95 protein-coding genes, 2 tRNA genes and 4 pseudogenes (2 of these 101 cut by a window edge) are annotated in these 115,343 nt (G+C 64.0%); 63 read left to right on the forward strand and 38 right to left on the reverse strand.

Annotation, left to right across the window (positions count from 1 at the left end):
• Window positions 1-18 carry the end of a polyphosphate kinase 2 gene (gene ppk2 / locus CHEID_RS01425; RefSeq protein WP_420536389.1) on the forward strand. It extends 852 nt beyond the left edge of the window, so only the last 18 of its 870 coding nucleotides appear in the window; the start codon falls outside the window, past its left edge; the stop codon is at window positions 16-18.
• 126 nt (window positions 19-144) lie between these two features.
• On the opposite strand, the gene CHEID_RS01430 is transcribed toward ppk2, so the two are convergent.
• From CHEID_RS01430 to CHEID_RS01440, 3 genes are all read right to left on the reverse strand, one after another.
• Window positions 145-591 (reverse strand): MarR family winged helix-turn-helix transcriptional regulator, encoded by a 447-nt coding sequence (locus CHEID_RS01430; protein ID WP_112769324.1) that lies wholly within the window; start codon window positions 589-591, stop codon window positions 145-147.
• Between the two features lie 68 nt (window positions 592-659).
• Entirely contained in the window at window positions 660-974 is a 315-nt protein-coding gene (locus CHEID_RS01435) for a rhodanese-like domain-containing protein (RefSeq protein ID WP_112769323.1), read from the reverse strand.
• Between the two features lie 37 nt (window positions 975-1,011).
• Window positions 1,012-1,494: an inorganic diphosphatase gene (locus CHEID_RS01440; protein ID WP_112769322.1), complete on the reverse strand. Its 483-nt coding sequence runs from the start codon at window positions 1,492-1,494 to the stop codon at window positions 1,012-1,014.
• 116 nt (window positions 1,495-1,610) lie between these two features.
• Here CHEID_RS01440 and dacB point away from each other — a divergent pair, with 116 nt between their 5' ends.
• The 16 genes and pseudogenes from dacB (at window position 1,611) to CHEID_RS01520 (ending at window position 18,289) form a co-directional block, all read left to right on the forward strand.
• On the forward strand, window positions 1,611-2,999 hold the full coding sequence (dacB, locus tag CHEID_RS01445) for a D-alanyl-D-alanine carboxypeptidase/D-alanyl-D-alanine endopeptidase (RefSeq protein ID WP_273661197.1): 1,389 nt from the start codon (window positions 1,611-1,613) through the stop codon (window positions 2,997-2,999).
• A gap of 10 nt (window positions 3,000-3,009) precedes the next feature.
• Complete coding sequence (gene tilS, locus CHEID_RS01450; protein ID WP_273661198.1) at window positions 3,010-4,056, forward strand: tRNA lysidine(34) synthetase TilS; 1,047 nt, start codon at window positions 3,010-3,012, stop codon at window positions 4,054-4,056.
• Window positions 4,057-4,091: 35 nt separating this feature from the next.
• Complete coding sequence (hpt, locus tag CHEID_RS01455) at window positions 4,092-4,679, forward strand: hypoxanthine phosphoribosyltransferase (RefSeq protein WP_112768540.1); 588 nt, start codon at window positions 4,092-4,094, stop codon at window positions 4,677-4,679.
• Between the two features lie 30 nt (window positions 4,680-4,709).
• A complete protein-coding gene (gene ftsH, locus CHEID_RS01460; RefSeq protein ID WP_112768541.1) occupies window positions 4,710-6,914 on the forward strand; it encodes an ATP-dependent zinc metalloprotease FtsH in 2,205 nt (734 codons plus the stop codon).
• The gene (gene folE, locus CHEID_RS01465; protein WP_112768542.1) at window positions 6,911-7,504 is read left to right on the forward strand and encodes a GTP cyclohydrolase I FolE; all 594 of its coding nucleotides are present in this window, start codon (window positions 6,911-6,913) and stop codon (window positions 7,502-7,504) included. Before ftsH ends, folE begins: the two co-directional genes overlap by 4 nt.
• A 15-nt stretch (window positions 7,505-7,519) precedes the next feature.
• Complete coding sequence (gene folP / locus CHEID_RS01470; protein WP_238599204.1) at window positions 7,520-8,464, forward strand: dihydropteroate synthase; 945 nt, start codon at window positions 7,520-7,522, stop codon at window positions 8,462-8,464.
• A pseudogene (gene folB / locus CHEID_RS01475) lies at window positions 8,457-8,810 on the forward strand (dihydroneopterin aldolase); the annotation flags it as partial. The gene folP and the pseudogene folB, both read left to right, overlap by 8 nt.
• 115 nt (window positions 8,811-8,925) lie before the next feature.
• The gene (gene folK / locus CHEID_RS01480; protein WP_112768545.1) at window positions 8,926-9,483 is read left to right on the forward strand and encodes a 2-amino-4-hydroxy-6-hydroxymethyldihydropteridine diphosphokinase; all 558 of its coding nucleotides are present in this window, start codon (window positions 8,926-8,928) and stop codon (window positions 9,481-9,483) included.
• Window positions 9,471-9,950, forward strand: coding sequence for a DUF3180 domain-containing protein (locus CHEID_RS01485; RefSeq protein ID WP_273661199.1), 480 nt, complete (start codon window positions 9,471-9,473; stop codon window positions 9,948-9,950). The genes folK and CHEID_RS01485 overlap by 13 nt, the downstream gene beginning before the upstream one ends.
• Window positions 9,951-9,967: 17 nt before the next feature.
• Window positions 9,968-11,137, forward strand: coding sequence for a DUF6779 domain-containing protein (locus CHEID_RS01490; protein WP_112768546.1), 1,170 nt, complete (start codon window positions 9,968-9,970; stop codon window positions 11,135-11,137).
• Window positions 11,138-11,176: 39 nt separating this feature from the next.
• Entirely contained in the window at window positions 11,177-12,076 is a 900-nt protein-coding gene (locus tag CHEID_RS01495; RefSeq protein ID WP_112768547.1) for a Rossmann-like and DUF2520 domain-containing protein, read from the forward strand.
• A gap of 24 nt (window positions 12,077-12,100) precedes the next feature.
• Entirely contained in the window at window positions 12,101-12,997 is an 897-nt protein-coding gene (panC, locus tag CHEID_RS01500; protein WP_112768548.1) for a pantoate--beta-alanine ligase, read from the forward strand.
• A 79-nt stretch (window positions 12,998-13,076) separates the two neighbouring features.
• Entirely contained in the window at window positions 13,077-13,493 is a 417-nt protein-coding gene (panD, locus tag CHEID_RS01505) for an aspartate 1-decarboxylase (protein WP_112768549.1), read from the forward strand.
• 197 nt (window positions 13,494-13,690) lie between these two features.
• Window positions 13,691-15,262, forward strand: coding sequence for a lysine--tRNA ligase (gene lysS, locus CHEID_RS01510; protein WP_420536390.1), 1,572 nt, complete (start codon window positions 13,691-13,693; stop codon window positions 15,260-15,262).
• Window positions 15,263-15,604: 342 nt separating this feature from the next.
• Window positions 15,605-17,023 (forward strand): acyl-CoA dehydrogenase family protein, encoded by a 1,419-nt coding sequence (locus CHEID_RS01515; protein WP_112768550.1) that lies wholly within the window; start codon window positions 15,605-15,607, stop codon window positions 17,021-17,023.
• 57 nt (window positions 17,024-17,080) lie between these two features.
• On the forward strand, window positions 17,081-18,289 hold the full coding sequence (locus CHEID_RS01520; RefSeq protein ID WP_112768551.1) for an acyl-CoA dehydrogenase family protein: 1,209 nt from the start codon (window positions 17,081-17,083) through the stop codon (window positions 18,287-18,289).
• A 245-nt stretch (window positions 18,290-18,534) separates the two neighbouring features.
• Here CHEID_RS01520 and CHEID_RS01525 read toward each other — a convergent pair whose 3' ends face one another.
• Window positions 18,535-19,191 carry an Ltp family lipoprotein gene (locus tag CHEID_RS01525; RefSeq protein WP_112768552.1) on the reverse strand — a complete coding sequence of 219 codons (657 nt, stop codon included), beginning with the start codon at window positions 19,189-19,191 and terminating at the stop codon, window positions 18,535-18,537.
• Between the two features lie 582 nt (window positions 19,192-19,773).
• Here CHEID_RS01525 and CHEID_RS01530 point away from each other — a divergent pair.
• The 4 genes from CHEID_RS01530 (at window position 19,774) to CHEID_RS01545 (ending at window position 28,206) form a co-directional block, all read left to right on the forward strand.
• Window positions 19,774-21,438: an inorganic phosphate transporter gene (locus CHEID_RS01530; protein WP_112768553.1), complete on the forward strand. Its 1,665-nt coding sequence runs from the start codon at window positions 19,774-19,776 to the stop codon at window positions 21,436-21,438.
• A 212-nt stretch (window positions 21,439-21,650) separates the two neighbouring features.
• Window positions 21,651-24,236, forward strand: a complete 2,586-nt coding sequence (locus tag CHEID_RS01535) for an alpha/beta fold hydrolase (protein WP_273661200.1) — start codon at window positions 21,651-21,653, stop codon at window positions 24,234-24,236.
• A gap of 103 nt (window positions 24,237-24,339) precedes the next feature.
• Window positions 24,340-26,943, forward strand: coding sequence for an alpha/beta fold hydrolase (locus CHEID_RS01540; protein WP_273661201.1), 2,604 nt, complete (start codon window positions 24,340-24,342; stop codon window positions 26,941-26,943).
• A 258-nt stretch (window positions 26,944-27,201) separates the two neighbouring features.
• Window positions 27,202-28,206: an NAD(P)/FAD-dependent oxidoreductase gene (locus tag CHEID_RS01545; RefSeq protein ID WP_112768555.1), complete on the forward strand. Its 1,005-nt coding sequence runs from the start codon at window positions 27,202-27,204 to the stop codon at window positions 28,204-28,206.
• Between the two features lie 1,921 nt (window positions 28,207-30,127).
• Here the strand turns inward: CHEID_RS01545 and CHEID_RS01550 are convergent.
• Window positions 30,128-30,997 (reverse strand): annotated as a pseudogene (locus CHEID_RS01550) (bifunctional hydroxymethylpyrimidine kinase/phosphomethylpyrimidine kinase); the annotation flags it as partial.
• Window positions 30,998-31,091: 94 nt separating this feature from the next.
• On the reverse strand, window positions 31,092-32,798 hold the full coding sequence (locus CHEID_RS01555; RefSeq protein ID WP_112768581.1) for an AMP-binding protein: 1,707 nt from the start codon (window positions 32,796-32,798) through the stop codon (window positions 31,092-31,094).
• 455 nt (window positions 32,799-33,253) lie between these two features.
• Here CHEID_RS01555 and CHEID_RS01560 point away from each other — a divergent pair, with 455 nt between their 5' ends.
• Window positions 33,254-35,863: an ATP-dependent Clp protease ATP-binding subunit gene (locus CHEID_RS01560; protein WP_112768558.1), complete on the forward strand. Its 2,610-nt coding sequence runs from the start codon at window positions 33,254-33,256 to the stop codon at window positions 35,861-35,863.
• A gap of 50 nt (window positions 35,864-35,913) precedes the next feature.
• Here CHEID_RS01560 and CHEID_RS01565 read toward each other — a convergent pair whose 3' ends face one another.
• The 4 genes from CHEID_RS01565 to CHEID_RS01580 form a co-directional block, all read right to left on the reverse strand.
• The gene (locus CHEID_RS01565) at window positions 35,914-36,753 is read right to left on the reverse strand and encodes a NifU family protein (protein WP_112768559.1); all 840 of its coding nucleotides are present in this window, start codon (window positions 36,751-36,753) and stop codon (window positions 35,914-35,916) included.
• A complete protein-coding gene (gene feoB / locus CHEID_RS01570; protein WP_112768560.1) occupies window positions 36,750-38,810 on the reverse strand; it encodes a ferrous iron transporter B in 2,061 nt (686 codons plus the stop codon). The genes CHEID_RS01565 and feoB overlap by 4 nt, the downstream gene beginning before the upstream one ends.
• Window positions 38,807-39,250 carry a FeoA family protein gene (locus CHEID_RS01575; protein ID WP_112768561.1) on the reverse strand — a complete coding sequence of 148 codons (444 nt, stop codon included), beginning with the start codon at window positions 39,248-39,250 and terminating at the stop codon, window positions 38,807-38,809. The genes feoB and CHEID_RS01575 overlap by 4 nt, the downstream gene beginning before the upstream one ends.
• 189 nt (window positions 39,251-39,439) lie before the next feature.
• Window positions 39,440-40,495, reverse strand: a complete 1,056-nt coding sequence (locus tag CHEID_RS01580) for an HhH-GPD family protein (protein WP_112768562.1) — start codon at window positions 40,493-40,495, stop codon at window positions 39,440-39,442.
• A gap of 87 nt (window positions 40,496-40,582) precedes the next feature.
• On the opposite strand from CHEID_RS01580, the gene CHEID_RS01585 reads away from it, so the two are divergent.
• From CHEID_RS01585 to CHEID_RS10460, 4 genes are all read left to right on the forward strand, one after another.
• A complete protein-coding gene (locus CHEID_RS01585; RefSeq protein ID WP_181645832.1) occupies window positions 40,583-41,257 on the forward strand; it encodes a carbonic anhydrase in 675 nt (224 codons plus the stop codon).
• Window positions 41,258-41,960: 703 nt separating this feature from the next.
• Window positions 41,961-42,854 (forward strand): replication initiation protein, encoded by an 894-nt coding sequence (locus tag CHEID_RS01590; RefSeq protein WP_273661203.1) that lies wholly within the window; start codon window positions 41,961-41,963, stop codon window positions 42,852-42,854.
• Window positions 42,855-43,059: 205 nt separating this feature from the next.
• Complete coding sequence (locus CHEID_RS01595; RefSeq protein WP_181645833.1) at window positions 43,060-43,908, forward strand: type IIL restriction-modification enzyme MmeI; 849 nt, start codon at window positions 43,060-43,062, stop codon at window positions 43,906-43,908.
• Between the two features lie 46 nt (window positions 43,909-43,954).
• Entirely contained in the window at window positions 43,955-44,299 is a 345-nt protein-coding gene (locus CHEID_RS10460; RefSeq protein ID WP_337956045.1) for a type IIL restriction-modification enzyme MmeI, read from the forward strand.
• Window positions 44,300-45,264: 965 nt separating this feature from the next.
• On the opposite strand, the gene CHEID_RS01600 is transcribed toward CHEID_RS10460, so the two are convergent.
• The 3 genes and pseudogenes from CHEID_RS01600 to CHEID_RS01605 all read right to left on the reverse strand — a co-directional run bounded on the left by CHEID_RS01600 (window position 45,265) and on the right by CHEID_RS01605 (window position 49,603).
• On the reverse strand, window positions 45,265-45,882 hold the full coding sequence (locus CHEID_RS01600; RefSeq protein ID WP_146743796.1) for a hypothetical protein: 618 nt from the start codon (window positions 45,880-45,882) through the stop codon (window positions 45,265-45,267).
• A 1,073-nt stretch (window positions 45,883-46,955) separates the two neighbouring features.
• A pseudogene (locus tag CHEID_RS10520) lies at window positions 46,956-47,447 on the reverse strand (MFS transporter); the annotation flags it as partial.
• A 1,760-nt stretch (window positions 47,448-49,207) separates the two neighbouring features.
• Window positions 49,208-49,603 carry an ATP-binding cassette domain-containing protein gene (locus tag CHEID_RS01605; protein WP_112768565.1) on the reverse strand — a complete coding sequence of 132 codons (396 nt, stop codon included), beginning with the start codon at window positions 49,601-49,603 and terminating at the stop codon, window positions 49,208-49,210.
• A gap of 888 nt (window positions 49,604-50,491) precedes the next feature.
• Between CHEID_RS01605 and CHEID_RS01610 the strand changes: the two genes are divergently transcribed.
• The gene (locus CHEID_RS01610) at window positions 50,492-51,124 is read left to right on the forward strand and encodes a recombinase family protein (RefSeq protein WP_112768566.1); all 633 of its coding nucleotides are present in this window, start codon (window positions 50,492-50,494) and stop codon (window positions 51,122-51,124) included.
• A gap of 18 nt (window positions 51,125-51,142) precedes the next feature.
• On the opposite strand, the gene CHEID_RS01615 is transcribed toward CHEID_RS01610, so the two are convergent.
• Entirely contained in the window at window positions 51,143-51,316 is a 174-nt protein-coding gene (locus tag CHEID_RS01615) for a hypothetical protein (protein ID WP_181645834.1), read from the reverse strand.
• Window positions 51,317-52,529: 1,213 nt separating this feature from the next.
• Here CHEID_RS01615 and mobF point away from each other — a divergent pair.
• From mobF to CHEID_RS01630, 3 genes are all read left to right on the forward strand, one after another.
• Window positions 52,530-53,486, forward strand: a complete 957-nt coding sequence (gene mobF, locus CHEID_RS01620) for a MobF family relaxase (RefSeq protein ID WP_181645835.1) — start codon at window positions 52,530-52,532, stop codon at window positions 53,484-53,486.
• A 1-nt stretch (window position 53,487) separates the two neighbouring features.
• The gene (locus CHEID_RS01625; RefSeq protein WP_181645836.1) at window positions 53,488-54,933 is read left to right on the forward strand and encodes an AAA family ATPase; all 1,446 of its coding nucleotides are present in this window, start codon (window positions 53,488-53,490) and stop codon (window positions 54,931-54,933) included.
• A 265-nt stretch (window positions 54,934-55,198) separates the two neighbouring features.
• Complete coding sequence (locus tag CHEID_RS01630) at window positions 55,199-55,990, forward strand: hypothetical protein (protein WP_238599211.1); 792 nt, start codon at window positions 55,199-55,201, stop codon at window positions 55,988-55,990.
• A gap of 22 nt (window positions 55,991-56,012) precedes the next feature.
• On the opposite strand, the gene radA is transcribed toward CHEID_RS01630, so the two are convergent.
• Complete coding sequence (gene radA, locus CHEID_RS01635; protein WP_112768569.1) at window positions 56,013-57,545, reverse strand: DNA repair protein RadA; 1,533 nt, start codon at window positions 57,543-57,545, stop codon at window positions 56,013-56,015.
• Window positions 57,546-57,697: 152 nt separating this feature from the next.
• On the reverse strand, window positions 57,698-58,303 hold the full coding sequence (locus CHEID_RS01640; RefSeq protein WP_273661204.1) for a hypothetical protein: 606 nt from the start codon (window positions 58,301-58,303) through the stop codon (window positions 57,698-57,700).
• A 290-nt stretch (window positions 58,304-58,593) separates the two neighbouring features.
• On the opposite strand from CHEID_RS01640, the gene CHEID_RS01645 reads away from it, so the two are divergent.
• The 3 genes from CHEID_RS01645 to ispF all read left to right on the forward strand — a co-directional run bounded on the left by CHEID_RS01645 (window position 58,594) and on the right by ispF (window position 60,703).
• Entirely contained in the window at window positions 58,594-59,205 is a 612-nt protein-coding gene (locus tag CHEID_RS01645) for a CarD family transcriptional regulator (protein WP_112768571.1), read from the forward strand.
• A gap of 68 nt (window positions 59,206-59,273) precedes the next feature.
• Window positions 59,274-60,161, forward strand: coding sequence for a 2-C-methyl-D-erythritol 4-phosphate cytidylyltransferase (ispD, locus tag CHEID_RS01650; RefSeq protein WP_112768572.1), 888 nt, complete (start codon window positions 59,274-59,276; stop codon window positions 60,159-60,161).
• Window positions 60,158-60,703, forward strand: a complete 546-nt coding sequence (gene ispF / locus CHEID_RS01655) for a 2-C-methyl-D-erythritol 2,4-cyclodiphosphate synthase (RefSeq protein WP_112768573.1) — start codon at window positions 60,158-60,160, stop codon at window positions 60,701-60,703. The genes ispD and ispF overlap by 4 nt, the downstream gene beginning before the upstream one ends.
• A gap of 29 nt (window positions 60,704-60,732) precedes the next feature.
• Here the strand turns inward: ispF and CHEID_RS01660 are convergent, their stop codons facing one another.
• Window positions 60,733-61,578 carry a fumarylacetoacetate hydrolase family protein gene (locus tag CHEID_RS01660; protein WP_112768574.1) on the reverse strand — a complete coding sequence of 282 codons (846 nt, stop codon included), beginning with the start codon at window positions 61,576-61,578 and terminating at the stop codon, window positions 60,733-60,735.
• Window positions 61,579-61,771: 193 nt separating this feature from the next.
• Between CHEID_RS01660 and cysS the strand changes: the two genes are divergently transcribed.
• Both cysS and rlmB read left to right on the forward strand, forming a co-directional pair.
• The gene (gene cysS / locus CHEID_RS01665; RefSeq protein ID WP_181645837.1) at window positions 61,772-63,253 is read left to right on the forward strand and encodes a cysteine--tRNA ligase; all 1,482 of its coding nucleotides are present in this window, start codon (window positions 61,772-61,774) and stop codon (window positions 63,251-63,253) included.
• 82 nt (window positions 63,254-63,335) lie between these two features.
• The gene (gene rlmB / locus CHEID_RS01670) at window positions 63,336-64,292 is read left to right on the forward strand and encodes a 23S rRNA (guanosine(2251)-2'-O)-methyltransferase RlmB (RefSeq protein WP_112768585.1); all 957 of its coding nucleotides are present in this window, start codon (window positions 63,336-63,338) and stop codon (window positions 64,290-64,292) included.
• A gap of 60 nt (window positions 64,293-64,352) precedes the next feature.
• Here rlmB and CHEID_RS01675 read toward each other — a convergent pair whose 3' ends face one another.
• From CHEID_RS01675 to CHEID_RS01685, 3 genes are read right to left on the reverse strand one after another with little or no spacing between them, the layout of a single operon-like run.
• A complete protein-coding gene (locus tag CHEID_RS01675) occupies window positions 64,353-65,330 on the reverse strand; it encodes a metal ABC transporter permease (RefSeq protein ID WP_112768576.1) in 978 nt (325 codons plus the stop codon).
• On the reverse strand, window positions 65,327-66,037 hold the full coding sequence (locus tag CHEID_RS01680) for a metal ABC transporter ATP-binding protein (protein WP_238599212.1): 711 nt from the start codon (window positions 66,035-66,037) through the stop codon (window positions 65,327-65,329). Before CHEID_RS01680 ends, CHEID_RS01675 begins: the two co-directional genes overlap by 4 nt.
• Window positions 66,034-67,026 carry a metal ABC transporter solute-binding protein, Zn/Mn family gene (locus tag CHEID_RS01685; RefSeq protein WP_112768577.1) on the reverse strand — a complete coding sequence of 331 codons (993 nt, stop codon included), beginning with the start codon at window positions 67,024-67,026 and terminating at the stop codon, window positions 66,034-66,036. The genes CHEID_RS01680 and CHEID_RS01685 overlap by 4 nt, the downstream gene beginning before the upstream one ends.
• A 113-nt stretch (window positions 67,027-67,139) precedes the next feature.
• Between CHEID_RS01685 and CHEID_RS01690 the strand changes: the two genes are divergently transcribed.
• A complete protein-coding gene (locus tag CHEID_RS01690) occupies window positions 67,140-68,246 on the forward strand; it encodes a LacI family DNA-binding transcriptional regulator (protein WP_273661205.1) in 1,107 nt (368 codons plus the stop codon).
• A gap of 16 nt (window positions 68,247-68,262) precedes the next feature.
• Here CHEID_RS01690 and otsB read toward each other — a convergent pair whose 3' ends face one another.
• The 5 genes and pseudogenes from otsB to thrE form a co-directional block, all read right to left on the reverse strand.
• Window positions 68,263-69,156, reverse strand: a complete 894-nt coding sequence (gene otsB / locus CHEID_RS01695) for a trehalose-phosphatase (RefSeq protein WP_112770083.1) — start codon at window positions 69,154-69,156, stop codon at window positions 68,263-68,265.
• Between the two features lie 30 nt (window positions 69,157-69,186).
• On the reverse strand, window positions 69,187-69,678 hold the full coding sequence (locus tag CHEID_RS01700) for an META domain-containing protein (RefSeq protein WP_146743895.1): 492 nt from the start codon (window positions 69,676-69,678) through the stop codon (window positions 69,187-69,189).
• Between the two features lie 5 nt (window positions 69,679-69,683).
• The gene (locus CHEID_RS01705; RefSeq protein WP_112770081.1) at window positions 69,684-71,267 is read right to left on the reverse strand and encodes an alpha,alpha-trehalose-phosphate synthase (UDP-forming); all 1,584 of its coding nucleotides are present in this window, start codon (window positions 71,265-71,267) and stop codon (window positions 69,684-69,686) included.
• Window positions 71,268-71,653: 386 nt separating this feature from the next.
• Window positions 71,654-71,995, reverse strand: a pseudogene (locus CHEID_RS01710) (hypothetical protein); the annotation flags it as partial.
• A 106-nt stretch (window positions 71,996-72,101) separates the two neighbouring features.
• Window positions 72,102-73,664 carry a threonine/serine exporter ThrE gene (thrE, locus tag CHEID_RS01715; RefSeq protein ID WP_273661207.1) on the reverse strand — a complete coding sequence of 521 codons (1,563 nt, stop codon included), beginning with the start codon at window positions 73,662-73,664 and terminating at the stop codon, window positions 72,102-72,104.
• Window positions 73,665-73,767: 103 nt separating this feature from the next.
• Between thrE and CHEID_RS01720 the strand changes: the two genes are divergently transcribed.
• Window positions 73,768-73,843 (forward strand) — tRNA-Thr (locus tag CHEID_RS01720).
• Between the two features lie 62 nt (window positions 73,844-73,905).
• Here CHEID_RS01720 and CHEID_RS01725 read toward each other — a convergent pair.
• Entirely contained in the window at window positions 73,906-74,109 is a 204-nt protein-coding gene (locus CHEID_RS01725; RefSeq protein ID WP_112770079.1) for a hypothetical protein, read from the reverse strand.
• 97 nt (window positions 74,110-74,206) lie between these two features.
• Between CHEID_RS01725 and CHEID_RS01730 the strand changes: the two genes are divergently transcribed.
• Complete coding sequence (locus tag CHEID_RS01730; protein ID WP_112770078.1) at window positions 74,207-74,845, forward strand: hypothetical protein; 639 nt, start codon at window positions 74,207-74,209, stop codon at window positions 74,843-74,845.
• Window positions 74,846-74,861: 16 nt separating this feature from the next.
• Window positions 74,862-76,079: a glutathionylspermidine synthase family protein gene (locus CHEID_RS01735; protein ID WP_181645953.1), complete on the forward strand. Its 1,218-nt coding sequence runs from the start codon at window positions 74,862-74,864 to the stop codon at window positions 76,077-76,079.
• Between the two features lie 129 nt (window positions 76,080-76,208).
• On the opposite strand, the gene CHEID_RS01740 is transcribed toward CHEID_RS01735, so the two are convergent.
• The gene (locus tag CHEID_RS01740; protein ID WP_112770076.1) at window positions 76,209-76,418 is read right to left on the reverse strand and encodes a hypothetical protein; all 210 of its coding nucleotides are present in this window, start codon (window positions 76,416-76,418) and stop codon (window positions 76,209-76,211) included.
• Window positions 76,419-76,571: 153 nt separating this feature from the next.
• Window positions 76,572-77,306, reverse strand: a complete 735-nt coding sequence (locus tag CHEID_RS01745) for a L,D-transpeptidase (protein WP_273661208.1) — start codon at window positions 77,304-77,306, stop codon at window positions 76,572-76,574.
• A 126-nt stretch (window positions 77,307-77,432) separates the two neighbouring features.
• Between CHEID_RS01745 and CHEID_RS01750 the strand changes: the two genes are divergently transcribed.
• Window positions 77,433-78,140, forward strand: coding sequence for a response regulator transcription factor (locus CHEID_RS01750; protein ID WP_112770349.1), 708 nt, complete (start codon window positions 77,433-77,435; stop codon window positions 78,138-78,140).
• Between the two features lie 7 nt (window positions 78,141-78,147).
• Window positions 78,148-79,971 (forward strand): sensor histidine kinase, encoded by a 1,824-nt coding sequence (locus CHEID_RS01755; RefSeq protein ID WP_238599441.1) that lies wholly within the window; start codon window positions 78,148-78,150, stop codon window positions 79,969-79,971.
• 47 nt (window positions 79,972-80,018) lie between these two features.
• Here the strand turns inward: CHEID_RS01755 and CHEID_RS01760 are convergent, their stop codons facing one another.
• Entirely contained in the window at window positions 80,019-81,182 is a 1,164-nt protein-coding gene (locus CHEID_RS01760; RefSeq protein ID WP_238599332.1) for an esterase/lipase family protein, read from the reverse strand.
• On the reverse strand, window positions 81,169-81,609 hold the full coding sequence (locus CHEID_RS01765) for an HIT family protein (RefSeq protein WP_112769619.1): 441 nt from the start codon (window positions 81,607-81,609) through the stop codon (window positions 81,169-81,171). Before CHEID_RS01765 ends, CHEID_RS01760 begins: the two co-directional genes overlap by 14 nt.
• Before the next feature lie 32 nt (window positions 81,610-81,641).
• Here CHEID_RS01765 and purD point away from each other — a divergent pair, with 32 nt between their 5' ends.
• From purD to CHEID_RS01780, 3 genes are all read left to right on the forward strand, one after another.
• A complete protein-coding gene (gene purD / locus CHEID_RS01770) occupies window positions 81,642-82,919 on the forward strand; it encodes a phosphoribosylamine--glycine ligase (RefSeq protein WP_112769605.1) in 1,278 nt (425 codons plus the stop codon).
• A complete protein-coding gene (purB, locus tag CHEID_RS01775) occupies window positions 82,919-84,361 on the forward strand; it encodes an adenylosuccinate lyase (protein ID WP_112769606.1) in 1,443 nt (480 codons plus the stop codon). The genes purD and purB overlap by 1 nt, the downstream gene beginning before the upstream one ends.
• 79 nt (window positions 84,362-84,440) lie before the next feature.
• Window positions 84,441-85,334 carry a phosphoribosylaminoimidazolesuccinocarboxamide synthase gene (locus CHEID_RS01780; protein WP_112769607.1) on the forward strand — a complete coding sequence of 298 codons (894 nt, stop codon included), beginning with the start codon at window positions 84,441-84,443 and terminating at the stop codon, window positions 85,332-85,334.
• A 78-nt stretch (window positions 85,335-85,412) separates the two neighbouring features.
• Here CHEID_RS01780 and CHEID_RS01785 read toward each other — a convergent pair whose 3' ends face one another.
• On the reverse strand, window positions 85,413-86,246 hold the full coding sequence (locus tag CHEID_RS01785; protein ID WP_112769608.1) for a GDSL-type esterase/lipase family protein: 834 nt from the start codon (window positions 86,244-86,246) through the stop codon (window positions 85,413-85,415).
• Between the two features lie 193 nt (window positions 86,247-86,439).
• Here CHEID_RS01785 and CHEID_RS01790 point away from each other — a divergent pair, with 193 nt between their 5' ends.
• The 5 genes from CHEID_RS01790 to purL all read left to right on the forward strand — a co-directional run bounded on the left by CHEID_RS01790 (window position 86,440) and on the right by purL (window position 93,291).
• Window positions 86,440-88,782, forward strand: a complete 2,343-nt coding sequence (locus CHEID_RS01790; protein WP_112769609.1) for a S9 family peptidase — start codon at window positions 86,440-86,442, stop codon at window positions 88,780-88,782.
• A 95-nt stretch (window positions 88,783-88,877) separates the two neighbouring features.
• Entirely contained in the window at window positions 88,878-89,564 is a 687-nt protein-coding gene (locus tag CHEID_RS01795; protein WP_238599333.1) for a polysaccharide deacetylase family protein, read from the forward strand.
• Window positions 89,565-89,820: 256 nt separating this feature from the next.
• Window positions 89,821-90,093: a phosphoribosylformylglycinamidine synthase subunit PurS gene (gene purS / locus CHEID_RS01800; protein WP_112769611.1), complete on the forward strand. Its 273-nt coding sequence runs from the start codon at window positions 89,821-89,823 to the stop codon at window positions 90,091-90,093.
• Complete coding sequence (gene purQ, locus CHEID_RS01805; RefSeq protein ID WP_112769612.1) at window positions 90,093-90,764, forward strand: phosphoribosylformylglycinamidine synthase subunit PurQ; 672 nt, start codon at window positions 90,093-90,095, stop codon at window positions 90,762-90,764. Before purS ends, purQ begins: the two co-directional genes overlap by 1 nt.
• A gap of 100 nt (window positions 90,765-90,864) precedes the next feature.
• Window positions 90,865-93,291, forward strand: coding sequence for a phosphoribosylformylglycinamidine synthase subunit PurL (gene purL, locus CHEID_RS01810; RefSeq protein ID WP_181645922.1), 2,427 nt, complete (start codon window positions 90,865-90,867; stop codon window positions 93,289-93,291).
• Between the two features lie 1,429 nt (window positions 93,292-94,720).
• Here the strand turns inward: purL and CHEID_RS01815 are convergent.
• The gene (locus CHEID_RS01815; protein WP_112769614.1) at window positions 94,721-95,749 is read right to left on the reverse strand and encodes an acyl-CoA thioesterase; all 1,029 of its coding nucleotides are present in this window, start codon (window positions 95,747-95,749) and stop codon (window positions 94,721-94,723) included.
• 86 nt (window positions 95,750-95,835) lie between these two features.
• Here CHEID_RS01815 and CHEID_RS01820 point away from each other — a divergent pair, with 86 nt between their 5' ends.
• The 3 genes from CHEID_RS01820 to purM all read left to right on the forward strand — a co-directional run bounded on the left by CHEID_RS01820 (window position 95,836) and on the right by purM (window position 99,177).
• Window positions 95,836-96,309 carry a sterol carrier family protein gene (locus CHEID_RS01820; protein ID WP_181645921.1) on the forward strand — a complete coding sequence of 158 codons (474 nt, stop codon included), beginning with the start codon at window positions 95,836-95,838 and terminating at the stop codon, window positions 96,307-96,309.
• A 239-nt stretch (window positions 96,310-96,548) separates the two neighbouring features.
• The gene (purF, locus tag CHEID_RS01825; protein WP_420536391.1) at window positions 96,549-98,063 is read left to right on the forward strand and encodes an amidophosphoribosyltransferase; all 1,515 of its coding nucleotides are present in this window, start codon (window positions 96,549-96,551) and stop codon (window positions 98,061-98,063) included.
• Entirely contained in the window at window positions 98,056-99,177 is a 1,122-nt protein-coding gene (gene purM, locus CHEID_RS01830) for a phosphoribosylformylglycinamidine cyclo-ligase (protein ID WP_112769616.1), read from the forward strand. The genes purF and purM overlap by 8 nt, the downstream gene beginning before the upstream one ends.
• Window positions 99,178-99,365: 188 nt before the next feature.
• Here purM and CHEID_RS01835 read toward each other — a convergent pair whose 3' ends face one another.
• The gene (locus CHEID_RS01835; RefSeq protein ID WP_112769617.1) at window positions 99,366-99,542 is read right to left on the reverse strand and encodes a DUF3073 domain-containing protein; all 177 of its coding nucleotides are present in this window, start codon (window positions 99,540-99,542) and stop codon (window positions 99,366-99,368) included.
• Between the two features lie 144 nt (window positions 99,543-99,686).
• Window positions 99,687-101,024, reverse strand: coding sequence for a CAF17-like 4Fe-4S cluster assembly/insertion protein YgfZ (gene ygfZ, locus CHEID_RS01840; protein WP_273661211.1), 1,338 nt, complete (start codon window positions 101,022-101,024; stop codon window positions 99,687-99,689).
• A 96-nt stretch (window positions 101,025-101,120) separates the two neighbouring features.
• Between ygfZ and CHEID_RS01845 the strand changes: the two genes are divergently transcribed.
• On the forward strand, window positions 101,121-101,996 hold the full coding sequence (locus tag CHEID_RS01845) for an aminodeoxychorismate lyase (protein ID WP_273661212.1): 876 nt from the start codon (window positions 101,121-101,123) through the stop codon (window positions 101,994-101,996).
• Here the strand turns inward: CHEID_RS01845 and CHEID_RS01850 are convergent.
• A complete protein-coding gene (locus CHEID_RS01850; protein ID WP_112769992.1) occupies window positions 101,993-102,697 on the reverse strand; it encodes a heme-binding beta-barrel domain-containing protein in 705 nt (234 codons plus the stop codon). The genes CHEID_RS01845 and CHEID_RS01850 overlap by 4 nt on opposite strands.
• Window positions 102,698-102,736: 39 nt before the next feature.
• Entirely contained in the window at window positions 102,737-103,642 is a 906-nt protein-coding gene (locus CHEID_RS01855; RefSeq protein ID WP_112769993.1) for an LmeA family phospholipid-binding protein, read from the reverse strand.
• Window positions 103,643-103,857: 215 nt separating this feature from the next.
• Between CHEID_RS01855 and CHEID_RS01860 the strand changes: the two genes are divergently transcribed.
• From CHEID_RS01860 to CHEID_RS01890, 7 genes are all read left to right on the forward strand, one after another.
• Window positions 103,858-104,541 carry a winged helix family transcriptional regulator gene (locus tag CHEID_RS01860; RefSeq protein ID WP_112769994.1) on the forward strand — a complete coding sequence of 228 codons (684 nt, stop codon included), beginning with the start codon at window positions 103,858-103,860 and terminating at the stop codon, window positions 104,539-104,541.
• A gap of 3 nt (window positions 104,542-104,544) precedes the next feature.
• Window positions 104,545-105,579 (forward strand): mycothiol synthase, encoded by a 1,035-nt coding sequence (mshD, locus tag CHEID_RS01865; RefSeq protein ID WP_112769995.1) that lies wholly within the window; start codon window positions 104,545-104,547, stop codon window positions 105,577-105,579.
• Window positions 105,580-105,902: 323 nt separating this feature from the next.
• Window positions 105,903-107,006, forward strand: a complete 1,104-nt coding sequence (gene pstS, locus CHEID_RS01870; RefSeq protein WP_112769996.1) for a phosphate ABC transporter substrate-binding protein PstS — start codon at window positions 105,903-105,905, stop codon at window positions 107,004-107,006.
• Window positions 107,007-107,193: 187 nt separating this feature from the next.
• Window positions 107,194-108,264, forward strand: a complete 1,071-nt coding sequence (gene pstC, locus CHEID_RS01875) for a phosphate ABC transporter permease subunit PstC (protein WP_112769997.1) — start codon at window positions 107,194-107,196, stop codon at window positions 108,262-108,264.
• 12 nt (window positions 108,265-108,276) lie between these two features.
• Entirely contained in the window at window positions 108,277-109,200 is a 924-nt protein-coding gene (gene pstA, locus CHEID_RS01880; RefSeq protein ID WP_112769998.1) for a phosphate ABC transporter permease PstA, read from the forward strand.
• A 75-nt stretch (window positions 109,201-109,275) separates the two neighbouring features.
• Window positions 109,276-110,052: a phosphate ABC transporter ATP-binding protein PstB gene (pstB, locus tag CHEID_RS01885; protein ID WP_112769999.1), complete on the forward strand. Its 777-nt coding sequence runs from the start codon at window positions 109,276-109,278 to the stop codon at window positions 110,050-110,052.
• Window positions 110,053-110,198: 146 nt separating this feature from the next.
• Window positions 110,199-110,765 (forward strand): gluconokinase, encoded by a 567-nt coding sequence (locus CHEID_RS01890; RefSeq protein ID WP_112770000.1) that lies wholly within the window; start codon window positions 110,199-110,201, stop codon window positions 110,763-110,765.
• Between the two features lie 52 nt (window positions 110,766-110,817).
• On the opposite strand, the gene phoU is transcribed toward CHEID_RS01890, so the two are convergent.
• Both phoU and dusB read right to left on the reverse strand, forming a co-directional pair.
• Window positions 110,818-111,558 (reverse strand): phosphate signaling complex protein PhoU, encoded by a 741-nt coding sequence (gene phoU, locus CHEID_RS01895; protein ID WP_112770001.1) that lies wholly within the window; start codon window positions 111,556-111,558, stop codon window positions 110,818-110,820.
• A 104-nt stretch (window positions 111,559-111,662) separates the two neighbouring features.
• Complete coding sequence (dusB, locus tag CHEID_RS01900) at window positions 111,663-112,751, reverse strand: tRNA dihydrouridine synthase DusB (protein WP_238599383.1); 1,089 nt, start codon at window positions 112,749-112,751, stop codon at window positions 111,663-111,665.
• Window positions 112,752-113,228: 477 nt separating this feature from the next.
• On the opposite strand from dusB, the gene CHEID_RS01905 reads away from it, so the two are divergent.
• The 3 genes from CHEID_RS01905 to CHEID_RS01915 form a co-directional block, all read left to right on the forward strand.
• Window positions 113,229-114,737 carry an acetyl-CoA hydrolase/transferase family protein gene (locus CHEID_RS01905; RefSeq protein ID WP_112770118.1) on the forward strand — a complete coding sequence of 503 codons (1,509 nt, stop codon included), beginning with the start codon at window positions 113,229-113,231 and terminating at the stop codon, window positions 114,735-114,737.
• A gap of 112 nt (window positions 114,738-114,849) precedes the next feature.
• Window positions 114,850-114,925, forward strand: a tRNA-Lys gene (locus tag CHEID_RS01910).
• Between the two features lie 61 nt (window positions 114,926-114,986).
• Window positions 114,987-115,343 carry the 5' portion of a hypothetical protein gene (locus CHEID_RS01915; RefSeq protein ID WP_146743900.1) on the forward strand. Its footprint extends 81 nt past the window's final position, so the window shows 357 of its 438 coding nt (coding positions 1-357); it begins with the start codon at window positions 114,987-114,989; its stop codon lies beyond the right edge, outside the window.

The following is a 115,343-nucleotide window of genomic DNA, read 5'->3' on the forward strand; positions in this document are numbered from 1 at the left end:
GACCAGATCGGCGATTAACCGCCCCTTTTTGGCCGCAGATCATCCTTGTCATCTGAACTGCCCGGGTGGTTGATCGGGCCCGGCATGTCTGCCCGCCTAGCTTGTCGAAGCGCCCGGATTTCCTACCTGCCCGGTGGCCGTCGCCTAATCCTCGTCGGCGGCGATGATGGACTTCGCCAACTTGCGCAGGTGCTTGAGCTGCTTGGAGGTGGACTCGTCCAGGGCCTCGTCCTCTGCAGCGTGAACCAGTGGTTGCAGGGCGGAGTGGGCCTTGCGCCCCTTCTTGGTCACGGAGATGATTTGCCGACGGCGGTCCTTCGGGTCCTTCACCCGCTTGGCCAGGCTGCGCTCCTCCAGGGAGTCCACGAGGCGAACCATGTCCGAGCGGTCCACGCCGAGGATCTCCCCTAGGGTGGCCTGGCTGGCGGCATCCCCGGCGACTAGGCAAGTGAGGATCCAGTACTCGCGCAGGTTGAACCCCTCGGCGGCGAGGGCCTGCTCAACGTGGTCGCGGGTGCGGCGACGGAGGCGCTCGAGCTGGAAGGAGGGGGAGGACAACAAGTCCGAGGGGAGGGGCATGGACTCACGCATGCCCCTAGTCTACGTCCAATGGTGGGGGTTGTCTAACAGTGGGGTATGCCCACTATCTAGCGGGTCTGCTACTTGGAGTTTCGCACGATCGGGAGATCCGCATCCCGCCAGCCGGAGGTGCCGTTGGCCACGTTGATGGCCTCCACACCATTCATTTCCAGCCACTGGCAGGCCCGCGCGGACCGGCCCCCGGAGAGGCAGATGACGTAGACGTCCCGGTTGAGGTCCAACTCCCCGTAGCGCTGCTGGAGTTCGGACAGGGGAAGGTTCGTGGCCCCCTCGGCGTGCCATTCAATGAATTCGTCTGCCTCGCGCACATCGACTAGCTGCGCGTCGGCCGGCACGTCGGTGGGCTGGACGGTCTCAAACTGAAAGTCGCTCATACTTCCGCATTCTATGCCAGCGGGGGCGACATGCCCCCTAGCCCTGGTAGCGCTCGACAGCCTCGGCGAGGATGCGCTCTGCCTCGGCGGCCTCACCCCAACCGGAGCCCTGAACGTCCTTGCCCGGCTCCAAGTCCTTGTAGTGAGTGAAGAAGTGCTCGATCTCGGAGCGAGTGAACTGGTCCACGTCGCCCAGGTCCTGAATGTGGCTGAAGCGCACGTCATCCACAACGCACAGCAGCTTGTCATCGCCGCCGGCTTCATCCGTCATCTTGAACACACCGACCGGGCGGGCCTTCACAATGACCCCGGGGAACACCGGCTCCGGCAGAATCACGAGGGCATCCAGGGGGTCCCCATCCTCACCGAGGGTGTGGTCGATGAACCCGTAGTCGGCCGGGTAGGCCATGGGGGTGAATAGGTAGCGGTCGAGGAAGACCTTGCCGGTCTCGTGGTCTACCTCGTACTTGTTTCGAGAACCCTTGGGAATCTCGATGGTGACTTCGATGCTGGTGGCCATTTGGGTAAACCAACCATCCTTCGTGTGCTCGTTGAGATAAAGGGAGTCAAAGAACTCCCCGCTATACTAGCGGCCCTGCAACCCCCCGACCGATTTGAAGGCGGACGTAAACAACCATGAGCACCTCCACCGCCAAGCCCGCCGGGCGCCCGCAGGGGCGACGGGGCATCCTTCGCCTGCCCGTCCGCTGGCTGGTGGCAATCCTTGTGTTCCTGCTGGTTCTGGTCCTGCTCATTGCTGCCGCCGTGTGGTTCGCAGGGGCCCACCGTTACACGGTCCAGGCTGCGCCGGAGCCGGCCGTCCCCCAGCCCCTGGTAACCCCCGCCCGGCCCACGGCCGCCCCTCCAGCGCAGATGAACCTCGGGGCGGCGGCAGCGGACCCCGCCTTGGGCAAGCTCTCCGCCCACGTCACTGATCTCGAGACCGGTCAGGTCCTCTTCGCGCAAGATGAGGGAAAGCCGCTGGTCCCGGCGTCCGCAGCAAAATTGACCACGTTCGCCGCCAGCACCCTGACCCTCCCCCGGGACCACCGCCTGGCCACCAGAGTTCTCCAGAACAGCCCGGAGGAGCTGGTCATCCGGGGCGAGGGCGATGTGACCCTGGAAAAGTCCCCCGGCAGTGGCTTCTTCACGGGGCCGGCCAGTGTGCAGGACCTGGCGCAACAGGTCCGGCGCTCGCTCGGCGCGGATGTGGGCAAGATCGAACGCATTAGGGTGGACAACAACGTGCGGGAATCCGCCCTGTTCAACCCTACGTGGGACCGCAAGGACATCGGCGGAGGGAACGTCACCAACCTGGACGCCGTCATGCTCGACGCCGGGCGATTGGATCCCTCCGATAGCTACTCGCCGCGCAGTGAGCACCCCGGGCAGGACGTCGCCGCCAATCTCGCCGATCAGCTCGGCCTGAGCGGCGTGGATACGGGGGTGACCGATGGGGGTCAGGTCGCGGGCGGATCCGGCGGCCGGGAGGTGGCCAAAGTGGAATCCGCCCCGTTGAGCGTGCGGCAGCGGGACATGATGGTCCACAGCGACAACCTGCTGGCGGAGGCCATCGGCCGCGAAATCGCAGCGGCCGCCGGGAAACCGGCTACCTTCGACGGGGCCACCCAGGCCACCCTGGAGATATTGCGCAGCCACGGCATCGATACCGAGGGTGCCGTGCTCAAAGACAACTCCGGAATGAGCGGGGACGATCGCCTCACCGCCCGTACTCTCGACAGCATCCTCGCCAACGCGGACCTGCGCGGGAAGCTGGAGGAACTGCCCGTTGCCCACGCCGAGGGCACATTGTTGACCCGGTTTGGTCAGGGGAGCGGTGCCGAGGATGCCGCCGGGCGGGTGCGCGCCAAGACGGGGACCCTGTCCGGTGTCAACGCGCTGGCCGGTAGCGTCACCACAAAATCCGGGCGGCCGGTGAGCTTCGCCTTCCTGTCCAACGCCTCCGAGGCGGATTCGGCCCGGCCCGCGCTTGATCGCCTCGCCGCGGCGCTGTACCGCCAGTAGGGGGGCCGGGGTGAGTTGGGGTGAAAACCGCGGGAGCACGCTGAGCCCCGTTCGGGCGTGGCTGGACGAGCTGGACCGGGAGTACCCCGAGCAGGCGCGGGACCTGCGGCAGGGTCCGGTGGTGGTGGGTGTTTCCGGCGGAGCGGACTCCCTGGCTCTGTTGGATGCCTGCGTGAAAGTGCTGGGGGCTGCAGCAGTCCGGTCCGTGACGGTGGATCATCAACTGCAGGAGGGTTCCGGGCAGGTGGCCCGGGAGGCGGCGGAGTGTGCCCGGTCCTGGGGGGTAGCGGCGGAGGTTCGGGCGGTGGAGGTGTCCGGACGTGGGGAGGCGGGGGCGCGTCAGGCCCGCTATACGGAGCTGGGCCGGGCGGCAGCAGGGCGGCCGGTGCTGGTGGCGCACACGGCGGACGACGATGCCGAGGGCTTGCTGCTCGGACTCGCCCGGGGTTCCGGGGGCAATTCGCTGGCGGGGTTGCGGCCGGTGGCGTTGCAGCACCCGGCGGTGCGGGCGGGGGCCGCGTGGGTGGGCCGGCCCCTGCTGGCGGTGACGCGGGCACAAACCGAGGCCGCCTGCGCCCGAGCGGGGGTGGACTTCTGGCGGGACCCCCACAACACCGACGCGCGGTTTCTGCGCAGTCGGGTTCGCGCGGAGGTGCTGCCGGTCCTAGAGGAGGTGCTGGGTCCTGGGGTGGGCGGTTCTCTGGCGCGTAGCGCGCAGATGCTGCGGGAGGATGCGATTGTTCTGGACGCCAGCGCCCGGGCACTCGTCGAGCGGGCCCTCACGCCGGACGGGGAGCTGCGCTGCGCGGTGCTGGCGTGCGAGCCAGTGGCGCTGCGGACCCGGGCGGTGAAGTTGTGGCTGGCCGAGGGTCCGCGGGCGGGGGCGGTGACGCATGCTCAACTGCGGGCGGTGGACGCACTGGTGGCGCAGTGGCGGGGCCAGGGTGGGGTGGCTGTGCCGTGGCCTACAATGAACCCCATCCGCCGTACTCACCGGCTTGTGGTCCGGCGTGAAGCGGCATTGCTCCGCCTGGTTGAGGTGGAGCGGTTGCGGTAGACAACGACGAGGCCGAGGACGTGAGAAGTACCAGCATGCACAGTGCAGATTTTTCCGGGGATGTGCCGCCGAACGCTTACGGCGAGGATGTGGAGAGCGTGCTCATCGATGAGGCCACGCTGCAGGCCCGTATCCGGGAGATGGCCCACGCCACCTCGGAGCGGTTTCGGGATGCCCCGGATGATCTGATTTTGGTCTGTGTGCTCAAAGGGGCGGTGTTCTTCATTACCGACTTCGCGCGGGCCTTGGACGTTCCCACCCAGGTGGAGTTCATGGCCGTGTCCTCCTATGGCAATGCGACGTCCTCCTCGGGGGTGGTGCGCATCCTCAAGGATTTGGATCGGGACATCGCCGGCCGGGATGTGGTGATCGTGGAGGACATCATCGATTCGGGTCTCACCCTCTCCTGGCTAATGAAAAACCTTCGCAATAGGAACCCTCGGTCCCTATCTGTCGTTACGCTATTGCGCAAGCCAGACGCGGTGAAGGTCACCATCGAGCAAATGGCGGACGTGGGTTTCGATATCCCCAATGAATTCGTGGTGGGATATGGCCTCGACTTCGCCGAGCGCTATCGGGACCTGCCCTACGTGGGCACACTGCGCAAGTCCGTGTACGAATGACGCGCCTTCCCCGGCGCCGGAATAGGAAATATGGCCAAGTCGAAGGTTTTGCGGATCGCCGGTTTAGTCGCGGCGCTGCTCATCGCGATTTACGCATTCAGCGTGCTCAGCGACGATTCCCGGGGTTTCTCCAAAGTGGATACCTCCGTGGCGCTGGCCCAGTTGAACGAGAAGAACGTCTCTGAGGCCCGCATCAATGATCGCGAGCAAGAGCTGCAGCTCAAGCTGAAGAAGCCGATCAACGCCGATGGCAAGGACGGCGTGGAGCAGATCACCGCGCAATATCCCGCACGGACGGGGGAGAAGATTTTCGACGCCGTTCAGGGCGCGCAGGTAGATAAGTACGACACAAAGGTCACACAGGATTCCATTTTAGGATCCATCCTCCTCACGATCATCCCCATGGTGCTCGTCCTGGGCCTGCTCATGTTCTTCCTGTCCAAGATGCAGGGCGGCATGGGGCCGATGAGCTTTGGCAAGTCGCGCGCCAAGCAGCTAAACAAGGATCACCCGGACACGACCTTCGACGACGTCGCCGGCGCAGATGAGGCGGTGGAGGAGCTCGACGAGATCCGCGACTTCCTCTCCGATCCGACGCGCTACGAGACGCTGGGGGCAAAGATCCCCCGGGGCGTGCTACTTTACGGGCCGCCCGGTACCGGTAAGACGCTGCTGGCCCGCGCCGTCGCCGGGGAAGCCGGGGTGCCCTTCTTCTCGATCTCCGGGTCGGATTTCGTGGAGATGTTCGTCGGCGTGGGCGCCTCCCGCGTGCGCGACCTCTTCGCCCAGGCCAAGGAGAATGCGCCGTGCATCATCTTCGTGGACGAGATTGATGCGGTGGGCCGTCAGCGCGGGGCCGGTATGGGTGGTGGCCACGACGAGCGGGAGCAGACGCTGAACCAGTTGCTCGTGGAGATGGATGGCTTCGGTGACCGCGAGGGTGTGATCCTCATGGCCGCTACCAACCGCCCGGACATCCTCGACCCGGCCCTGCTTCGCCCGGGCCGGTTCGACCGGCAAATTCCGGTGTCCAATCCGGATCTTTCCGGCCGGGAGCAGATCCTGCGCGTGCACGCCAAGGGCAAGCCAATTGCCCCGGATGTGGACCTGAAGTCGCTGGCAAAGCGCACTGCGGGCATGTCCGGTGCCGACCTGGAGAACGTGCTCAACGAGGCGGCGCTGCTCACTGCCCGGGTCAACGGCAGCATCATCACGGCCGATGCCCTGGAGGAGGCGACGGACCGCGTCGTGGGCGGGCCCCGCCGCAGCTCCAAGATCATCTCGGAGCAGGAGAAGAAGGTCACCGCCTACCACGAGGGCGGGCACACGCTGGCGGCGTGGGCCATGAAGGACATCGAGCGCGTGTACAAGGTCACCATCCTTGCCCGCGGCCGCACCGGCGGGCATGCCATGACCGCGCCCGAGGACGATAAGGGCATGTACAACCGCTCAGAGCTATTCGCTCGTCTCGTCTTCGCCATGGGTGGGCGCGCCGCCGAGGAGCTGGTTTTCGGCAACCCCACCACGGGTGCCAGCGCCGATATCGAGATGGCGACGAATGTCGCCAAGGCCATGGTCACCGAGTACGGCATGAGCCCATCCATCGGAGCCGTGAAGTTCGGCGAAGAGCAGGGTGATCCCTTCGTGGGCAGGGGCGGCGGCGGCCAGTTCGCCCCCTCCCAGGCCGTCGCGGGAACCATCGACTCGGAGGTCCGCCGCCTCATGGACCGGGCCCAGGCCACCGCCTACGCCGTGCTGCGGGAAAACCGCGCCTACCTGGACAAGCTCGCGGAGAAGCTGCTGGAGAAGGAAACCCTCCGCCGCCCAGACCTGGAGGCCATCTTCGAGGGGATCGAGCCCAAGGAGATCCACGAGGTCTTCGACGGCCAGGACGTGGATCGCCCCAAGGACTTCCGCGAGCCGGTGAAAACTCCCACCGAGCTGGCCCACGAACGAGGCGAGGAGCCCCCGGAGCGCCCCGACTTCTTCTCCGCCGCCCGCAAGGCCCGCATGGCCCGCCGGAAGGCCGAGCAAAACCAGCAGCTAGTCGGCGCCGTCCCCGGGCCCCTGAATCAACCGAACGGCCCGTACCCCCAGGGGTTCACTCTGCCGGAGCACGAGCGCCCAGATCACGAATGGACGTCTGAGGACGCCCCCACCCGGAAATTCCCGGAACAGCAGTACCCCTGGGACCCGGCCCCGGAGGACAAGAAGGAGGGACCCAAGCCTTCATGACTTCTGATCGCCCCGCGACGGGGAAGTTCGACCACGCCCGGGTGGAGGCCGCAGTGCGTGAACTGCTGTTCGCCGTCGGGGAGGACCCGGACCGGGAGGGACTGCGGGAAACCCCGGCCCGTGTTGCCCGCGCCTACGAAGAGGTCTTCTCCGGGTTGTTTGAGGATCCCCGGGAGGTGTTGGCCAAAACATTTAACGAGGAGCACCGGGAGCTTGTGCTGGTCCGGGATATTCCCTTCTACTCCACCTGCGAGCATCACCTCGTGCCGTTCTACGGCAAGGCCCATATCGGGTACATCCCCGGCAAGGAGGGGAAGGTCACCGGCCTGTCCAAGCTGGCCCGCCTCATCGAGGGATACTCCCGCCGCCCCCAGGTGCAGGAGCGCCTGACCAGCCAGGTGGCCAATGCGCTGGAAAGCGCGCTGGGGGCCCAGGCGGTGGTCGTGGTCATTGAGGCAGAGCACCTGTGCATGGCCATGCGCGGCGTGCGCAAACCCGGTGCAAATACCGTGACTTCTGCGGTGCGTGGATTGTTCCAGACCAACCCGAGTTCCCGAGCCGAGGCGATGTCCCTCATCCGGGGTAGCTAGGACCGCACTGATCACATGACTTCCCCAGCGCCCAGAACCCTCGTCATGGGTATTTGCAACGTCACCCCGGACTCCTTTTCCGATGGCGGCGACCACGCCGAAGCCCCCGCTGCCATCGCCGCCGCCCGCCGGATGATCGCGGATGGGGCGGACATCATCGACATCGGCGGAGAGTCGACCCGCCCCGGGGCCAAGCCCGTCGACCCCGCCGAAGAGATGGGTCGCGTCCTGCCGGTCATCCGCGAGCTCGCGGCCGCGGACCTCGGGGGAGGTACGGGGCAACGGCCGCAGATCAGCATCGACACGATGCACGCCCGCACCGCCGAGGCGGCGCTGTCGGCCGGGGCGGACATCGTCAACGATGTGTCCGGTGGCCTCGCCGACCCGGATCTCCTGCGGGTGTGCGCGCAGGCCGCGGTACCGGTGTGCCTCATGCACTGGGGCAAGCAGCAGTGGAGTGACCAGCTGCGGAGCAAGCAGCAGTGGAGCGAGGAACACCTCGGTAAGGGCCAACCTCGCGGCGAAGGCCACGCCGATGAGATCGTTGCCGAGGTTCGTGATGGCCTGCTGCGCAGGGTGGATGCGGCGCTAGGGGTTGGCGTCCAGAAGAAGAACATCATCCTGGACCCCGGAATCGGATTTGCGAAATCGGCGGCGGACAATTGGGCGCTGCTCGCTGCTCTCGACGAGCTGGTCGCGCTCGGCTTCCCGCTGCTGCTCGGGGCCAGCCGCAAACGCTTCCTCACCGCCCTTCGCCCCGGTCCGGACGGCAACCCCGGTACACCGCAATCCGCCGACAGCGCCACGGCCGCCACGAGCGCGCTGGCCGCCGCCGCCGGGGTATGGGCCGTGCGCGTCCACAACGTTGCCCCCAGCCGGGCGGCCGTGGACGTCGCGCACTGCATAGCCACCGGCAGCGGACCAGAGGTACCAGAGGGATGGCGGGCGCGCCGTGGCTGATCGGATCGAACTCATCGGCCTGGAGGTTTACGGCTACCACGGCGTGTACGACGAGGAGAAGCGCTGCGGGCAAGAATTCGTGGTGGACATCGTCGTGTGGAGGGACTTCGGCGCGGCGGCTCAGGCGGATTCCATCGCGCGGACGACCTCCTACGTGGACCTCGCGGACATCGCCGTGGAGGTTGCCTGCGGGGCGGGATGCGACCTCATCGAGACGGTGGCTGCACGGATCGCCGATCGGATCAGCGAACTGCCTGGGTTGCACGCCGTGGAGGTCACGGTGCACAAGCCGCAGGCGCCAATCCCATACCCCTTCGCCGACGTGCGGGTGGTGGCGCGGCGCTCGATGCAGGGGCGGTCGGCGCAGGACCGGCGGGCCCAGCACGACGAACAGCACCGGCGGGCCAGCGGAACCGAACAGGCCCCGGCAGGCACCGGCAACACCCCCGGGGAGGGACACGATGGGTCGGGCGATCCTCGGGCTGGGCAGTAACCTCCCTGGGGACCTGGCCACCCCCGCCGACCAGCTCCGACGAGCGGTTGCCGCGCTACACGCCCTCCCTGGGGTGACGGTCTGCGCCACCTCCCGCCACTTCCGTACGCCCCCGTGGGGAGGGGTGGATCAGGCGGAGTTCGCCAACGCCGCGGTGGACGTGGCCACGACACTGCCCCCACTGGATCTACTGCACGCCTGCCAGAACGTGGAGCGCGCGGGCGGTCGGGTGCGGGAGGTGCGGTGGGGGCCGCGCACGGTGGACGTGGACGTCCTTGCCTTCTTTCCGGACGCCACCAACCGGCGCGTCGAAACACTGTCCCAGGGGCGGTGGGGCGACGAGCTGGTTCTGCCGCATCCCTACGCCCACCGGCGGGGCTTCGTGCTGCTGCCGTGGGCCGACATCGGGCCGGAGGACGGTTTGCGGGGGCGGCCCGTGCGCGAGTGGCTGGCGGGACTGCCACCCGCCGAGACCCGGGCCATCGAACCGGTGGGCCAGTTAGGGTGGAGGCCATGCAGCGAGTAACCCCGGTGAAGATAGCGGCCCTGCTGTGGACCGCCATAGCCGCCGCGCTGGTGGGATGGGTGACGGCGACGGGGTTCTACGGCAGCTTCCCGCCAATTCACCTCAGTGCGTCGGCGGCGCTGTGGCTGGCGGCGGTGCTGTGCGCGGTCGGCGGCGTGGTGGTGCGGCGGCGGATCGAGGAACGCCGGATCGGCTTCGACCGCAGCCAGCTTCAGCCATCCACGGTGGCGCAGCTTGCGTTGTGCGGACAGGCGGTGGCGTGGATGGCGGCGCTGATCGGGGGGTTGTACGCGGGCGTGGGCGTGCACGTGCTTTTCAATGCGGGGCGATTGATGGCCGCCCAGCAGGATGTTCCGGGTGTGCTGGCCGGATTTGCCGGGGGGATCGCCGCCGCCGTAGCAGGTGTGTGGCTCGAGCGGGGATGTATCGCGCCACCCGCTGATTCTGCGCTGCTCGACGCGGAGTAGCGGGTAGGCTGGTGCGCATGATTTCTGAGCCCCGGCAGAACTACAACTCGGCTTCGGATAGCAGCGGAGTATCGAAAGCCCTGATGGTGGGGCTCATTGTGCTGGCCGTCGCCGCCAGCATCCTCATGCTGTTTTTCGATTCGCAGTTGTGGTTGCGCATCGCGGTGATCGCCGCGCTATGGGCGGCGGTACTGGGTTTGGTTCTGGTGTCTAAGTACTCCTCCCAACTGGCCGCGCAGCGCAAGCGGGCCCACCAGGTGGAGGAGAGCCACCGGGCCCAACTGACCCGGGCGGAGGAAAGCCACCGGGCCCGCGAGCTGGAGCTGGAGCGGGAGTACACACAGCGGCTGCGCAGCGAGCGGGACCAGCACTTGGAGGAACTCCGCCAGGAGCTGGCGGCGATGCGGGTGCAGCTCGCGGAGCTGACGGGGGAGGATCTGACGGAGGAGCAGACGGCGCTGCGGGCCCGCGCGGAGCGGATCATCGAGCTGGAGCAGCCGCGGCCGCAGGGTCAGCGGGTTCAGGCCGGAGGGTCGGGCCAGCGGCCGGAGCCGAGGACTGGTGGCACGCAAGCGCCGCCGGCCGGGGTTGGCGAGCGGGGCGGGGAGGAGTCCCAGCGCAAGGTGCCGGGCTTTTCCACCGGTTCCTTCGCCGCCGTGCGCTGGGGTGGCGGGGATGCCGACGAGACCTCGCAGATCCCCTTGGTTGTGGACACGTCCAATGTGCCCGGGAGGGACGGCGGCCGCGCGGGTTCCGCCAACCATCGCGGTCCCCATCGCAACGGCGCGTCCCAGTCCGGGCGCCAAGCTCCGACCGCGAACCGCTTCGAGCGTGGCCAGCAACAACCCGGCGGCCCTGCCTCCGCAGGTGGTCACACTCCGGCGGGGACCGCTGCTCCTGTCGGCGGTGCCGCTCGGGGCGGTAGCGCTCCCGCCCAGCAGGCTCCCGCTGCACGGCCTAGCGCCGCGCAGCCCACGGGCTCCGGGTTCACGGCCGCCGGGTCGGCGGCTCCGGCGGGAAGCGGTAGCTCCCACCATGGGCATCACGAGCGCCAGACCCCGGAGCAGTTCCCTCCGACGGGCCAATACCAGCCGCCGGAGGAAACCCACGGCCGCCGTCGAGTTGATGAATCCCCGGCGGGGCTCACCGTCGCGGAGCTGATGAACCGTTTCAAGAAGAACTCCTAAACGACGGTTCAGTGGACCGGATGACGCGGACTAGATGACGTGGAACCAGTAGCCCCCAGTCCCCGCCTGCAGGTAGGAATTATTTCGGCCGGTCGGGTTGGCGTTGCTTTGGCGGAGGTTTTTGCCGCCTCGGGTCATCGCGTGAGCGGGATCGTGGCACCCAGCGAGCGATCCCGCCGCCGGGCCGAGCACCGTGTCCCGGAGGTGCCCTGTGTGGATGTGGCTACAGCCGCCCGCGCGCAATTGGTTGTGCTCGCCGTTCCAGACCCGCATCTGGGAGGGGTGGCCCAGCAGGTCGCTGAGTACACCCATGACGGCCAGATGGTGATGCACACGTCCGGCCGGTTCGGATGCGCCGCGTTGCAGCCCGTCACCGATACGGGTGCCCTTCCACTGGCCCTACATCCGGCCATGATGTTCACCGACGCCCCTCGGGATAGCGCCAACTTAGACGGATGTGCCTGGGGAGTGACCGCAGATTCGGAGATCGGCCAGGTCGCCGCAGAGGTACTGATCCACTCGTTGCACGGCCGCCCGGTGACTATCCCGGAGGATCGCCGCGCGGCTTATCACGCGGTGCTGGCCCATGCGGCGAACCACACCACAGCCCTATTGGCAGACGCCGCGACGATGATGGACGCGGTTCTCGCTTCCGACGGGGTCGATGGCGCGGGCGGGAATTCCTGGGCTTTCCAGCCTCAAACGGCCGCGTTGCTGCAGCAGATCACCCAGGAGGCCGCGCACACGGGGGTTACCTCCCGTCTAGCGGGGTTGACGGGGCCCATCATTCGCGATGACGCCAATGCGGTGCGCGGCCATCTAGCGGCGCTGGAAGAATTGGGAGTCTCCACCGACTTTTACCGCAGTGCCGCCATCCCAACTGCCCGACAAGTGGGCGCGGCTGATGTCCTCCGGGTCCTCCTCGATCCAGATCGCTAAAGCCCAGGTGTTAGGTTGAGCCTCATGACCGAAGCTGTACATGCGACCGCGCCGACTTTTACCCCGGGTTCCACCACTGTCTACCGCAGCACCGACGAAATCTCTCAGCTAACCCGAGCCCTGCGCAAAGCGGGCCGCCCGGTAGCACTGGTCCCCACGATGGGGGCTCTGCACCAGGGTCACCTGTCACTGGTGCGCGCGGCACAGCGGCTACCCGGCGCGGTGGTGATCGTCAGCATTTTCGTCAACCCGCTGCAGTTCGCCGAGGGGGAGGACTTGGATGCGTATCCCCGCACCCTCGACGAGGACGTGGTTAAGCTGCGCCACCTGGGCGTGGATGCGGTGTTTGCGCCCTCCGCGCGGCAGATGTACCCGAATGGTCCGCGCACAACGGTGCAGCCGGGACCGGAGGGGCAGCAGTTGGAGGGGGTCCACCGGCCAACCCACTTCGCCGGGGTGCTCACGGTGGTGGCGAAGCTCTTCGCCCTGTGCCACTGCGATCACGCCTTCTTCGGGGAGAAGGATTATCAACAGTTACAGCTAATCCAGCAAATGGTTACGGACCTTAATCTCGAGGTGACGGTTCACGGCGTGCCCATTGTGCGGGAAGCCGATGGCTTGGCTCTGTCCAGCCGGAATGTGTACCTCTCCGAGGAGGAGCGGGAGGTGGCTGTGGTTCTATCCGCGGCGCTGACGGCGGGGGCCCATGTGTCCGCGCAGGGCGGGGATGCGGTGGTGCAGGCGGCGCGGAGCGTTCTGGAGGACCAGGGGGAGGTGGAGGTGAGCTACCTGGAGCTGCGGGCGCCCGATCTTGGCGCGGCCCCGGAAGCGGGGGAGGCGCGCTTGTTGGTGGCCGCGAAGGTCGGCCAGACCCGACTGTTGGACAACATCGCCGTGCACCTGGGGCCACCCACCGAGTAGGCCCCCGCCGCTCGGGCGCTCCGGGCCCAGTCGCCGCATTCTTCGTATTCAAACTGGCCGGGAGGTAAGGTGGGCACCCGTGTTGCGCACCATGTTGAAGTCCAAGATCCACCGGGCCACTGTCACACAGGCGGACCTGCACTACGTGGGCTCTTGCACCATCGACCGGGACCTCATGGAGGCTGCGAACCTGCTTGAGGGGGAGCAGATCGATGTGGTGGATATCAACAACGGTCACCGCCTGACGACGTACGTCATCGCCGGCGATCGGGGGAGCGGCGTCATCGGTATCAATGGCGCCGCCGCACGGCTTATCAGCCCCGGGGACTTGGTGATCATCATCGGATATGCCGCCTTTTCCCCTGCCGACCTGGAGGAATATAGCCCCAGCATTGTGTTCGTGGACGGGGAGAACAAGCAGGTGGAGATCGGGGAGGACCCCGCCCACGCGCCGGAGGGCTCCGGACTGATTGACCCCCGCCACCCCGAGGGTTAGCCCGGGCCCATGCAGTACCCTCTGTGAGTGTGAATCAGGCAGCGAATAAATCTCCGAACAGCACCGAGGACCCGGCGAGCCAGGGGCGCTCCGGGCAGCTTTCCGGGTCGGCTGGGCAGCGCTCTGGGGCGGCGTCTGGGACCGCGACTGAACAGCTCCCCGAGCAGCTGCGTATCCGCCGGGAGAAGCGCCAGGGCATGCTGGATAGCGGACGCGAGCCCTATCCGGTGGAGGTGCCCCGGACGCACACGCTCGCGCAGATTCGCGCTGGGTGGCGGGTGAGTGCCTCGGAGGATGGGCAGGCGCAGGGCGGCCAGGCTCGAGACGGGCAGGCGCGGGACGGCCAAGCGCAGCCGGTCGAGACCGCCGCTGAGGGCGCCGGTCAGCCCCGGTTGCTGCAGGTGGGGGAAGAGACGGACACGGTCGTGGGGGTTGCCGGGCGCGTCATGTTCGTCCGCACCACCGGTCGGCTGGCGTTCGCGACGCTGCAGGACGGCGATGGCACCCAACTGCAGGTCATGCTGTCCCAGGCGGAGGTGGGCAAGGAGTCCCTCGCGCAGTGGAAGGCCGAGGTGGACCTGGGGGACATGGTCTTTGTGGAAGGCCGGGTCATTGCCTCTAAGCGCGGGGAGTTGTCGGTGCTGGCGTCCCGGTGGTTCATGACGTCAAAAGCACTGCGTCCCTTGCCCGTGGCGCACAAGGAACTCAGTGAAGATTCCCGGATCCGCCACCGCTACACGGACCTCATCATGCGGCAACAGGCGCGGGAGAACGCGCTGACGCGCATCAAGGTGGTGCGCGCGCTGCGCAACGCCCTCGAGCGGCGCGGCTTCCTCGAGCTGGAGACGCCGATGCTGCAGACCCTGCACGGCGGCGCGGCGGCGCGGCCCTTCGTGACCCGCTCCAACGCCCTGGATATCGACCTCTACCTGCGTATTGCGCCGGAGTTGTTCCTCAAGCGGGCAGTGGTGGGGGGCCTGGACAAAGTCTTCGAGATTAACCGCAACTTCCGCAACGAGGGCGTGGATTCCTCCCACAGCCCGGAGTTCGCCATGCTGGAGACTTACCAGGCCTATGGCACCTATGACACGGCAGCGCAGAGCACGCGGGAGATCATACAGGAGGTCGCCCGAGAGGTGTTCGGTTCCACCACGGTGACGCTGGCGGACGGCTCCGAGTACGACTTCGGTGGCCAGTGGCGCGAAATGAAGATGTACCCTTCCCTCAATGAGGCGCTACAGCGCAAACACCCCGGGCAGGAGGAAGTGAGCCCGCAGAGCTCGGTGGAGCAGCTCAAGGAGCTGGCGGACGTAGTGGGCCTTGAGGTGCCGCAGAAGGGCGGCTGGGGCCACGGCAAGCTGGTGGAGGAGTTGTGGGAGCACCTGTGCGCCGACCAGTTGGACGGGCCGATCTTCGTGCGGGACTTCCCGGTGGAAACCTCTCCGTTGGTGCGGCAGCACCGCTCGGAACCGGGGGTGACGGAAAAGTGGGATCTTTACGTTCGCGGGTTCGAGCTGGCCACGGGGTACTCCGAGCTGGTAGACCCGGTGATCCAGCGGGAGCGGTTCGAGGATCAGGCGCGCCTAGCTGCCGGGGGCGACGATGAGGCCATGATGCTGGACGAGGACTTCCTGGCCGCGATGGAGCAGGGGATGCCGCCGACCGCGGGGACGGGAATGGGAGTGGACCGGCTGCTGATGGCTCTGACCGGGCTCGGTATCCGGGAGACGGTTCTGTTCCCGATGGTGAAGCCGCTTCCGCAGAGCTAGCAGGGGCTGGGTGGTGCGGCGCCGCGCTAGGGAGGTGCGGCGCCGCGCTGGTGGCGGGCAGACAATGTGCCCGGCGCCGCGCGTGCCCGGTGTGGCGTCGTTCTCACCCGGCGTGGTGCGGGGATGGGTGTGACGAGACCGTCATGACCGAATCTCCGCGAAACTGTGATGGCCATTACGGGTGTGGTTTATGCTATTGATGCTAACGACATACATACCTAGGAGGTGCACCCCTAGAATCCCTGCCCACCCGGGCCGGGGAGCTAGACGGGTGCGTCTCGTCGGGTGTCGAAGACCCCCAAGATCTAACGCTGACATTCCAGTGAAAGGTAGCTACAGCGAATGAGCGACCGTACCAAGCGCGACGATTCCACTCCCGGCCTGAACAACATTAAGCGCGACGCCGTGGGCAAGTTCATGCGCGTTCTCACCCAGATCACCGGTTCTGAGTTCGCGCAGAAGAACGACCTGTCCAAGAAGGTCGACCGCGCCGCCTACCAGACCACCAAGACGGGCGTGCGCACCTTCGGGGCGGCTAACCGCCAGTTCGCCAAGATCAAGGGCTCCGGCAAGCCGGTACGCCTGCCGAAGCAAACGGTGGATGAGTCCAACGAGCCCGTTCCCTCCGAGACCCCCGCACCCGGCAAGGCTCCTTTCGACCTGAATCCCACGGAGGATCAGGAGATGATCGTGGCTGCCGTCCGCGAATTCGCTGAGGAGCGTCTGCGCCCCGTGGCCGGCGAATGCAACGAGGCCTCCAAGCCCGCCGAGGGCCTCCTTGACACCGCCGCCGAGCTCGGTGTCGCCCTGGTGAACCTCCCGGAAGAGTACGAAGGCATCGCCACCGCCTCCGGCGCAACCACCTCCGCCCTCATCGCCGAGGCGCTGTCCTACGGTGACATGGGTCTGGCCGTGGCCATCCTGGCTCCCGCCGGTGTCGCGAACACCATCACCAACTACGGTGACGACGCTCAGCAGAAGACCTACCTGCCGGCCTTTGCCGGTGATTCGGTGCCCCCGGCGGCCGTCGTAGTTTCCGAATCTCGCCCGCTGTTCGATCCGTTCAGCCTGCAGACCACCGCCAAGCGCGAGGGCAGCGAGATCGTTATCAACGGTACGAAGACACTGGTCCCCAACGCCGCTGAGTCCGAGCTGTTCGTCGTCGCCGTCGACCTGGATGGCGTGAACACCTTTGCCATCGTTGAGTCCAAGAACGAAGGCATCGAAATCGAAGCCGACCCGTCCATGGGTCTGCGTGGAGCTGCCCTGGGACGCATTAACTTCAAAGACGTCCGCATCCCCGCCGAAAACCTCCTCGGTGGTGCAGACCTGTCCAAGGAAGACCGCACCGAGGCCTACGCAGAGATCATCCGCCGCTCCCGCCTCGGGTGGGCCGCCCTGGCGATGGGCACCGGCCAAGCCGTCCTGGACTACGTCCGCGATTACGTCAACGACCGCGAGGCCTTCGGAGAGCCGATCTCCCACCGCCAGGCCGTGGCCTTCATGGTCGCGAACCTTCGCATCGAGCTGGACGGGCTGCGCATGCTTGTGCTGCGCGGCGTATCCCGCCTGGACCAGGGCCTGTCCTACCACCGCGAGGCAGCCCTGGCCCGCCGCTTCGCCTCGGATAAGGGCATGGTGTTCGGCCTCGACGGCGTGCAGCTGCTCGGCGGCCACGGCTTCACCAAGGAGCACCCCGTGGAGCGCTGGTACCGCGACCTGCGGGCCGTCGCCATCACCGAGGGCGTTGTCGTCCTGTAAACCCCGCCAAGAACCGCACTTCGATCACCAACTGACGAGAATCACGAGGAACTCATCATGATCAACCTGGAACTTCCCAAGCGTCTCAAGGCGGGCGTGAACCAGGCGCACCAGGCCGCCGAATCCATCTTCCGCCCCATCTCCCGCAAGTACGACCTCAAAGAGCACGCCCGTCCGGTCGAGCTGGACACCATGGCCTCCCTCGTGGAGGGGATGGCCGATGCCGGTCAATCCATGGCCGGTGCTACCGGCAGCCGGGGTGATAAAAAGCCCCAGGCTGATGGCGTCAAAAATGGTGGGAACATGGCCGCCCTGCTCAACGTCATCGAGACCTGCTGGGGTGACGTGGGCCTGACCTTGTCCATCCCCTACCAGGGCCTGGGCAACTCCGCGATCGCCGCCGTCGCCACCGACGAGCAGCTGGAGCGCTTCGGCAAGGTGTGGGCCGCCATGGCGATCACCGAGCCCCAGTTCGGCTCGGACTCCGCGGCCGTCGCCACCACCGCCAAACTGGACGGCGACGAGTACGTGCTCAACGGTGAGAAGATCTATGTCACCGCCGGCGAGCGCTGCACCCACGTTGTGGTGTGGGCGTCCGTGGACAAGTCCGCTGGACGTGCGGCCATCAAGTCCTTCGTCGTGCCGCGGGATACACCCGGGTTCGAGCTGATCCGCCTCGAGCACAAGCTCGGCATCCGCTCCTCCGACACCGCGCACTTCATGCTGGACAACGTGCGCATCCCCAAGGAGAACCTGCTGGGTTCCCCCGAGGTGGACACCAAGAAGGGCTTCGCCGGTGTGATGGCGACCTTTGATAACACCCGTCCGCTGGTGGCCGGCATGGCCATCGGCGTGTCCCGAGCGGCGCTGGAGAAGCTGCGCGAGATTCTCACGGACGCCGGTGTGGTCATCGACTACGACGCCCCTGCATGGAACCAGCCTGCTGCTGCGGCTGAATACATCCGGTTGGAGAGCGACTGGGAGGCCGCATACCTGCTGGCACTGCGTGCTGCCTGGATGGCTGACAACAAGATCCCGAACTCGAAGGAAGCCTCCGAGTGCAAGGCGAAGGCCGGGCGCACCGCGACCGACCTGACCTTGCGCGCGGTTGAACTGGCCGGTGCGTACGGCTACTCCGAGCGGGACCTGTTGGAGAAGTGGGCGCGAGACTCCAAGATCCTCGACATCTTCGAGGGTACTCAGCAGATCCAGCAGCTCATCGTTGCTCGCCGCGAGCTGGGCCTCAGCTCCGCTGAGCTGAAGTAGCTGGTCACAGGCTCCTTCCTTCCTTAGCTGGGACCTACTGAAGCCCCGCGCCAGGTCACTCCACGACCACCGGCGCGGGGTTATTCATGTTTCAGCACTGAGACGCTTGCTACGGATGTACGAGCCGAGGGCGGCCTCGCCCAAGCGGCAATCCATGACTACCCGAAGAGCTCGTCGAGCGTAGTGGGAGGTATGTTCGCCCCCGGCGCCCGCAGACTAAGTTCCCGTCACACAAGGAGGCCTGACTACTTAAGTTGCTCCACCCCGTAGCGGGCCTCTTCGGGTGTGAACTTCCCTGCCGCATCCGAGGTCAGAGTGTTGTAGATCATATCTTCGGGGGTGCCGACATCCTTAAGGAGTTGGGCGGACTTCGCAGCGTTTTCTTTCCAGTCCGCGTCGATGTGATCCACGGCGTACCTTGCAATTTCAGGTGGGTATGACCCCCCAATCCCGTTTGTCATCATGTCGATGATGGCGCGGCGCGAAAGATGCGAGCTGTCACTGTAGAGGCGGGCCCGTCTGATGGCTCCCTCATCTTCCTTATATTCGTCGGGCAGGCCTTTTCCGTCTTGCCCTAACTGTTCAAACTGTCGGGTCGGATCATCGGTGGCTAGAGACGGTGGCGGGACTTGCGCACCGCTGGGTGTACTGAAGGTTGTAACTGGGGCGCTCGGAGTAGATCCGATGGCCTGATTTGAACCTTCAGGTGAGGCATTGGACCCTAAATAGTTGGCTATGAAAGCGCTGCCCCCGAGAATGAGCACAGCAGCGAGCGCACCCACAATCCACTTCACTGTCTTGTTGTTACCGGAAGGCTTCATACCGGGGTAAGGTTGTGCCCCATTGAAGGGCGGTGGGTTGTGGTGAGCTGTTTGGCGAATGTACTGCTGCCCCTGGGTCATTGGTTGTGGTTGGTTAGGTCGGCCGTACTGTTGGTCAGCCTGATGGGGTTGGTGACCGGGCTGGGGCTGTTGGCCATTCGGAACGTACGATCCGTACTGCTGGTTTGGATGCGCCGTTGAGCCCGGCGGCACGTGCCGGTCGTATTCGGGGCCAGGAGATCCTTCGGGTTGACCGGGCGGGGTGGGTTGGCCGTAATAGTTGGGGCGCTGGGCACCTGATGGCGAGCGGGTGGCATCTTGGCTGGTGGGACGGGGCCCGGAGCGTGAACCTTGTGGTGACACTGGCGGGTGTCCTTTCTTGTTGGAGCATGCGAGCGGAAGGGGAGGCCGACCGAGGGGTTGGGGGGACCCTCATAGACTACGTTTGCGGCCATCCTGGCACATCGCATGGTTGAAGGCACCGGGCTGGGTGGCCCCAACCCACCCGCTGCTGGGTATCCGCCAGGTTCTTCCCATGCAGTTCAAACGATGGACACACTCTGTTGGCTGCCGGTCTATCGCGGGGTCACTCGGGGATGAGACTGTCGTGAGTGACCACCTGGGGATCACGACCGGTTCGCAGGACGACTTGAAAGGCCGTTTATGACTAGCCCAACTACCCAGTCCGGCAAAGAAGCGCCCTCAAATCGCCAGACTGCCGGAAAGCCCCGGCCGACGACTGCTCAGCCGATCACCGAAAAGAAGTCCAGTGACAAGTGGTGGCACCTAGCTTTCGGCTTACTGCTCCTTGCTACCGTTATCACCTTCGGTATGTGGGTGGTGGGGTACGTCGACAATTCTGCGCACCACGTCGTTCTGGCGGTCACCGTCGCTTTCGGCCTGTTCATGGCGTTCAACATCGGTGGCAACGACGTAGCCAACTCCTTTGGAACTTCCGTGGGTGCAGGTACGCTTTCAATGAAGCAAGCGCTCATGGTAGCGGCAGTCTTCGAGGTCGGTGGTGCTGTCCTCGCTGGCGGGAACGTGACGGAGACGGTTCGCAGCGGGATCGTGGACCTGCAGGGTGTGCAGCTCGTGCCAATCGAATTCGTCTACATCATGATGTCTGCCCTGCTGGGGGCAGCATTGTGGCTTCTGCTGGCTACCAAGATGGGCTGGCCGGTATCAACAACGCACTCCATCATCGGCGGCATTGTCGGTGCAGCTCTGACCACCGGATTCCTGACCGGGTCCGGTGGGTGGGAGATGGTCCAGTGGAGCCAGATTGGGCAGATCGTCATCTCGTGGTTCCTGTCTCCCGTCCTCGGTGGCCTTGCCGCCTATCTTCTGTTTAGAGGGATCAAGTCTGGGATCTTGTCCTACAACGAGGAAGCGGACAAAAAGCTCCGAGAACTGCGAAGGCAGAAGTTCGAACATCGCGAAAAGCAGAAGCGAGCGTTTGAGCGACTCGACGAGCTGCAACAGATTGCTTACACGAATGCGATGGCGCGTGATGCGGTCGTTGCTTCCGCTACCGATTTCGATCGTGATGAGCTCGAGAGCGACTATTACCGGGAACTTTACGATCTCGAGGATCGTGCGAACGATGTCGATGCGCACCGCGCCCTAGAAAATTGGGTGCCGATGCTCGCAGCAGCAGGCGCAGTGATTATCACAGCGATGTTGCTGTTCAAGGGACTATCGAATATCGATTTCACCCTGAGCACGTTCAACACCGTTCTAGTCATGCTGATGGTCGGGGCGGCGGTGTGGATGGCCGTCTACATCTATACCCGTACCTTGAAAGACACGAACATTGGGAGGTCCACGTTCCTCGTATTTAGCTGGATGCAGGTCTTCACCGCATCGGCATTCGCCTTCAGTCATGGCTCGAACGACATTGCCAACGCGGTCGGCCCCTTTGCTGCCGTTGTCGATGTGCTGGCAACCGGGGAAATCAACGGATCTGCCGCAGTTCCGGCAGCTCTCTTGGCGGCAGCCGGTGTTGCACTGGTTGCGGGTCTGTGGTTCATCGGGCGCAATGTCATCACAACCGTAGGTTCGGGTCTCACCGCTATGCACCCGGCATCTGGCTTCGCCGCTGAGCTTTCCGCTGCCGCAGTGGTGATGGGGGCATCGTTGCTGGGGCTACCGGTCTCCTCGACCCACATTCTCATCGGCGCCGTGTTGGGTGTCGGCATCGTAAACAAAGCGGCGAACTGGAAGCTCATGCGTCCCATCGCCATGGCTTGGGTAATCACTGTTCCGGCAGCTGCCTTGATTGGGGCGGTTACAGTGTCGATCTTGCGGACAGTCTTGGGCGTATGACGCTATCCCGCGGCGGCTATCTCGGCAGTAGTTAGATAGCTGCTGCGGATTCATATTCTTTCTTCGCCAGCCCTTGTATTCGGTTCGGATGCGCCGTTCCCCGAGCAAGCGGAATCTCTTCACCTAGGGCGGGTAGGTCAGAAGTCTGCCCACGGCGGGAAAGCTTCTGAAAACCCGAAATAGTTTCGGTCATTGAATTAAACTCTCGCGTTGTGACCGATGTAACCACGCACCCTCCAGAAAACGCAGCCACCCCGGATTCCGCCCTCGACCTCCTCATTGTGGGCGCCGGAATGTCCGGCGTCGACCTGGCCTACCACGTCACCCAGAACTTCCCAACGTGGTCCTGGGAGATTCACGATAATCACGCCGAAGTCGGTGGCACGTGGCACACCGTCCGCTACCCGGGCATTCGCTCCGACTCGGACATGGCCACCTTCAATTTCCCGTTTCAGCCCTGGCCGCACCGCGGAACCCTTGGGCAGGGCCCGGATATAAAGCGCTACATTACTGAGGCCGCGCAGGTCGCCGGGGTCCCGGGCCATCTGCACCTGAGGTCTTGGATCAAAAACGTGGACTGGTGTAGCGAGCACGCCGTCTACCGCGTTACCGCCCTGCGTACCACGGGGGCCATCGGTGGCGGCGAGGATGCGGTGGACGATTCGCCAAACGCCGCAGACCCCGCCGCACCGGGGGAGGGCCCGCAGCGCGTCTTCTACGCCCGCCGGGTCCATTTCGCCGTGGGTTACTTCGCCCACGGCCGTGGCCACCGGCCCTCCTTCCCAGGGGAAGAGGCCTTCCGAGGCTCCATCGTGCACCCTCAGCAGTGGCCAGAGCAGATGGATTACGCCGGACGCCGCATCGCGGTCATTGGCTCGGGTGCCACGGCCATCTCCCTCATCCCAGCGCTCGTGGATCTTGGCGCTCAGGTCACGATGGTGCAGCGCACTCCCAGCTACGTCGCCCCGCTGCCGGAGGTGGATGTGATCTCGGCGGTGTGGAAAACCCTGCTGCCGCATCGCTGGGCCCTCCCGGTGGCTCGGTTGAACCACGCTGCCCGCGATGAGTTGCAGTACCTCATCGCGCAGCACCTGCCCTCCCTGTTCGCGCTGGCCCTGCGGCTCATGCAGCGGCGCTACCTCAGCGCGGCGGCCATCGACCAGCACTTCACGCCCTCTTACCGCCCCTGGGACCAGCGGGTCTGCAAGGCCCCGGACGGGGACATCTTCCGCGCGATGAACAAGGGAGCCCAGGTTGTCACGGGTTCTATCGACTGTTTCACCCCAACGGGCATTCGCATGACGGATGGCCAAGAGGTACCGGCGGATGTGATCGTCACGGCCACGGGCATGGATCTGCAGGCCTTTGGCACGGGGACGGTTAGTGTGGATGGCCAGATCATGGACCCTGCGGAACTGGTGACATACCGGGGTGCTCTGGTGGCTGGGTGCCCAAACTTCAGCTTCACCTTGGGGTACCTCAATGCCTCTTGGACGCTGCGGGCGGATCTGGTGTCCCGGTACCTCGTGCGGCTGTGGAAGTTAGGGGAGGACGTGTATGTCCCGGTTCTTCCGCCTGGGCGTTCGGATCGCAGGATTTGGGAGTTCGAGTCGGGCTATATCCAGCGGGGGATCGCGCAGTTCCCCACGCAGGGGGATGCCGCCCCGTGGCGCTACGAGCAAAACTACTTGGCTGAATTGAAGGAAATGAGATTTGGGGATGTGCGGAGGGATATGGCTTTCGGGCGGGAAGTCACAAAACACGTCGGTATAGACGACTATCGAAAGGTAAAACAGATGGAAATTCAATCGTTCGGAGCAAAAACTCCGCAGCCGCATACTGATTTAACTGGGCTGCCTGTACCGAAGTTCGTTGGTGGGGGTATGTACCCGATGAGGGTCCGGGTGCGCCCCCCTTCAGGTTCGGACGTTCCGCGTCGAGTTGTGGTGATGGTTCACGGTCTGAGCCGGTCCCTGGAGGACTGGGATGACCAGGTTGCACTCTGGGACGATCGTGATCAGCTCATTGCCGTTGACTTGCCGGGCTTTGGCCGGACTCCAGGCCTCTTGCAGCCCTCCGTCGCGGGATTCGCTCGGCGAATTTGGGGTGCGGTCGATGAGGTGGCTGAAATGCAGCAGAACCAAGGAGTGTCTGGCGGCATTCATATCGTCGGCAACTCCTTGGGTGGATCGATAGCGATGGAGATGGCCATCGGTCGACCCGCATCGGTGGCCAGCATCACCATGGTGGATCCCGCGGGGTTCGGGAGCAGCATGTCTGTACTCCTGAAACTGATTGCGCTGCCTGGAATTGGGAAGGTGAACGCGTGGGCAACGCGCCTACGCCCAATCTATCAACCGGTAGAGCATGTGATTCTGCGTCGCCGGGGCGCGGTTACGCGACATCGCATCGCCGTAGCGGGCCAAGTTACCAAGAACCCGGATCGAACGGATACTTATTACCGACTGGTCCGGCTCCTTTGTTCTCCTAGAGGGTGGCGAAGCCAATGGCAGAGACAGTTGTCGGAACGCTTTCGGGCTGTAAACCTGCAGCACGAGGTTCCTGTCTCCGTTGTTTGGGGACGGGGAGACAAGATCGTTCCATTCAGCCACTTCCGTCGAAGCCTGGAGGAGCTAGCTCCCAAAGCGGCTATGGTGTTCGATAATTGTGGGCACATGCCGCAGTTGGAGTACCCCCAGGAATTCTGTGATGCGGTGGACCGATTCCAGCAGGAGGCGGAAGCGTTTCGGTGTAATGGCGTGACTGCGTCCACTCGTGGGGCTCAACCGATGTTCTGAGAGGACCCAGAATTCTATGGAATCACCTACAGGACCCGTGGGCTCTCGACACCTCCGGACGCTAGATCTGCTGATCGTGGGCGCTGGGTTGAGTGGCGTCGATATGGCTTACCACGTCTCCAGCGCCTTCCCGGACTGGCGGTGGGAGGTCCACGACACCCACGCGGAGATGGGCGGCACGTGGCACACATTCCGCTACCCGGGCATTCGTTCGGACTCGGACATGGCCTCCTTCGGGTTCCCCTTCCGGCCGTGGACGGGGTCCAGCACTCTGGGGAGGGGTGCGGAGATCATGTCCTATCTGCGTGAGGTTGCTGAGGACGCCACCATGACCCAGCGCCTGCACACGTGCAGCTTCATCCGCAACGTGGATTGGCGGTCAGAGCGCGGGATGTGGCTGGTCACGGCGGTGCGAACGAACGGCGAGCCGGGGGACGTGCCGGAGTCCACGCGCCCGGGGGCAGGCAGCGCCGACCCCACAGCCCGAGCCGTGGGGCAGACGGAGCGATTCTGGGCCAAGCGCGTTCACTTCGCGTCTGGCTACTACTCCCACGGTCGTGGGCACCGTCCGCAGTTCCCCGGGGAGGGGGACTTCACCGGCCAGATCATCCACCCCCAGGCCTGGCCGGACGGCCTGGACGTCCGCGGCAAGCGGGTAGTGCTCATCGGCTCCGGGGCCACGGCGGTCACGATGCTGCCGGCGCTGGTGGACTTCGGCGCGGACGTCACAATGTTGCAGCGCACGCCTAGTTACATCGCCCCGCTGCCGGAGAAGGACGTGATCTCCGCGTTCTGGAAGCGCCTGCTACCCGCCCGCTGGGCGGGGCGGGCAGCCCGGTTGAACCACGCCACCCGCGACGAGTTCGAGTACCTGCTGGCGCAGCACGCGCCTGAAGTTTTCGCTGGTGAGCTGCGGCGAATGCAGCGCAAGTTCATCTCGCCGGAGGAGATCGAGCGCAACTTCACCCCGCCCTACAAGCCCTGGGACCAGCGGGTGTGCAAGGCCCCGGATGGGGACTTCTTCCGGGCCCTCGCCGGGTCGCGTGCGCGGGTAGTGACCGACCGGATCGAGCGGTTTACGCGGCGCGGGGTGGAGGTGGCGTCCGGAAGAGAAATCGACGCGGACATTATCGTCACCGCGACGGGACTGGAGCTGCAGGCCTTCGGGGGCGGAACCGTTTCCCTCAACGGCGTGGAGCAGGACCCGGCCGAGCATGTGGTGTACCGCGGCATGATGGTCGCGGGACTGCCCAATTTCAGCTTCACGGTGGGGTACATCAACGCGTCCTGGACGCTGCGGGCGGACCTCGTCAGCCGGTACATGGTCAAGCTGTGGAAGGCGGGGCATAGCGCCTACACCCCCGTTTTGCCGCCCGGGCGATTTGATCGGCACCTGCTGGAATTCGACGCGGGGTACATCCGGCGCGGCGTGCACCGGTTCCCGCGGCAGGGCGATAGCGCGCCGTGGGTCTACGAGCAGAACTACCTGGCGGAGTTGAAGGACCTGGGCTTCGGCGACCAGGAGCGGGATATGGCCTTTGATGACGAGGCCCTGGCCCAGGTGGGCCGGGCCAGGCCGGCCCCGTGCGTGGAGACTGTCGACGTGGGCGGGCCCTATGTGGAGCCGGACATGCGCTCCTTGCCGCCGTGCGATTACGTGCGGGTGAACGACCGGGTTTGCAGTACCGCGGGGCGGCCGGTGCGGCGCGGTGATGGGCAGGGATGCGGCGGCGACTACGCCTGCGGGGGGCCGCGCGTGCGGGTGCGGGTGCGGGAGGGGGCGCCGGGATGTACCAATACGGTGGTGCTGATCCATGGGGTCGGTCGCAGTCTCGACGACTTTGACGACACCTTCGCCGTCTGGCAGGGCAAAGAGCAACTGGTGGCCGTGGATCTTCCTGGATTTGGATTCAGCGACCCCTTGACGGAGCTGTCCATGGAGACTGTCTCCCGGGCAGCGTGGGAGGCTGTAGACGCCGTGACCACCGGGGAGGAGACCTATCATCTTGTGGGAAACTCCCTGGGTGGGGCGGTGGTCATGGAGATGGCGGTGCAGCGGCCGGCGGCCGTGGGAAGCGTAACGCTGGTGGACTCGGCGGCCTTCGGCACAACGGCGACGTGGCTACTGCGCCTGGTGGCAATCCCGCTGCTGGGACAGACCAACGCGTGGGCGATGCGGATCCGTCCGATCTACGGGCTGGTGGAGCGGGTGGGGCTCCGCCGACCAGGGGCGGTGACGAAGCGGCGCGTGGAGGTGACGCGGCGGGTGGTGCGCCATGCCGCGCGGCCGAAGGCGTTCTACGGGTTGGTGCGGCAGTTGGGGTCCCCGTTGTCTATCCGCAGCGACTGGCAGGACGACCTGATCGAGCGGTTCCGGGCTGTGGTTAGGCCCAGTGAGGGGGTTGCATCGGACGATGCTGGGGCGCGCAGCGATGGGTTGGACGGCGACGGGGTGCGCGGTGATGGACTGGACGCCGGGGCGAAGATCGAGGGCGACAGCGCTGCTGCTACCCCCCGCCGGGGCATACCCGTGTGGGTGGTGTGGGGCGAGGACGACAAGGTCTTGCCCTATTCTCAGTTCCGCACAGCGCTAGAAAATGTGCAGCCGGACGTGGCTACGGTGTTTAACCACTGCGGCCATATGCCGCAGCTGGAGTACCCGAAGGAGTTTGCCGAACGTTTGGAACGGTTCATCCGGCGGGGGTAGGTATCGCGTGTTTCACAAGCTCTGAAGCCAAGCTTTAGGTACCGTTTCACATGAGCGCAGCCGGTAAGCGCGAGAGTGGATGTGGTGTCTCCCCAATGGTGAGTGAACCGGCTGCGCTCCCTTATGTCTGCCTCGGCCCCCGGAGCTCATCGGCGTCGTCCAGAGACCCCTTGCTAATCACAATCATTATCAATAGTGTCTAAGCTAAGCGAGGAGAGACGGTCACAGCAAATAAGGGCCGGGAAAAGGAGCTTGACGATGTCGCCCGCAGATTCCACGATTGTTCCTGAGTCCGCCGAGGGCCTCGCCAACGTGTTGTACGACTTTGCCATCGTTGGCGGGGGAGCGGCCGGCCTGAGCGCCGGAATCACTCTTGCCCGGGGGATGCGAAAGGTCGTTGTTTTGGACGCGGGCAACCCGCGCAATCGGGCCAGCCCGGCAGCGCATGGTCTGCTCGGGCACGATGGAACGTCCCCGGTTGACCTGCTCGCCCGGGGCCGTCGGGACTATGAAACTTATGGGGGTGAGTTTCGCGAAACGACAGTTCACAGCGCAGAGCGTTCGGATGACGGGAACTTCCAGCTCGAGGTAGTCCCTAGCAGGTCGGCAGTTCCCGAGGTTGTCCGATCTCGCGCCGTCATTGTTGCCACGGGCCTGCGTGACGAACTCCCCGACATCCCCGGTTTGCAAGAGAATTGGGGCACGCGCGTTCACCACTGCCCCTACTGCCATGGTTACGAAAGCCGCGGCTTGGATTGCGTGGTCATTGGCGGCGAGAACCACTTTTTCGCCGTCCATCAGTCCGCGTTGTTGAAAAATTGGTGCCCGCAAGTCACGCTCATCCAACATGGCAGCCCCTTGTCAGACGAGGACTCAGCTATGCTCCGGCGCGCTGGTGTTGACGTCGTGCAGCAGCGGGTTGCTCGTGTCGATATTGCAAAATCCGATCCGGACGGTGGGCCGAACCAACGCGTCGCTGTGCATCTCATCGATGGAACCCGGAAGCTTTTCGGAACGTTGTTTACGCCACCGGTGTTCGTACCGAACGACGCGCTCCTCCGCCAGCTCGGATGCGAGGTGGAGGACGGCTGGGTTCGCGTCGACCAGATGTGCGCCACGTCCGTGCCTGGCGTGTGGGCGGCGGGCAACTGCAGCAGTATGGGAGATCAGATTGCTCACGCCATGGCGCGCGGGACCACGGCGGCGATGCAGGCGAACTTTTGGCTTCTTCAGCAGGATTTGGCGGCGCATGAGGAGAGGTAGCCGTGTTCGGTCGGGTGCTGATCCTTCTTGATTGAGGACGCCACCTTCCCCGCGTCCCGAGAACCAGAACCGCCGGGTAGACAGAGGGAACTGGTTGGGGCAGAGACTTCGGGGGAGACAGGGGGGATTTGGGTGTTGGCGGGGGTCGGGGGACTGGCTAGAACAATTCACCCGATTCAATGTTCCCGGCCACCTGGTCCCTGGTAAGCCGCAGGTTGTATGACACCGCCTTAGCCTGGGTTTCATGCCCGAAGTCGTCCCTTAGGTGCTGGTGGTTGCCGCATTCTCAGCAACCGCCAAACGGGTAGACGGCTGTGCCCGATTAGCCGGCGAGCACCGTTGCCGACATGGGACCAGAACCGCCCTATATCTACGACTCTCAGTACATCAACGGCACGGTGACCTGACCGGCGAAAAACTCGAAACCGTCAGAGCGCTTGAATAAGATGGCGAGGGGAATCACGGTCAGGAGAAATTTCGCTTCTTTGCTGATCCTAGTGGGTTAGCATCCTCCCGTGAGTGCCGACCGGTAGCGCTATGACCAACGGGAACGGCGCCACGGAGTTCGTCCTCCGCCGAGCGGGTCTCGATGCAGCGGACGCTTGCGGCGGTGGCACTGTCACCGAGAGCCTTCTATGAGGAGGAAAGATGAAGACCAAATTCAAGGAGTTTACAGGCGGAGCAAGTGCAACCGTCTTTGTTCTTGTCGCAATCGTTATCATCGTGCTCGCTGTCGTGACTCACGGGATGCCGCCATGGGTCGGTTACCTAGCGCCGCTGGCTACCGCAGCAGTGGCCATTCTCTTCCTCTTCTCTACTGGGATGGGCCGTCGCTCGAAGCCCCATCGCGGGCGAGACCGCTAAGCGCTGGATAGAAGTTTCGGCCTGAGCTGGGTTTGTTGTGGCGCTGGTAAGAACCCAGTCTGATGTCAGCCGTCATCTGGCTCTTTCAAGGAGGGGGTGGGACGGTAGTGTCGCTTCACAATGCAGCGACAGGGGAATTAGATAAGCCCCTGCCTCCTATGAGGTTCTTACCATGGAGTCGTTTGGTGAATTTCTGGTTCGAATCGAGGACATAACTGGTACGAAAGTGTTAGACGCTTCTATGGCCCTCGAGTGCGCCGCTATTTGCAGATTTTTGGTCACCCCGGCTACCAAGAGCCTGCCCGTTCGAGCTATTGGGCTTGGATAGACAAATGGGCCCCTGACAGAGGAGAATTCTGGTTCCAATGGCTTCTTCTGATACGCATCAGACATCCCTTCATTCCCGTGCAGGGGCGCAGAGGGGCTAAGCTGCTGTTGCTACTTTTCTCGATAGTTGTCCCGATGTTCTTCATGCGGCATGAGCATCTCCCAGAAGTCCAGCAGAGCGTAGGGCTACTGCCGAAAACGTCGACATCTTCTGTATCTGCACCGAGGCGTGAGCCTTCCGAGCGTGGAAGTGCCGCCCAACGTTGTCCGACACTGCCGATTTTCCGAGATAGACAAGTGATCTGTACGCCGCCGCAGGGGCTGGGGGTAGTGCGAATCTGCCCCGATGCTCAGCAGCGGTTGCGATAGGACGGACTGTGCGTCAACATCGACGGACGGTCGGCAGCGGTGATCATTCCGCTAACCACACACCCGAAGCCTCCTGTTATTGCTTAGACAGGGGTCTTCCTTCGATCTGGCGGTCTCCGCCTTGAGATCAGCCGGCACCAGTACGTGTCTACCGGGCAGCACTTCTGTTTCGTACGGTGGTGGCGGCGCTGCGTTCATCCCCGCGCGAGCGGGGAGCGTTCTGCAGCGAAGTACCGTACCTTTCTAGCTGGGAGATCATCCCCGCCGCGAGCGGGGAAAGTGGGCACGAACGCAGCCTAGCGGCCCGCGTGGACCTTATGCGGGCGGCCTACCTGGACAGGTCCCGGACCACTCCGGTGGAGTGGTCCACCGGTCCGTGACCCCGCCCCACGTGCAGCGCATCCGCTGCGGCAATAGCCCCGTTTAGCCACGCGGTGGCCCAGCCGAGCGCGCTGGGAATGCCGTCCTCAATAACCAACCGCGTTGCCAGAGCGCTGGACAGAGAACAGCCGGTGCCGTGGGTGTTTTTGGTTTCGATGCGTGGCGCGGTGACCTCAAACGTTCCGCCCTCCGGCATGACCGCGACGTTGCCCGCGTCCGGGCCATGAAGGTGGCCAAATTTCACGATCACGGTTGTGCCCGTATCGGCGGCCCACCGCTTGGCTGCTTCGATGGCGCGGGTTTCGGGGGTGGTGGCGTCGGTGGTGGCGTCGGTGGTCTGTCCGGGATCGCCTTGGGGCGGGTCGGCGATGGGCTCGCCGGTAAGGATCTCTAGCTCCGGGATGTTAGGGGTGACCACATTGACCTCGCCCGCCAACTGCCGGAGGGCGGCTTCGGCCTCCTCGTCCAGCAAGCGATCGCCACTGGTCGCCACCATCACGGGATCTAGCACCGTCCATTTCACCGGGTGATCTGCCAGGAACCGTGAGACAACCTCAATCGATTCCACTCCGCCTAGCATGCCGATCTTGACGGCATCTACATTCACATCGTCGAAGACTGCTTTCAGCTGGGCCTTTAGAAAAGCGGCCGGTGGAGTGTGAACCCCTTGAACGCCTTGGGTGTTTTGGGCCACCAACGCGGTGATAACGGACATACCAAAGCCCCCGGCGGCCATGATGGACTTTAGGTCCGCCTGGGCACCGGCTCCACCGGTGGGATCGGTGCCCGCGATGCTGAGGACACGGGGGCGGGAGGGGCGCGGCTTTTCGGGCAGGTCAGGGATACTCATAGAGCCATTGTGGCCGCAGATGAGGCTAACGCCTAGCAAAGGCCGCCAGGGGGTGCCGTGTCCCACGGCCCCTGACACCCCATACCCGATTGCCCTATTCCGGTTTCGGCAGCTCCCGAGGCACCACCTTGCCAACGGCGTTCCGGGGTAGCTTGTCCACAAACATGAAGTAGCGCGGAACGCAGTGCCGTGCCAGCTTGCGGTTCACATCCGCCTTGATGGAGGCGATGAATTCCTCCCGGTCGCCCACGGCCGCCTCGTCAACCACGATCCAGGCGCACAGGGCTTGCCCAAACTCCGGGTCCTCCACCCCCCTCACGGTCGCCTCTACGACTTCCTGGCGACTGTTGATCACGTCCTCCGTCTCCTGTGGGAACACGTTTTCCCCACCGGAGACGATCATGTCGTCGCTGCGCCCGGTCACGTAGAGCAGTCCGTCTTCGAAGTAGCCAAGGTCCCCGGTGGAGACCATGCCGTCGATAATCTCTTTGTCCACGCCGGGGCGGGTGTACCCCTCGAACAGCAGCTCATTCTTCACAAAGATGCGCCCGATCTCCTTCTCCGGACATTCCTGGCCGTTGGCGTCGAGGATCTTCACGATGGTGGCCATGGGCGGGCGACCGGCGGTGCGGGGATGTTCCTTCAGCTCGTGCGGTTGGGCGATGGAGATCCAGCTAACTTCCGTGGAGCCGTACAGGTTGTACAGCACGTCCCCGAACTTCTCGAAGGTACTGACGATGGCCCGCGGCGGTAGCGGCTCCCCGCACGCGGCGATCACCTTCGTGCCCGGATTGAAGTTTTCCGGCACCGCTTCCAGCAGGCGGCGCAGCATTGTCGGCACGATACAGATGGAGTAGGGCCGGTTCTTCTCGATGAGCTGGACCGCGGAGGTGGGGGTGAAGCGGCGCTGGAGGATCATGGTGCTGCGCAGGGTCAGGGCTAGCTGGATGTTGGCGAAGCCCCAGGTGTGGAACAGCGGGGCGGCCAGGTAGAAGGGCCGGTGGTGGCGGAGGGGAATGCGGCTCATGATGGAGGAGGCAGGCATCCAGCTACTCGGCTCTGGCCGCCGGGCCCCCTTGGGTACTCCTGTGGTTCCGGAGGTCAGGATGATCGTTCGACCCTTGCGGGGGCGGCGGGCGAGCCGTCCGGTAGGTGGGGCGGTGCGCAGCACTTCGTGCAGGCTGGCCCATTCCTCGTTGCGGGTGGCGTAGTTGCCGCTGTCCAGGGCATCGCGCACGTTGGAGGCGGGTTTCTGGTTTTCCTCGGCCTCCCGGGTTAGGCCGTTGGTGTCCCCGAACTCCCACGCGATGACGACGGGGCATTCCGCGAAGCCCTGCGGCAGAAGGGGTAGGAATTCCTCGTCGATGAGCAACACGTCTGGCTTCTGCTCTTTGAGGACGGCGCGGGTTTGTTCGGCGGAGGCTCCGGTGTTGAGGAGGACGATGTCCGTGCCGAGGTGGCCGTGGGCGCATAGGGCCAGCAGGAAACCACGGTGGTTGCGGCAGAGTACGCCGATGCGGTTGCGTTCCCGGATGCCAGAGCGGGATAGGGCGCGGGCGAGTGTGGTGGATTGCTCATGTAACTGCTGGTATGTCATGGCGCCCGCGTCGTCGATGATGGCGGTGTGGAAGGGATCCCGCCCAGCTCCGATGGCCAGTAGTCCGGCGGGAGTGAATTCCCAGCGGTAAATGGAGCCGACGGCTTTTGCGGCGGCCCCGGGTCCCATGAGGCCCAGCACCCCGGTTTGTACCAGGGGGACGAGTCCTCGAGCGAGGGTGCCTGCGTTGCCGATCTGGTCCATGGCGCTCACCGTGTGGCGGGAGTGCCGGCCGCCGTGCTTGTTGGCGGATGGTGCGGTGGTGTTGGTTTCGCTAGTGGTCAAGATCGGCTCCTGAAGTGCGTGTTTAACCTGTGGGCTGTGGCCCACGTTACAAGCTGGGGCATATTTTGTCTGAGGTATTTAAATTGTTGTTTTCGTGTACTTAACAATGCACACGGTATGCATTGTACGGAAAGGGGGCGGCGGCCCGCGTGGTTGCGGTTGGCGGCCCAGATCGGTGTGTTCGCTGTTGGCGTACACCTATTTCAGGACGCCAATAAACCCGGCGCGAACAGCAGTTTTACCCGCCATCCCGGGGTGTCAACCGCCGGGAATGTGCGGCTGCGGCCAGCGGTTGGGCTAAGGGTAATGGGAGTTGTCCGGCCATCCCGATAAGGTGGCTAGCAAACCCGAACCATCACGAGAGGGAGTGCACCATGTTCGAGAGGTTCACCGATCGGGCTAGGCGCGTTGTAGTCCTGGCCCAAGAAGAGGCCCGCGCCCTGAACCACAACTACATCGGCACCGAGCACGTTCTGCTCGGGCTGATTCAAGAGGGCGAAGGTGTCGCAGCCAAGGCCCTGGAATCCATGGGCATCTCCCTCGAAGCAGTGCGTACAGAGGTCAAGGAGATCATTGGTCAGGGCGGCCATCCGCCGACCGGATACATCCCCTTTACCCCCCGGGCTAAAAAGGTCTTGGAGCTCGCGCTGCGGGAGGCCCTGCAGCTCGGGCATAAGTACATCGGCACGGAGCACATCCTGCTGGGGCTCATTCGCGAGGGCGAAGGCGTCGCCGCTCAGGTCCTAGTCAAGTTGGGCGCGGACCTGTCCCGCGTGCGCCAGCAGGTCATCCAACTGCTGTCTGGTTACGAGGGCGGGGAGCAGGAGGAAGCCCCCGACGAGCCGGCGACTGCCGGTGTGGGCCCGGGTTCCGACGCCCCCACTTCAAAGATCGGGCAGAAGTCCAACTCTCTGGTGCTGGACCAGTTCGGCCGGAATCTCACGCAGGCCGCCAAGGACGGCAAGCTGGACCCGGTCGTGGGGCGCGAGAAGGAAATCGAGCGCGTCATGCAGGTCCTGTCCCGCCGCACGAAGAACAACCCCGTGCTCATCGGCGAACCCGGCGTGGGTAAGACCGCCGTGGTGGAGGGCCTGGCCCTGGATATCGTCAACGGCCGGGTGCCGGAGACGCTCAAGGACAAGCAGCTCTACTCCCTGGATCTGGGCTCCCTGGTGGCGGGTTCCCGCTACCGCGGTGACTTCGAGGAGCGCCTGAAGAAGGTGCTCAAGGAGATCAACCAGCGCGGGGACATCATCCTGTTCATCGACGAGATCCACACCCTTGTGGGTGCGGGTGCCGCCGAGGGTGCGATCGATGCCGCGTCCATCCTCAAGCCCAAGCTGGCGCGCGGCGAGCTGCAGACCATCGGTGCGACCACCCTGGACGAATACCGCAAGCACATCGAGAAGGATGCCGCCCTGGAGCGCCGCTTCCAGCCGGTGACGGTTCCGGAGCCCTCGGTGGAGCATGCCATCGAAATTCTCAAGGGCCTGCGGGATCGCTACGAGGCCCACCACCGGGTGTCCATCACTGATGGGGCGCTCACCGCTGCTGCGCAACTGGCTGATCGCTACATCAACGACCGCTTTCTACCGGACAAGGCGGTGGACCTCATCGACGAGGCCGGTGCCCGCATGCGCATCAAGCGGATGACCGCGCCGAAGTCCATCCAGGAAGTGGACGACAAGATCGCCGCCGTGCGCCGGAACAAGGAAGCCGCGATCGACGCGCAGGACTTCGAGAAGGCTGCGGCTCTGCGCGATGACGAGCGCAAGCTCGGCGAAGAGCGGGCGGAAAAGGAACGCGCTTGGCGTGCCGGTGAGCTAGAGGAAGTCGCCGAGGTCGGCGAGGAGCAGATCGCGGAGGTGCTGGGCAACTGGACCGGCATTCCCGTGTTCAAGCTCACCGAGGAAGAATCCTCCCGCCTGCTGCGCATGGAAGACGAGCTGCATAAGCGGATCATCGGCCAAGACGACGCGGTCAAGGCCGTATCTCGAGCCATCCGCCGTACCCGTGCGGGTCTGAAGGACCCGAAGCGGCCTAGCGGTTCCTTCATCTTCGCCGGTCCCTCCGGTGTGGGTAAGACGGAGCTGTCCAAGGCGCTGGCGGAGTTCCTCTTCGGCGAGGACGACGCTCTAATCCAGGTGGACATGAGCGAGTTCCACGACCGCTTCACCGCCTCCCGCCTCTTCGGTGCCCCTCCGGGGTACGTCGGCTACGACGAGGGGGGCCAGCTCACAGAGAAGGTGCGCCGCAAGCCCTTCAGCGTGGTGCTATTCGACGAGATCGAAAAGGCACACCAGGAGATCTACAACACCCTCCTGCAGGTCCTCGAGGACGGCCGACTTACCGACGGCCAGGGTCGCGTGGTGGACTTCAAGAACACCGTGCTGATCTTCACCTCCAACCTGGGCACGAGGGACATCTCCAAGGCCGTGGGCATGGGCTTCTCCAACAGCGGCGAGGCCGATGAGGAGACCCAGTACAAGCGCATGAAGGTGAAGGTCAACGACGAGCTGAAGAAGCACTTCCGCCCCGAGTTCCTTAACCGTATCGACGATGTCGTGGTCTTCCATCAGCTCACGCGGGACCAGATCATCACGATGGTGGACCTGCTGCTCAAGCGAGTATCCAAGGCACTGGCCCAGAAAGACATGGCCATCGAGCTGACGGACAAGGCCAAGGCTCTGCTGGCCAAGAAGGGCTTCGACCCCGTGCTGGGTGCCCGCCCGCTGCGACGGACCATTCAGCGGGAGATCGAGGATCAGCTCTCCGAGCGGATCCTGTTCGGCGAGATCGGAGCCGGGGAGATCGTGACCGTGGACGTGGAGAACTGGGATGGGAAATCTGCGAAGACGGAGGAAGCCGAATTCGTCTTCGGCACCAAGCCCAAGCCGCACCCGGAGAAGACGGAAGAAACCGCCGCCGACGAGGCTCAGGCAGCCGTAGTCAGCGCCGCTGAAGGAGACGTGCCGGAGGCCTAAGCCCTCGCGCTGCCCCCCCCCGCGGGGGGTAGCGGGGTACTGCTGGAGGTCTAGCTTTCGCGCTGGCCCCGCGGGTTGCGCGGGGGCAGCAACCGCAAGCCAACCCGGCCGGAGCGACCAGCTCGGGCCGGGTTGTTTTCGTGTAACCGCCCGGAGCTCACCTTGACCGGTCGGCCCGCAGCATCCACCTGACGCACCTGGCGGACCCCAGGGTGGCGCCGCTTCAACTCCGCCTCGATACGCCGCCCCAGCGTGTTCTCCGCAGCGGGGCACCCGTGGCAGGCGCCGTGCAAAGCCACATCCACCACCCCGTCATGAGCCGCCACAAAAGAGATGCTCCCACCGTGGGACGCCGCCACCGCGCCCACCGGCCCCCCCAGGAGCTGCCGGACGGACTCGGCCAGGGCAGCGTCGTCCGCACGGTGGCCCCCACCGTCCCGCAAGCTTGATTCCCTTGCATTTGCCGCCGAAGCCGCCGCAGCAGCCCCACTTGCTGCCGAATCCGCCGCCGTAACCCCACTTGCGCCGGCCTCAATCACGGAACCCCGCGCAGAGTGCTGCGCAAGCTGCTTTGTATCGCCCGTTTGCTCGGGGAGGGTGGGCTCCGGCCAGGGGACTTGGTCCAGATCCGCCAAGATCGCCGACCGCACCCGGGGGCCCAGTTCCCGCCAGGAACCACTGGATCCCAACGTGGTTGTCACCGCGCCTGGCCGTACGCGTACTCGATCCAGCACCCCGTCTGCCACAAGCGCGGACAGTGCGGGGGGCAGAGGGTCCCTGGCGTCGCTATCCACAATCCCCGACACCGGGCCGGGAGCCACCACCCACACCAGCACCGCAGGATCGGGCGTGGCCTCCGGGTGCAGGCGGGGCGCGGTGGAATCGCTCACGAACCCACCGCCGCAACCACCTGATGCACCACAAAGGAACTAACCCAGGCCAGGACAAACATGTACGTCCACGCCACCGCGGGCCACTTCCACGAGTTCGTCTCCCGGCGCATCGCCGCCACAGTAGACATGCACTGCAGGGCGTACACGAAGAACACCAGCAGAGCCGCTGTGGTAGCAGGGGTGAAGACCTTCTCGCCCTCGTGCTCGCCGGAGGTATAGGTCATCTGGGACAGGGCGGCACCCGGGTCCTCTGGATCCTCCGCGGCTGCGATCTGGCCCATCGTGGCGACGAAGACCTCGCGCGCACCCAGCGAAGCCAACACCCCGATATCCACGCGCCAGTCGAATCCCTGCGGCGCGAACACCGGTTCCATAGCGTGGCCAATCCACCCCGCTGCGGAATGCTCCATCACGTAGGACTTCTCCGCGCTCTCGCCGATCGCGTCCAATTCCTCCTCCGCAGTGCCCTGGGCTCGGGCAGCAGACACCGCGGTCTCCCCGGCGGCCGAGGCCTCCTCGGAATGGGCGGGCAGCGAAAGTAGCACCCACAGCGCCACAGAAACGACGAGAATGATCCGACCCACCTTGCGCAGGAACATGGACGCGGACTGCCACATCTGGGATAGCACCGCGTTGGCCGTGGGCACACGGTAGGGCGGCATCTCCATAAAGAAAGGCAGCTCGTCGGAGCGCAGAATGGAACGCTTGAAGGCCAGGGCCGCCAGCATGGAGGACACCCCGCCCAGGACGTACAGCCCGAACATGGCAGCGCCCCGTGCCCCAAAGGGCCCGAAGTGGGCCTCTTCCGGAACCAAAAGCCCCACCAACAGCACAAACACCGGAAGGCGGGCAGAACAGGTCATCAAGGGGGCGGCCAGAATAGTGGCGATACGGTCCCGCGCGGACGGGATCGTGCGAGTCGCCATGATGCCGGGCACCGCGCAGGCAAAGGAGCTGAGCATCGCCACAAAAGCCCGGCCCTCCAGCCCCGCCGCCCCCATCACCCGGTCCATGAGAAAAGCGGCGCGGGACATATAGCCTGCGGACTCCAACAGGGAGATGAGCAGGAATAGCAGCAGAATCTGCGGGAGGAACACGAGCACAGAACCCACGCCGCCAATCACCGCAGTGGAAATAAAGTCCGCTATGACCGGGATGCCGATATGTTCGGAGGCTAAACCCCCTAACCAGCCGAAGAAGCTCTCAATGGCACCCTGCAGGGGAGCGGCGACGGTAAAGATGGTTTGGAAGAACAGGAACATCACGCCGAAGAAGACCAGCGAACCCCACAGCGGATGCAGCAGCACCCGATCCACGGCGCGGGTCAAACCGTGCGCCGTGGGGGCGCGGTAGGCGCAGCTCGCGAGAATGGAATCGGCCCATGCCCGGCGCTCCCGGGGATCCTCCACCGGCGGAGCGATGACTGGCATCGGCCAGGAATCCACATCTGCTAGAAGGTCCAGTAGGGGGGTCACCGTGGACTTGCGGGTGCCCACCACGGCGCGCACTGGTACTCCCAGGGCTCGTTCCAAGGCGTCCGGATCCACATGCCCGCCTCGCGCCGCGAGCTCATCGCCCATCGTGAGAACCACCGCTGCGGGTAGCTGTAGAGCCAGGGCCTGTGCCACAACGGACAGGGAACGGGCCAGAGTGGTGACGTCCACGACGACCAGCAGCGCGCGCGGTGCCCGCACCCCGTCTAAGCGTCCTCCCAAAACGTCGGAGACGACCTTCTCATCCGGGCTAATCGGATCCAGACTGTAGGTTCCCGGAAGGTCCTCCAGGTGCACGGTGGTGCCGTTCGCCAGGGGGGCCTCGCCAGTGCGTCGACCGACTGTGACACCGGGGTAGTTGCCCGTCTTCGCACTCAACCCGGTGAGGGCGTTGAACACGGAGGTCTTACCGGCGTTTGGGCTGCCCACGAGGGCTACAGTGCCAGCGGTTTCTATCGTGGCGGAGGCTGCTACCGCTCGGCCAGCGCCGTCCTGGCTCTCTGGGGATCCGCAGTGGGAAGCGGAGTGAAACAGTCCGGCGGCCAGGGGCTTTCGGGTCATCGGGCCGTGGCCGCGGGGCTCGTAGCCTCCGCCGCTGAGCTGCTGATTGGTTGCTCCGCGGAGGGCGTCCGCTGGGCGTGGGTGTCCGCCTGCCGGGTTTGGTCAAGTGTGCTCTGGGCCCCCTCGGCCGCATTCGGGGCCTGAGTGAAGGGGCAGCTGCACTGAATTGCGCCGGCTTCGCGGCGGCGCAGGCAGAGGTCGTAATCGCGGACCCGGTACACGCAGGGGTCCCCCAGGGGAGCCCGGCGGAGCATGGTGACCTCCACGCCCTCGTCGAAGCCGAAGTCCGTGAGGCGACGCCGTACCTGGTCGGACAGGTTGGATCCCAGGGCGCTCACATGGGCGGACTCACCTGGGCGCAGGTCACACAGGGTGCGCTCGACGGTCGCCCGCGCAGCCGGGCGGCGGCGCGCCGGACGAATGCCGTTGAGAAGAGTCACAGGGGGTTACCTCCAAGCTTGATCCATGTCACCGTAGCACGCTTAGGGCAGCCTCACCTAGCCCCTTTTGGAAACTAATGTGTGTTCTTTTTCGTGTTGCGGCTTGAGCTGGCTTTCTTGATAACTCAAGGCGTGATTAGCCGTGGCCTACGGCCCACTCCAGCCCACTGCCCACCGCGGCGGTGTGGGTTAGTGGGGGAGGCGGTAGGTGGTGGCGTCCCCAAGAATCCCATCCCGAACCACCAGCCCATCGGCGACCAGGGAGGACAGCGAGCGGGAGAGCTGGGCGGCATCCGGCCACACCAGATCAACCTCCGCGGCGGTGGCGGCACCGTCGGCGGATTCCCGCAGCAGCCGCATGATCTTGCCCCGAACTTGCCGATCCGTGCCCTCGAACCGCTGCACCCGCGCCCGGGCGGAGGCAACCTCTGACTCGGTGGGAAGGGGCTTGCCCCGGCGGACCCATTCACACACGTGCTGGACGGGGCACTGCTCGCAGCGGGGCGAGCGGGCGGTACAGACGAGCGCTCCTAGCTCCATGATGGCTGCGGTGAACAGGACGGCGTCCTCCCGTCGAGCTGGGTCCTGCTGCGCATTGGCGTAACCCCGCCGCTCCAGATCGGGGTCCCCGGCGACGAAGGGCATCATATCCGCCACGGCTGCCAAATCGCCGGCTCGGGCGGGCCCCGGCAGGAAAACCCCCTCCACCGCTCGGCGATGAACCCGCCGCACATTGGTATCCACTACCGGGACTGGAAGGCCGAAGTGGAAGGCCGCAACAGCCCGGGCCGTGTAGCTACCCACCCCCGGCAGCGCATGCAGCTCCGACACGGTGCCGGGCACGGCTCCCGCATGACGGTCCACGATGGCCTGGGCGCACTCGCGCAGCCGCAGCGCTCGGCGCGGATAACCCAGATTCGCCCACATCCGCAGCACATCCGCCGGCGTTGCCTGAGCCAGGTCCTTCGGCTCCGGCCACCTATCCAGCCACGCGCGCCATAATGGTTCGACGCGCGCCACCGGGGTCTGCTGAGACATGACCTCGCTGACCAAAACGCCCCAGGGCGAGGTGCCCGAATCTCGCCAGGGCAGAGGGCGACCGTGGCGGGCGAACCACCGGTTGCTCGGGGTGACCAGGGGAAATGGGTCGCTCTTGGCTCCATGTGCGGGGTTTTGCGAGGCGGGGTGGGCGGTTACGTCGGTAGCGGTGACGCGGCCGCGGTTGGGGGTGTAGTTGCTGTGCATAAGACGCCCGCGATTCTATACGGCGACACACCGTGCGGTTGCCTATTCCCGTTGTGCTGAACCTACAAGTACCGGCATGATGGCCGCATGGAATACACCCCGAGCACGCTAACCCCCGTGGAGGCCCTCACGGCCATGCTAGAGGGCAATCGCCGCTTCGTGGCGGAGGAGCTCACCCGCCCCAACCAGGATCCTCACTACCGGCGGACGTTGGCCGAGGGGCAAAGTCCGCACGCGGTGGTGCTTGCCTGTTCAGACTCCCGGGTGCCGGTGGAGCTGGTCTTCGATCAGGGGCTGGGGGATGTGTTCGTTATCCGCACCGCAGGGCACATCACGGACCTCTCCGTGCTGGCATCCCTTGAATTCGCAGTGGATGGATTGGACGTACCTCTCGTCGTGATCCTTGGACACGAGGGCTGCGGCGCGGTAGGCGCGGCGCAGCGAGCTTTGGAGCACGGGGAGCTGCCCGACGGTTTCCAGCGGGTGCTGGTGGAGAAAGTCACTCCCTCCCTGCTGTCCGCCCGGGCTAATGGGTTGGAAAGCGTAATCGATTTCGAGCGAAACCACGTTCGCGAGATCGCCCATCACATCGTGGATCGCTCCCCGCAGATCTCGCGCCGGGTGAACAATGGAAGCTGTGCGGTGGTGGGGCTGCGGTACTGCCTAACGGATGGCCACGCCGAGCCGCTGATAACCTTCGGCCTGCAGGCCCTGCCGCGAATCCCTGGGGTAGAGGGGGCAGGGGTAGAGGTCATCCGGTAACGAGCGTTACCTTCGTGCGTTCGAAAGTTGGTTGCGACTTTGGGATATGCAGCTGACGGCAGATGTCGTGATGGGCGCATGTGCGATGAGCGTCAACCGTCCGAGGTGGGGCTGGCTGTCGCGTCGGTGAGAGGTCCGTTTGATCCATCCAAGGATCCCGGTGCCGAGTTGTTCCTAGGTGTGCCGACAGTAACGGCCCAGGAGACTGGTCTGCAGCGAAGCGAACAACGACCCTCCTGCCGGGTTGTCTTCGGCAGCACCGGCCTGGCCGATGTTCGCTACCATGCCGGCTGTGGCAGGGGGTGAAGTTTGCTCTCACCAGTGGGGTGCTAGGGGACCTGCGCCAGCGTGGCGCCGTCACCGCGGGCGAGGGCCACTCACCCGACCTTGGCGCAAGATTTCTAGGGAAGGGCAGCGGCCTCGATGGCCTCTTTTCCGGGCCACCGGGTGGGACAACGAAACCAGACATTGCCTGACCGGAAGACGTTCCATCGTTGGATCTATTGGGGGACATTTTTGCGGGAACTACCGAGCAATTTGCATCGTCGGACACATCGGGTCAGAGCTGCAGCTGTCCTTCCTTGAGGCTTCGGTTGGAAGAGGGAATGAGTACCGGAGATTAGCCTCGATCCCGTTGGCCGTGGACTGGGAGTGATCCCTGTGATGCGGTCGCGGAGCGCTGAGTCCACGGCGCGAGTCGGCCGTGTTGGGGGAGGTTGTCGGTGGGGATTTGGCGTTTTCCCACCGGTTGTCCCGCTCGCCGTTGTACACCGGGGATGATCCGCAGGCTTATCGTTGGCATGTGCAGCATCACCGGGTGGACCGGTTGGGTGATCTTGGAGATGAGGTGCGTGCGATGACCAACCAGATCACGTCAGTGTCCCCGTCCCGGCCGCAGGGGTTTACCAGCGGCCGGGAGTTGATTAACGCGGTCGTCGCCCGCCGCCTGGAGGCCGAGGACGCCCGGGGGCTGTTCGCCTCGGTGGATAAAACCCTGCCGGATGCCTCGGCGTTGGATGGGGATCGGATCGAGGGGGTCAAGGTGTTGTGGATCTCCCCGGGGCGGGCGGCCCGTGATGAGACGGTGTTCCGGCACGCGTTGGCGACCGCCCACCGGCTGCGGGAGGCCGACCAGCGGATGACGGACGCGAAGATCATCGACGCCTACGAGTACGCCTATAACGTGGCTCAGGCGGTGGGGGCGGATCACCGCAGCTCGGAGATGCCCCCGCAGCGCGATCGGCAGACGATGGCCCGGCGGGTGCGTGGTTATGTGCTGTCCGGGTCGAAAACCAGCCGGGGGTCGGCGTTCACCGGCGCGACAGCTGGGGTCAGCGCCCGGGAGCGCAAAGCCCTGTCCACCATGGGCCGTAAAGGCGGGAAGAAAGCCGCCCAACGCTGGAACGACCGCAACAGCACCTACGCCCAAAACGAGCTCAACAAACTTGCCAAAGCCAACCAACAACGCGCACGAAAAGGACGTGTGAGTGCGCGTGAGATCGCTAACTTCTTCGATGATGCATACCTGCAGACAGGCACATACCCCACCTTGAAGCAGGCCTCTAGCGAGCTCAAGGTGAGCGAAAAGACGGTATGAAGAGCACTTGCGGGAGCAGGAATCGAACTCCCCCGAGGACGTAAAAAGAAAGTGGACAAGCCGTAAGCAATGCACGGTCCCCCTGCCCCCTAGGGCGGCATCTTGAGTGCGAGAGTTTTTTTAGAACGCCCTCCCTTACGGAGAACGCAGGGTGCTCGCGCTTGAGGGGGAAGATTCCCAGCCGAGGGTTACGTAGGGTATGTGCATGGTTCCTTCTGCTCTGACTCCGATGATGGATCGCGGTACTGCCCGGGCGAACCTCAACGGTTTTGCTGCCCACTGGAGTCCCCGCATCAACGAGTGGAAGGTGTCGGGTAAGAGGCATACGGAGAAGTCCTACGCCCAGCAGTTCTGGTCGGACTTGCTGCGCTGTTTTGGGGTCATCCCGGAGCGGATTGATCTGTTTGAGCGGGATGCTGCCCGGGCCACGACTGGTCGGGATGGCTATATTGACCTTTTTTGGTCTGGGGTGGTGTTGGGGGAGGCGAAGTCTCTAGGCCGGGACCTGGACGCGGCGTTTGACCAAGCGTTGGACTATCTCTCAGGAGGGTCGATCGGCCAACACGAGTGGCCGAACCTCCTCGTGCGCAAAACGATGAAACCTCTATCCCCTGTCATCACCGAGGCAGTCAGAGGCTCCCAGCCCACGGACGGAGGTCACCTTATCGTCGAGGCCGATGAGTATGAGGGGGTAGCAGCCGATCCGGTGGCGGCAAAATACCTCCGACCGTTTCGCATGGGCCGCGAACTCGTCCGGGGGTTAGACCGGTGGTGTCTATGGATGGCCGATGACGATTTCGATCCGGCGGACATACGTTGCTCTGCCGTATTGCGTGAACGGGTCGCGGCATGTCGGAAGTTTCGGGAAACTAGTCGACCATCGGGGGATGCCTACAAGCTCAAGGACATTCCGCATCTGATGCGCCCGAACGCTAAACGACCACTAGTGCCCTATGTCGGTATCCCGGCTGTGGTGTCGGAAACGCGCCGCTACTACACCGCAGCCCACTTCGGCCCGGAGGTCATCGTAGGCAATCAGGTTGTACACCGCTGAGGACCCAACGGGTCTGCTGTTCGGGCTTGTGTCCTCGTCGATGTTCATGGCGTGGCAACGATGTGTTGGGGGTCAGCTGAAATCGGATCTCCGCTTTTCTAACACGCTGGTGTGGAACACGTTTCCTGTTCCCGAGCTCACGGATAAGACTCGGGCAGCAATCGTCGCTGGGGGTAAAGCTGTTCTCACTGCCCGCGCAATCCACCCCGAGCGCTCGTTGTCCGACGCCTACAATCCCCTCGGCATGGACCCAGCACTCGTCAAGGCCCACAACACGGTCGACTCGGCCGTCGACCGAGCCTTCGGCTCCTCCCGAAGACTCACCAGCGAAGCTAGCCGCCAAGAGCTTTTGTTCAAAAACTACTCTAGACTGACCTCAGCCACCGCGTAAGTCTGACGCCGCCGCTCCGCGTCCGAGGGTAGAAACCGCCGAAACGCGCTCGCCCTCTGCGGAGACGGGGGGAGCGCGCCCAATGGGTCAGGGAGAATGCAATCCTACTCGCGGGCGAGAGTTTGCATCCACGACCTTATTCTGGGATTGGCAACCAAAACCCAGTATACAATCAGAGGGTAAATAAACCTAAAAATAGACAAAGGTCCGATCCAGTTACTTAAGACTGCCGGGACATAACTGGTAAGAAGGAAGGGAAAACCTTCTTTTATGACGGACTTGGGATTGTCCGTCTCGATCTTCAAGAGACTTAGAATTAGCCCTACAAAAACAAGGATCAGCGCAGTGTATGCGCATGATAGCTGCCACAGGATATCGTGTCGGTAGATGCATGAAGCAGCCCGCTGCAATACAGGAGTGATTGAAAGAATGAGTACGATAACTGCAGCCATCTGCCCTTTCCAATTAGATTGCCTCATGGTTACACATCTCCCTTACGATGTGGTCAAGTCTGTAGCATAAGAACACCCGTTCGTGTAGTGTTCGGAAGTCACAAGACTGGACGGGGTGGTAACGCTGGCGCTGGTTGGGGCACCGAGCTTTAGGGCAAGGCACTTGTCTTGGGCAACCGCTGCGGTTGCCCAAGCTGAAACCTCCGCATTCCGCAGTCCCCACCACGCTCCCTCGTACTCTCCAATAGGTGGTGGAACGAGAACCCAGAAAGGAGCAATTGCTGCGGCGGCAGCTGTTCCTGCGGCCATCCTCCGTGTCTCATCTTTGCTTAAGTAGACGTGACCAGTAAGAATGCCCCAATCGACCCGGGGTTCGGAAGTCACGAGAAAGAGGCCCACCCCATCTGCCGAAACTTCCAGTGAAAAAACACCCCGAAAAACTAGCCCGACGCCCCCGCACTATCACAGCCCCAGGTACGCCGGGTCGGCCAACTATTTGGCGTCTAGGAGCGCCTAGAGCTTGTCCCAAGCTGAAGCGCCGCAGTATCCTGCCGTGCCCCCACCTACGCCTGCTGCTGTGAGACACGCAATGTAGCCAGGAAGGCTACCATACGAACGTACAGCCGTGGCGGCGGCAACAATCCAGGCGGGGATTCCTGCCGCTGACAAGCATCGATTCAGCTCGCTGATGGCGTCGCCGACCGATCGGGGCGAGGTGATTCCGCCTTGAGGTGCAGATACGTCTTTATCTTGAATTTTCTTACCATTGGACCACGAGGTGACGTGGCCAGACGTCGAAGGCTTTTCGACGAAGTGAGACTCATTGTATCCGGCAATGTCACCTTGGTTGGAGAATACCACCGAAATGTTGCTGTACTCAATCCCTTCGTTAATGATAGGGATCATCACTAATGTCTCTCCTTTGCTGTTTGTTGATGACTTGGCATCAGCAAAAGACAGATTACTCGGGTTTGTGTGGAGTGAGAGAGGTCCACCCCTTATCGAGGCTTTGATGGAATCCGTGTGTTGTGCGGAAATAGGCTTGGCAACATGCTTTCCGTCTTCAAGGGAGATGGTGCTGGCTGGCACTTCGCTTGCAAATGCCAATAATGGGGACAGTGCTGTTGTCACTGCGATAGTAAGGCGATAAGAGCCTTGGGGTTACGCATATCATTCTACCTGAACTTTTGGGCTTCAGTCGTACTAACGAGATTGTCCCCGCATTGTGACGAGGGTTCCGACAGTCGCAGTAGAAATAATCGTCACTATCAGTCCCACAACAGTGAACGTTACCCACCCCGACTGATCAGTGGGGAGGCTGCTACGGGTGAAAGCAGCTATCAAGTAGATTGCGACAGTGGAGAGTGCTACAGCGCTATAGGTGCCGATTTTCTTCGAAGGCATTGTCATATCCTTTGTGTGTCACTTGACTTTAAAACTGCTTTCGAAATAGATAGTAGCGCTAGAGGAAGCTATTTTGGCACTATTTAACCCAATGTTCATGATTTGTTCGTGTACGTTCGAAAAGCGGCTTGTTGACGCCAGACCATGAGCGTAGCTTGACGCTAAGAGCGTCTTGAAGCTGGATCTATTTGGTGAGGGCTCGGCTGTTGGCTCTGGCTTCCATTCGAGATGCTACATCTGCTAGCTGAGGGTAACTCTGCAGCGGAATGTTGAAGTTGGAAGCACTCGGTCGACTGGGATGCGTAGGGGGCTCTTCGACACCTCGTGCGCCGCATAAACCATCGTTTGTGTCCCACCCGCGTCCGCACCTCGGCGGGCGGGCATTCTCCCAGGACAGCGCTGTGCAAAATTGTGCCCGTTACTTGGCCTGGGCATGACGTCCTTAGCGACAGGTTGTGCATCATGAGGGGATGGGTGGTGGAATCGCCGTGGGAAGGGTGAGGGCTTCTAGCTATGTGGGATCAAAATTCTGGAAGCAGGCCGATGTTTCACCCCGGTGGAATGTACATGGCAAGACGCTTCCTGCTCGAAGGTGGCGAGGTATCGCTGCAGGTGACAGTGATCGTGTTAATGAAGGTACTTCCCAGTTGGGCACTTCAGTGTTGGACCTTCACAGGGTGCCATGTCGTGAGGCCGGCTTCGCGTACGCCAGGAAACATCCAGGCTGCCGCCGTCCAGTGGGGGCGCTTGTCGACGGTTGTTGGGCGTTGGCAGCTGGTCTGCAGCGGATCGGTGTGCAGCTACCTATGGGGTGACAGCGCTTCAGGATGTGAACCTTTGGATCTCTTCAGCCCTGCAGTGAGTACAAGGAAACCTAAGAGGGACAACACCGCGCCGGTGAGAGCTGGGGCTCGATGGCCCAGCCCGGCTGAAATGGCCAACCCCGCGATAGCTACACCCACCGTGTTCCCGAGGTTGAAGGATGCAATATTGGCTACAGACGCGAGTGTTGTTGCCCCGTCAGCGCGCTTGAGTACCCGTTGCTGTAGTCCAGGGACCGTCGCGAAACCGACAAGGCCCACCGCGAAAACAGCGAGGGCAACGCCAGGGCGCCAGGGGGTAGATAACCAGTATGCGACGAGAACAACCGGCAGCAGCGCCGAAAACGCTACAAGGCTGCGTTCCCCGGAGCGGTCGGCTGCTCGGCCTCCGACGATATTCCCGAAGAACAGCCCCAGTCCGAAGATGACGAGGAGCCAGGGAACTGCCTGCCGGTCGAAACCAGATAGCTGAACAAGAGTCGGCTCGACGAAAGCTTCGGTCGAGGATGCTACCCCGGTCGGTGTTTGGGCATCCTAAGTGGGTGCGGGGATCGTCGAAGCTGACTGCACCGTCCGACGTGAAGAGGCAAATTGACCGAGACCTGACGATTTGGGTGTCCCTAAACAACCCCTACAATGGCACCTTTATCTTTGCCTGCTCAGGCCCGTTTCTACCCGACGGGTTGCAGAGAAGGTTGGTTGACCGTTCTCTAATCTGCTGATGATGTAGACGATATTACCGCCCGTAGGGGACGGCGGTTAGTTTTCTCTAGTCAGATTTGCTTTACGGGGGCGGGAGCCGGTTTGACCCTGGTAGCATTGTTGACCTGTTCTAATTGAGGAATGTCGATTATAAGGTAGAAATAGAGTGAAGTATGTCTTGAGTCGATCTATTAGTGCATGGCCCTAAGAGGTGCTGTACACTACGGAAGACGATTAACTAACGAAGTTGAGCTAAAGTAGTACGAGGTACCCAGACACGAGTATAAAGCTCCCTATTAGAAGCACTAGGTACTGACGCGGATGTTTCAAAACCTCCTTCTCGGTCCGAAGTCCACTCAAAGGGTACACAATTTCACAAATTGCGAACAAGCAGGAAACTATCGCAAAAGTTGCTACTGCGAAAGGTATAAACATAAACGAAATACCATTCAGTGCGATTGCAATGAAAATCAAAGGCGTAGCAACGACGCCGTAATAAAAGAACAATAGTATGCAATACTGGAGTTTCAAATTACGCTCAACACCGAGCATTCGTGCTGCCTGAACAGTATCTGGATCTCGAGACATCGTTGTCGTGAGCACAGATGTCGACAGGCACACCGAAAGACCAGGAGGGGTAGCAAGGGGATACTCACGCGAGAGTAAGAGGAAAAGAGCGCCAAAACCGATTACAGCAACCGCATTTACCCAGACTCTTTGGTCCGTGAGAAGGCAGGCAAGGTAGTAATTTCGTGTTCTTGACGCGGGGCGAGCATTAGCCGAATTGAGTAGAGGAGGTGACTTGGCGAAAACGATGCACAACGAAACGATGACCATCATTGTCAACCAAGTGATAAACGATGGCAAAACTAACGGACTGGCGGCAAGTAGGCCGCAAAGAACAAGTGCAAAAGGCCACTGGAATCTGAAGTCAAGCAGAAGAATAGGCCAAATAGAGCAATATACAAAAAGTAAAAAGACGCTAGTCGAGAGGACGGCAATGAAGGACCTGCCGGCTGCGATAAGTAATGTGGCCTGACAAACACCAAACTCGACAGCGAAAAGTATTGCCCCGGCCAGAAGAGAAGCTCGAGCTAACACTCCCCGCGAAACGGGCCACTGCAACAGCTGGTTCAACCTTGGATCCCTTGCCCATATTGCAGCATTGGAGAACGAGGCTAAGCCTGTCACGACGGAAAGAAACGATAAGCATCGCGACTGAGAAGCATTAGATAATAGAAAATATCCGACGGGGATAGCGGCCACAGTTAGCAGCAAGCTTACTTGAAGGAGCCTGCGACTTACGAACTCGCCTAGGAGTCCCTGCACCGCTGTTCGGTACTGGGTCATTATTTCCCCTGTGCGGTACGGTTTTCATCCAACAGGGAAATCAAATCATCGCGTGTTTTAGGCACATCCTGCGGGCCTGTCATAGATCCCCTCTGCAGAATGTAGAGAGTGTCTGCTGTATCTATCAACGACTCAGCGACATGGGATCTCATGATAATGCTAGTACCAGCATCACGGGCCTAGCGGATAGACGAGTATAGAAAATCCGTTCCGAGGGAATCAAGCGCATCGACAGGTTCGTCTAGAATCAAAAGCGGTGGCTTGATGGCAAAGGCAGCGATTAATCTAGCCTTTTTCGAGTTTCTTGAACTCAATTCACCTATACGAGTTTTCGCGAAAGAGCCGAAATTGAAACCGTCGATCAATTCATGAAGTATGTCGTCTGGAGCCTTGTCGTACGCAGCAGAGACGAAGCGAAGGTAGGTTTCAAACGACCAATTTCGAAAGCTTTGGTCCTCCGTGAACACGGTCATGCGCGTACGTTTGAACCCTGGACTGTCCGGGGTGGTCGGGTTGCCAGCGAAATCCATCGACTCGAACTTGGCGTTCTTCAGAAGGCCACTTAAACCCTTGATGAATGTGGTTTTCCGGCTCCGTTTCCGCCCAGCAAGCCAACAACGCTACCTGGTTGTACCTCGAACTGCGGAATGGAAAGAACAGGCGGTTCCGATAGTTGATATCCAAACTCGCCCTGTCTGATGGTGAACATAGAATGACGGTCCCCCCGCAGGCAGTGATGTTAGATCAGCGGCTTGTCCTATCGGATTGCCTACCCTTCGCCAGGGCTGCAATGAAAATAACAGCGGCTACTAAAAACACGACGCCGAGCAGTGTATTTCCACGCACGAAGCTGGCCACCGAGACTGCCACGAAGAGCGCGGCGGCAACGCTGCGAAGTAGACGACTAGACATATGACAGACTCCTTAGATCATGAAGAGCGTAGTGACGAATTGTTAATGAGTAGGTCGATACTAGCGCACCAGGAATAATCAACAACATGAATTGATGATGGATCGCTAGTGTGTGGAGGAACAGGACCAGTGCAAGTGGCCAAGTCTAATGATAGTGTATCGCATCGGTGAGCGAAATAGTTTCTGGGCCGTGGCGCTATGCGTGACCACGCTTCTCGCGCACCCTGCCCGTGAGTTCTCACCCACCCTACGCATGAGGATGTAATTCCCACCACAGGGATACGACGGGCGACGTTGCTGAGGATGGTGAGCGCCTACTGCTGAGGGATCAGGAGGCCTGCCAGTGGGTCGATGCTTCAACCGGGTGAAGCAAGAGCCGTAATTTATTTCCCGCCCGCACGTATCCGAGGTGGGGTGGAAGCAGTATCGGCAATGTAAAAGCAGCTTTGCACTGGTTTTACACATCCGCCAGAACCCACCGCCGCTATAAAAGGAACTCCTCGGTAGGTCAATTTGCCACCATTGCAGCGAGCTCATAGAGATGCCTTGACATGTCTGGTGCAGTTCCACCATGCACCGGGCGGGTCTTCGGCTACGCGCGGGCGTCGACCGGTGATCAGAATCTGGATCGGCAAATCGCAGCCCTCGGTGAGGTGGACATGCTCATTGAGGATAAGGAGTCGGGCAAGAACGTCGCCGACCGAGATGAGCTGTCGGCCCTGATGCGTTTCGTCAAAGCTGGGGACAATATCCGGGTCAAAAGCGCTGACCGGCTCGCCCGGTCGAGCTCGGATCTGTTAGCGATTGCGGAGAACTTGAAATCCCGGAAGGTTGGCTTGGAGTTTGTGGACAACCCGGCATTGAAAACGACCACCCCGCAGGGTTACTTCATGCTGACGGTGTTGGCAGCAGTAGCCCAGTTGGAGCGCGAGATCATCCTGGAGCGCCAAGCCGAGGGCATTGCCCTGGCGAAGAAAAAGGGCAAGTACACCAAGGCGCCTCGTTTGACCCGCCAGCAGGTGCTTGACGCCCGCCGACGGGTGGCAGAAGGGGTGCCGAAAGCCCAGGTTGCTCGTGACCTCCAGGTCAGTAGGCCGACGCTGTATGCGGCGTTGTCGGGTACCGGGGTGTACGCCGATGGGGGCCGCAAGGATGAGGACGCTGAAGAACCCCCGCTGTGGTGACAGTGAGGGTTCAGAGGCTTACGCAGATACCCTGTGTTGGCGGCGTAGCAGCAGCCACGTCAGCGCTGCGGCGACAACCAGAGCACCAATGGGCCACACAGCAACATTCCATTGCAGGAATCCGAGGGCCGCGATGAGGGCGACGATGGTAGCTGCGACAAGAAGGATGAGCCAGTTGTACTTGTTTGTCATGACTCCTACCTACACGTTGCGCCGCGAACTCCGCCAGCCCAGGTGAGTTCGAGCAGGAGTCGCTGACCGGACGGGACAGCTCGTTAAAGTCGACGATCTACCAATCGGAGCGATTGCCACGATGCTCGGCAACAACTGCACCACCGCGTGGCGCGCACTGAACAGCCACAGCGAAGCTCTGGCAATCTCGGGGGGGGCAAGAGCAATGGTGGTTTGCGGAAAAAATATTAGAAAACCCTCGAACCATGTCCGAGGGTAGGGAAGGGAGAATGCTCCAAAGTGGCAGATCGATAGAGGACCTGGGTTCTACTTCTTTCCTGCTGCTTTGAAAATCTTGACTATCAGCCACACTAGTGCGGCAATAATCAAAACGGTGACAAGCACAAGCGCAATCTCTATGATTCCAAAATTCACGATGAAGCTCCTATACTTCTATCTGTAACCTAAGTTTATGGTTTCGTGGTTATGCAAGCCCAGGAAGATTCTTTACCGTCGATGTGGTAGCGCCCACACACGTCGGTATCTGCCTCAAACGTCTCGCTGTGAAGATCGAACGTGAGGTAGTGGCCAGGAAAAACGGATTGCGCAACTGTTTGCAGTTGTTCACACTTCCGTGACGTTCCTGGTGTGCCTCATTCGCATCAGTCCATTGGATATCGAAGCTGCCTCCGCAGACGTTGTCTTTCCAGAAGCTATCTGGGCCGCCGCGCCATCCTACTTCAGCATAGTGGGCATGGAGACCCGTTCCGTCCACGTAGATGAACGCCCTGGAGTTCGGCCCCTCGCCCGGAGCAGGTGCCTCGCCAAGTGCGCTGGGAGCGAAAAGGTTCCGGGTGCTGGTTGACGTTTCGGCATACCTCCCGTGGCCGTTAGCGGCAGCTTGTTCGTACCCCTCTCCGGGGGCCCTGCGGGGCATCGGCAGCTCCTAGAGCTGCGGTGGCTGCGGCGGCTGTTGCCCAAGAGGGGTAGCCACCCGCGGCTGGGAGTTCTCACCTTTCCACATCTGGGTCTGCCTTGCTGACTTAACGAACCTTCTCAGCTCACCAGAACCCCCTGGCTCGAAGCCCCCGCGTAGCAAGAGGTCCCGACTCCCAAACAGCCGAGCCCCTTACGAGCAAAGATACATTTGCAGGAAACCGTCGAGTAGTTCGGTGGGCTGTGGGTTGGCCTGTGGTGGACCTGGGGAAGGCGGGTGTAGTTGTCGGTGTTGACGGTGGCGAAGCTGCATGCGGAGTCGGTGGCGTATTACGAGTCGACGGTGGATGTGTCTGGTGGGGTGGATGGGTACTACTCGGAGGATGGTCGTCAGCCCGCGCGGGCGTGGGTGACGGGCGAGTCGGCGGGGGCTGTGGATGCCATCTCGGGGCAGTTGGGTGTTGAGCCGGGAATGGTGGTGGATGGGGCAGGGGTGCGGTCGTGGTTTAACGGTGCTGTTGGCCCCAGTGGCGTGAAGTTGGGTCGTGCTCCGGGTAGTCGGGGGGTGCCGGGTTACGATTTGGCGTTTTGCGCGCCGAAAAGTGTGTCCATTGTGTGGGGGTTAACCGATGATGAGGATGTGCGTGCGGCGGTGGATCGTGCGCATGCGGCGGCGGTGGCAAGTGGGATGGATTATCTCACTACCCATGCGGGGTACACCCGGCGGGCGAGTCGTGATGATCCGAGTGTGATGGTGATCGAATCGCTGCCTGGATTATCGGGGGTGCGGTACGAACACCGGACGAGCCGCGCGGGTGATCCGCATGTGCATTCCCATGTGTTGCTGTCGAATAAGCAGTTGTGTCGGGATGGGAAGTTCCGCACGATTGATGGGACGAGTGTGTATCACGAGCTGCGGGCAGCGGGCATGGTGTATCAGGCTCACTTACGCGCGGAACTCACGGCGGCTTTGGGGGTGCGGTGGGGTGAGATTGTCAATGGGTGTGCCGAGATTGTGGGGTTGGATGATCCGGAGTTTATCCGGGGGTTTTCCACCCGCGCGTCGGAGATTGATGCGTGGCGTCAGGCGCAGGGGGTTGGTGATGATGAGCACCGCTCGGAGGTGATGAATCGTCTTTTTGCCCGGTTGGGTCAGAAAACCACCCGGCGGCGGAAGGATGTTGATACCCCGCTGGCGGAGCTGCAGGCCCAGTGGGCGGGCAGTGCGGTGCCGGTCGACGTTTACCCGCGCTGATGTGGTCGAGGCGGCTGCCGGTTTGGTCGGCGGGGATGTTCCTGCCGCTGGGTTGGTGGATCGGATTGAAGCGTTAGTTGATGAGGTGTTTGCTTCGGGGTTGGCGTGGACGGTGACCCCGGAGCGGTCGCGGGGGTATGACCGGCGGATGCGGGAGGGCTCGCAGCGGTTTACCGCTGAGGTGGTTGTTGATGAGGTCAATAGGGGGATTGATCTGGCCTGCCAGCAGGTTCGTTCGCCGGTGCGGCAGCCGGTGGAGATCACCCCGGTCGATGGGGTGTTATCGGATGCGCAGGCAGCTGCTGTGCGGCAGGTGGTGTGTTCGCCGTGGCGTGCGGGTGTGATTGTGGCCCCGGCGGGGGCGGGGAAAACATCGTCGTTGGCGGCAGCCCGCGCGGCGTGGAACCAGGTGGGCAAGCAGGTGGTGGGGCTTGCCCCGACGGGTAAGGCAGCTGATGTGATGACGATGGATAACGTGGCTGATTCCTCGTCAACGATCGCTCGGGTGTTGTGGGGCACAGAGTCGCTCTCGGCTAGCCAGGTGGCCGCACAGGTGGGGTGGACAGATCAGACGGTGGTGGTGGTTGACGAGGCGGGGATGGTGTCGAACCGGGAGTGTGTGCGGTTGTTGGACATCGCCGCGAGTGTTGATGCGCGGGTGGTGTTTGTGGGTGATCCGCACCAGTACGCGGCGGTGAATCAGCGCAGTGGGTTGTTGGGCACGTTGGCTGCAGAGGTGCCGGATGCGGTGGAGTTGCGGGAAGTGTTCCGGCAGCGTGATGCCGCGGAACGGCGGATGTCGACGTGGCTGCGCAATGGGGGTGCCGCGTTGGTGTCCCAGGCGGCGCAGTGGTACGCCGAGCATGGCAGGGTGCATGCCGGTAGTGCCACGGCGATGCTCACCGACGCGCTGGAGGGGTGGAGCGCAGATCGGGCAGCCGGGCTGGATAGTGTGCTCATCGCTGGGGATAACGACACGGTGGATGCGTTGAACCGGGCCGCGCAGTCCCGACGGGTGGCGGCCGGGGAGGTCAACGCCTCTGGCCGGTCGTGTCGGCTCGGTGGTGGGGTATCGCCACAACAAGGGTTCGTTGGGGATGTGATCATCACCCGCCGGAATGATTATGAGTTGGTGACCTCCTCGGGTGAGCCGGTGCGCAATGGGCAACGGTGGGTCATTGATGCGGTGGGCCGGGATGGGTCAGTAGCACTGCGCCGGTGTGACTCAGATGGCGCGACGGTGGTGGTGCCCGGTGAGTACTTGGGTGAGCATGCGCACTTGCAAGGGGGTCGTGACACCGATGCGCTCGGCAAGGTCGTACGCAGGCACGGTCCTTTCTTAGGGCGGGTGTATGCGTCGTTGCACCTAGCCCGTTGGCAGGACGCCGACAGTGAGCCAGGTGCGGTTGACGCGCTGGGAAATGACCTGACGCGGAGACCGCTCTGACCCAGGCGAACCACCAAGGCAACGGTGCCTTTCGGTGTTCTGTAGGCACAACCAGGGACTCCGCTTGGAAAGCTCGGACAGGCTGGCGCCATCTCGAACGGCGGCCATCTCGAGTGTTCTTGACATTCTCGGGTTCCGGACGTGGAGGCTGCATTTCGATGGTTTACCGAAACTTCGGCGGACATGCCGCCTCGTCCTGCCCTCCTCTTCCCACCCGCCTGTGTCTTTACCTCGTTGGGCCGTGGGTCCGTTTTATGGTGGGGGCGTGAGTACCGAGCACCGCAGTCCCCGCAGAGATCCGCGCGACCCGGATTATTCGCGCGAGCCGCGACGCTCCCGGTCATGGGGGGAGGCTCGGCCGGGCGCTAGGGCCGGGCGTCCCGAAGAAGGACGCAACGGGCGCCCGCTGCCCCGGGAGGTCTACATCCGGCGCCGGGTTGCTGCGGTTGTAGTGCTTGTGGTGTTGATCGGTTTGCTGTGGTGGGCTATCGCGGCCATGTTCGGCGGTGGGTCCGATTCCGAAAATGCGGCGGCGACGCAAGCAACCAGCACCTCGCCGAACATGAAGGGGCCGGTGGAACCTCCGCAGGGCAACAGCTCAAAGGCATCCGATTCCGCCACGTCATCCCCCTCGGCAAGTGCCAGCTCGGAACCGAAGGCAGGCAACTGCTCGCCCGCTGACCTGCAGGTGGAGGCCGTGCCGGGTGCCCCGGTGTTCGGGGCAGATCAGCAGCCCAACTTCTTTGCGGAGATCACTAACCCCACCGGCCGTGATTGCGAGTTGAATATGAAGGACTCGCCGCTGAAGTTCGAGGTGTTCCGCCTCAACGATTACCAGCGTGTGTGGTCCGACCTGGACTGCAACGACCCGGAGGTGACTGGGAACGTGAAGTTTCCGGCGGGGAAGACTACAACGTATGAGCTGACTAGCTGGTCGCGCACTTCCTCCGTCCCGGGGAACTGCGGGTCCCGTGATCCGGTGCCCGCCGGGGCTTACCTGCTGTACACGCACGTCGGGGACACGGTCTCTCAGCCAGCCACCTTCAACCTGGGTTAACCCCGCAGCTAAGTCGATCCGCCTACGCCTCGGCGAGGGCCAGCCGCACCGCTTCGCAAAGGGTGCCCACCTCCCGAACCTCCATCCCCTGGGGCTTGTCGTGAACACATCCCCGGGGGATGAGCGCACTGTTGAAGCCAAGCCGCGCGGCCTCGGCTAGGCGCTGGGTGAGCTGTGGAACGCGACGGACCTCCCCGCCGAGCCCGACCTCTCCCACGGCGACGAGGCCCAGCGGAAGGGGCAGGCGGCGCGCGGTCGACGCCAGCGCCAACCCGGTGGCCAGGTCAGCGGATGGTTCCTGAATCCTCATCCCGCCGACAGTCGCAGCATATACTTCCTTGTCCGCCAGGCGCAGGCCGCAGCGCTCGGATAGGACGGCCAGGATCATCGATACGCGGTTGTTGTCCATGCCGGTGACGTACCGCTTCGCATTCTTCAGCTCGCTGTGCAGGGCGAGGGTCTGTAGCTCTCCGACCATGGCGCGGCGCCCGTCCATGACGACGGTCACCGCCGTTCCCGTGACGGATTCGGAACGGTGGTGCAGGAACAGTCCGCTAGGGTCGGTCACTTCGCGAATCCCGTGGGCGGTTTGCTCGAAGCAACCCACTTCGTCCGTGGCGCCGAAGCGGTTCTTGATGCCGCGGAGGAAGCGCAGCGAGGAATGCTTGTCCCCCTCGAAACTGAGGACCACGTCCACCAGATGCTCGATAGTTCGGGGGCCCGCGACGTTGCCGTCCTTCGTCACGTGTCCCACGGCGATGACCGGGGTTCCGGTCTGCTTGGCCAAGGTGGTCAGCGTCGCCGCCACCGCCCGGGTTTGGGTGACCCCGCCGGATACGCCGTCCACCCCAGTGGCGTTCATCGTCTGGATGGAATCCACAATGATCAGCTCGGGCCGAATATCGTCGACGTAGCCCAACGCCGTCTCGAGATCGTTTTCGCTGGCCACATACAGGTTTTCTTCCACGGCTCCCGTGCGCTGGGCCCGGTGGCGTACCTGCCCCGCGGACTCCTCGGCGGTGATGATCAGCGCGGTATGCCCGGAGCGGGCCCAGCAGGCCGCGACCTCCAGTAGGAGGGTGGATTTGCCCACGCCCGGCTCGCCAGCCAGAAGTACAGCGCTGCCCGGGACGATGCCACCGCCCAGCACGCGATCCAGTTCGCCAATGCCGCTGGGCCTGTGTTCGGCAGTGAGGGCATCGATGTCGGTGATACGCAGGGCATCTCCGCCATCTCCCGCTAGGTGTCCTAGCAATTCTGAGGGGTCCGTTAGTGCGTCCACTGCCCGGGCACCTGGTGCCAGTGCACCTGGCGCCCCCGCCACCTGCGCCGACCCGGCTTTTCGGTCAGCGGCGCGCCCGCCCCTTGGCGCTCGTGCCTGCGACCCCTGCCCCTTCTTAGTGCTCTTAGTGCGCTGCCCCACGCTGAACTGCGCATAGCTGTTTACGACGGCGGTCATAGTGCCCCAGCTATCGCAGCTCGGGCACCGGCCCATCCACTTGCTCAAGCGGTGACCGCAGTCGGTGCATTCAAAGGTGGTGCTGCTCTTGGCCATAGCCCATAGGCTAGGCAGCGCCCGGGACATGCTCACCGCCCGCATCGCCCGAAGGCCACGAATATCGAACAAGTGTTCCCCCCGTCAATAACCAATAAAAGCGACCGGGGGGAATGAGGACCGAAGAAAAACCCGGAGGAGAAGGCGCCTGCCTACTTCTCCTCGGCGAGCTGCTTGTGCTCCTCCATGAAATTCTTCTCATCGGTTACGGAGCCGTTCGGTCCTCGGTAGTACTGCCCGGCCTCGGGGGTGGGGGCCGCCACAGCGGCGTTCACCGTCACGCTTCCCTTATCGAACTCTAGCTTCACTTCCTCGTGCCCACCGGGGTAAAGGTTCTTCATGGTGAGGCCCGTGATGACGTACGTCGGGCACTTGGGGCTGGTGTTCTTGTCCTCGTCTAGCTGCTGGATGGCCGGGGCGATGTCGGCCACCAGGTTGCAGTTCGGCTGGATGGTGGTGTCCCCCTCCAGGGTCACCGGCTGGTTGCGCACCGTCACGCTCTTCAGCGTGACCTTCTCGCCGGACTCGTCGTTATTCCCGGCGTTGAACTTCACGCCGCCCGTGCCGTCCGGTCCGACCAGCACCGTCACGTCCCGCACCGTCACGTTCTTCACGCTGCCGGCGGAACCATTTACGGCGGCAACCTGCGTGTTCGTCTGCGAGATCTGACCTGCACCGCACCCCGCGAGGGCGAGGGCAGAACCGGCGGCGATAAGGGTCAGGGCGCCGCGGGCGGCGGACGGCTTCAAGGGCTTCACGGTGCGATCCTCCATTTGAGGCAGTTGTGTAAACGTCTACCGGACAGCGTAACCCCTTTCAGCCCCCTATACCTAGTCACCCAATTCACCAATCTTCATGACCTTCGCCACTGCCTTCCGCCAGCCTCATTCCTCGCCCTGCCCCCGCCGCCCTTCCTCTCGCGAACTCGCTGCCCCGTATCTTCGGCAGATGTCCCCGGCAAACCGGTGCATCCTCCCACGCTGCCCTGCGGTAGAATTGCCGCGACGAATAAGCACCACCTGCCCAGTAGGAAGGCGAGATCACCCGCATGGAGTTCAAGGTCGGCGATACGGTCGTTTACCCCCATCACGGAGCGGCCGTCATTGAGGGCATTGAAAAGCGTTCCTTCAAGGGTACGGAGGTCGACTACCTGGTCCTCCGCATCAACCAGGGCGACTTGGCGGTGCGGGTGCCCGCAGCGAACGCGGAAAAGATCGGGGTTCGCGATGTGGTGGGGGAGGAGGGCCTGTTGAAAGTCTTCTCCGTGTTGCGGGAGACGGACGTGGAGGAGGCCGGTAACTGGTCCCGCCGCTACAAGGCCAATCAGGAGCGCCTGACCTCCGGGGATGTCAACAAGGTGGCCGAGGTTGTGCGCGATCTGTGGCGCCGGGATCAGGACCGGGGCCTATCCGCCGGGGAGAAGCGGATGCTTGCGAAGGCCCGGCAGATCCTGGTCGGCGAGCTTGCCCTCGCCGATGGGGTAGACGTTAAGAAGACCGACGCTCTACTGAAGCAGATGCAGGAGACAATCGAGCGGCACCGGGAAGCGGCCGCAGCCGCCCGGGCAGCGGGCTTGCCGGAGGACGCTACTGCCAAGAACAGCACCAGCGTGGACCTGGATAGCGAGCTGGGGGAGGACCTGGACGGCGACGAGGCCTAAGCCCGTTCCCACCTGCGGGTACTAACAGCCAAGGCCTCGCCACTATCTCCTCCGCCAGCAGCACTGACATGACCCCACCCAAGAGCCACCCGTCCGGCGCTCCCGTCTGCGCTATTGTCGCAGCGGCGGGCAGTGGCACGCGCCTGGGCCGGGACATGCCAAAAGCCTTCGTAAACCTCGGCGGGCGCACCCTATTGGAGCGCGCGTTGGATGGCATTGGGGCTTCGGGGGTGGTCGATCGGGTGGCCGTCGTAGTCAGCGAGGCGATGTGGGGCAGAGCCAAGAAGATCATTGAGGACGCCACCAACAACGCGCTGTGGGAACCTCTCGAAATTCAGCTAGTGCTCGGCGGCGGGGAACGCGCAGACTCCGTTCGGGCTGGCCTGCAGGCGATGGCAAAGGCAATCGACGGGCCAGAACCCACCGCGGGCGCCATCGTGCTGGTGCACGACGCCGCCCGCTGCCTCACGCCAGCGACAGTCTTCCGCCGAGTGGTGGAGCAGACCCGGGCCGGACTCTCCAGCGGGCAGTGGGCGGGGGTGATCCCCGCCCTGCCGGTGGTGGACACGATCAAAACCGTGGATCAACAGGGATTCGTGCTGGGCACCCCGGCGCGCCGCACCTTGCGGGCGGTCCAGACTCCGCAGGGGTTCGGTCTCCGAGACCTGATGAGCGCTAACGAAGCGTTCACCCGCTCAGGGTTGGCGGGCGCCGAGGCGACGGATGATGCCTCCATTATGGAGTTGGCGGGCCACCGGGTGCTTACGGTCGCGGGGGACCCGCGGGCCCTGAAGATCACGACGCCCGAGGACTACGAGGCAGCCCTGCGCCTCTTGGACCGGAGCGCTCAGCCCCAACGTCGGCCCGCGCCACCCGGCGCCGACGACCTGGCAGACGGCACCGCTGCAAGCCAGGGCCTCGTTAGAAACAACCTGGCAGATGAGGAGAAGCGATGACTCCAGCACAGAACTCCGAACCGGCAGCCGCACCAACCGGCCCTGCAGCCAGCGCCCCGATCATCCCGCGGGTGGGGGTGGCCACCGACGCGCACCAGGTGCAGGCCGGAAAACCGTGCTGGATGGCCTGCCTGCTCTGGGAGGACGAGGACGGCTGTGAGGGGCACTCCGACGGGGACGTGGTAGCCCACGCCGTGGTGGACGCGCTGCTCAGCGCCGCAGGCCAGGGGGATCTGGGCAGCTTCGTGGGCGTGGGTCGCCAGGAGTACGACAACGTCTCCGGCGCCCGCTTGCTCACCGAGTGCCGCGAACTGCTGGCATCCAAGGGATTCACGATCGGCAACGCGGCCGTGCAGATGGTGGGCAACCGCCCGAAGATGGGCACGCGCCGGGCCGAGGCGGAGGCCGCAATGAGCGAACTGATCGGGGCACCCGTCAGCGTCTCCGCGACCACGACGGACCACCTCGGTTTCACCGGGCGGGGCGAGGGCGTGGCTGCCGTGGCCACCGCCGTGGTGTGGTCCAAGGTGCAGGGCCGCTAGGGCCCCCTGCCATCCTCATCCCACTCGCCTCATCCCATCCGCACCGTAGAGCTGACTTCCCCCAGCCCCTCGATAGAGATGCGAACCTCGTCCCCATCGGCTAAGTACCGGGGCGGTTTCATCCCATGCCCCACCCCTTCCGGGGTGCCCGTGACGATGACATCCCCCGGCTCCAGCCGGGCGAACTGCGAGATGTACTCCACCAGCTCCGCCGGTGGAAACACCAGGTCCGACACGCTGTGCTCCTGGCGCAGCTCCCCGTTCACCCACGTGCGCAGCGTCGCCCCGTCCGCGACGGGATCCACCTCCTGGGCCGGGGTCAACCATGGTCCGAAGGCGCTGGAGGCGTCCGCGTTCTTGCCCTGCAGCCACTGCTGCGTCCGGTACTGCCAGTCGCGCTGGGAGAAATCATTCATCACCGCGTAACCTGCGACCCTGCCACCGGCGCCGACCACAACCGCGAGCTCACCTTCGTAATCCGCCTGCTGCCCCAGGGCGGCAGGTAGGTTCACCTGAGCAAACGGCGCTGCCAGGGCACTGGCGTATTTGGCGAAGAGGGTGGGGTGCTCCGGGATCTCGTGGCCCATCTCCTGGATGTGCTCCCGGTAGTTCAGCCCCACGCAGAAAATCTTCCCCGGCCGGGGGACCACTGGGAGCAATTGCGCCGACGTGAACTCCACCATCCCGCGCGGGGTGGCGGCGGCGCCGTGTTGGGCAGCAGTGGCGTCCCCAAGAACGGAAGACAGATCCCCCCGCCCCAGCAATTGGCCCACACAACCGTCCGCGAGCACCCGGCCGCGGCCGCGCCCGTCCTCGAACTCCACAACATCCACGACGGTGTGCTGGCCAGCGATGTCCACGGTTGCTAGGCGCATAGTGTTTGTCCTCGATTCTTCTTCGGGCACGTCGGTGGGTTCTCCCGGGGGGCCTCGCCATTTCTCGCGGCGCCGGATGGCCCTGGGATTTAGCGCCTCCCACGCTACTGGCCTGCGGGGCAGCGGCGTCATCCCGGGGCCAACGCGAACAGTCCGTTTCCGCCCCTGACAACGGCAAGTAGACTTAATCGGCGTGACTCTACGACTGTTCGATACCGCCACCCGTGAACTACGCGAATTCGCCCCCCTGCGCCGGGGGCACGCATCCGTGTACCTGTGTGGCGCGACCGTCCAGTCCATCCCCCACATCGGGCACGTCCGCTCCGGTGTGGCCTTCGACATCCTGCGCAATTGGCTGACCGCCAAGGGCCTGGATGTCGCCTTCGTGCGCAACGTCACGGACATCGACGACAAAATCCTCACCAAGGCCGCAGAGAACAACCGCCCCTGGTGGGAATGGGCCGCCACGCACGAACGCGCCTTCGCCTGGGCCTATGATCAGCTCGGCGTAACCCCGCCGTCGATCGAGCCCCGAGCCACCGGCCACATCCCCCAGATGATCGAGTACATGCAGCGCATCATCGACAACGGCCACGGGTACGCCGCCGACGGCAACGTCTACGCCCAACCCGCCACGATCGAGCGCTACGGTTTCCTGTCCGGTCAGCGCCTGGACGAACTGGACCAGGGCGAATCCGCCGGCACCGGCAAGCGCGACCCCCGCGACTTCACCATGTGGAAAGCCGCCAAACCGGGCGAGCCCGCGTGGGATTCCCCCTGGGGACCCGGCCGGCCGGGGTGGCACATCGAATGCTCCGCGATGGCCACGACCTACCTGGGCCGCGAGTTCGACATCCACTGCGGCGGACTGGACCTGCAATTCCCGCACCACGAGAACGAGGCCGCCCAGGCCCACGCCGCAGGGGACGGGTTCGCGAACTTCTGGCTGCACAACGGGTGGGTCACGATGAGTGGGGAGAAGATGTCCAAATCGCTGGGCAACGTGCTCAGCGTGCCGGCGATCCTGCAGAAAGTGCGGTCCGTGGAGCTGCGGTACTACCTGGGCAGCGGGCACTACCGGTCCATGCTGGAGTTCTCTGACTCCGCCCTCCAGGAGGCCGCGGCCGGGTACCAGAGGATCGAGAAATTCCTGTTGCGCGCCGCCGATTACTTGCGGTCCTGCGGTTCTGCGGGGTCTTCGGGGGGTGAGGACGCCACCAGCACCCAGCGCACCGAAGCCCCCGATGTCGTGGAAGTGGGCCCCCGGCTGGAGGCGTTCGACGCGAAGATGGATGAGGACTTGGCGGTGCCGCAAGCCCTTGCCGTCATCCACGACGCGGTGCGCGAAGGCAACAAGGCGCTGGCGCAATCCCAACCGGGCGGGGCGGTAGACGTGCGCAAGTGGGCGGGCGCGGTGCGTGGGATGGCGGCCGTGCTGGGGGTGGACCCGCTGGGGCCCACGTGGTGGCCCGCCACCCGTAACCAGCAGGGGGGCTCCGGCGCTGCACTGGCTGCCCTGGATGTTCTTGTGCAAGCGGAGCTGGACCGCCGTGCGCAGGCCCGGGCGGAGAAGAACTGGGCCGTGGCAGACGAGGTGCGCGACCGGCTCAAAGCCGCGGGCATCGAGGTGACCGATACCGCAGATGGGGCCAAGTGGTCCCTGCCGTTAGGATGACCGGGTAAGCGCCAAACCCTCGTGCACCAATTGCCGGAGGTGTGGCGCATCAGAACGACGCGACAACGAAAAGGGTGTGGCCGTGGCCGGCAACGACAAGCGCCGAGGTGCTATCCGAAAGACCAGCAAAAAGGGGCCCGCCAAGGGATCCGGTGGCCAGCGGCGGCGGGGACTGCGCGGTAAGGGGGCCACCCCGAAGGCCGAGGACCGCGAATACCACGCGGCCTATAAGCGAAAGAAGGCCGCCGAGCGCCGCGCGTCCGGCCGTCACGATCGGCGCAAGCTCGCCGAGGACGTGGAGCTGGTCGTGGGGCGCAACCCGGTGGTGGAGTGCCTGCACGCCAGGGTTCCCGCCACCGCCCTTTTCGTTGCCGTGGGCACCGCCAATGACGAGCGCCTCTCCGAAGCGGTGCACACATGCGCCGAGCGGGGGATTTCCGTGCTGGAAGTCAGCCGCGACGAGCTGGATAAGATGACCGGCAACGGGATGCACCAGGGAATTGGATTGCAGGTGCCGCCCTATGCCTATGCCCAGGTGGAGGACGTCATCGAGACCTGCGTGGCCATGCCTTCCCCGGGGCTCGTGGTCGCGCTGGACAACATCACGGATCCCCGGAACCTTGGGGCGGTCATCCGCTCCGTCGCGGCTTTCGGCGGGCATGGGGTGATCATCCCGGAGCGCAGAAGCGCGTCGGTGACGGCTGTGGCTTGGCGCACCTCCGCTGGTACGGCCGCCCGGCTGCCCGTGGCGAAGGCCACCAACATGGTCCGGGCCCTCAAGCAGTTCCAGCAGGCCGGATTCCAGGTGGTCGGCCTGGATGCCGGCGGGGATCACACGCTGGACACTTACGACGGGACAACTCCCGTGGTCATCGTTGTGGGGTCCGAGGGCAAAGGCCTGTCCCGCCTTGTTGGCGAGACCTGCGACACGATCCTGTCCATCCCCATGGCCGGGAAGGTGGAATCGCTGAATGCCTCCGTGGCTGCGGGCGTGGTGCTCAGCGAGTTCGCCCGCCAGCGGCGCGCGAAGAAGGGGTAGGGGGGCGCGGCGAGCGGACCAGCACCCGGCACGCGCGTGGGCGTACTGCGCTAGCGCGTACTAGTGGTGACCGGGGGTGGGCTCGTTGAGCTCCGCGCCGATCTGCGCCTGAAGCTCCGGGCTGCTGGCGCTATCCGGAATGGCCTGGGGCGCCAGCGCGGCAGCTTCCCGGTACTCCCGCGCCCGGACTTCATCCGCGCTGACCCGTCGCCCCCGCAGCCAAGCGATGAGGCGGCAGGCCAGGTAGATCACAAAGCTGATGGTGGTCACGAAGACGGACACCGGGAGTCCTGGAGCTAGCGAGAGCACCAGCCCCCCGACAGCCGCGGTGACCGAGAATATCCCGGACAGCAATACGGCGATGACGGGGTTCGCGGTCACCTTCACTGCCGCGGCCCCCGGGGTGATCAACAGGGCGATGAGAAGCAGCGCACCGACGATCTGAACCCCCTGGCTCGCCACCACGCCGATGAGCGCGGCGAACAGGACGGACAGCAGCTGCACCCGCACCCCCGAGGCTGCGGCGAGGACGGGATCAACCGTGGCGAACAGTAGCGGGCGCCACAGGACCCCCACTACCGCCACGACCAGTGCCGCCACGCCTGCCAAGACCCCCAGGCTCGCCGAGCTCACGCCGACAATCTGACCAGTCAGCAGGCTAAACGCTGCCGAGGAACGGCCGGGGTAGAGGTAGATGAACAGGACAGACAGCCCCATGCCGAAGCTCAACACCACAGCCACAATGGAGTCCTGCTCCCGCATTCCCAGCAGCGCGAGGACCACGGCGGCGGCGACCGCCCCCACCAGCGCGCCGAAGCTCACACCATATCCGAAGAGGAGTGCTGCGGCCGCCCCCATGAGGGCCAACTCCCCCGTGGAGTGCGCGGCGAAGCTCATCCGCCGCATCACGATCAGGGGAGCGATGGCCCCGGAGACTATCCCCAGCAGCAGTGCTGCAATGATGGCGTGCTGGACAAAATCAACCCCGAGCAACGCGGTGGTATCCGCCCACCAGTTTCCGGTGTCAAACGCGCTCACACTACCACCAGCTTGCCGTCCACATTAATGACCTCTACTTCCGTTCGATAGAGCTCGGAAAGGGTGCGGGTGGTCATCACTTCATCTACTGTCCCGATGCAGTGGCCGTGGGGCGTGAGGTAGAGCACCCGGTCAGTGACGTCCAGGATGGGGTTGATCCCATGCGTTACGAAGACCACTGCAGTGCCGTGTTCCCGGCGCCGAGCGTCCAGCAGCTCCACCGTTCTGCGCTGGGCCCGCAGGTCCATGGACAGCAGCGGCTCGTCGCACAGCAGGAGTTTTGGGTCGCCCGCCAGGGCTTGGGCTTGGCGGATAAGCTGTTGCTGACCGCCGGATAGTTCGCCGACCCGGCGCTTGGCGAAGCCACTGGCCCCCACCGCGGCAAGAGCCCGGTCCACATCCGTCCGCCGTGGGCGCCGGTGACGAAGGATCCCGTGGGCAGTGGAGAGCCCCACCAGGTCCCGCGCTCGGATGGGCGCGTCTGGATCAAACATGCGCTGTTGGGGCATGAATCCCACTCGGTCGGTGGCCCGGTAGCTGCCCCCGGTCAGCTTGCGATTCCCCAAAGCAACATTGAGCAGAGTCGACTTGCCCACCCCGTTGGTGCCCAGCACCGCAAGGAATTCCCCGGGCTGGACAGTAAAGCTCAGGCCCCGCCACAGGGGCTCGACCGCGGCATCACGAAATTCGAGCAGGGGCTCGGTCACTTCGTCGCGTTCTCCAACTCGGAGATGAACTTGTCCATGTAGGCAAAGTAGTCGGAGCCCTGGTCTGGGGTCTCATTGACGTTGACCAGCTTCATCCCCTTGGATTTCGCCGCATCCACGAGCTGCTGGGCCGCGGGGGTTTGGGCCTGCTGGTTGGTGATGAGGGCATCGGCGAGTCCGCTGCGGACGATTCGCACTGCCTCGGCGACATCGGCGGCGGAGGGCTCCGATTCCTGGGCCACGGCCTTCTTGAATCCCTCCGGGGTGATGTCCGTGAGCTTGGACACCCTCAGCGCATCCTCCACGATGGACTCGGTGGTGATGACGTTGCGCTCGGGCAGGGCCTTCAGGCGCTCGCTGAACTTCCCGAGCTTCTCCTTCACGCTGTCCGCGGTGGCGGGGATGGAGGAGTCCTTCTCGTGGAGGTGCTCGGCGAAGTGATCCGCGAGGTGCTCCACAGCGGCCATATCGAACCACACGTGCGGATTCTCCCCCGCAGCGCCGTGGTCGTGCCCCTCGGCACCCGCAGCGCCATGGTCGTGCCCCTCGGCTCCCGGGGCCCCGTGGTCGTGCCCACCGGTCTGCCCGCCGCCATGCCCATCCCCGGCGGCGGTGATGACGTGGGACTTCGCGTCGGCGTGATCGGTCAGCCAGGAATCGTAACCGGCCCCGTTGGCCACCACGAAGTCCGCGCCCTGCAGCTTGGCCAGGTCCTGTGCGGTCGGTTCGTACTCGTGGGGGTCCTCCTTGGTGTTGTCCAGGATGGTCTCCACCTCCACGTTGTCGTGGCCCTTGGCGACTTCCTTGGCGATGTCCCCCCAGATGGCGGTGGAAGCCACCACCTTGATTTTCGGGTGATCCTTGGCCGATTGGCTGGACCCGCCGCCGCTGCCGCCGTTGTTGTTGTCGTTGTTGTCGGAGCAGGCCGCCACGCCCAGGGCCAGGATAGTGGCGCTGGCCACGGCAGCGATCTTGCGAGGTAGCGTCATCGAATGTCCTTCCGCGGTGCATCTCACCCAAGTTGAAAAGGATTGCCATTGCTAGCGTAGTGGGAGCCGAGACTTTCCGGCAATTGCGGCCCGGGACGCATAGATTGGTGGGCATGCAGTCCCACCAGCGCCGCGGCACATTGGCGTCCATAGCCGCCGAACTGGGTGTCTCCCGCACCACCGTTTCGAATGCCTACAACCGCCCCGACCAGCTCTCCGAGGAACTCCGGGACCGCATCTTCCGCACCGCCGCACGCATCGGCTACCCCGGTCCGGACCCCACCGCGCGCTCGCTGCGGATGCGCCGGGCGGGGGCCATCGGAGTGCTCCTCACGGAGGAACTCACCTACGCCTTCGAGGATCAGGCCTCCGTGGAGTTCATGGCGGGTGTCTCTCTGAGCTGCGGGAACCTCGGTGCATCCATGCTGCTCATCCCGGCGGGGGTGGGCGGGGATTCGGGGGCTAAGCAGCTTGTGCACCAGGCCTCGGTGGACGGTTTCATCGTCTACTCGGTGGCGGCGAATGACCCCTTCCTGCAGGTCGTCATGAGCCGTGGCATGCCCACCGTCATCTGCGATCAACCGGCCGATCGCCGCCGCGTGCCCTTCATCGGCATCGACGACCGCGAAGCCATCAAACCCGTCGTGCGCCAGGTCCTCGAGGCAGGGCACACGCGGATCGGGGTGTTGTGCATCCGCCTGGACCGCTCCCCGAACGACGGCTTTGTCTCCCGCGAGCGGCTGGCCAGCGCCCAGATGCATGTCCAGCGAGATCGGGTGCGTGGGGTTTTGGAGGTCATTGAGGACGCCACCCTCGACCCAGCGCAGGTCCCAGTCGTCGAGCGGCACGTGAATAATCCCGAGCAAACATACTCCGCGGCCGCCCAGCTATTACGGGAGCACCCGGAGCTCACCGCGGTGGTGTGTACCACGGACTCCATGGCTTTGGGACTGACGGCTTATGCGGCAGACGCCGGCATCAGCATCCCCGGGGAGCTGAGCGTCACCGGTTTCGATGGCATTCCCCAGGCTGTGGGGGCGGGCATCACGACCGTGCGCCAACCCAGCCGGGAGAAGGGGCAGCGGGCGGGAGATGCGCTGGCTCAGCTCATCGCCGTGGCTCCCCGGGCCGGGGAACAGCGGGTCTTGCTACCCACCCAGGTGGTGCCGGGTACCTCTATCACAAGCCCCCGGGCAGCGGGAGTGCTGTCGGTAGGGTGAGGGGAGGAGCGCCGTTTCAGCGCCGACGGGCCAGCTCGGCGAGGAACTCCTTAACCTCGTGGGGGTCCCGCACCGTGCGGGCGGCTGCGCTGGTCCAGTCCTTGGCCTGCGGGTCCTCCCCGGTGACGTGAATGCCCAGGTCCGGTCGGTCCTGGCGCAAGATCTCCATGACCGTTTCGTCGGTGACGTCATCCCCGAGAAACACCGTGGCCCCACACCGCATGGCCTCCCGCAGCCGCTCGACGTAACCGCCTTTGGTGGCGTGGTCCACGGCAACCTCCACGACGTTCTTCCCGCGAGTGGTCGTGGCTAGGGGCTGGGTTTCGGCGTACTCGGCGTACTCCGCGCTGGCCCGGGCGGCCACCTCCGCGTCCTCGGCAGTTCGGCTGTGCAGACTCACCGAGAGCGGCTTGAACTCCACCCACAGCCCGGGGTCCTCGGCGGCCAGCGCATCGGCGCGATCTGTTAGATCCTGAAGCAACTGGGCTCGCTCGGGGCTCAGGTTTCCCATTGGCTCGTCCGCGGGTTCTGCCCCGTGGCTTCCCACCAGCCGGATATCCCCGACGGTCGGCTCCGTGATCGCGGGTAGCCCGGTTACGGCGGTGAGCTGGGCCAGGTTCCGCCCGGAGATGACCAGCACTGTTGTGCCCGGGCGGGTCGCCAACTGTTGCAGGGCCTCCAGGGAACCGGGAATAGCGCGGGCTTCGGCGGGATCATCCACGAAGGGGGCCAAGGTTCCGTCGAAGTCGACCGCGAGCAGCAGCGTTCCGGCCTGCGCGAGATAGGCGAGGTCCGCTTCCGTCAGGGGAGAGCAGGATTGGTGGGCGGCCTGCCGCTCTCCGGTCGGCTCAGCCGACTCGGGGGCAAGTGGGGTGGATGCTGGGCGGTGTTCTTCGCTGTGCTCGGACATAATGTGGGCCTAGACGGCGCCTTCCTTCTGCTAGCGGTCGATCATCTCGATGGCCCCGGGGGCCTGCCAGGGCTGCGCGTCGGGTTGCACCTGCGCCAGCCGTAGCCGCCCCTCGCCGGGGCGCTCAATCCTCATGCTATGGCCGTCCAAGACCGCGCGAAGGCGGTAGGCGGAGTCCTCATCCCCCGGTTGACAGCGGGACTGCTCTGGGAGTTGCTCCGTGCGCACCTGCGAGACTGCCATTTCTGAGGCATCGCGGTTGAACCGGGCCTTACCGGAGATGTTGAAACACCCACTGGCACCCGTGAAGGCATCCTGCTCGAAGACGAGGAAGACCCGCCCCTGTTGGGTGTCCGGGAGGATATGCGGGCGGGTGGCGTCCGTAAAAATGGAGGTGACCTGCCACTGGGTGTTGCCGATGGGCGACTCGCCGGAACCACAGGCCGCCAAGAAAGTAAGCACGACGGCCGCGCAGCACGCAGCGGGGAACCATCCCGCAGACCGCGCCCTGGCTGTTCCCACCACCGTTAGCGCTCGCCCTTGCCTTCCAGCACACCCAGGAAGGAACGGGCCCAGCGGTCCACGTCGTGGTGGCGGACGTTTTCCCACATAGCGCTCATGCGCTCGCGGCGCTGGGCGGCATCCTCCCCATCTGCGCGCAAGATAGCGCGACCGACGGATTCTGGGTCGTGCGGGTTGCACAGGTAAGCGGTGGTGAGCTGTGTCGCAGCCCCGGTGAATTCGGAGAGGATCAGGGCACCGGTGCCGTCCGAGTGGCAGGCCACATACTCCTTGGCCACCAAGTTCATGCCATCCTTCAGCGGGGTGACCAGCATCATGTCCGCCGCGGAGTATAGAGCGACGATCTCCTCGAATGGCAGGGAGCGGTGGACGTAGTGCACGACGGGCCGCCCCAGGGCGCCGTGGTTACCGTTGATGCGGGAGACCACGCGCTCCACGGCCTCCCGGGTTTGCTGGTAGTCCTCCAGCCGCTCGCGCGACGGCGTGGCAACCTGCACCATCGTCACCTCGTTGGCCTTGAGTTTGCCGTCGTCCAGCAGCTTCTCCACGGCCTCCAGGCGGTGCAGGATGCCCTTGGTGTAGTCCATCCGGTCCACCCCCGCCAACAGCAACCGGGGGGAGCCAAGCTGGGCGCGCAGTTGGTTCGTGTGGGCCACGGATTCCGGGGAGTGCGCCGTCTCCGCGACGTGGGCCGAGTCGATGGAGATCGGGAAAACCCCCACCAGGACCTCCCGGCGGTCCTTGGGCGTCGGCAGGCCCGTGGTGTGCGAGAGCTCCGTGGAGCTGTGGCTGTGCTCCGGCGGGGGAGTTTGTTTGCCCTGGTTGGAGCCCGCGCCGAGCTTGTCGGCGATATAAGCGTCGTCCACCAGCACGCGGCCGACCACGAACCCATCCTCCGGAAGGCGGGCACCGCGCAGGAACGCGGCGGACTCCTCATCGTCGTCCGTCTGCACCTCGTAATCCAGGGCCCGCAGGGTGTCCAGGAAGTTGCGGGCACCGTCCTGGGTGTGGAATCCCACCACGTCCGAGCCGAGGGTGCCTGCCAGCACTTCCCGGCGCCAGGGAAGCTGGCGGAACAGCTCCGGGGAGGGGAAGGGGATGTGCAGGAAGAAGCCCAGGCGCAGGTTGGGGCTCTGCTGGCGCATCATTCCCGGAACCAGATGTAGTTGGTAATCCTGCACCCACACCATCGCATCATCGCTAGCGGCCTCGGTGGCCGCCTCCGCGAAGCGCTTGTTGACCTCGAAGTAACGATCCCACCACTGGCGGTCGTACTTCGGCTGGACGATGAGGTCGTGGTACAGGGGCCACAGGGTGGCGTTGGAGAAGCCCTCGTAGAACTGGGTGAAATCCTCCGTATCGAGGTTCACCGGGAACATCGTGATGCCCGTTTCTTCCGGGCTGGGCATGTCCTCCGCGGCGACGGGGTCCGTGGTGCCGGGCCAGCCGACCCAGGCGCCGTCGTTCTTCTCCAGCACGGGCTTCAGCGCCGTCACCAAGCCCCCGGGGGCGGCGGTCCATCCGTCGCCATCCCGATCCACGGGCAGGCGATTGGCTATGACGACGAAATCAGACTTGTTGGCGCTCATGGGGGCAAAATCCTTGTTTGCTAGGAAGTGGTGTTGCTCGAGGTGGTGCTGGTCTTCGTGGCCGCAGTTTTCTTGGCGGCCTTCTTGGCCGGGGTCTTCTTGGCCGCCGTCTTCTTCGTGGTGGACTTCGTCGTTGACTTGGCAGCGGTCTTCTTGGTGCTAGCCTTCGCCGTCGACTTCGTGCTGGTCTTGGGTGCTGCCTTGGTGCCGGATTTGGTGCCCGACTTGGTGGTGGCCTTTGCGCTGGCCCTCGCACTGGTCTTCGCGGCCGTGGAGGTGGTCTTGGCCGTCCCGGTCGACTTCGCCTCGTCGCCGGTCGCTTCCGGGGACTTCTCGGCCGCCGACTTCTCGGCCGTCGACTCACCCGCCGCGGTCTTTGCCGCCGCGGTCTTCTTCGTGGACTTGGCAGCAGTCTTGGATGTCGACTTGGCCGCGGTCTTCGTGCCAGCGGCCTTCTTCGTCGTTTTCTTGGTGGTGCTCTTTGCGGTCTTGGTGGTCTTGCGGGCGGCCTTCTTCGCCTCCTGCTCAGCGGCCTCCAAGTCGGCGACGACCTTCCGGTGGATCAGCCCCTCCGGCTCCACGCCCAGCATGCTCATCAGGGTGACCGCGTCGAGGAAATCTTCGGAGTAACTGGCCACAATCCGCTGGGCGGCCAGGGCGGTTTCCTGCTCCACGGCGTGGAGAGACTCCGTATTGGCAGAACGGCTATCGGTGACCTTTGGCGGCACGTGCTGGGCCCCTTCTCTATGGCTATGCGGATATTCGGGCTACCTCTCCCCCACTCAAGCCGATGCGCCCGCTGTGGTGGGGCGGGTCAAACACAGTCATTCTACGCTACTGCTCGCCGGGAGCGTCCGGCTGGGCGAGCTCGTCCAACCGCCACTGGCTCTGCGTCCCCTTGCGCTGTCGCCGCCGCCAGTGCAGGGGCTGGATGGCCTGGCCGGGGCGCGCAAGGCGGCGCACTGCTCGGGGGCGGACCACCCGGGGACGACGAAGCTGCTTATAGCGGTGGATGATGCGCGGACGGCGCAGCCGACGGGCCGTCCACTCCCCGAGGACCACCCCAGCGGCCAGGGTGGTGGCGGTGCCCAGCGCCAGGGCCAGGTTGGAAATGCCCACGACAAACTGGTCGCTGAGGATGGAGGACATGCCCCGGTACAGCGCCAAACCCGGCAGGAACGGTGTGATCCCGGCGGTGGCCGTGATCTGCGGGGGAATAAGGTAGCGCCGGGACAACAGACCACCGGCCAAGCCCACCAGCACACTGGAAACCGCCGCTGCCAGCAAACCGTCGGCCGTGGCCAAACCCAGGACGGAGTAGTACGCCACCGAGGCCACCAGGGCCGTCGTGGAGGCCACCACCATGCTGCGTCGCTCGGTGAAGCAGCTAACGCAGAAGGATAGCGTGGCCAGGGCACCCGCGAAGATCTGGACGGTCGTTCCCCCCAGGATGCCCGCGGTCTGGCTGGTGTCCAGCGGCGGCAAGATCACACCGGCGGAGGCAATGGCCGTCAGCCCCGCCCCGATGCCCGCGATGATAGCCCCTGTGGACAGGAGGGTCTCGAAGAATCGTGCGCTCGCTGTCACGGGCGCGCCGGTAACGGCGTCCTGAAGCGCCTGGACGAGAGTCAACCCCGCCAGCAGAGCAACAATGCAAGAGGCAATGACCAGAGACGGCGGGAAATACAAGGACGTATCCCGCGCCAACTCGTAGATTGCCGCCGTGGGCAGCACCGCCACGAAACCGCCGAGGAAATTCTGGAAGAACAGCGGCAGGCTCTTGGACGCCAGCCAGGCGTTAGCGAAGACGGTGAAGATGGTGGTGGCGAAGGCGACCGCGGCAACGGCCCACCCCCCGCCGAGCAGCAGCGCAATGGACGCGGCGAACAATCCCCACGCGCCCAGGGCATAGCGATTGCGGTAGGGGAGGGGGGAGGTCTCGATGTCGTAAAGAATCTTCTGGGCCAGTTCCAGCGGGGTGGCCCCGGCGATGATGGACCGGATCAATCGATCCACCTCGGTGAGGCGCGAAAAGTCCGTGGACAGGCTCTTGACCACGCGGAAGTTGCTGGCGGGGTTGCGGGATGGGTCGAACTGGGCGTACAGGGTCACCGTGTTCAACGTGATATCTACGTGCGTGTTATACAGGCCGTAGGCGCTCATGATGCCGCGTAACTGCGCCTTCGTATCGGAGTTACCCGTGCCCGCGCACAAGAGCAGATCCCCGATCCGTCCGGCAAGATCCAGCACGGAATGGACCACCATCGGGTCCCGCAAATCTACCGGGGCCAGCGGAGACGGGGGAGGGGCGGTGCGAATGGCATCGATCGTGGCTCGACTGCCCGTAAACAGCACGTCGGCCACAGTGCGGACGAACCGAGGCGCAAGCTTTGTCACGCGTTCACCGTACACAATTGGCCGCGCGTTAGTGGGTCCCGGCTAGGGCCTGATAACCTCATCCACGCTTGGCCCCGGAAGCGGGGTGCAAGTTGTAGTTCACGCCGGAGTGGCGCAATTGGCAGCGCAACGGTCTTGTAAACCGTAGGTTGAGGGTTCGAGTCCCTTCTTCGGCTCCACATCCCTGGCCGCTCCTCCCGGCCCCCGCCTCCCGGCGCCGCGCTGGCCAGGTCCAGTAGCCCTAGCCAGCGTTGTCCCGCTGCAGGTGCTGCTTGGCCACCTCCGCGCTGGCCGGGTCCGCACCACCGTTGAGGTAGTGGACCAGAGCCGCTGCGGTGGGGAGGTCTGGGGCGGTGGTGATGACGTTTTTCACCGTAATCTCTTCGGTGCCGGTGGCTCGGACAAGCCAGTCGCCGTGACGGTCGCGGTGCGTGAAGTAGCTCATAGTCGCCGATCTTGCCACGTTCCGCGCCGCGTGTACCGCCGTGGGAGGTTGTAATCTCGGGGGATATCGCTATCAGTAGAGAGGCTTTACCCACGCCATGAGTGAGCGTTCTCGCCCCACCCACCACGTTTTCGCCGCCAGCTCGGCGCTCGCCCTGCTGTCCTTCTGCATATCCTCGTGTGCCCAGGATCACCCCGAGCCCCCGCAGCAGGTGGACTGGGGCCAGGTGTGCGTGGACCAGCAAACCCAGCAGCGGGTGGAAGACGGCCAATGCAACGGGGTCCAACCGCTGCAGGAGCAAAACAACGGGGGCTTCGCGTCCAGCCCCTTCCTCTGGTACTTCCTGGGTTCCCGCGTGGGCGGGAATACGGGGGTGCTGCCCAGCATCGGGTCCAAGATGCCGGCCCCCACCGCGGACAATCCGGTATCTAAGACCATTCCGTCCGAGGGCAAGGTGTACACGGGCCTGCCGGGGCAGGGCGGCCGCTTCTCCGATTCCTTCGCCAAGGCTGGGGGCGCAGAGAGCCGGCAAGGTGGCAAGGTCGTTCAGCGCGGTACGCCGAAGGATATTCAGCCGGGAGTTCCCGCCAAGGGTTCCTCCAATGGCGGAAACAATTCGGGTTCCGGGTCCGGGAAGGATGGCGGCAACTCCGGGAAAAACAGCTCGGGTAAGTCCAACTCCGGCGGTGGTTTCGGCGGTGGACATTCCAGCGGTGGCGGACGCAGCGGCGGATAGAAGGCGGTTTTACAACATGTATCGAATCAACGTTTCTCCGCGGCCATTTTGGTCGGACATCATCCGTAACGAGGGGATTGTCTTCAACTGGGATGAGGGCGAGGCCCACACGGAGGCCAATAGCTATTGGAACGAGCGGGCCACGTACGTCTATTCGGAGCAGGACATCGCCGCTATCTCCCAGCAATGCGAGGAACTTTACGGGATGTGCCTGGAGGCCGGGCAGGCCATCATGAGCGGGCGCATGGGGGATACCTACTTACCCTCCATGGCCATGGACTTGGCGCGGGAGAGTTTCGATCGCGGTGACGTGGACATCTATTCCCGCTTTGATGTTGCTTATGATCCCGAGGCCCGGCAGATCAAACTGCTGGAATACAACTCGGACACCCCCACGTCGCTGCTGGAATCCACGGTCTGCCAGGACACGTGGTTACACGATCGGCCCTATAAGCCCATTGGGGATTTGGGGGCCGCCTTGGTGGATCGCTGGACTTTTGCGTTGCAGCAAACACCGGATACCCGTCGCCTTTTGCATCTCATTCATGTGGATATGGATATCGATCCGACGGGGGAGGACCGGGCAAATGTCTATGTCATGGCCCATGCCGCCAGGTTGGCCGGTTGGGATGTCAAGATCATTGAGCTCAGCGATGTTATGTACGACGCCACCAAGGGCGCGTCCGGCGAACATCCGTGGTGGGATGCCGATGGCGTGGCTATCACTCACGCATTCAAGCTGTATCCCTGGGAGGACATGGTCACGGATAGCAAATCCGGGTACGACCGGGCCGTGTGTTCCACCGGTGGCAGTGTGACGTGGTACGAACCGGCGTGGAAGATGGGGTCCTCCACCAAGCTGCTCCTCCCGGCGCTGTGGTCCCAGTTCATGCATCACCCAAGTTTGCTGCCGGCCTACTTGTCGAAGCACGAGTCTCTGCGCAATTGGGTGCGCAAGCCCCTGTTCGGTCGGGAGGGCGATGGGGTGGTGATCAACGCGCCGGATTATGGCGTCTTTGCGGATAACACCACCGATTTCTTCGACGCCCAATCGCCGTGCGTGTGGCAGGAGTATGCCCCCTTGAGGGCCTACGAGGGCCAAGACCGGGAAGTGAATATTCCCGTGTTGGGCGTGTGGATGATCGGCGACAAGTTCGCCGGGCTGAGCACGCGGGAGGCCAGCCATCCCATCACTAGCCATGACGCAAGGTTTGTCCCCTCCGTGCGGGAGTAGCGCTTCCGGCTGGGCGCAGGACTTCCGGTTCGGGGCAGGGGCGGGGAAATACTCTGGCCGGTGCGGCAATGAAGGAAGGCAGGGCCACTTTCCGCGGACCTGCCTTTCTAAGGGGGTAAAATGGTGGATCTAGTTGTCGGAACCGGAGGTGTTAGTGCCGCCGTCGTTCTGATCCAGGAACTCCCACTCCCCGTCAACCTCGGTCTGCAGCACGTAGCCCAGAGCGTCGTCGGCCGCTGCGGTCTGCTCCTTGAACCAGTCGTAGGCCTTGCCGTTGTCTGCCAGCTCGGTGGTGGCGACAACTTCCTGCTTGGCGTCGAGAACGCGGTAGTTAGACATATGTGTGCTCCTTAGCGGAAGGGGGACGTTCGTCTGCTCCCACCGGTTATACCGGAGTTTCGCGCGGAGGGTAGGAAACCCATTTTGCACACGGGAAAGCCCCCCTTTCCCTTGGGGGGAGAGGGGGGCGTGCACCTCACGGTGCGGGGATCCCTAGTAGATGAAGACCTCGTCACCAATGTTCAGGGAATCGAAGTACTTCTTGGCAGAATCGTTGTTCAGGTGGATGCAGCCGGCGGATTCCACAGAGGGAGACCCGGCGTGGAACGCGTGGCCCTGGTTGGTGAAGTACACGGAGTAGGGCATCGGGGCGTTATTGAATTCCCGGCTGACTTCGTTTTCCACCTTGCGCACCACATGGAAGCTGCCGCGGGGGGTGGGCTGATCCGCGGACCCGGAAGAGATCGGAACCGGGCCGTAGGAACGCTGGCCGCCGTCCTGCAGCCAAGAGGTGTGCCCGTCTAGGTCCACGCAGGCGTGCGCGCTCGCGGGGCAGGGGGACGGTGGGGCCGGGGCCGGGGCCGGCGCGGGGGTCGGAGCCGGGGCGGGCTGGCGGGCGGCTTCCCGTGCTGCCAGGGCACCCGGGGCGATGAAGTCCACGGAGTTGTCCACTCCCTGATTAACCTGGTCACGCAGTTCGGGCGGGAGGCCCTGGGTGGCGGAGTGCAGGGCATCCCGGGCGCCCAGCACGGCACCGTTGAACTGGTTGGCAGCATCCTGCTGTTGCTGCTGGGAGCTGCCCGGCACCGGAGCGGCAGGCTGGGCGGCAGCCATCGGGGCGGCGGTCGCGGCGATGGCCAGGGCCCCCGCAACGGCCAGGCCGGTGCGGAAGCGTCGGACGGTGCCGCGCCGAGGAGCGGGCACAGAGGAAGTTTTGCGCGCAGTCATGACGAACACCATAGCCCCCGGGGGAGGGAAACACCATGTGAAACGCCATCAAAGGCGTTTGACCTTCACAGAAGGCGTACAGGGAGTAAACAGGGGTGGGACACAACCACCGTGCACACTGGGAGCATGACCATGCCGAACAGCCAGCCCGTGAAGGTGCTCGTCGTCGACGACGAATCCAATATCTCCGACCTTCTCAAAGTCAGCCTTCGATTCCAGGGCTTCGATGTCGAAACGGCCGATAACGGCGCCGATGCCCTTGAAATCGCCGCCAACTACCGGCCGGACGCCTTCATTTTGGACGTCATGATGCCCGGCATGGACGGCTTTACCCTGCTCAACAAGCTGCGCGCCGACGGGCATGAAGCCCCCGTGCTTTTCCTCACCGCCAAGGACGGGGTGGAGGATCGCATCCACGGGCTAACAATCGGTGCCGACGATTACGTCACCAAGCCCTTCTCCCTGGAAGAGGTCATCACCCGGCTTCGGGTGATTCTGCGCCGCGTATCCCCGGAGGAAACGGCCGGTTCCAGCGTCATCACCTATGAGGACATCACCCTCGACGATGACATGCACGAAGTCACCAAGGCCGGCAAGGTCGTCGATCTCTCCCCCACGGAGTTCAAGCTGCTGCGCTACCTGTTGGTCAATGCGGAGGTCGTGCTCAGCAAATCCAAAATTTTGGACCACGTGTGGAACTACGACTTCGGCGGCGACGGCAACGTCGTTGAGTCCTACGTCTCCTACCTGCGACGCAAGATGGATACCCAGGAACCCCGCCTGCTACATACCATCCGGGGTGTCGGCTACGTGCTGCGCAAGCCGCGGGCCTAACTAGCGCATGGCTTCATCCTCCGCCCACACGACTGGCGCCACGCAGCGGCCCGAGCAGCAAGGGCACTTCCTCTCCCACCTGCCCCTGCGGGTCTCCCTCGTCGTCGTGATCACCGCCCTGGCAGCGCTAGGGCTCACGGCGTCCGGAGCAATCGTGACCTCCACCCTGCAACACTTCATGATCGAGCGGGTGGACGAGCAACTGCGCTCCGCGACCCTGGGCTGGGCACACGCACCGGACAGTGGCACCCAGGCCCAGCAGAACCCCGCGCTGGGTAGCAGCGGTTCGGCCAACGGCCTTGTGCCCGGCGCGGACCCCAATGCTCGGCCCAACAAGGCCACCGGGAACTCCCCGGAGGAGCCGGGGGTCAGCCGCCCGCCGAGCGACTACTACGTGGCCATCGTGCAGGGGTCCCTCGTCTTCGAGCCCTATAGCGCCGCCCGCGGGTCCATGCCGGACGTGCGTGAGCTTCGCCGCCCCACGGGGCCCGTGACCGTGCCGGCCCGGCCCGGTTCGCAATCGGGGACGTCCTGGCGGGCTTCCAGCGTGGAGAATCAGGATGGTTCCGTCACCATCGTGGCTTTGCCCCTGGAAGGCGAGGAGCACACCATCGCGCGGCTGATTTACCTCCAGGTTGTGATCGGCCTGTTGGTGCTCGCCTCCCTCATCGCCGCGAGCCTCTACCTGGTCCGCCGGGCTCTGCGGCCGCTGAACCAGGTGGAGGTGACAGCCTCTCTCATCTCCCAGGGGCAGCTGAGCCAGCGTGTGCCGAACTACACCCCCCGCACAGAGGTGGGCCGCCTGTCTCAGGCGTTCAACCGGATGCTCAGCCAGATTCAGGGGGCCTTCCTGGCCGTTGGGGCCTCCGAGCGTCAGGCCCGGAAGTCCGAGGCTTCCATGCGCCGCTTTATTGGGGACGCCTCCCACGAATTGCGCACCCCACTGACCTCTGTGCGTGGTTACGCGGAGCTGTACACCAGTGGTGCTACGGATGATGCGGGAATGGTGATCGACCGTATCTCCGAGGAAGCAGGGCGGATGAGCCTGCTGGTGGAGGATCTGCTCTCCCTCGTGCGTATGGATGAGGGTCGCCCGCTGCGCGCGGACCGGGTGGATGTGCTGGAGGTGGCGCTGCACTCGGCGGAGAACGCACGGGCTGGTTTCCCCGGTCGCAACATCAGTGTCCGCAATTTCTGCGGCGAGGTCCCCGTGGTGATCGGGGACGCCGATCGGCTGCACCAGATCGTGGGGAATCTCGTGACCAATGCTGTGCGGCATGCGGGGGATGAGGCGAATGTGAGCATTGTCCTGCGGACCGAGTCGGCCCCGCCCGCCGCCGCTATCCCCGCGAGCGCGGTCCAGGCGCAAGGCGACAGCCGCGCTGATTCCGGGGGCCGGGCCGAGGGGCCCGCGAAGTCCGAGTGGGGCAGCAAGTTGGGGCGCGGGCCCCGCGGGGACAAAGCGGGGCGGGGGGAGAAGGGACGCGCCGACAAAGGGCGCGGTGACAAGGCCGCGCGTGGCGACAGGTCTCCCAACAATCAGGGCCTGGAGTCGGCCCACGGCAGGGTCATCGTGGACGTGGAGGACGACGGCGTGGGAATACCCGCAGAGGCAATTCCCCACCTCTTCGAGCGCTTCTACCGCCCGGATGTCTCCCGCTCCCGTGCCTCGGGCGGCTCCGGGCTGGGGCTATCCATTGTGAAATCCCTGGTAGAGGCCCATGGCGGGCGGATCGAGGTGCAGTCGGAGCTGGGGCGGGGTAGCCGTTTCCGGGTCATCCTTCCCGCGGCCGAGGAGATGGTGGAAGCCCAACAGAACCGGGAGGCGTAGGGGAGGGCAAGGGCCCAGGACCCGCCAACGCTACCCCCTCCCGCCAGTCAGGCGATGCCCACCCCGGCCCAGTCGTGCCAGTTTTCCCAGTCGTCCTGCTGCTCCTCATCGAGCGCCTCCAACAGGGCCTGGTGGACGATCTCCTGCACCTGCGGGTGGGTCGGTAGATCCTCGTGCCGAACCCTCGCCACTCCCAGGTCCTGCAGGTACTGGTTGGTCACGGCCGCCCCTTCCGTCTCGGAGAGGAAGGAGTTCTCGTGCGGCACCACGGTCGCATCGTTGCGCGTGGCGTAGCAGGTGTACCGGATGAGCGGGCGGGTGTCCGGCCCGGCGCCCAGGGTGTCCAGTAGGGGGGAACCCATGATCTGCTGCATGCCCGCCGCACCGAAGACCCGCCGGATCGTTGCCGCTGCCATGCGCTGGGTCATCTCCGTCGTCAACATCCCGCCGAGCATGCCCAGCAGCGTTGTCCCCTTGTGCGGGGAACCGAGGGAGATGAGGTGGTGAACGTAGTCCTCACCGCCCATCTCGTTGATCCAGTAGCGCGCGAGCAAACCCCCTTGGGAATGGCCCACGATATCCACCTGTTCCGCCCCGGTGGCGGAGAGCACCTGCTCGATGTAGGCGCCCAGGTCCTCCGCGGAGGCGGGGATGTCCTGTGTGCCGTGGACGCCATAATCCGGCGCGAAAACGACGAAGCCGTCGTCCCGCAAACGCAGGACCAGGTTTTGCCACACATTCTTCGAGCTAATGGTCCCGTGGACGAGCACCACCGGATAGGGCCGGTCCAGCGTCGGCCGGGCCTGCCACAGATCATCGGCATAACCGTGGGAGACTTGCCGCGCCCCCAGCGGTGGGTTGGGCATGGCCCCTCGAATTTGTGGCAGCGCGGGCCGAGTGGCTCGGGTGAGGTTGCCCGGGATGTCCCAGATAAACCGCCCTGTGGAGGCGAAGGAGGAGCCGATACGACTGAAGAACCCCTGTTGGCTCTCGTGGAGGTCCGGATCCTCCTCATCCGATTCGTCCAGGTCCTCCGGCGCGATTCCGGCGGCTTCCACGCCCTGGGAGGTGGACTCGACGGCCGCCTCGGCGACGGCGGCTTCGTTGGCGGTCTCGTCCGCAAAGATCGGCTCCGCCCCGGGTAGTGCGGAACCCTCTACATCCTCATCGCCTTGCAGCGGCCGGTTCGGGCCCGGGTCAGTCTCCGCCACGTGCTGCCACTCCACTAACCCCGGCTTGGCGCAGTTCGGCGCGCAATTTGCTGGCGGCGTCCTCCATCTTGTCCTGGTCGACGTCGTCCCCCCGCATGGCCCGGCTTAGGTCGTAACCGGACATATCGGCGGCGGGGAACACGTGGATGTGGGCGTGCGGCACCTCGAACCCGGCGATGAGGTACCCGGCCCGCGGGGCGTCGAACGCGCGAATGACGGCCTGGCCGATGTGCTGGGCTACGGCGTTGACCTTCGCCCACAGCTCGGGGTCCATGTCCGTCCAGCGGTCTACCTCCGCGACGGGGACCACCAGGGTGTGGCCGTACGCCACCGGCTCGATGGTCAAGAAGGCGGCCACGTCCGCATCCCGATAGATGAAACGACCGGGAATTTCCCCGTCGATGATCTTGGTAAATACGCTAGCCATGGGCCCGATGCTACCCGGTAGCATGGACCACCATGCGCATACTCGTCATCGGTAATGGTGCCCGGGAGCATGCCCTGGCCTACTCGCTGTCCCGTGACCCCCAGGTGACGGGAGTTCACGTCAGCCCAGGCAACGCCGGGATGTCTGCTGTCGCGACCCTCCACCCGGAGGGCCAACCGTTGGACATCGCCCGCGAGGTCGAGGCGGATCTGGTGGTCATCGGGCCGGAGGTGCCGCTCGTGGAGGGGTTGGCCGACGAGCTGCGCGACGCGGGCTTCGCCGTCTTCGGCCCCAGCAAGCAGGCCGCTCAGATCGAGGGGTCCAAGACCTTCGCCAAGTCCGTCATGCTCCGCGCGGGGGTGAGCACCGCCCGATCCAAGCGCGTCGAGGTGGGGGCCACGCAGGAGGATATCGACGCTGCCCTGTCCACCTTCGGCCCCACCTTCGTGGTCAAGGACGATGGGTTGGCCGCCGGAAAAGGGGTGGTGGTCACCCAGGGCCGACAGGCCGCCGTGGACCACATCAAGGCCGTGCACCGGGCCGGTAACCCCGTGTTGCTGGAGACCTTCCTGGACGGCCCGGAGGTCTCCCTGTTCTGCCTGGTGGACGGCGAAACCGTTGTGCCCCTGTTGCCCGCCCAGGACCACAAGCGGGTACGCGATAACGACGAGGGCCCCAACACCGGGGGCATGGGCGCGTATACGCCGTTGGATTGGTTGCCTGAGGACGCCACCGACCGGATAGTGGCCGATGTGGTCGCTCCGGTCGCACGCCAGATGGTGGAGGATGGCACCCCCTTCTCGGGCCTGCTTTACGCGGGACTGGCGTGGGGTGCGGAGGGGCCGAGCGTAGTCGAGTTCAACTGCCGTTTTGGGGACCCGGAGACCCAGGCGGTGCTGGAGCTGCTGGAGACCCCCTTGGGTGGGGTCCTGTCAGCGGTGGCCAACGGCACGCTCGCCGATCTGGAACCCCTGCGGTGGAAAGAGGGTTACGCGCTCACCGTGGTCCTCGCCGCCGACGGGTATCCCGAGAATCCCCGGAAGGGTGACGTCATCGAGGGGGCCCAGCCGGGTGGTGAGGACCGGGGCATACGCGCCGCAGGTGTGGCCGAGCGGGACGGGAGGCTGGTTTCGGCAGGCGGACGGGTGCTCAACGTCGTCGGAACGGGTGAGACCCTCGCGGCGGCCCGGGCTGCGGCCTACGAGGTCCTGCGGACGATCGAGCTGCCGGGTGGCCACTACCGCAGTGATATCGCCCTACCGGCGGTGGAGGGCAAGATCAGCGTTCGGCCTCAAGGCCGTATGGGATAATCGAACACGTGACTGACGCGAAGCAGAAGATCTCCAACGTCCTGGCCAACCGCTATGCCTCCCCGGAAATGGTGGAGATCTGGTCGCCCGAGAAAAAGATCGTCCTCGAGCGGCGGCTCTGGCTGTCCGTGATGGCAGCCCAACGCCGCCTGGGTGTGGACATTCCCGCGGCTGCCTTCGACGCTTACGAGGCGGTCATTGAGCGCGTCGATCTCAACAGCATTGCCGCCCGCGAGCGGGTCACCCGACACGACGTGAAGGCCCGCATCGAGGAGTTCAACGCGCTAGCGGGACACGAGCACATCCACAAGGGGATGACTTCTCGGGACCTCACGGAGAACGTAGAGCAGCTCCAGATTTTCCGGGCGCTGCAACTGTCCCGAGATAAGGCCGTGGCCGTCCTGGCAAGGCTCGGCCGCCACGCAGGCGAGTACCAGGGGCTGGTCATGGCGGGCCGCTCCCACAATGTGGCCGCCCAAGCCACGACGATGGGCAAACGTTTCGCCTCTGCCGCCGACGAACTGCTGCTCGGCCTCCAGCGAATCCAGGACCTGCTGGAGCGGTACCCCCTTCGCGGGATCAAGGGGCCCATGGGAACTTCCCAGGACATCCTCGATCTTCTGGGCGGCGATCACAATAAACTCACGGCTCTGGAGCAGGACATCGCTGACGAGCTCGGCTTCCGCCACGTCCTCGATTCCGTGGGCCAGGTGTACCCGCGCAGCCTGGATCTGGACGCAATCAGCGCACTGGCACAACTGGGTGCGGCCATGTCTTCGCTGTCCGTGACTATCCGCCTCATGGCGGGCAACGAGACGGTGACGGAGGGGTTCAAGGAGGGACAGGTCGGTTCGTCCGCCATGCCCCACAAGATGAACGCCCGTTCCTGCGAGCGCGTCGGCGGTATGCAGATCCTGCTGCGTGGCTACCTCACTATGGCCGCAGACCTGGCCGGGGCACAGTGGAACGAGGGAGACGTGTTCTGCTCGGTGGTTCGCCGGGTGGCGCTGCCAGATGCGTTTTTCACCTTCGACGGCATGTGCGAGACCTTCCTCACCGTCCTCGAGGAGTTCGGGGTATTCCCGGCAATGGTGGAGCGCGAACTGGAGCGGTATCTGCCCTTCCTCGCTACTACCCGCATCCTCATGGCCGCGGTGCGGGCCGGGGTGGGGCGGGAGACCGCCCACGAGATCGTCAAGGAACACGCTGTGGCTACCGCCCTGGACATGCGGGAGCGCGGGGCGGAACAGAACTTGGTGGAGCGCCTGGCCCAGGACGATCGGCTGCCGTTAAACCGAGAGCAACTGGATGCCGCGCTCGCGGATCGCTCCGCATTTATCGGTGCGGCCGAGCAGCAGGTTGGGCGGGTTCTCGATCGCGTTCAGGAATGGACGCACCGCTACTCGAAGGCCGCCACCTACACCCCCGGGGACATCCTCTAGGTTCCCACCGGCTAGGCCCCCACATCGTGGTCGCCCGCGGCGGTTAGGCCCGGTTCTCCCAGTGATAGAATCCCAAGTCATGCGCCCTGAACTGGCTGATTACGAGCACGTTTCCGCAGGTAAAGTGCGGGAGATCTACGAGGTGGACCCATCCACCCTGCTATTGGTCGCCACTGATCGAATCAGCGCTTTCGACTACGTGCTGGACACGGAAATCCCCGACAAGGGCCGAGTGCTGACAGCCATGAGCGCCTTCTTCTTCTCCGCTATCGACTTCCCCAACCATTTGGCTGGCCCCCTTGATGATGTGCGGATCCCCCAGTCGGTCCTGGGGCGGGCCATGCTGTGCAAAAAGCTGGAGATGCTGCCGTTCGAGTGCGTAGCCCGCGGTTACCTCACCGGCTCCGGCCTGCAGGAGTACCGAGCCGCCGGAAGCGTTTGCGGGGTAGAGCTGCCAGAGGGCCTGGGGGAGGCCTCGCAGCTTCCGGAGCCGATTTTCACACCAGCGACAAAGGCCGCCTTGGGCGAGCACGACGAGAACGTCAGCTTCGATGTGGTAGCCGACGAGCTGGGCACGGAGCGCGCCGAGGAGCTGCGGACGGCGACCCTGGAGATCTACTCCAAGGCCGCCGCCTTGGCCCGAGAACGGGGCATCATCCTCGCGGACACGAAATTCGAGTTCGGGCTCGATCCCGAGGGAAACCTGGTGCTGGCCGACGAAGTCCTCACCCCCGACTCCTCCCGGTACTGGCCTGCCGACACGTATGCTCCCGGGAAGGTTCAGCCCAGCTTTGACAAGCAATATGTGCGCAACTGGTTGACAGGCCCGGAATCCGGTTGGGACAGAGATTCTTCCACCCCGCCGCCGGAGTTGCCCGGATCCGTGGTGGAGGCAACTCGAGGCCGCTACGTGGAGGCCTACGAGAAAATCTCCCAGCGCCGGTTTTCCGACTGGCTGGGAGATCGCGCCTAAGGTCCGGCTGGGCGCTCACGCCTAGGGGGCAACCACCTGCTGTCTGCCGAAGCAGGGGATTGCGACTACTAGCTAGGGTTAGCGAGCGGCGACGCGGGCTACGGCCTCTAGCCCGGCGTTGGTCATGTGCAACGGGAGGTTGTGGGGGCCGGCAGTCGTGTCGATAACCCCGGCCATCCAGCGGTCGTTGGAGCACATCTCGTGGCCCTGTGAAACGGGCTTGAGGTCTACGAATGCAGCGCGCTCGTTAGCGGCCGAGGTCTGCCCTGCTCGCTGCAGAGCGGCCTCGATCTCTCCCATGTGCACTGTGAGATCCTGCGTCGGTTGACCGGGAATGACGTTGAGAAGGCATACATTCCCAGCTCCGTTGCTGATTTGCGGGTAGCCAAGAACCTTTATCCTGGCGTTCGGGGCTGCCTGGCGAACCTGGCGGATGGTGTCTTGGATAGCCACACGGAGTTGATCCTCGATCACCGGAACCGGCAGGGGAGAGGGGTTCAGGACGTACGGGTAGGTGTCGTTAGCGCCTCCCAGGAGCACGACCTCTTTGGTAGCCCCGTTGAGAGCCCCTGCGTTTGTAGCCCGGCCAGCAAGCTCATTCAAGTGCACTCCACCGGTCCGGTAGGAGGCACCCGAGCAGGTAAAGTCATCCACGGCTACTTTGGCTGCGTCCGAGTACGTACCACTGAACCGATAGTCTGTGGCGCAACCTGCTCCATTCATCCGCCCAGCGCCCGGTATAGGGATACCCCGCTGGGCCAGATAATCCTGAGCTACCGGGTTTGCTGCGAGGGAATCCCCAATGACGACTGTGTTTCCTGGTGCGGCCACGGCGGCGGTGGGCGTGGAAACTGCTATAGCGGATGACGCTAGAGCAGTCGCGGCGGTGATGATAGCAGATCTCAAACTCATATGTGAATAATCTAACTTTCGCTCAGATTGTTACGGTCGCCTTGAAAGTTCACCCATCCGCGTCCTCGGCGACTATCTCTCGCTGCTGTTGATTCGCAGCCTGTGGCGCCACACGAGCTCGTCTTGGCTGGTCCAAAGGCTCCAACCCCCTGGCTTCTACTTAGGGATGCCGCCACAGATATCATCGGCCCCTATGGCCAGTGCGGATAAGAAGTGCAGCGAGCGACACCCGAAAGTTCCGGAGGCGCTGAGGCGGCCCATACAGCGGAGTTTCCACGGCCGTACCTTTACCGACGACTACGAATGGCTGCGGGACAAAGATTCCGCCGAAGTCCGGGCCCACCTTGAAGCAGAGAACTCCTACACCAAGGCCCGAACCGCCCACCTGCAGCCACTGGTGGACGAGATCTTCGATGAGGTCAAAGCCCGGGTGAAGGAGACGGACCTCTCTCTGCCGGTGCGTTCGGGAAACTGGTGGTACTTTTCCCGCTCCACGGAAGGTAAGAGTTACGCGGCGATGTGCCGCATCCCCGTGGGCCAGTCGGAAGGTCACGGCCCCGCCGGGCGTGCGGAGCCGGGCGCGGTGGAGGTGGCGTCCCTAGTAGATCCAACAGCCCCCAAGGATTCCCAGGGCACGCAAGACAGCGCCGGTGACCATCTGAATTCCCCCCAATGGCAGCCCCCGACGATCGACCCGCAGCGCCCCCACCCCGCCGAGCAGATTTTCCTGGATTGCAATGCCGAGGCGGAAGGCCACGAGTTTTTCTCCCTCGGTGCCTCCAGCGTCACCACGGACGGCACGCGTCTCGCCTACTCCGTGGACGTCGCCGGGGATGAGCGCTTCACCCTGAAGTTTCGCGACCTCACCACGGGCGAGGATTTGCCGGACGTCATCGAGGACGTCTTCTACGGGGCTACCTGGGTGGGCAGGGACACGATGTACTACCAGCGCGTCGACGAATCCTGGCGGCCCCACCAGGTCTGGCGCCACCGCATCGGCACCCCCGTGGACAAGGACGAGCTGGTCTTCGAGGAGAAGGACGAGCGCTTCTGGGTGGGGCTGGGGGTTACCCGCTCGGAGCGCTACCTCATTATCTCCACCGGTTCCAAGGTGACGAGTGAGAACTGGTACCTGGACTTGCGGGCCGTGCCCGAGCCGACGAACCCCGCCACTGCCGCCGCCGACCACCCGATCGCGCCGCATCTGACCTGTGTGTTGCCCCGCCAGGCGGGCGTGGAGTACGGGGTCGATCACGTTCACGTCGGTGGCGAGGACTATTGGCTGGTCATCCACAACCGCAATGGTGTGAACAGCGAATTGGCCCGGCACCCGGTGGGGCCCATCTCCTCCCTCGCCGACTGCGAGACCATGGTGCCCCACCGCGACGATGCCCGGGTGGAGGGCGTGGATGCTTTCCGCGACCACATCGTGCTGGAAATGCGGGAAAACGCGGTGGAGCGCGTGTACGTGATGGACCTCCGCACCGCTAAAGGCCGGTGGGGGAGCTTCCAGCCCCTCGAATTCGGTGAGGAGCTGGAGGGCGTGACAACGGGCGGCAACCCGGAGTGGGACGCGCCGGTGCTGCGCGTGGCGGTCTCTAGCTTTACCACCCCCGCCCAGGTTTACGACGTGGAGGTGGCCAGCGGACGCCGCGTGTTGCGCAAGGAGCAAGAGGTACTGCCCGGCCCGGATGGGAAGCCCTTCGACGCCAGCCAGTACGTAGCCGAGCGGCGGTGGGTCCAGGCGCAAGACGGGGCCCGTGTCCCCGTGTCCCTGGTCCATCACGTCTCGGTGGATTTGCGCAACGCCCCGGCGGAGGGGCACCCCGTCTTGCTCTACGGCTATGGCTCCTACGAGGCCTCCATGGACCCCTACTTCTCCATCTTCCGGTTGTCCCTCATGGAGCGTGGGGTGGTTTTCGCCGTCGCCCATGTCCGCGGCGGCGGGGAGATGGGGCGCCTGTGGTACGACCACGGCAAGGGGCTGCACAAGAAGAACACCTTCACCGATTTCGTGGCCGTTGCCGATGCTCTCATCGAGGAGGGCACCACGAGCCCGACGCGGATGGTCGCGGAGGGCGGATCGGCGGGTGGCCTCTTGATGGGGGCGGTGGCGAACATGGCGGGGGACCGGTTCGCGGGGATCCTCGCGGTGGTGCCCTTCGTGGATCCGCTGACCTCCATCCTCAAACCGGAGTTGCCGCTCACCGTGACGGAGTGGGACGAGTGGGGCGATCCCTACCACGAGGTGGAGGTGTACGACTACATGGCGGAGTACGCGCCGTACGAGAACATTTCCGCGTCTGCCACCTACCCCCCGATTCTGGCGATCACCAGCCTGAATGACACCCGGGTGCTGTATGTGGAGCCGGCGAAGTGGGTGGCCAAGCTGCGGCACGTCGCCGGGGCGGATGTGCTGCTGAAGACGGAGATGGAGGCGGGGCACGGCGGGGTCTCCGGCCGGTATGAGGGGTGGCGGCAGTCGGCGTTCGAAACGGCGTGGCAGCTCGACCGCATGGGAGCGGGCACAACTTAACGCGGTTTTAAAGTGCGGGTTGCGCCCTGGTCACCGCCCATTCACCTGCCCGGGGCAGGGTTATCCGCATGAACGTGTCGGAGTCGCCCGCTCTAATGTTCACCATCACGGGGATTCGGCAGGAGACGGTGGTGGGGGCCGAGCGGATGAGGAACGCTGCGGCGGAGATGGGAATCCGCGCCGGGCTGGTGCTTAGCGTGCAGCGGGAAAAGTGGCACCTGAAAAACGATCCCAGCGCCCTGGAGTTCATCCACGAGTCCGTCGTCCAGGGCCACGAGCAACTGTTGGGCGGCCTGGGCCCCCTGGCGACTGCCGGGGGTGCTGCCGAGTTTCACAAGCTGGGGCAGCATGAGTCGACCCTGCGGATCACCGCCGCCCAGCGTCAGCTCAGCGCCCTCGGTTTGCACGCCGATATCTTCGCCCCGTCCCGGTGGTTGGCCAGTGCGGAGGCCCGGGCGGCCGCCCAGCGGCGGGGGATGGGGATCATTGCGGACGCCTACACCGTGCGCAACCTGGACCGGGGCACGCAGCAGGACGTTCGCGTGCTGGCCTTCGGGGATGGTTTCGGTGCCGCTAAGTGGTGGCGTCGTAACGTCAAAAACAGCGTGCGCAGACACAGCAACCGGCGCCAGGACGTCCGGTTGTCCATCTCCGCCAGTAAGGCCTGCCGGAAGGACGTGGCCGGAGACCTTGAGTGGATCCTGCAGGACCTCATGGGCAGCGGATACACGCCGATGAGCTACGCGCATTTCGCCGACCGCAGCTTCCAGGTCGCTGCCTAAGCCGCGTTGGGGACGCTCGCCGGAGATTCGCCCCGCCCCGTTTCGCAACTGGCGGACTGTTCTGTCACCCGTAGTGTTTCACCTACTTTGTGAGGCCGTGAGCAGCGCAAAGGTGACCTGCTTGCACACCTCGCAGCGGTGTTAGGATGGGCGGGTGTTTGTGCGCCCGGCACCTGGCAGCAACGGTGCAGGACGGCGTTCGAGCGCACACCGTTATCGCAGATTTGCCGCAACTATAGCTGGGAGCTACTGCCTCATGGCCCGAGTCATCGTCAATGTCATGCTCAAAAAGGAGATCCTGGACCCCCAGGGTCAGGCCGTTGTCCGCGCGCTGGGGCGGCTGGGGATTAGCGGGGTCTCCGATGTGCGCCAGGGCAAGCGCTTCGAGCTGGAGGTGGAGGACAGCGTGACGCGGGAGGAACTGGACCGGATCGCCTCCGAGCTGCTGGTCAACACTGTCATCGAGGATTACGAGATCGTGGATCCCAGGACTGCTGCACCAGCCACCACCCCGGAGGAGGTGCGGTAATGAGCGCTCGGATTGGCGTCATTACCTTCCCCGGAACGCTGGACGACGTCGACGCGACCCGGGCCGTTAAGCTTGCCGGGGCGCAACCGGTGGAGCTATGGCATGCGGACGAGGATATCCGTGGCGTGGACGCCGTCATCGTGCCCGGCGGCTTCTCCTACGGTGACTACCTGCGTGCGGGTGCCATCGCCGCCCTGGCCCCGGCAATGCGCACCGTGGTGGATGCCGCGCACCGGGGAACCCCCGTCCTGGGCATCTGCAACGGCTTCCAAATCCTGCAAGAAGCTGGGTTGCTGCCGGGAGCGCTGACCCGCAACGACGGGCTGCACTTCATCTGCCGAGATGTCTACCTGCAGGTGGAGAACACGGAAACAGCCTGGACCAGTGCTTTTTCTGAAGGCGATCGCATCCTCGTGCCCTCCAAGCACGGCGAGGGGCGTTTTCAAGCCTCCGAGCAGACGCTGCGGGAGCTGGAGGATTCCGGCCGAGTGGTGTTCCGGTACGCCGTGAACCACAACGGATCCCGCAATTCCATCGCCGGGGTGAGCAGCGAAAACGGACGTGTGGTGGGGCTCATGCCGCACCCGGAGCACGCCGTGGAGGAACTCACCGGCCCGTCCACCGATGGTCTGGGGCTGCTGCGCTCTGTCATGACCACTTTGGTGTCCTAAAATCCCAATCCGAGGAGCGCTTAACGTGAGCACAGACCGCCCCACACCTCAGCCCCAGTCCACCGGGGATAACGACCCCACCGTGCATAACGACCCCACCGTGCACAACACCACCGTGCACAACGACACGGTGGCCGGCGCGACGCAGAACCCGGATGCCCCTCAGCCCTACGCCGAGCTGGGCCTCAAGGATGACGAATACGCCCGCATCAAGCAGATCCTGGGTCGGCGCCCCACCGACGCGGAACTGGCGATGTACTCCGTGATGTGGTCCGAACACTGCTCCTACAAGTCCTCCAAGGTGCACCTGCGCTACTTCGGGGAGACGACGACGGAGGAGATGAAGGCGAAGATGCTCGCCGGCATCGGGGAGAACGCCGGGGTGCTGGACATCGGCGGGGGACACGCGGTGACGTTCAAGGTGGAATCTCACAACCACCCCTCCTACGTGGAGCCCTACCAGGGGGCTGCAACGGGGGTGGGCGGCATCGTGCGGGACATCATGGCGATGGGTGCACGGCCGGTGGCGGTGATGGATCAGCTCCGTTTTGGCGCGGCGGATGCGCACGACACCAAGCGGGTGTTGCCGGGCGTGGTTTCCGGGGTGGGCGGCTACGGTAACTCATTGGGATTGCCCAATATTGGTGGTGAGACCATCTTTGATGAATCTTATTCCGGAAACCCCCTGGTCAATGCCCTCTGCGTGGGCACCCTCAAAGTGGAGGACCTCAAGTTGGCTTTCGCCTCCGGGGAGGGCAACCGCGTCATCCTCTTCGGCGCCCGCACCGGGTTGGACGGCATCGGCGGTGTATCCGTGCTGGCCTCCGACACCTTCATCGAGGGACAGAAGCGAAAGCTGCCCAGTGTGCAGGTGGGGGACCCCTTTGCGGAGAAGGTGCTCATCGAGTGCTGCTTGGACCTCTACCGCGCCGGCGTGGTCGTGGGTATTCAGGATCTCGGCGGGGCCGGGCTGTCCTGCGCGACCACGGAGCTGGCCAGCGCGGGGGACGGCGGTATGTTCGTGGACCTGGACAAGGTTCACCTTCGGGCGACGGGAATGACGGCCGCGGAAATCCTGAGCTCCGAGTCCCAGGAGCGGATGATGGCCGTGGTCACCCCAGAAAATGTGGACGCCTTCATGGAGATCTGCCGGAAGTGGGATGTCATCGCCTCCGACCTGGGGCATGTGACCAACAGCGGCCGGCTCATCATCCAACACCAGGGGGAAGTGGTCGTGGATGCCCCGCCGCGCACGATGGCGGAGGAGGGGCCCGTGTACGAGCGCCCCATCGCCCGACCGGCGGACCAGGATGACCTCAACCGCACCCGGGCTCTCCGCCGTCCGCAGACGATTCAAGAGCTGCGCAGCCTGCTGCTGGACATGGTGGCATCCCCCGCGCTGTGTTCTCGGGAGTACATCACGGAGCAGTACGACCGCTACGTTCGTGGGAACACGGTGCTGGCCAAGGACGCGGATGCCGGGGTTCTGCGCATCGACGAGGAGACCAACCGGGGCATCGCCATTGCCACGGACGCGTCCGGCCGTTACACCAGGCTGGACCCCTATACCGGGGCTCAACTGGCCCTCGCGGAGGCTTATCGCAACGTCTGCACGACCGGCGCCACCCCAGTGGCGGTCTCCAACTGCCTCAACTTCGGTTCGCCGGAGGACCCGGGCGTGATGTGGCAGTTCCGCGAGGCCGTTCATGGGCTCGCCGATGGGTGCCGGGAGCTCGGCATTCCGGTGACCGGCGGCAATGTGTCCTTCTACAACCAGACGGGGGATGTTGCGATCCTGCCCACCCCGGTCATTGCGGTTTTGGGAACGATTGAGGACGCCACCAGCCGGACGCCACAGAAGCTGCCCGCCGTCCAGAACTATGAGCTGGTCCTGGTGGGGGCCGACACGCGCGATGAACTCGGCGGTTCCATCTGGCAGCAGGTGGCCCACGCTGAGCTCTCCGGGCTACCGCCGCGCGTAGACCTCGCGCAGCACCGGGCGCTCGGGGCTTTCCTCGCCGAGCGCCGGGACCTGTTTGTGGCCGCTCACGACTTGTCCGAGGGTGGCCTGGCGCAGGCCGTGGTGGAGATGGCGATCCAGTCCGACACAGGCGTGACTGTGTCCCCGACTGCTGGCCTGGCCGATGACGTCCTAGAGTCCGCTGGGATGGATCAAGTCGAGGCGATGTTTGTAGGGATGTTCTCGGAGACCGCCGGGCGAGTGCTGCTGGCTGTCGCCCCGGAGAAGCGGGGTCAGGTCATGCAGGCTGTGGCCGCCACTGGGCTCACCGGTGCCGTTGTCGGGTGCACAGGGACTACCGGTGCCTCCGGGGAGCCCGTGGTGCACTTCAGCTCCCGCGGCGTGGGCGCCGATGGGCAGGTTGCCGCCGATGGGCAGGTTGCCGCCGACGGGGAGGGTGCCGAAGGTCGGGACCTTCTCTGCCCGCTGGAGGAGCTGCGCGTGGCTTGGCAATCCACCCTCCCGGCGCTGTTCAGCCAGGCCGTGGGTGCGAATTCCGCGGTCTAGGACAACGCGCTGCGGTCGAGAGTGATAGTCGGAGAGCATAGTGTTACAAAACGCCAGACTATTTCGGAAGCTTTGGTGGACCTCGAGCATCTCGGTCGAAACAATGCTTCTTACCTGATACCGTATGAACACTAGCCCTCCTATATACAAGAAATTCTGGTGGAGGCAGGCAGGTATGCCGCTGTAACCGTGATCGATTGCTACAGCCTGGACGGCATGCGGCAAGAAGGATGACGATCGATGATTGCCAACAGCCACTCACGGAAGGATCGAGAACGCGGAGCGGGCACCCCTGCCCACGCTGCGCCCTTTAAGCACGCGGTCGCCTGGCCAGCTCTCCTCGCAGTCTGGGGGCTGACTCCGTTCATGGGTGACCGGCTCCCGGCAGCACTCGTTATCGTTTACTGGGTCCTACTCATCGGATCCGTGTTGTATGGTCTCATAACCGCCGTGAGGCAGAGGTCGTGGACGCTGGGGTTTTTCTCTGTACTTACCGCGTTTGCGTGGCCGATCACACTATTTGCAATCCTCGCAATCTACGGTATCAGCTAAGGTGGTAATTCAATCCGCTGAGCGGGAAGGCCGCACGCCATGCGTGGGGGAATTAGGGGGCTGTTCGGGGGCTTTTGCGCCCAGCCTCGCGCCCGCTCGAGTGTCAACCCTGCGTGGGTGACTTTTTTCTAAGAGCTAAAATGTAGAAGATTATCGCGGTACAAAACTGTGACACGGAGATGGGGTTGAACTAGGCAAAGCCACGGCTAGCCCCAAGCCATAGGAAAATGCGTGGTCAGCACCGCCGTAGCTACAAGCGCCGTTGCGATCAGGTGAAGGCGTCCAGCTGATGCGGGACGCTGCTGTTTCTGTGAGGCCACCATTGGTAGCTCCTTCAGTCGCTCTGAGAGTACAACTCTTATCGAAGCCGACTTCGAACTAGTTCCACGCTGCGACTGTAGCACTATCGATGCTGCCAATTGCGCCGCCAGTCGTACCGCCGCAATCGGCACCCGCAGCGAAGCAGAGGTCTGTAAAACTCACGATGACCTGACTTCAAGGCGCAATTCGAGCGCGGTAAGGGTCGCCACAATCGCGTTCAAACTCGGGCTCCCGGAACCCTGCTCAATCGTGCGGACGGTGCGGTCGGAAAGCCCGACCAGTTCGGCGTGTTATACCTGCGTCAATCGGTACTGCTTTCTAGCGGTCCGCACTGCCGCGCCGGTCTTTATGGGGTCTTCCGCCACTGCTTCCTCAGGGATCGATCCTAGCTCGAATCGGAAGAAAAGTTTCGAGCTGTGATTTTCCGGCGGCTGCAACTTTGCTTTTGACCCCAATCGGAAAGATCCTTCCGATTAGGGGCTGTAGACCCTCACTCGGCCCGAGCTACGGGTTTAAACGGAACAATAATTCCGATAGCTTTCGGTGTCAGGGGGAGCTAGCTCGTGAGCTGGAAGGTGTCCGCCATGGGCTTGACCAGCGGCTGGGGTTCATAGGTGGACCGCAGCTCACGCAGCTTGGTCGCGTGCTGTTCCAACCGCTTGTCCTCGTTGGTCACCGGGGTGAACTTTCGGGCAGCCAGGGGGTTGCCGTCCAGATCCACAGAGACGTAGGCGAAGGAAGCGTGGATTGCCACTGGTAACGTTTCCCGGCCCTGGCGTGGATCCCCCGCGCGCAGGTGGACCATCACGGACATGGTTCGGGCGTCCGTACGAATCATCCGCGCATTGACCTCGACCAGGTCCCCGATGTGCACGGGGCGGTAGAAACGGATGCCCCCGGCGTACACGGCTGCGGTTCGTTCCCCAGACCACTGCATGGTGCACGCGGTGGCAGCCTCGTCGATCCACTGCATGGCCGTGCCACCGTGCACATTGCCGCCCCAGTTCACGTCGGTCGGCTTGGCCAGGAAGCGGGTGGTCAGCTCCGGGGCCGTCGAATCGTCCGTGTAGGACTGGCGCAGCATCTCTTCCTCGATCGCCTTGCGCAACTGTACCCGGGACAGGGCGGCGTCGCGTACCCGGATTTCCTCATCCGTCTTAGGCTCGTAGGCGGGAATCTGCTTGGGCTTCCGGTCTTCGTCCATCGCCACGAAGATGACGAGGCAATCGCAGGCCCGGGTGAACTTACCCTCGCGGGGGTCGGCGGAAAGCACCTCGTTGACGATGTGCATGGAGGAGCGTCCGGTGTAGGCGATGCGGCTGCGCACTTCCACGATGTGGCCACTGGGAATGGGCCGGGTGAAGTGGATATGGCCCACATAGGCGGTCACGCAGTAGGACTGGGACCAGGCGACGGCGCAGGCGTAGGCCGCCTTGTCGATCCATTCCAACACGCGCCCACCGTGGACACCCATAGCCCCGGCCATGAGGACATCCGTGGGAGCAGCGAGGAAGCGGAGCGTCACTTCGGGGGAGGGCTGCTGATGCGGCTGAGTGGTGGTGGACTGCGGGGTCTCTGATTCCATAGGCTCAATCGTAAAACACGCCCGTACGGTCCAGCTCAGCAAGCTGGGGCTCTACTGGACGGGCGCCTACTACGCTGGCTCGGGAGATGAATACCAAGCACTCCGACACGCCGGACGAGAAATCCGTGAATACCCGGGCAAGCAGCCGGAAGACCGGCCCCGCTTCCGCCGCCGCAAGCCCCGCCTCCTCTAACCCCGGCGCAAAGGCCCTGGCCGCCCGAACCGCCGTGGCTGCGGTGGCGTCGTGGGCCCGGGACCCAGAGGCGCACCCGCGGCCCAGCCGAGCGGACGTTGCGGCGGCCGTGCGGTTGTCTATCGAGCTGTTGGCCCAGGACGCCCCCGGCCAGAGCGTGGAGGTTCGAGTTCCCCCCTTTGCGGCGGTGCAGTGCGTCGCCGGCCCGGTGCACCGGCGCGGAACCCCGCCCAACGTTGTGCAATGCGATCCGATCACCTGGCTACGCCTGGCCATGGGGGACGTGGAACTGGTCTCCTCCTCCGCAGATCTCTCCGGAACGCGCGCCGGGGAGGTCGCTCACTACCTCCCGCTGCTAGAGATCTAGCGGCTGGCCCCTGTGGCGCGCCCCCGATGAAGCACGCGGGGCAGTGGCGAATCGCACTTGGGTGGGCCCCGGCGCGCCGGGTAAAGTAAGCGCACGTGGCATATAACGACAGCCAATGCGATCCAGGGGCGCGCGCCGGGTTTGGTGCCCGCTCCACTCGCGCCGAATTCCGCCGCTCTAGTGGTCGCTACGACGACCTCGGCGAACAGGAACCGCGGGAGGAATGCGGCGTTTTCGGGGTGTGGGCGCCGGGGGAGGATGTTTCCAAGCTCACCTACTACGGCCTCTACGCCCTTCAGCACCGGGGCCAGGAGGCCGCGGGGATCGCGGTGGGCAACGGGGACCAGATCGTCGTGTTCAAGGATCTGGGCCTGGTCAGCCAAGTCTTCGATGAGCAGTCCCTCGATTCCCTCAGGGGGCATATCGCACTGGGTCATACTCGCTACTCCACGGCCGGGGGAGCGTGCTGGGAGAATGCCCAGCCGATGTTCCGGATGTCCCCGGATGGCACGGACGTGGCCTTGGGGCACAACGGCAACCTCGTCAACCATCGGCAGTTGACCCTCCAGGCCGCTCGGCTGGGCCTGGTCGATCCGAAGACTAGCCCCTCCGACTCGGATGTGATGTGTGCTCTGCTTGCCCACAACACGTCCGAGGCCCACCCGTTGGAAGAGGCCGCGATGAAGCTGTTCCCGCAGGTTCGCGGCGCTTTTTGCGTAACGTTCACAGATGGCACCAGCTTGTATGCAGTGCGGGATCCGCACGGGGTTCGGCCGCTGTCGCTGGGCAAGCTCGCCAGCGGCTGGGTCGTGGCCAGCGAGACGGCCGCCTTGGATATCGTCGGCGCCGAATTCGTCCGGGATGTTGAGCCGGGGGAGATGGTGATCATTAACGGCGACGGGCTGCGCAGCCGGAAGTTCGCCGAATCCACTCGCAAGGGCTGCGTTTTTGAATACGTGTACTTGTCCCGACCCGATTCGGTGCTTAACGGCCAGTCGGTGAACGATACGCGGGTGGGAATTGGCGCGCAGTTGGCCCAGGAGGCCCCCGCCGATGGCGATCTGGTCATCCCCGTCCCCGAATCCGGTACCCCGGCGGCCGTGGGGTACGCCCAGGAATCCGGCATCCCCTTCGCCCAGGGCCTGATGAAGAATGCCTATGTGGGGCGCACATTCATTCAACCCAGCCAGACCATCCGCCAGTTGGGCATCCGGCTCAAGCTCAACCCTCTGCGTCGGGTCATTGAGGGCAAGCGTCTCATTGTGGTCGATGATTCGATCGTCCGGGGCAACACGCAGCGGGCCCTTGTTCGGATGCTTAAGGACGCCGGGGCGGCCGAAGTTCACGTTCGAATAGCCTCGCCGCCGGTGAAGTGGCCCTGTTTCTACGGCATTGATTTCGCTTCGCCCTCGGAACTCATAGCCAACAATGTGGACCCCGAGGACCCGGTCGGGCATATTTGCGAGGAGATCGGTGCCGACAGCCTGGCCTACGTGACCACGGCGGGCATGGTGGCCGCCAGCGGACAGCGGCGGGAAGACCTGTGCGCCGCCTGCTTCGACGGGATCTATCCGTTGGGTGTCCCGGACGACGACGCCGACGCGGAGGTGGTGCGGATGAGGTTGGTGGAGGAAGATCCGAACAAGGAGCCGACAAAGGGCGGGCACGATGTGCCGGTGCACGTCCTTCCCGCTGGGGAGCAAGAAACCGTTAGCGCCGAGCCCGAACGAGACCGGAGAACTCTCAATGACTGAACACGACAGCCACACTTCTGAGCCCACCGGCCCGGCAGCGGACGCGGGCCGCCCCGGAACCTCCGGCGGTGCCTCCTATGCAGCCGCCGGGGTGGACATCGAAGCGGGGGACCGGGCGGTAGAGCTGTTTGCCCCGCTTGCCAAGGCCGCCACCCGCCCGGAGGTCCGCGGTGGATTGGGCGGGTTCGCCGGGCTTTTCGCGCTTGGTGAATACGAAAAACCGCTGCTGGCTGCCTCCTCGGACGGGGTAGGGACCAAGCTCGCGGTGGCCCAGGCCATGGATAAGCACGACACTATCGGCCGGGATCTAGTCGCCATGTGCGTGGACGACCTGGTGGTCTGCGGGGCTGAACCGCTGTTCCTGCAGGACTATATCGCCATTGGCAAGGTGGTGCCCGAGCACGTCGCGGCGATCGTCAGCGGTATCGCCGACGGATGCCGCGAGGCGGGGTGCGCGCTGCTCGGCGGGGAGACGGCGGAGCACCCTGGCGCGATGAAACCCGGGGAGTACGATGTCTCCGCCACCGCCGTGGGAGTGGTGGAGGAAGCCAAGGTCATGGGTCCCGATCGGGTGCGGCCGGGGGATGTGGTCATCGCGATGGCCAGTTCCGGACTGCACTCCAACGGCTATTCTCTGGCCCGCCACGTGCTGCTGGAACAAGCGGGCATGCCCCTGGACGAACCCGTGCAGGATTTCGGCCGCACCCTCGGGGAAGAACTACTTGAGCCGACCCGCATCTACGCCAAACACTGCCTGGATCTCGCTAACGAGTGTGCCGTCCACACGTACGCGCACATCACCGGGGGCGGCCTGGCCAACAACCTGGCCCGGGTGATCCCGGAGGGCCTCGTCGCCGAGCTCAATCGGGGTACATGGACCCCGGGCCCCATCTTCCGGCTTATCGCCCGCACAGGTCAGGTGGCCCAGGAGGAGATGGAGAAGACCTTCAACATGGGGGTGGGCATGGTCGCGGTCGTCGCCGAGGACGACGCCGAGCGTGCGATGGCCATGCTTACTGCGCGGCACGTCTCCGCGTGGCGGCTGGGTCAGGTTCGAACCGCCGGAAGCTCAGAGCCGGGTGCGATTCTCACCGGGGAGCACCCCAGGGCCTAGTCGGCGCTTCCAGCCGGTGCCCGACCGGGCACGCTGCGGAGAGGCCCTTCACCGGTATGGGGCGGGGCACCCTCCCCGCAAGGCAAGTGCCGGTTCTAACGCCACAAGCCCGCTCGCGGATGATTTCCATCATCGCGGCGGGCTTGTAACGCGGGGATTAGTGATCGGCTCGGGCGCGCCAAGCGTAGCTAACGCTTGTCGCTCCAGTCGTCCCACCCATCCTCGTCGGCATAAGAAGAGTTGCTCTCGCCATCCTCAGAATTGGACAGCTCGCGCTGCAAACGCTCCAGGTCCATTTCTGGAGTGTTGTACTTCAACTGGCGAGCAACCTTGGCTTGCTTTGCCTTGGCACGGCCGCGACCCATGGCCTGACCCCCTTGGAGTTGGTGTGGCGACTCGGGAGTTCGGCCGCCAAAGATGTACATATGTGTCTAATTCCTGCCCTACACCATAGCGGGTAGCCGCGCGGAATTCCGAAACGGGCGGCGAAAACATGCGAAGAAAAGCTGCTAACGAGGGGAAATGCCGCGAAGTTTCGCAACGGCCCGCCGTCCGGGCTGCGCGGCGGTGTCTCGGTGGATGTCCGTACTATCCACTGCCACATCGATGCCGTCCGCGACCAAGGGTGGCACTGCCCCAGGATCCGTGGCCAGGCGGTCGATCACTGCCCGCTTCACGAGGGCCAAAGCAATCGGGCCGTAGGTGGCGTCGTAAACAACAGAACCAATACGACCGACCACCCGATTGGCGGCGCGGACCTCCGCCCCGACGGACGGCAGCCGCTCCTGGGAACCATCCACCTGCAACTGCACCAATACGCGCGGGGAACGGCCCAGGTTATGAACGCGGGAGACCGTCTCCTGGCCGCGGTAGCACCCTTTGTTGAGGTGCACCGCCGCAGCGGGGGCGGGTCCCTCCTCCGCCACGGCCTTCTGGGTAGCTCCGGAAAGGGCCCCTGAGCCGAGGAACAGCGGCACCTCGTGGGGAATGGTGCGCGCATCCAGGTCCGTATCGATCTGCGGTTCGCGGCCGCCAATCCGCAGCGCCTGGTAGGCCATCGCGCCCAGGGGCAGGGCCCCGCGCGTGTCGCTGCCCGGCCGAGTGAGAGCATCCCACGTGGCCGCGAACTGCTCTCGCGGTGACCACAGATCCAAGACGGGCACCGCGCCGAGGAACCGCAGCGCCCAGAAATCGACCGCCACGTCTAACGCCTCTGCGGACCACGCGCGGGCCACCGGAGGCAACTCGGCCAACTTCGCCTCCGAGAGAACCTCTCGAAGGCTTGCCCGCCCCCCGGCTCGCGGTCCTGGCGCCGTGCCGAGGCAGCCGGCGGGGAACACGGCGCTCAGCGGCGCGGCCTTGAGGGGGTTGACCTCCACCTGGGCCCAGAAGATCATGCGGCGCAGGTGGTCCGTCAGCTCCTCGGCGCGGGTGGCGGGGGTATCCAAAATCAACCGCAGGCCCTCGGGCCCATCGACCGCCAGGACGCGCAAGTAGTGCTCCACGTGACCTTGCCCGTCCAGGATGAGAGCCTCGGTGTACTCGCCCTGCCCAATGGCATCCACCTTCTGGGAGATGAGGTTGTTCAACCAAGCACTCGCCTCCGGCCCAGCCACCTCCAGGGCTCGGCGGTCCCACTGATCCACCAGCCCAATGCGGCCGTTTTCCCATTTGGCCTGCTCTCCCAAGGGATCCCCGTAGTGCCAAGCCGTGGGGCGCTGGAGGGCCTCGGCATCACCAGACGCTTCGGCGGCAACGGTCCCGTCGAGCGCGCTGGCCCCGGGAACGTGCGCCAGCAGCGGTGAGGGTGAATCGGCTGGGGGGAAGGCGGGGACGGGGTTAGTCATCGGGGGTACCTCATTTCTCGCACCACTCTAACGCGAGCCCGGTGGCGGTGTCGGTGGCACCTTCTTGTGCAGGTGGCATGGCTATGCTGGGGTCCCATGGTGCTTCCCCAGGATGGTTCACAGCGGTTGGTCATTGACGTGCTGGGCGGTGCGGAGCCGCGCGTTCACGACCCGAATGCTCCGCTGCTGTACGCCGACGACCTCGCTGCCGTGCGGGGTGACGGGATCTTCGAGACCCTCATGCTGCGGCAGGGGGAAGTTCGCAATGTGCACCGTCACCTCACCCGCTTTCGTAACAGCGCGGCGATGCTCAACCTTCCCGAGCCCGATCTGGAGCGTTGGCAGGCGGCCACGGACCTGGCCGCCCGGACCTTCGGGGGTGGCGAGGCTGCGCTGCGCTGGGTCTATTCCCGCGGGCGGGAATCCACTGGTTTGCCCACCGGGTGGCTGACTGTGGCACCGGTAGGCGACGAGATCATGTCCGCCCGCACTACCGGCGTGAAGGTCATGACCGCTGAACGCGGTTTCCGCCTGGACCTTTCCCAGCGCTCGCCGTGGGCGCTCATCGGGGCGAAAACGCTGTCCTATGCGGCGAACATGGCGGCCCTACGCGCGGCGAAGGAGAGGGGCCTGGATGACGTCATCTTCCTCTCGGACGAGGGCAACGTCCTGGAAGGGCCCACATCCAGCGTCATCGTGGCCGCAGGCGGGACCCTGTATACACCGCCGGTCGATGCGGGGATCCTGCCCGGGACTAGCCAGGCTTCTCTGTTTGCGCTGGCCGAGCAGCGGGGTTGGAGTACGCAGCAGAAGGCCATGACGGTGCCGGATCTTCTGAGCGCCGATGGCGTGTGGCTCGTGTCCAGCGTGCGTATCCAGGCTCGGGTCACCCAACTGGATGGGTGGGACCTGCCGCGGCCGGACTGCGCGGCGGAGGTGGAGCAGATGGCGACGGAGGCCGTGACCGGCTAACCCATGTGCCGGTAGAGCTCGGCGGACATCCACGGCACCAGTTCGCCGTGGATGAGCCGCTCGTCCACCCATCCGAGGTTGTTGTTGGGCATCAGCCCATAGAGGCGCTTTCCGGGGCCGAGGTCTGCGGGGCCCGTGGCGGTCACCATGGTGGATGCGCTCTCCAGTTGCCAGGCGCGTTCCGTCATGGGCTTGCCATACATGATCTCCACGATGCCGTCGGAGTGCGCGATAAGCAGTTCGATCTCGTCCGTCTCGGAGATCCGCCACCATCCGGCCTCCCGACGATCCGGGCCGGCGGGTTGCCCGTCATCGTCCATGCGCCAGGTGCGGGATTCATAAGCGATGCGGTTTTCCCCGTCGTGCGCGAACGTTAACTGCTGGCCGAAGGTGAACTCTGGTTCGCCGGGATTGTGGGCCTGCCCCTGTCCGCGCCATACCCCGATGAGGGGCAGTAGCGCGAGCAATCCATCGTGCAGGTTGGGGCCGTGCCGCAGATTTGCGGTGTCTTCTGGGATGGGTAGATCCCCGAACCCGGGCAGGTTTTTCCCGGCGGTGCTCTTCGATTGCTCGGCGGCAAGGTTGACTGTGTCGTTGCCACTCAGCGGGGTGGCTGCAGTCTCAGCCGAACCGGGGTTGGCCGATGTCGGCGTGGCCGGTTCCGCGTCGGCTGGGTGGGGGTCGGGGAGCTCGGAATTCATGACATCAACCCTAAACGATGCGCGGATGGGGACGTGACGCTAGAGCCCCGGCCGTTCCTCCTGGGAAAGGGGGCGTGTGGGTGGGGCCAGGTCCAACATGCTGACCTTTGTGTAATACCGCTCCGATTCGACATAGGCGGAGCCGCCGGACACGTAAGCCCGCATGGGGTGACCTCCGTGAAAGGGAAGGTCCTTGGCCCGGAGTACCAGGCTGAAGCTATCCAAGATCCGTTTGCGGGCGGCGGCGTCCATCTGGTCGGCGCGGACAATAGGCGCATCAGCGGCTGGAGAGGCGGGGGCGGAGATAACGTTGACTGCGGAGAAGTACACGTCCCCCTGCTTCAGTCGGAGGGTCATCTCCACGGTGGCCGGTTTCGCGTATCCGCGGGGGGTTCCTTCGAACAGGGCTTCCGTCTCCCAGCCCCCTCGGGGGGAGATGTCGTCCTTATTCTGGATGAGCAGGTCGTTAACACCCATCTTGGCACCCAGGGAGACGCCGTCCAGTTGGAGGCGGGTGAACACCTTTCGCGCCGGCGCGTCGGTGAATTCCCCGCTGAGAACTGCCGAGCTGGGCACGGTGACGTACTGCGCGGAGGATTGCACGCTGAGCAGCCCGTAACCGGGCACGTTGACGTCCCTAGAGGTGACGGTGATCGCCTGCAGTTCGTGGGTAAAGGCGGAGGCGAGGTAAGGAAAGCCCGCCATCATCACCTTCGGCGGATTGGGCAGGTTGGAATTGCGATAGATCTGCTCCGAAACATTGTGTTCGGCCCGCGCGGCGATGAGGGCGTCTACAATTCCCAGGACGACAACCAGGGTCGCGACGGCGACTATCGATTTCTTCCACCACGCCCACCGGCGGCGTTGCCGGAAACGGCGGGAGGCCCGGATATGGGTGGGGGCCTCTCGCTGCCCATCGGGCGCGTCGTCGACACGAGTGCTCATCGCTATCAGTTGTACCGCACTGCCTACGGCATGAGTGCTTTCGCCGTTCGACGGGCGGGGTGGTGCGGCGGGTCGGTTCGCTAGGGCCTCCTGCTTCCCCGCCGCGGTAGACAGCTTGGACTAGTTTGAGGCAGTGCGCTGGGCCGAACGGGATTGCTTGGCTGTTAAGATACCCCCGACGGCTCTGGCCTACAGCGGGTAGAGGAGGCTCCCCCATGATCATCGCAGTCCTCAGCGATGCCTCGGACGTATCGGGTGTACTGCCATCCTTAGCTCTGCTGCCCCACAAGATCGCGCTGCACCCACTGCGCTCCAGCTCTGTTCGGGACATTCACGGTGCCGACGTAGCCCTAGTAGATGTAACTGGGACAAACCTGCTGGCCGCGCGAGACCTGTGCCGTGGGGTTGCGGCGGCATACCCCGAGCTACCCATCGCCGTGGCAATAGCAGAGTCCAGCGTGATTGCGCTCGATGGCTCCTGGGTAGTCAACGATTTCCTGCTGCCGGCCGCCAGCCCGGTGGAAGTGGACGCGCGGCTGCGGCTTCTTCTGCACCGGCAACTGCCGACGGGAAATAACCCGGAGGATAGCCATGTCGCGAGCATTGGCGGGCTAAATATCGACGAGACGACGTACGTGGCTCGCGTCGACGGAAAGCCGCTGGACCTTACCTACAAGGAGTTCGAGCTCCTGCACTTCCTCGTTCGTAACCCCGGGCGGGTCTACAGCCGGGAACAGTTACTCCAGGACGTTTGGGGCTATGACTATTTTGGGGGAGCGCGTACGGTGGACGTTCACGTCAGGCGGCTGCGCGCGAAGCTCGGTCGGGAGTATGAAAAGGTCATCGCGACCGTTCGTAACGTGGGTTATAAGGCCGTAGATCCCGAAGAAATGGAATAGACCATGCAACCTGCGGAAAGCACCATCAACGTCATTGACGAATTGCATAGCAAACAGGAATTATGCGGGGCAGTACTCAGGGTGGTGGGCGCCGCCGAGGAAGCTGACGGGGTTGCTCCGCTCAGCGAGGCATTCCTGCGCGGCATTCAGGAGGACCTTGGTCACCGGCATCTAGTGGCCGTTGATGCGAACCATCCTCAGGAGGTGTGGGGGGTACTGGCGGTGGACCGGGATTCGGTGGTGGAACTGGCGGTACTTCCCGAGCATCGCCACGAAGGAGTGGGATCGGCACTGATCGATCGACTCCGACAATTGGACGGAGATCACTGCCCGATTGACGTTTGGGCACATGGAGATCTGCCGGCAGCGCGGAAGTTTGTCGGAGCGATGGAGGCCCGGAAAACTCGTGAGTTGTTGAAGATGTCCTTAGAGGTGACCGCTGGGTCGGGGACCCGAGAGCAGTTGCGGGAACGGGTGACGCAAGCTGAGAAATTCGTTGCGCAAGCCGGCTACCGGGTAATGACTTATCCGGAAGCTGCCGCGGAGTTTGGGGAAGAGACGGTTGACCGCGAATGGCTGCGGGTGAACAACGAGGCCTTTGCTTGGCATCCCGAGCAGGGGGGATGGGATCTGCCCAGGTTGGAGCAAGCCCGGGCAGCTCGGTGGTTTGACCCCAACGGCGTGATCTCGCTGTGGAAAGGGGAGGAGCCGCAGTGTCTGGGGTTCCACTGGACCAAGATCCCGGAAGGTGCTCAGGAGGGCCAAGAGGGAGGAGAGGACAAGGCGGGGCAGGGCGGCCATGAGGGCGAGGCGGGCCTCAAAGAGGGTGAGGTTTACGTGGTCTGCCTCGCCGACGCAGCCCGTGGGCAAGGTCTCGGCGGGCCCATCACACTGCTTGGGATGGGCTGGTTGCTGGAGTGCGGTGTAGAGCAGATTAACCTGTACGTCGAAGGGGCGAATGCCCCGGCGATAGCCACTTACGAGAAATTGGGTTTTCAAATTACGCACACGGATGTGGTGTATCGAGGCTACCTCTAGGACCGGAAATGGGCAGAGGCGGCCCCTTTTCCGGTGGTTTAGGTGCGGGGAGTGGGTTTGCGGCCCTGACTGGCGCGCACAACGCTGCAGACCAGGGCGGGTTCATAGCCGACCATTTTAACGTTCATCTACTGTTCACTCTGGTGAGGCGTGCTGTCCATCAAGGAACCCTAGGTTTTTAAGCGTTGCATAAACGTTCCCTGGCAGCGCCAAGCTTCGTGCGGCCCATGTGAGGATGGGGCGCAGATCCAAAGGGCTGTCGCTTCCGGAAAACGTGAGTGTCACACGATCCACGTTCGTATGACTATTCGGAGGAAAAATCCGTGAAGATCACCCTCAAGCGCTCCGGCGCAGCCGTCGCTACTTTGCTGGCCGGTTCCATTGCCCTGACCGGCTGCTCGAACTCTAATGACTCGAGCTCCTCCAACGAGGGCGGAAGCGATCGTCAGCTCGAGCAGGCCAGCGGCGAACTGACCGGCGAGGGCGCAAGTTCCCAGCAGAACGCGATGGAGAACGTCTTTGGTCCCGCGTTCTCTCAGACCGGTGCTACGTTGGCCTACAATGCCACCGGGTCCGGCGCTGGCCAAACCCAGTTTGTGGCTGGCCAGGTTGACTTCGCTGGCTCGGACTCTCCATTAAAGGAGGATCAGGTGGAGAAGGCCGCCAAGCGTTGCCAGGGCAATGAGGCATGGCACCTCCCGATGGTTATCGGCCCGGTCGCTGTGGCCTACCACCTCAACGGTGTAGACAGCTTGAACCTGTCCTCCGCCACAATCGCCAAGATCTTCAAGGGCGAGATCAAGAAGTGGAATGATCCGGCGATTGCCGCTGAGAACTCCGGTGCTCAGCTGCCCGACAAGGAAATCAAGGTCGTGTACCGCTCTGATGAGTCCGGCACTTCCGATAACTTCCAGAAGTACCTCAAGGCGTCTGCTCCCGAGGTGTGGGACTCCGAGGGTAAGGCCTTCCCGACGGCCGTAGGTGCCGGCGCTAACGGCTCCACTGGCGTTGCCGATGAGGCCGCCTCCGCTGACGGTGCCATTACTTACGTTGAGTCCGGCTTCGCCAAGCAGAAGCCCGAGCTGAAGATGGCCAAGATCGACTTTGGTGCCGGCCCGACCGAGCTCAACAAGGACACTGTCAACAACGCTCTGGCCAAAGCCCAGTTCAAGGGCGACGGCAACAACCTGGTCGTAGACTCTAAGGCGCTCTACGGCATCAAGGAGAAGGACTCCTACCCGCTGGCCCTGACGACCTACGAAATCGTCTGCTCGAAGGGGTACGACGGTGACAAGGGCAAGCTGGTGAAGAACATGATGTTCACCATCCTGGACAATCAGAACGACAAGCTCGAAGAGGCCGGCTACATCCCGGTCAAGGGCGAATTCAAGGACAAGCTGGAGAAGGCCATCGAGGCACTTCAGTAACGCACACCGTTAGACCAACGGGTATGAAGCCGCGGGCCCGCACCGATGTCGCTAGGGCCTGATTCTGTAGCCCCCGATCGTAATTCAACGCGAACGGGGGTTTCGGTGCGCAATGGCGGCTCGGCACCCACAGACTCTCATTGCGTTATTCACCGTGTTGCATTGCAACCGTAGTTAAGGAACCACCATGGCAAACGCCAATCAAGCCGATGTCGAGCGGGAAGCGCAGCTGACGGCTGCAGCTACCCCGCTGGAAGCGCAAGACGTCAACTCTGCGGACGTCGGGCACAGTCAACGAGCGGGAGATTCGGGCGTCAAACGTCCAGGTGACCGCATTTTCGAATGGCTCTCCACCGGCTCCGCAGCCCTTATCACCGTCATAATTGCCCTCATTGGCCTGTTCCTCATCCTCCGCGCCGTCCCGGCACTGAACCGCTTGCGAAACGGCCTCGGTAGCTTTTTTACCTACGGAGATGCCTGGAACACGAACTACATCGCAAATGACGGCGGGTGGATGCAGTTCGGCATCCCAAATCTTTTCTTCACCACGATCACTGTCTCTATCGTCGCCCTGATCATTGCGATGCCAGTTGCCCTGGGCGTGGCGATCTTCCTCTCCAACTACTGCCCGAAACGGCTCGTCAAGCCCCTCGGCTTCATGGTGGATCTGCTGGCAGCAGTGCCATCGATCGTGTTTGGTATTTGGGGCATCTACGTTCTTGGCCCCTTCCTCGGCCCCTTCTTCGAGTGGATCAATAGCTGGGCGGGCGGATTCTTCCTGTTCAGTACGAATCAGGCATCCCCGGACTTCGGCAGTAGCCGCAACTTGTTCACCGGTGGCATCGTACTTGCCATCATGATTCTGCCGGTCATCGCCGCCACCACCCGTGAGGTCTTTGTCCAAACGCCCAAAGGGCAAGTGGAAGCCGCGCTGGCCCTCGGTGCTACCCGTTGGGAAGTCGTCCGTATGACAGTGCTGCCTTTTGGTCTTTCGGGTTTCATCTCCGGTTCCATGCTGGGACTAGGACGAGCGCTGGGCGAAACCATGGCCTTGTACATGGTCATCGCCTCCGCACCGGGATTCCGGGCGTCGCTGTTTGACGGTGGTACAACCTTTGCCACCCAGATCGCTCTCGCTGCTCCGGAGTTTAACGACAACCTCCGTGCCGGTGCTTACATCGCCGCGGGGTTGATCCTGTTCATCCTCACGTTCTTGGTAAATGCCGCCGCCCGTGCCGTTGTGGCCAGAAAGTCCTAGGGGTAGAAGAAAATGTCACACGCTGTAGCAGCAAAACCCAACACCGACCACACCGGCGGAACTAGCTTCACCCACATCTCCGGTTCTCGTAAGGCCAAGGACAAGATCGCTACCGGCATCGTGTACCTGGCAATGATCCTCGCGCTCACCCCGCTCATTTGGGTCCTCGCTAACGTTCTCATCAAAGGCCTGCCAGCGCTCCTGTCCCCAGATTGGTGGGCTTACGACATGGTCGGCCAGCCGAATAGCAAGCCCGGCGGGGGTATTGCGCACGCTATCGTCGGTACCCTCGTCCAGGTTCTTGTGACCTCACTGCTCTCCATTCCCATCGGTGTGTTTACCGCCGTGTATCTTGTCGAATACTCCCGCGGCGGGTGGCTCGGCCGAATGACCACCTTCATGGTGGACATCCTCACTGGTGTGCCCTCGATCGTCGCGGCGCTGTTCATCTATGCATTGTGGGTAACCACCCTTGGCTTCGACCGCTCCGGCTTTGCTGTCTCCCTCGCTCTCGTTCTCCTGATGGTTCCGGTCATCGTTCGAAATACGGAAGAGATGCTTCGCATCGTGCCCATGGATTTGCGCGAGGCCTCCTATGCGCTGGGCGTTCCGAAGTGGAAGACCATTCTGAAGATCGTTCTTCCCACCGCTCTTTCCGGCATCGTGACGGGAATCATGCTGGCCGTGGCACGTGTCATGGGCGAATCTGCCCCGGTCCTGATCCTCGTGGGGTCCACTCCCGCGATCAACTGGAACCCGCTAGAGGGCAACCAGAACTCCCTGCCCCTGTTCATGTTGCAGATGTTCCGAGCAGGTAGCCAGGGCGCCGTGCTCGACCGCGTGTGGGGTGCCGCCCTGACACTGGTGCTCTTGGTCGCGTTGCTCACCATCGGCGCTCGACTGATCGCCAAGCGCTTTTCAGTCAAGGTCTCTTAATCCTCAAATCCCTCGTCACCAATCGTCCCGGGACTCAAAGACAACCCGGGGCAACCTCGCAAGGAGAATTCGATCATGGCTAAGCGCCTTGACCTCAAAGACGTCAACATCTTCTACGGCGACTTTCATGCCGTTCAGAACGTAAATCTGAACATCCCCCCGAAGGCCGTCACCGCCTTCATCGGCCCATCCGGCTGCGGTAAGTCCACCGTGTTGCGCACCCTGAACCGTATGCACGAAGTAATCCCCGGTGCCTACGTGAAGGGGGAGATCCTCCTTGACGGTGAGGACATCTACGCCTCCAAGGTGGACCCGGTATCAGTGCGCAACACCATTGGCATGGTCTTCCAGAAAGCTAACCCCTTCCCCACAATGTCCATCGAAGAGAATGTCGTGGCGGGCCTGAAGCTTTCCGGGGAGAATAACCGGAAGCGGCTCCGCGAGGTTGCTGAGAAGGCCCTACGCGGGGCTAACCTGTGGGAGGAAGTAAAGGACCGCCTGGACCGCCCCGGTGGCGGCCTCTCCGGTGGTCAGCAGCAGCGCCTCTGCATCGCCCGCGCCATCGCCGTTGAGCCCGACGTCCTGCTGATGGACGAGCCCTGCTCCGCCCTCGATCCGATCTCTACCCTCGCCGTGGAGGACCTCATCCACGAGCTCAAGGAAGAGTTCACCATCGTCATCGTCACGCACAACATGCAACAGGCCGCCCGCGTCTCCGATCAGACTGCCTTCTACTCGCTGGAGGCCACCGGTAAGCCCGGACGCCTCGTGGAGGTTGGCCCGACCAAGAAAATCTTCGAAAATCCGGAGAAGCAGGAGACCGAAGACTACATCTCCGGCCGCTTTGGATAAACGAGAGAGATAGGGGCGTTTTCGCCAGAAAAGCGCGTTCAACCCTCGGCGGAATGGAAGGCGCCTAGTGCCCCCTCCTCTTCCGGCCGGGGGTTGCTCGTCCGTTCCCGCGCCTAGCCCCCGGTCCAGGGGGCATACTGGTGGATATGAGTTCCGCAGCACCCATCCTGCACGCCGTCATCATGGGGGTCAGCGGCGGTGGCAAAACCACCCTGGCCCGCCAACTGGGGGAGCAGCTACACTGGCCCGTCTTGGAAGCCGACGATCTGCACCCAGCAGAGAACCTTGCGGAGCTCAAGACGGGCTCCATCCCCTCCAAGGAGAGCAGCCTCAAGTGGTTGGAGACGATCCGAGACTGGATGACCGCCCGCTCGGAAGAAAACTACTCCACCGTCGTTGCCTGTCCGTCACTTACCCGTAAACACCGTGATCTTCTGCGGCAGGCCCAGGGCATTGTGTTCTTCATCCACCTGTACGGAACGCGGGACGTGTTAGCCCGGCGGATGGCCCAGCGGGTAGGGCCACCTATGCCGCCGGAACTACTCGAAGAGCAACTCAACCTACTGCAGCGGCTAACGACCTCCGAGCGGGGCTTGCAGTTGGACATCATGCGCAGCCCGCAGCAGTTGGTGGAGGATTCGCTCTCGGCCATCGCTTTCGCCCAACGGGCCTATGAACCGTTGACGCCTCGCCCGCAAACCCCCTCGGACTAGTGGCACACCATCTACCAGCCTCCTGCCCCCGGCGCTGCCCAGACGTTCCCTTCTAGTCGAAGGGGCTGCCCTGGTAGCGGCGGCTGATCTCGTCGAATTGCTGCCGTACCGCCTCGTTTTGCTCCCGGGTCTGCTGCGCGGCCTGGTATTGGTTCGGCTGCATCCCCGTTACCATATAAACCACCCGGGCCGCGATATCTACCGCGTGATCAGAGAACCGCTCAAGGAAGCGGGATAGCAGTGTTAAGTCCACTGCCGCAGTGGTGGAGTGGGACCAAGGACGCTGTGTGGTCAGGTGGAAGATGTGGTGGTGTAGGTCGTCCACGGCATCGTCGTCTCGGGCTACCTCCATCGCTTTAGTAGCGTCGGTGTCGATGAGAATCTCGTGAATTTTCCCGCAAATCTCCAAATCGAGTCGGGCCATCTCGGCGATATAGGGCCGGACGTTTTCCGGGACGGCATTGCTGGGGTGCCGGCGCCGTGCGATCTTGGCAACGTGGACTGCCAGCGCACCCATGCGGGCGAGGCTCTCTACGATGTAGAGCCCGGAGACGATGCGGCGAAGCTCGCCGGCAACGGGAGCCTCCAGGGCGAGGATGGAGAATGCCGCGCTTTCGGCTTTATCCCGCAGATCCTCGATGTTGTCGATGCGGCTGAGTACCTGTTCCGCCTGGGCGAGGTTGGCGGTCAGCAAGGCTTGGGTAGCCCCCGCCATCATGGATTGGACATAGTCCCCCATGATCAGTAGGTCCTGAGTAAATTTACTCAGCTCATCCCGATAATTCGCGCGCATAGCCGACTATTTTACAGTTGTCTGGACCACTCCGCCGTGCGCGGCGAGTGTGGTCAGGCACGTGTGGTCACGGATGTGCGGTCCGCCGCGCGCGACGGGGGAGCTCAACCCCCGCTGTGCATAATGTCCGCGCCGTCGGGTACCCGGTCGTCCTCCGGGTCCTCCAGCCATCCTTCGGGGAGCAGGACCCTGGCGGGGGATCCCTGCCGCCCGCGGGCCCCATCGGCGTCCTCGGCGAGCGCGGCGGAATCCCATATCGGTTCCAGCCGCTCGCACAGCTCCTCGAGGCCGCTGATGGTGGCCAGGCTGCGTCGCACTTCCCCTCCCACGGGAAAGCCCCGGAGGTACCAGGTCATGTGTTTGCGCAGGTCCCGGCTCGCTCTAGCCTCCCCATCATGGGCGGTCAGCAGCTCCGCGTGGCGCATGATAACGCGGGCCACCTCACCCAGCGTGGGCGGGGCCGGCACGGGCAGTCCGCGCAGTTCGGCGGCCAATTCTGCGAAGAGCCACGGCCGTCCCAGGCAGCCGCGCCCGACGACAACTCCGTCGCACCCGGTGCTGGCCATCATGGCCCGGGCGTCCGTGGCTTTGAAGATGTCCCCGTTTCCCAGCACAGGGATGCGGCCGTCCATGTGTTCCACGAGGCGGGCTATCTGAGTCCAGTCGGCATTGCCGGAGTAACGCTGGGCAGCGGTGCGCGCGTGGAGGGCGACCGCGGCGGCTCCCTCTTCTGCGGCGATGCGGCCGGCATCCAGGTGGGTGTGGTGTGCGTCGTCGATGCCGACCCGGAACTTTACGGTGACGGGGATGTTCGTGCCCTGCGTGGCCCGGACGGCGGCGGCGACGATGTTGGCGAACAGTCGGCGTTTATAGGGCAGCGCCGAGCCCCCGCCCCGCCGCGTCACTTTGGGAACGGGGCAGCCGAAGTTCATATCGATGTGGTCGGCCAGGTCCTCGTCCACGATCATCTTCGCTGCCCGGTAGGTGTACTCCGGGTCGGTGGTGTAGAGCTGCAGGGAGCGGGGTTGCTCGTCCGGGGCGAATGTGGTCATGTGCAGCGTTTTGGGGTTGCGCTCCACCAGGGCGCGGGCGGTGACCATCTCACAGACGTAGAGCCCGGAGACACTGCCGATCCGCTGTCGCTCTTGTTCGCGGCATAGGCTGCGGAAAGCTACGTTGGTTACCCCCGCCATGGGTGCGAGGATCACGGGGCTGCCGAGCTGTAGGGACGTGCCGATGCGCAGCGCCGGTTCGGCTGTGGTGGGGGAGGTGTGCCCTTCGGTGGTCGCTAAAGTCACCTCGCCATGTTTGCACTGCTGGGGCCCGCTTGTCCACGCCTCGTCGGTGGCGGGTTCGAATGTTGTGGGGATGGGAAGGCTGCGGCCATATCGGTGCGGCGGGGTGGGGGAGAGGGAGGGTGGGCAGTTCGACAGGTTCCTTGTCCCTGCTGAACCTGCGCAGTTTTTATATGCGAATAATTATGGACGCCACCTAGCCCTTATTCTTCTACGACCTTTCGTAGGGGCTGTCACCCCGTTTTCCTGGGGCGTGATGGTCACCGCCGGCGGGACTTCTCGTAAACCGGGATTTTTAAGAACCTGTGTCGCTAGGGTTACAGGCACGTGGACAACCCGCGGGCTTTTTCCGCCCCACCCCAAGGAGGACCCCACATGTCAGAGCGTATTGCCCATCCCGGCTTAAGAGCCAAGGTCATGTCCGCCCACGACGCCGCGGCCAAGATCGCTCCCGGGGACCAGATCGGATTTTCCGGTTTCACCGGCGCGGGCTACCCCAAGGAGGTGCCCACCGCCCTCGCCGAGCGCATCAAAGAGGCACACCAGCAGGGACGCGAGTTCCGGGTCAACGTCCTCACCGGTGCCTCCACGGCCCCGGAGTTGGACGGGGTGCTGGCGGAAACGGGTGGGGTCAACTGGCGGATGCCCTACCAGTCGGACCCCAGGCTGCGCGACAAGATCAACGACGGGACGACGTTCTATTCCGATATTCACCTCTCCCACTCGGGCATGATGACCTCCCAGGGATTCTTTGGGCCGGTAGACGCTGCGGTTGTGGAAGCAGTGAAGATTAACGCCGATGGTTCGATCGTCCCCTCCTCCTCTGTGGGCAATAGCGTCAACTATTTGGATGCCGCTGAGAAGATCATCATCGAAGTCAACGAGTGGCAGTCCCTTGGGCTGGAGGGAATGCACGATATCTGGCGCGTGGGTTTGCCCCCGCATCGTCAACCCATTCCGATTACCACTCCTGGCCAGCGCATTGGATCGGCGTCCATAAATATTGACGTGAACAAGGTCGTGGCGGTCGTTCGGACTAACGCGCCGGATCGCAATTCGCCATTCAAATCCATTGACCAGACATCCAAGGACATCGCGGGACACCTCCTCGAGTTCGCTCGGCACGAAATCACCCAGGGCCGGTTTACTAGTGAGCTGAGGCCGCTGCAATCCGGGGTGGGGAACATCGCTAATGCCGTTCTCGCGGGATTGCTCGAAAGCGAATTCGAAAACCTCACGTCTTACACGGAGGTCATCCAGGATGGCATGGTGGACCTGCTGGATAGCGGGAAGATGGCGTTGGCTTCCGCCACCTCCTTCGCGCTCTCCCCGGAAGCCGCAGAGCGGATGAACAACGATGCCGAGCGCTACGCAAAAAAACTCACCCTGCGACCCCAGGAGGTGTCCAACCACCCGGAGATCATTCGACGCCTCGGTGTCATCGCTACGAATGGGATGATCGAGGCGGACATCTACGGCAACGTCAACTCCACTCACATCATGGGCTCCAGAATGATGAACGGTCTCGGCGGGTCCGGGGACTTCACGAGAAACGCCTACATCTCCATTTTCGTGTCCCCATCCATCGCGAAGAACGGCGACATCTCCGCCATCGTGCCCATGGTCTCCCACCACGATCACACTGAGCACGACGTGCAAGTCATCATTACCGAACAGGGTTTGGCCGACCTGCGCGGCCTAGCACCGCGGCAGCGGGCGCGCGTCATCATCGACAAGTGTGCCCACCCCAGCTTCCGCCCGATGCTGACCGAGTACCTGGAGCGGGCAGAGGCCCTAGGGGTGGGAATGCACACGCCTCACGATCTAGCCCAGGCGCACTCCTGGCACCGCCGTTTCCTGGACACGGGCAGTATGCGACCCTAACCCGGCAGGGCCCTCGGAGGGCGTTTATCGCCCAACGGGGATGGTGCGTTAGACTGACCAACGATCTTTCGCGCGGGGAGCCCAAGGCTTCCCCGGACGCGGAATATCGGCAGGGCCTTTAGCTCAGTTGGTAGAGCTACGGACTTTTAATCCGCAGGTCGTGGGTTCGAGCCCCACAGGGCCCACCAAGTGATCGACTTCAGACGCGGTCGCGCGTGCCTCGGGGGAATTGCAACTAGCATGGACCGCGTGAAAAAGATCTTTTACCCGAAGCACGCCGCGTCCCACCACGCTGTCCTGGCCGAGCAGAATGCAGACCGCTCGTGGTCCGTTGAGGGCTTTGCTGACGGGGGACAGCGCACGCTGTCAGACGACGAATTCTCCGCCGCCTACACCTCTGGAGGGCCCCAGGAGTACTCCTACTACTGGACCTCCTATCACACCGTGCCCTCCCCAAACGAGCAGGCCGTTAGCGAGGGCCGAACCTTGCGGGCACTGACCTCCAAGCAGGAGCTGGAGGCCTTCTGGGAGGCCCATCCCGAGGCCCCCGTCTACGAACCGGCGAAAGCGCGCGTCTTCGTCAAGGGCAACCTTCCCAACGAATGG

Origin of the sequence: Corynebacterium heidelbergense (assembly GCF_028609845.1) — a bacterium.
Taxonomy (GTDB): domain Bacteria; phylum Actinomycetota; class Actinomycetes; order Mycobacteriales; family Mycobacteriaceae; genus Corynebacterium; species Corynebacterium heidelbergense.

Bases quoted from the DNA above. Each gene is read 5' to 3' on its own strand.
- pstC (WP_112769997.1), top strand. From the start codon at position 107,194: ATGGCAAACGCCAATCAAGCCGATGTCGAGCGGGAAGCGCAGCTGACG.
- CHEID_RS01735 (WP_181645953.1), top strand. From the start codon at position 74,862: ATGTATCGAATCAACGTTTCTCCGCGGCCATTTTGGTCGGACATCATC.
- CHEID_RS01595 (WP_181645833.1), top strand. From the start codon at position 43,060: ATGGTTCCTTCTGCTCTGACTCCGATGATGGATCGCGGTACTGCCCGG.
- CHEID_RS01845 (WP_273661212.1), top strand. From the start codon at position 101,121: ATGGTGCTTCCCCAGGATGGTTCACAGCGGTTGGTCATTGACGTGCTG.
- otsB (WP_112770083.1), bottom strand. From the start codon at position 69,156: ATGTCCGAGCACAGCGAAGAACACCGCCCAGCATCCACCCCACTTGCC.
- purS (WP_112769611.1), top strand. From the start codon at position 89,821: ATGGCCCGAGTCATCGTCAATGTCATGCTCAAAAAGGAGATCCTGGAC.
- pstB (WP_112769999.1), top strand. From the start codon at position 109,276: ATGGCTAAGCGCCTTGACCTCAAAGACGTCAACATCTTCTACGGCGAC.
- CHEID_RS01785 (WP_112769608.1), bottom strand. From the start codon at position 86,246: ATGAGTTTGAGATCTGCTATCATCACCGCCGCGACTGCTCTAGCGTCA.
- CHEID_RS01525 (WP_112768552.1), bottom strand. From the start codon at position 19,191: ATGACCCAGGGGCAGCAGTACATTCGCCAAACAGCTCACCACAACCCA.
- mshD (WP_112769995.1), top strand. From the start codon at position 104,545: ATGCAACCTGCGGAAAGCACCATCAACGTCATTGACGAATTGCATAGC.
- CHEID_RS01520 (WP_112768551.1), top strand. From the start codon at position 17,081: ATGATCAACCTGGAACTTCCCAAGCGTCTCAAGGCGGGCGTGAACCAG.
- CHEID_RS01855 (WP_112769993.1), bottom strand. From the start codon at position 103,642: ATGAGCACTCGTGTCGACGACGCGCCCGATGGGCAGCGAGAGGCCCCC.
- CHEID_RS01705 (WP_112770081.1), bottom strand. From the start codon at position 71,267: ATGAGCGCCAACAAGTCTGATTTCGTCGTCATAGCCAATCGCCTGCCC.
- CHEID_RS01890 (WP_112770000.1), top strand. From the start codon at position 110,199: ATGAGTTCCGCAGCACCCATCCTGCACGCCGTCATCATGGGGGTCAGC.
- CHEID_RS01745 (WP_273661208.1), bottom strand. From the start codon at position 77,306: ATGACTGCGCGCAAAACTTCCTCTGTGCCCGCTCCTCGGCGCGGCACC.
- CHEID_RS01730 (WP_112770078.1), top strand. From the start codon at position 74,207: ATGAGTGAGCGTTCTCGCCCCACCCACCACGTTTTCGCCGCCAGCTCG.
- hpt (WP_112768540.1), top strand. From the start codon at position 4,092: ATGCACAGTGCAGATTTTTCCGGGGATGTGCCGCCGAACGCTTACGGC.
- CHEID_RS01530 (WP_112768553.1), top strand. From the start codon at position 19,774: ATGACTAGCCCAACTACCCAGTCCGGCAAAGAAGCGCCCTCAAATCGC.
- dacB (WP_273661197.1), top strand. From the start codon at position 1,611: ATGAGCACCTCCACCGCCAAGCCCGCCGGGCGCCCGCAGGGGCGACGG.
- CHEID_RS01750 (WP_112770349.1), top strand. From the start codon at position 77,433: ATGACCATGCCGAACAGCCAGCCCGTGAAGGTGCTCGTCGTCGACGAC.
- CHEID_RS01560 (WP_112768558.1), top strand. From the start codon at position 33,254: ATGTTCGAGAGGTTCACCGATCGGGCTAGGCGCGTTGTAGTCCTGGCC.
- CHEID_RS01790 (WP_112769609.1), top strand. From the start codon at position 86,440: ATGGCCAGTGCGGATAAGAAGTGCAGCGAGCGACACCCGAAAGTTCCG.
- folK (WP_112768545.1), top strand. From the start codon at position 8,926: ATGGGTCGGGCGATCCTCGGGCTGGGCAGTAACCTCCCTGGGGACCTG.
- ispD (WP_112768572.1), top strand. From the start codon at position 59,274: ATGACCCCACCCAAGAGCCACCCGTCCGGCGCTCCCGTCTGCGCTATT.
- ftsH (WP_112768541.1), top strand. From the start codon at position 4,710: ATGGCCAAGTCGAAGGTTTTGCGGATCGCCGGTTTAGTCGCGGCGCTG.
- CHEID_RS01645 (WP_112768571.1), top strand. From the start codon at position 58,594: ATGGAGTTCAAGGTCGGCGATACGGTCGTTTACCCCCATCACGGAGCG.
- CHEID_RS01835 (WP_112769617.1), bottom strand. From the start codon at position 99,542: ATGGGTCGCGGCCGTGCCAAGGCAAAGCAAGCCAAGGTTGCTCGCCAG.
- folE (WP_112768542.1), top strand. From the start codon at position 6,911: ATGACTTCTGATCGCCCCGCGACGGGGAAGTTCGACCACGCCCGGGTG.
- phoU (WP_112770001.1), bottom strand. From the start codon at position 111,558: ATGCGCGCGAATTATCGGGATGAGCTGAGTAAATTTACTCAGGACCTA.
- CHEID_RS01545 (WP_112768555.1), top strand. From the start codon at position 27,202: ATGTCGCCCGCAGATTCCACGATTGTTCCTGAGTCCGCCGAGGGCCTC.
- CHEID_RS10460 (WP_337956045.1), top strand. From the start codon at position 43,955: ATGGCGTGGCAACGATGTGTTGGGGGTCAGCTGAAATCGGATCTCCGC.
- purQ (WP_112769612.1), top strand. From the start codon at position 90,093: ATGAGCGCTCGGATTGGCGTCATTACCTTCCCCGGAACGCTGGACGAC.
- CHEID_RS01765 (WP_112769619.1), bottom strand. From the start codon at position 81,609: ATGGCTAGCGTATTTACCAAGATCATCGACGGGGAAATTCCCGGTCGT.
- CHEID_RS01850 (WP_112769992.1), bottom strand. From the start codon at position 102,697: ATGAATTCCGAGCTCCCCGACCCCCACCCAGCCGACGCGGAACCGGCC.
- CHEID_RS01615 (WP_181645834.1), bottom strand. From the start codon at position 51,316: ATGACAAACAAGTACAACTGGCTCATCCTTCTTGTCGCAGCTACCATC.
- CHEID_RS01755 (WP_238599441.1), top strand. From the start codon at position 78,148: ATGGCTTCATCCTCCGCCCACACGACTGGCGCCACGCAGCGGCCCGAG.
- CHEID_RS01540 (WP_273661201.1), top strand. From the start codon at position 24,340: ATGGCTTACCACGTCTCCAGCGCCTTCCCGGACTGGCGGTGGGAGGTC.
- CHEID_RS01555 (WP_112768581.1), bottom strand. From the start codon at position 32,798: ATGGACCAGATCGGCAACGCAGGCACCCTCGCTCGAGGACTCGTCCCC.
- CHEID_RS01795 (WP_238599333.1), top strand. From the start codon at position 88,878: ATGTTCACCATCACGGGGATTCGGCAGGAGACGGTGGTGGGGGCCGAG.
- CHEID_RS01725 (WP_112770079.1), bottom strand. From the start codon at position 74,109: ATGAGCTACTTCACGCACCGCGACCGTCACGGCGACTGGCTTGTCCGA.
- CHEID_RS01820 (WP_181645921.1), top strand. From the start codon at position 95,836: ATGAATACCAAGCACTCCGACACGCCGGACGAGAAATCCGTGAATACC.
- CHEID_RS01485 (WP_273661199.1), top strand. From the start codon at position 9,471: ATGCAGCGAGTAACCCCGGTGAAGATAGCGGCCCTGCTGTGGACCGCC.
- CHEID_RS01435 (WP_112769323.1), bottom strand. From the start codon at position 974: ATGAGCGACTTTCAGTTTGAGACCGTCCAGCCCACCGACGTGCCGGCC.
- panC (WP_112768548.1), top strand. From the start codon at position 12,101: ATGACCGAAGCTGTACATGCGACCGCGCCGACTTTTACCCCGGGTTCC.
- purD (WP_112769605.1), top strand. From the start codon at position 81,642: ATGCGCATACTCGTCATCGGTAATGGTGCCCGGGAGCATGCCCTGGCC.
- CHEID_RS01690 (WP_273661205.1), top strand. From the start codon at position 67,140: ATGCAGTCCCACCAGCGCCGCGGCACATTGGCGTCCATAGCCGCCGAA.
- CHEID_RS01430 (WP_112769324.1), bottom strand. From the start codon at position 591: ATGCGTGAGTCCATGCCCCTCCCCTCGGACTTGTTGTCCTCCCCCTCC.
- CHEID_RS01780 (WP_112769607.1), top strand. From the start codon at position 84,441: ATGCGCCCTGAACTGGCTGATTACGAGCACGTTTCCGCAGGTAAAGTG.
- purM (WP_112769616.1), top strand. From the start codon at position 98,056: ATGACTGAACACGACAGCCACACTTCTGAGCCCACCGGCCCGGCAGCG.
- CHEID_RS01440 (WP_112769322.1), bottom strand. From the start codon at position 1,494: ATGGCCACCAGCATCGAAGTCACCATCGAGATTCCCAAGGGTTCTCGA.
- CHEID_RS01585 (WP_181645832.1), top strand. From the start codon at position 40,583: ATGGAATACACCCCGAGCACGCTAACCCCCGTGGAGGCCCTCACGGCC.
- folP (WP_238599204.1), top strand. From the start codon at position 7,520: ATGACTTCCCCAGCGCCCAGAACCCTCGTCATGGGTATTTGCAACGTC.
- feoB (WP_112768560.1), bottom strand. From the start codon at position 38,810: ATGACCCGAAAGCCCCTGGCCGCCGGACTGTTTCACTCCGCTTCCCAC.
- CHEID_RS01860 (WP_112769994.1), top strand. From the start codon at position 103,858: ATGATCATCGCAGTCCTCAGCGATGCCTCGGACGTATCGGGTGTACTG.
- CHEID_RS01610 (WP_112768566.1), top strand. From the start codon at position 50,492: ATGTCTGGTGCAGTTCCACCATGCACCGGGCGGGTCTTCGGCTACGCG.
- CHEID_RS01740 (WP_112770076.1), bottom strand. From the start codon at position 76,418: ATGTCTAACTACCGCGTTCTCGACGCCAAGCAGGAAGTTGTCGCCACC.
- CHEID_RS01815 (WP_112769614.1), bottom strand. From the start codon at position 95,749: ATGGAATCAGAGACCCCGCAGTCCACCACCACTCAGCCGCATCAGCAG.
- CHEID_RS01515 (WP_112768550.1), top strand. From the start codon at position 15,605: ATGAGCGACCGTACCAAGCGCGACGATTCCACTCCCGGCCTGAACAAC.
- ispF (WP_112768573.1), top strand. From the start codon at position 60,158: ATGACTCCAGCACAGAACTCCGAACCGGCAGCCGCACCAACCGGCCCT.
- CHEID_RS01660 (WP_112768574.1), bottom strand. From the start codon at position 61,578: ATGCGCCTAGCAACCGTGGACATCGCTGGCCAGCACACCGTCGTGGAT.
- radA (WP_112768569.1), bottom strand. From the start codon at position 57,545: ATGGCCAAGAGCAGCACCACCTTTGAATGCACCGACTGCGGTCACCGC.
- lysS (WP_420536390.1), top strand. From the start codon at position 13,691: ATGCTGGATAGCGGACGCGAGCCCTATCCGGTGGAGGTGCCCCGGACG.
- ygfZ (WP_273661211.1), bottom strand. From the start codon at position 101,024: ATGACTAACCCCGTCCCCGCCTTCCCCCCAGCCGATTCACCCTCACCG.
- CHEID_RS01685 (WP_112768577.1), bottom strand. From the start codon at position 67,026: ATGACGCTACCTCGCAAGATCGCTGCCGTGGCCAGCGCCACTATCCTG.
- CHEID_RS01905 (WP_112770118.1), top strand. From the start codon at position 113,229: ATGTCAGAGCGTATTGCCCATCCCGGCTTAAGAGCCAAGGTCATGTCC.
- CHEID_RS01580 (WP_112768562.1), bottom strand. From the start codon at position 40,495: ATGCACAGCAACTACACCCCCAACCGCGGCCGCGTCACCGCTACCGAC.
- pstA (WP_112769998.1), top strand. From the start codon at position 108,277: ATGTCACACGCTGTAGCAGCAAAACCCAACACCGACCACACCGGCGGA.
- CHEID_RS01490 (WP_112768546.1), top strand. From the start codon at position 9,968: ATGATTTCTGAGCCCCGGCAGAACTACAACTCGGCTTCGGATAGCAGC.
- dusB (WP_238599383.1), bottom strand. From the start codon at position 112,751: ATGGCGGGGGTAACCAACGTAGCTTTCCGCAGCCTATGCCGCGAACAA.